96 protein-coding genes (2 of these 96 running past the window's edge) are annotated in these 115,343 nt (G+C 70.4%); 48 read left to right on the plus strand and 48 right to left on the minus strand.

The window, feature by feature from the left end; all coding sequences use genetic code 11:
• The 3 genes from OEB96_RS22695 to OEB96_RS22705 all read left to right on the plus strand — a co-directional run.
• Positions 1-2,873 carry the 3' portion of a hydantoinase B/oxoprolinase family protein gene (locus OEB96_RS22695; RefSeq protein WP_266218735.1) on the plus strand. It extends 763 nt beyond the left edge of the window, so only the last 2,873 of its 3,636 coding nucleotides appear in the window; its start codon lies off the left edge, out of view; the stop codon is at positions 2,871-2,873.
• 58 nt (positions 2,874-2,931) lie between these two features.
• Positions 2,932-4,029 carry a prolipoprotein diacylglyceryl transferase gene (locus tag OEB96_RS22700; RefSeq protein ID WP_266218737.1) on the plus strand — a complete coding sequence of 366 codons (1,098 nt, stop codon included), beginning with the start codon at positions 2,932-2,934 and terminating at the stop codon, positions 4,027-4,029.
• Between the two features lie 379 nt (positions 4,030-4,408).
• Positions 4,409-5,569, plus strand: coding sequence for an MYXO-CTERM sorting domain-containing protein (locus OEB96_RS22705; RefSeq protein WP_266218738.1), 1,161 nt, complete (start codon positions 4,409-4,411; stop codon positions 5,567-5,569).
• Here the strand turns inward: OEB96_RS22705 and OEB96_RS22710 are convergent.
• On the minus strand, positions 5,522-6,529 hold the full coding sequence (locus OEB96_RS22710) for an aromatic ring-hydroxylating oxygenase subunit alpha (RefSeq protein WP_266218740.1): 1,008 nt from the start codon (positions 6,527-6,529) through the stop codon (positions 5,522-5,524). The genes OEB96_RS22705 and OEB96_RS22710 overlap by 48 nt on opposite strands.
• 305 nt (positions 6,530-6,834) lie before the next feature.
• Positions 6,835-9,390 (minus strand): serine/threonine-protein kinase, encoded by a 2,556-nt coding sequence (locus OEB96_RS22715; protein WP_266218741.1) that lies wholly within the window; start codon positions 9,388-9,390, stop codon positions 6,835-6,837.
• A gap of 227 nt (positions 9,391-9,617) precedes the next feature.
• On the opposite strand from OEB96_RS22715, the gene OEB96_RS22720 reads away from it, so the two are divergent.
• Positions 9,618-10,793, plus strand: a complete 1,176-nt coding sequence (locus tag OEB96_RS22720; RefSeq protein WP_266218743.1) for a serine/threonine-protein kinase — start codon at positions 9,618-9,620, stop codon at positions 10,791-10,793.
• 121 nt (positions 10,794-10,914) lie between these two features.
• Here OEB96_RS22720 and OEB96_RS22725 read toward each other — a convergent pair whose 3' ends face one another.
• The 5 genes from OEB96_RS22725 to OEB96_RS22745 form a co-directional block, all read right to left on the minus strand.
• A complete protein-coding gene (locus tag OEB96_RS22725) occupies positions 10,915-12,699 on the minus strand; it encodes a M57 family metalloprotease (RefSeq protein WP_266218745.1) in 1,785 nt (594 codons plus the stop codon).
• Between the two features lie 375 nt (positions 12,700-13,074).
• Complete coding sequence (locus OEB96_RS22730; RefSeq protein ID WP_266218746.1) at positions 13,075-13,488, minus strand: CBS domain-containing protein; 414 nt, start codon at positions 13,486-13,488, stop codon at positions 13,075-13,077.
• Positions 13,489-13,587: 99 nt separating this feature from the next.
• Positions 13,588-13,977: a hypothetical protein gene (locus tag OEB96_RS22735; RefSeq protein ID WP_266218748.1), complete on the minus strand. Its 390-nt coding sequence runs from the start codon at positions 13,975-13,977 to the stop codon at positions 13,588-13,590.
• A 34-nt stretch (positions 13,978-14,011) separates the two neighbouring features.
• Positions 14,012-14,629: a phospholipid scramblase-related protein gene (locus OEB96_RS22740; protein WP_266218750.1), complete on the minus strand. Its 618-nt coding sequence runs from the start codon at positions 14,627-14,629 to the stop codon at positions 14,012-14,014.
• A gap of 54 nt (positions 14,630-14,683) precedes the next feature.
• The gene (locus tag OEB96_RS22745) at positions 14,684-15,448 is read right to left on the minus strand and encodes an MYXO-CTERM sorting domain-containing protein (protein ID WP_266218752.1); all 765 of its coding nucleotides are present in this window, start codon (positions 15,446-15,448) and stop codon (positions 14,684-14,686) included.
• Between the two features lie 292 nt (positions 15,449-15,740).
• On the opposite strand from OEB96_RS22745, the gene OEB96_RS22750 reads away from it, so the two are divergent.
• Positions 15,741-16,247 carry a hypothetical protein gene (locus OEB96_RS22750; protein WP_266218753.1) on the plus strand — a complete coding sequence of 169 codons (507 nt, stop codon included), beginning with the start codon at positions 15,741-15,743 and terminating at the stop codon, positions 16,245-16,247.
• Between the two features lie 47 nt (positions 16,248-16,294).
• Here the strand turns inward: OEB96_RS22750 and OEB96_RS22755 are convergent, their stop codons facing one another.
• Complete coding sequence (locus tag OEB96_RS22755) at positions 16,295-17,224, minus strand: ROK family protein (RefSeq protein WP_266218755.1); 930 nt, start codon at positions 17,222-17,224, stop codon at positions 16,295-16,297.
• A 93-nt stretch (positions 17,225-17,317) separates the two neighbouring features.
• On the opposite strand from OEB96_RS22755, the gene OEB96_RS22760 reads away from it, so the two are divergent.
• The gene (locus tag OEB96_RS22760) at positions 17,318-18,103 is read left to right on the plus strand and encodes a hypothetical protein (RefSeq protein WP_266218757.1); all 786 of its coding nucleotides are present in this window, start codon (positions 17,318-17,320) and stop codon (positions 18,101-18,103) included.
• A 22-nt stretch (positions 18,104-18,125) separates the two neighbouring features.
• Here OEB96_RS22760 and glpX read toward each other — a convergent pair whose 3' ends face one another.
• From glpX to OEB96_RS22775, 3 genes are all read right to left on the minus strand, one after another.
• Entirely contained in the window at positions 18,126-19,103 is a 978-nt protein-coding gene (gene glpX, locus OEB96_RS22765) for a class II fructose-bisphosphatase (RefSeq protein WP_456320261.1), read from the minus strand.
• Positions 19,104-19,221: 118 nt separating this feature from the next.
• Positions 19,222-19,761 carry an acyl-CoA thioesterase gene (locus tag OEB96_RS22770; RefSeq protein ID WP_266218758.1) on the minus strand — a complete coding sequence of 180 codons (540 nt, stop codon included), beginning with the start codon at positions 19,759-19,761 and terminating at the stop codon, positions 19,222-19,224.
• A gap of 14 nt (positions 19,762-19,775) precedes the next feature.
• Complete coding sequence (locus OEB96_RS22775; protein ID WP_266218760.1) at positions 19,776-20,303, minus strand: hypothetical protein; 528 nt, start codon at positions 20,301-20,303, stop codon at positions 19,776-19,778.
• Positions 20,304-20,426: 123 nt separating this feature from the next.
• Between OEB96_RS22775 and OEB96_RS22780 the strand changes: the two genes are divergently transcribed.
• On the plus strand, positions 20,427-21,404 hold the full coding sequence (locus OEB96_RS22780; RefSeq protein WP_266218761.1) for a glutathione S-transferase family protein: 978 nt from the start codon (positions 20,427-20,429) through the stop codon (positions 21,402-21,404).
• A 21-nt stretch (positions 21,405-21,425) separates the two neighbouring features.
• Here OEB96_RS22780 and OEB96_RS22785 read toward each other — a convergent pair whose 3' ends face one another.
• Positions 21,426-22,736, minus strand: a complete 1,311-nt coding sequence (locus OEB96_RS22785; RefSeq protein ID WP_266218763.1) for a homoserine dehydrogenase — start codon at positions 22,734-22,736, stop codon at positions 21,426-21,428.
• Positions 22,737-22,907: 171 nt separating this feature from the next.
• On the opposite strand from OEB96_RS22785, the gene OEB96_RS22790 reads away from it, so the two are divergent.
• Together OEB96_RS22790 and OEB96_RS22795 are read left to right on the plus strand one after the other, a co-directional pair.
• Complete coding sequence (locus OEB96_RS22790) at positions 22,908-23,390, plus strand: hypothetical protein (RefSeq protein ID WP_266218764.1); 483 nt, start codon at positions 22,908-22,910, stop codon at positions 23,388-23,390.
• On the plus strand, positions 23,380-24,345 hold the full coding sequence (locus OEB96_RS22795; protein ID WP_266218765.1) for a hypothetical protein: 966 nt from the start codon (positions 23,380-23,382) through the stop codon (positions 24,343-24,345). Before OEB96_RS22790 ends, OEB96_RS22795 begins: the two co-directional genes overlap by 11 nt.
• Here OEB96_RS22795 and OEB96_RS22800 read toward each other — a convergent pair.
• Both OEB96_RS22800 and OEB96_RS22805 read right to left on the minus strand, forming a co-directional pair.
• Positions 24,311-25,231, minus strand: a complete 921-nt coding sequence (locus tag OEB96_RS22800; protein ID WP_266218767.1) for a hypothetical protein — start codon at positions 25,229-25,231, stop codon at positions 24,311-24,313. The genes OEB96_RS22795 and OEB96_RS22800 overlap by 35 nt on opposite strands.
• An 81-nt stretch (positions 25,232-25,312) precedes the next feature.
• Positions 25,313-26,680: an alpha/beta hydrolase family protein gene (locus OEB96_RS22805; RefSeq protein ID WP_266218768.1), complete on the minus strand. Its 1,368-nt coding sequence runs from the start codon at positions 26,678-26,680 to the stop codon at positions 25,313-25,315.
• Positions 26,681-27,033: 353 nt separating this feature from the next.
• Here OEB96_RS22805 and OEB96_RS22810 point away from each other — a divergent pair, with 353 nt between their 5' ends.
• Genes OEB96_RS22810 through OEB96_RS22820 form a run of 3 tightly spaced genes read left to right on the plus strand, consistent with a single transcriptional unit; the run spans position 27,034 to position 31,498 of the window.
• On the plus strand, positions 27,034-30,177 hold the full coding sequence (locus OEB96_RS22810; RefSeq protein ID WP_266218769.1) for an AsmA family protein: 3,144 nt from the start codon (positions 27,034-27,036) through the stop codon (positions 30,175-30,177).
• A 53-nt stretch (positions 30,178-30,230) separates the two neighbouring features.
• Positions 30,231-30,812 carry a hypothetical protein gene (locus OEB96_RS22815; RefSeq protein ID WP_266218770.1) on the plus strand — a complete coding sequence of 194 codons (582 nt, stop codon included), beginning with the start codon at positions 30,231-30,233 and terminating at the stop codon, positions 30,810-30,812.
• Between the two features lie 50 nt (positions 30,813-30,862).
• The gene (locus OEB96_RS22820; RefSeq protein WP_266218772.1) at positions 30,863-31,498 is read left to right on the plus strand and encodes a hypothetical protein; all 636 of its coding nucleotides are present in this window, start codon (positions 30,863-30,865) and stop codon (positions 31,496-31,498) included.
• 2 nt (positions 31,499-31,500) lie between these two features.
• On the opposite strand, the gene OEB96_RS22825 is transcribed toward OEB96_RS22820, so the two are convergent.
• Both OEB96_RS22825 and OEB96_RS22830 read right to left on the minus strand, forming a co-directional pair.
• A complete protein-coding gene (locus OEB96_RS22825) occupies positions 31,501-32,430 on the minus strand; it encodes a hypothetical protein (protein ID WP_266218773.1) in 930 nt (309 codons plus the stop codon).
• A 31-nt stretch (positions 32,431-32,461) separates the two neighbouring features.
• A complete protein-coding gene (locus OEB96_RS22830; protein ID WP_266218775.1) occupies positions 32,462-33,883 on the minus strand; it encodes a TIGR03790 family protein in 1,422 nt (473 codons plus the stop codon).
• A gap of 43 nt (positions 33,884-33,926) precedes the next feature.
• Here OEB96_RS22830 and OEB96_RS22835 point away from each other — a divergent pair, with 43 nt between their 5' ends.
• The 3 genes from OEB96_RS22835 (at position 33,927) to OEB96_RS22845 (ending at position 38,403) form a co-directional block, all read left to right on the plus strand.
• Positions 33,927-34,682, plus strand: coding sequence for an SIR2 family NAD-dependent protein deacylase (locus tag OEB96_RS22835; protein ID WP_266218777.1), 756 nt, complete (start codon positions 33,927-33,929; stop codon positions 34,680-34,682).
• Positions 34,683-34,776: 94 nt separating this feature from the next.
• The gene (locus tag OEB96_RS22840) at positions 34,777-36,528 is read left to right on the plus strand and encodes an N-acyl-D-amino-acid deacylase family protein (RefSeq protein WP_266218778.1); all 1,752 of its coding nucleotides are present in this window, start codon (positions 34,777-34,779) and stop codon (positions 36,526-36,528) included.
• A 102-nt stretch (positions 36,529-36,630) separates the two neighbouring features.
• Positions 36,631-38,403 carry a thrombospondin type 3 repeat-containing protein gene (locus tag OEB96_RS22845; protein WP_266218779.1) on the plus strand — a complete coding sequence of 591 codons (1,773 nt, stop codon included), beginning with the start codon at positions 36,631-36,633 and terminating at the stop codon, positions 38,401-38,403.
• Here the strand turns inward: OEB96_RS22845 and OEB96_RS22850 are convergent.
• Entirely contained in the window at positions 38,390-39,148 is a 759-nt protein-coding gene (locus OEB96_RS22850) for a hypothetical protein (RefSeq protein WP_266218781.1), read from the minus strand. The genes OEB96_RS22845 and OEB96_RS22850 overlap by 14 nt on opposite strands.
• A gap of 222 nt (positions 39,149-39,370) precedes the next feature.
• Between OEB96_RS22850 and OEB96_RS22855 the strand changes: the two genes are divergently transcribed.
• The 3 genes from OEB96_RS22855 to OEB96_RS22865 all read left to right on the plus strand — a co-directional run bounded on the left by OEB96_RS22855 (position 39,371) and on the right by OEB96_RS22865 (position 41,930).
• Complete coding sequence (locus OEB96_RS22855; RefSeq protein ID WP_266218783.1) at positions 39,371-39,814, plus strand: Hsp20/alpha crystallin family protein; 444 nt, start codon at positions 39,371-39,373, stop codon at positions 39,812-39,814.
• Between the two features lie 152 nt (positions 39,815-39,966).
• Positions 39,967-40,869, plus strand: a complete 903-nt coding sequence (locus tag OEB96_RS22860) for a class II glutamine amidotransferase (RefSeq protein ID WP_266218784.1) — start codon at positions 39,967-39,969, stop codon at positions 40,867-40,869.
• Positions 40,866-41,930, plus strand: a complete 1,065-nt coding sequence (locus tag OEB96_RS22865) for a cyclic nucleotide-binding domain-containing protein (protein ID WP_266218786.1) — start codon at positions 40,866-40,868, stop codon at positions 41,928-41,930. Before OEB96_RS22860 ends, OEB96_RS22865 begins: the two co-directional genes overlap by 4 nt.
• A gap of 42 nt (positions 41,931-41,972) precedes the next feature.
• Here the strand turns inward: OEB96_RS22865 and OEB96_RS22870 are convergent, their stop codons facing one another.
• From OEB96_RS22870 to OEB96_RS22885, 4 genes are all read right to left on the minus strand, one after another.
• Positions 41,973-42,446, minus strand: a complete 474-nt coding sequence (locus OEB96_RS22870) for a cupin domain-containing protein (RefSeq protein WP_266218787.1) — start codon at positions 42,444-42,446, stop codon at positions 41,973-41,975.
• Between the two features lie 27 nt (positions 42,447-42,473).
• The gene (locus tag OEB96_RS22875; protein ID WP_266218789.1) at positions 42,474-43,757 is read right to left on the minus strand and encodes a hypothetical protein; all 1,284 of its coding nucleotides are present in this window, start codon (positions 43,755-43,757) and stop codon (positions 42,474-42,476) included.
• Positions 43,758-43,862: 105 nt separating this feature from the next.
• Positions 43,863-44,462 carry an HPF/RaiA family ribosome-associated protein gene (locus tag OEB96_RS22880; RefSeq protein ID WP_266218790.1) on the minus strand — a complete coding sequence of 200 codons (600 nt, stop codon included), beginning with the start codon at positions 44,460-44,462 and terminating at the stop codon, positions 43,863-43,865.
• A 43-nt stretch (positions 44,463-44,505) separates the two neighbouring features.
• On the minus strand, positions 44,506-45,870 hold the full coding sequence (locus OEB96_RS22885; RefSeq protein ID WP_266219001.1) for a sigma-54-dependent transcriptional regulator: 1,365 nt from the start codon (positions 45,868-45,870) through the stop codon (positions 44,506-44,508).
• Between the two features lie 352 nt (positions 45,871-46,222).
• On the opposite strand from OEB96_RS22885, the gene OEB96_RS22890 reads away from it, so the two are divergent.
• The 11 genes from OEB96_RS22890 to OEB96_RS22940 all read left to right on the plus strand — a co-directional run bounded on the left by OEB96_RS22890 (position 46,223) and on the right by OEB96_RS22940 (position 59,666).
• A complete protein-coding gene (locus tag OEB96_RS22890) occupies positions 46,223-46,705 on the plus strand; it encodes a CBS domain-containing protein (RefSeq protein WP_266218792.1) in 483 nt (160 codons plus the stop codon).
• Between the two features lie 221 nt (positions 46,706-46,926).
• A complete protein-coding gene (eno, locus tag OEB96_RS22895) occupies positions 46,927-48,216 on the plus strand; it encodes a phosphopyruvate hydratase (protein ID WP_266218794.1) in 1,290 nt (429 codons plus the stop codon).
• On the plus strand, positions 48,180-49,778 hold the full coding sequence (locus OEB96_RS22900) for a peptidase M16 family protein (protein ID WP_266218795.1): 1,599 nt from the start codon (positions 48,180-48,182) through the stop codon (positions 49,776-49,778). The genes eno and OEB96_RS22900 overlap by 37 nt, the downstream gene beginning before the upstream one ends.
• Before the next feature lie 35 nt (positions 49,779-49,813).
• On the plus strand, positions 49,814-51,244 hold the full coding sequence (locus OEB96_RS22905; RefSeq protein WP_266218797.1) for a peptidase M16 family protein: 1,431 nt from the start codon (positions 49,814-49,816) through the stop codon (positions 51,242-51,244).
• Between the two features lie 121 nt (positions 51,245-51,365).
• Complete coding sequence (locus OEB96_RS22910) at positions 51,366-52,112, plus strand: class I SAM-dependent methyltransferase (RefSeq protein ID WP_266218799.1); 747 nt, start codon at positions 51,366-51,368, stop codon at positions 52,110-52,112.
• Positions 52,113-52,136: 24 nt separating this feature from the next.
• Positions 52,137-53,435, plus strand: coding sequence for a glycosyltransferase family 4 protein (locus tag OEB96_RS22915; protein WP_266218800.1), 1,299 nt, complete (start codon positions 52,137-52,139; stop codon positions 53,433-53,435).
• A 28-nt stretch (positions 53,436-53,463) separates the two neighbouring features.
• A complete protein-coding gene (locus OEB96_RS22920) occupies positions 53,464-54,897 on the plus strand; it encodes a hypothetical protein (RefSeq protein ID WP_266218802.1) in 1,434 nt (477 codons plus the stop codon).
• A gap of 34 nt (positions 54,898-54,931) precedes the next feature.
• The gene (locus OEB96_RS22925) at positions 54,932-56,500 is read left to right on the plus strand and encodes a DsbA family protein (protein ID WP_266218804.1); all 1,569 of its coding nucleotides are present in this window, start codon (positions 54,932-54,934) and stop codon (positions 56,498-56,500) included.
• Positions 56,501-56,573: 73 nt separating this feature from the next.
• The gene (locus OEB96_RS22930; protein WP_266218806.1) at positions 56,574-57,938 is read left to right on the plus strand and encodes a DUF2341 domain-containing protein; all 1,365 of its coding nucleotides are present in this window, start codon (positions 56,574-56,576) and stop codon (positions 57,936-57,938) included.
• The gene (locus OEB96_RS22935) at positions 57,935-58,621 is read left to right on the plus strand and encodes a DUF4215 domain-containing protein (protein WP_266218807.1); all 687 of its coding nucleotides are present in this window, start codon (positions 57,935-57,937) and stop codon (positions 58,619-58,621) included. The genes OEB96_RS22930 and OEB96_RS22935 overlap by 4 nt, the downstream gene beginning before the upstream one ends.
• Before the next feature lie 127 nt (positions 58,622-58,748).
• The gene (locus OEB96_RS22940) at positions 58,749-59,666 is read left to right on the plus strand and encodes a tetratricopeptide repeat protein (RefSeq protein ID WP_266218809.1); all 918 of its coding nucleotides are present in this window, start codon (positions 58,749-58,751) and stop codon (positions 59,664-59,666) included.
• Positions 59,667-59,708: 42 nt separating this feature from the next.
• Here the strand turns inward: OEB96_RS22940 and OEB96_RS22945 are convergent, their stop codons facing one another.
• Entirely contained in the window at positions 59,709-60,503 is a 795-nt protein-coding gene (locus OEB96_RS22945) for an LNS2 domain-containing protein (RefSeq protein WP_266218810.1), read from the minus strand.
• Positions 60,504-60,596: 93 nt separating this feature from the next.
• Here OEB96_RS22945 and OEB96_RS22950 point away from each other — a divergent pair, with 93 nt between their 5' ends.
• The gene (locus OEB96_RS22950; RefSeq protein WP_266218811.1) at positions 60,597-61,166 is read left to right on the plus strand and encodes an HD domain-containing protein; all 570 of its coding nucleotides are present in this window, start codon (positions 60,597-60,599) and stop codon (positions 61,164-61,166) included.
• Between the two features lie 68 nt (positions 61,167-61,234).
• On the opposite strand, the gene OEB96_RS22955 is transcribed toward OEB96_RS22950, so the two are convergent.
• The 5 genes from OEB96_RS22955 to OEB96_RS22975 all read right to left on the minus strand — a co-directional run bounded on the left by OEB96_RS22955 (position 61,235) and on the right by OEB96_RS22975 (position 66,069).
• Positions 61,235-62,473, minus strand: coding sequence for an MFS transporter (locus tag OEB96_RS22955; RefSeq protein ID WP_266218813.1), 1,239 nt, complete (start codon positions 62,471-62,473; stop codon positions 61,235-61,237).
• Between the two features lie 70 nt (positions 62,474-62,543).
• The gene (locus OEB96_RS22960; RefSeq protein WP_266218815.1) at positions 62,544-62,921 is read right to left on the minus strand and encodes an HNH endonuclease; all 378 of its coding nucleotides are present in this window, start codon (positions 62,919-62,921) and stop codon (positions 62,544-62,546) included.
• Between the two features lie 10 nt (positions 62,922-62,931).
• Positions 62,932-64,287 carry a glutathione-disulfide reductase gene (gene gor, locus OEB96_RS22965; RefSeq protein ID WP_266218817.1) on the minus strand — a complete coding sequence of 452 codons (1,356 nt, stop codon included), beginning with the start codon at positions 64,285-64,287 and terminating at the stop codon, positions 62,932-62,934.
• Positions 64,288-64,300: 13 nt separating this feature from the next.
• The gene (locus OEB96_RS22970; RefSeq protein WP_266218818.1) at positions 64,301-65,092 is read right to left on the minus strand and encodes a ferrochelatase; all 792 of its coding nucleotides are present in this window, start codon (positions 65,090-65,092) and stop codon (positions 64,301-64,303) included.
• Positions 65,089-66,069: a UbiA family prenyltransferase gene (locus tag OEB96_RS22975; RefSeq protein WP_266218820.1), complete on the minus strand. Its 981-nt coding sequence runs from the start codon at positions 66,067-66,069 to the stop codon at positions 65,089-65,091. Before OEB96_RS22975 ends, OEB96_RS22970 begins: the two co-directional genes overlap by 4 nt.
• 159 nt (positions 66,070-66,228) lie before the next feature.
• Between OEB96_RS22975 and OEB96_RS22980 the strand changes: the two genes are divergently transcribed.
• The 6 genes from OEB96_RS22980 to OEB96_RS23005 all read left to right on the plus strand — a co-directional run bounded on the left by OEB96_RS22980 (position 66,229) and on the right by OEB96_RS23005 (position 73,112).
• On the plus strand, positions 66,229-67,773 hold the full coding sequence (locus tag OEB96_RS22980; protein ID WP_266218821.1) for an amidohydrolase: 1,545 nt from the start codon (positions 66,229-66,231) through the stop codon (positions 67,771-67,773).
• Positions 67,770-69,182, plus strand: coding sequence for an amidohydrolase family protein (locus tag OEB96_RS22985; RefSeq protein ID WP_266218823.1), 1,413 nt, complete (start codon positions 67,770-67,772; stop codon positions 69,180-69,182). The genes OEB96_RS22980 and OEB96_RS22985 overlap by 4 nt, the downstream gene beginning before the upstream one ends.
• Positions 69,175-70,662: a pyridoxal phosphate-dependent decarboxylase family protein gene (locus tag OEB96_RS22990; RefSeq protein WP_266218825.1), complete on the plus strand. Its 1,488-nt coding sequence runs from the start codon at positions 69,175-69,177 to the stop codon at positions 70,660-70,662. Before OEB96_RS22985 ends, OEB96_RS22990 begins: the two co-directional genes overlap by 8 nt.
• Entirely contained in the window at positions 70,659-71,033 is a 375-nt protein-coding gene (locus OEB96_RS22995) for a RidA family protein (protein WP_266218827.1), read from the plus strand. The genes OEB96_RS22990 and OEB96_RS22995 overlap by 4 nt, the downstream gene beginning before the upstream one ends.
• A 9-nt stretch (positions 71,034-71,042) precedes the next feature.
• Positions 71,043-71,978, plus strand: coding sequence for an alpha/beta hydrolase family protein (locus tag OEB96_RS23000; protein ID WP_266218828.1), 936 nt, complete (start codon positions 71,043-71,045; stop codon positions 71,976-71,978).
• Positions 71,979-72,092: 114 nt separating this feature from the next.
• Positions 72,093-73,112, plus strand: a complete 1,020-nt coding sequence (locus OEB96_RS23005; protein ID WP_266218830.1) for a C13 family peptidase — start codon at positions 72,093-72,095, stop codon at positions 73,110-73,112.
• Positions 73,113-73,146: 34 nt separating this feature from the next.
• On the opposite strand, the gene speA is transcribed toward OEB96_RS23005, so the two are convergent.
• Complete coding sequence (gene speA / locus OEB96_RS23010) at positions 73,147-75,069, minus strand: biosynthetic arginine decarboxylase (protein ID WP_266218831.1); 1,923 nt, start codon at positions 75,067-75,069, stop codon at positions 73,147-73,149.
• A gap of 273 nt (positions 75,070-75,342) precedes the next feature.
• Between speA and ettA the strand changes: the two genes are divergently transcribed.
• From ettA to OEB96_RS23025, 3 genes are read left to right on the plus strand one after another with little or no spacing between them, the layout of a single operon-like run.
• Complete coding sequence (ettA, locus tag OEB96_RS23015) at positions 75,343-77,025, plus strand: energy-dependent translational throttle protein EttA (protein ID WP_266218833.1); 1,683 nt, start codon at positions 75,343-75,345, stop codon at positions 77,023-77,025.
• Positions 77,026-77,039: 14 nt separating this feature from the next.
• Positions 77,040-78,149 carry an AAA family ATPase gene (locus tag OEB96_RS23020; RefSeq protein ID WP_266218835.1) on the plus strand — a complete coding sequence of 370 codons (1,110 nt, stop codon included), beginning with the start codon at positions 77,040-77,042 and terminating at the stop codon, positions 78,147-78,149.
• Complete coding sequence (locus OEB96_RS23025) at positions 78,097-78,705, plus strand: hypothetical protein (protein ID WP_266218836.1); 609 nt, start codon at positions 78,097-78,099, stop codon at positions 78,703-78,705. The genes OEB96_RS23020 and OEB96_RS23025 overlap by 53 nt, the downstream gene beginning before the upstream one ends.
• Here OEB96_RS23025 and OEB96_RS23030 read toward each other — a convergent pair.
• Positions 78,605-79,852: a myxococcus cysteine-rich repeat containing protein gene (locus OEB96_RS23030; RefSeq protein WP_266218838.1), complete on the minus strand. Its 1,248-nt coding sequence runs from the start codon at positions 79,850-79,852 to the stop codon at positions 78,605-78,607. The genes OEB96_RS23025 and OEB96_RS23030 overlap by 101 nt on opposite strands.
• Positions 79,853-79,997: 145 nt before the next feature.
• On the opposite strand from OEB96_RS23030, the gene OEB96_RS23035 reads away from it, so the two are divergent.
• Complete coding sequence (locus OEB96_RS23035) at positions 79,998-80,783, plus strand: hypothetical protein (protein ID WP_266218840.1); 786 nt, start codon at positions 79,998-80,000, stop codon at positions 80,781-80,783.
• On the opposite strand, the gene OEB96_RS23040 is transcribed toward OEB96_RS23035, so the two are convergent.
• The 3 genes from OEB96_RS23040 to OEB96_RS23050 form a co-directional block, all read right to left on the minus strand.
• A complete protein-coding gene (locus tag OEB96_RS23040) occupies positions 80,737-81,450 on the minus strand; it encodes a matrixin family metalloprotease (protein WP_266218842.1) in 714 nt (237 codons plus the stop codon). The genes OEB96_RS23035 and OEB96_RS23040 overlap by 47 nt on opposite strands.
• A 103-nt stretch (positions 81,451-81,553) precedes the next feature.
• Complete coding sequence (metF, locus tag OEB96_RS23045) at positions 81,554-82,468, minus strand: methylenetetrahydrofolate reductase [NAD(P)H] (protein ID WP_266218844.1); 915 nt, start codon at positions 82,466-82,468, stop codon at positions 81,554-81,556.
• A gap of 64 nt (positions 82,469-82,532) precedes the next feature.
• Positions 82,533-83,138: a DUF924 family protein gene (locus OEB96_RS23050; RefSeq protein ID WP_266218846.1), complete on the minus strand. Its 606-nt coding sequence runs from the start codon at positions 83,136-83,138 to the stop codon at positions 82,533-82,535.
• Between the two features lie 170 nt (positions 83,139-83,308).
• Here OEB96_RS23050 and OEB96_RS23055 point away from each other — a divergent pair, with 170 nt between their 5' ends.
• Positions 83,309-87,244 (plus strand): serine/threonine-protein kinase, encoded by a 3,936-nt coding sequence (locus tag OEB96_RS23055; RefSeq protein WP_266218848.1) that lies wholly within the window; start codon positions 83,309-83,311, stop codon positions 87,242-87,244.
• 37 nt (positions 87,245-87,281) lie between these two features.
• Here the strand turns inward: OEB96_RS23055 and OEB96_RS23060 are convergent, their stop codons facing one another.
• From OEB96_RS23060 to OEB96_RS23085, 6 genes are read right to left on the minus strand one after another with little or no spacing between them, the layout of a single operon-like run.
• Positions 87,282-88,574, minus strand: a complete 1,293-nt coding sequence (locus OEB96_RS23060; RefSeq protein WP_266218850.1) for an FAD-dependent oxidoreductase — start codon at positions 88,572-88,574, stop codon at positions 87,282-87,284.
• Positions 88,575-88,628: 54 nt separating this feature from the next.
• A complete protein-coding gene (locus OEB96_RS23065) occupies positions 88,629-89,444 on the minus strand; it encodes a biotin--[acetyl-CoA-carboxylase] ligase (protein WP_266218854.1) in 816 nt (271 codons plus the stop codon).
• A 3-nt stretch (positions 89,445-89,447) separates the two neighbouring features.
• The gene (gene nadC / locus OEB96_RS23070; protein WP_266218855.1) at positions 89,448-90,296 is read right to left on the minus strand and encodes a carboxylating nicotinate-nucleotide diphosphorylase; all 849 of its coding nucleotides are present in this window, start codon (positions 90,294-90,296) and stop codon (positions 89,448-89,450) included.
• Between the two features lie 22 nt (positions 90,297-90,318).
• Positions 90,319-91,080: an HAD family hydrolase gene (locus OEB96_RS23075; RefSeq protein WP_266218856.1), complete on the minus strand. Its 762-nt coding sequence runs from the start codon at positions 91,078-91,080 to the stop codon at positions 90,319-90,321.
• Positions 91,077-91,949, minus strand: a complete 873-nt coding sequence (mrtZ, locus tag OEB96_RS23080) for a myxosortase MrtZ (RefSeq protein ID WP_266218857.1) — start codon at positions 91,947-91,949, stop codon at positions 91,077-91,079. The genes OEB96_RS23075 and mrtZ overlap by 4 nt, the downstream gene beginning before the upstream one ends.
• A 54-nt stretch (positions 91,950-92,003) precedes the next feature.
• The gene (locus OEB96_RS23085; RefSeq protein ID WP_266218858.1) at positions 92,004-92,507 is read right to left on the minus strand and encodes a hypothetical protein; all 504 of its coding nucleotides are present in this window, start codon (positions 92,505-92,507) and stop codon (positions 92,004-92,006) included.
• A gap of 134 nt (positions 92,508-92,641) precedes the next feature.
• Between OEB96_RS23085 and dnaG the strand changes: the two genes are divergently transcribed.
• Complete coding sequence (gene dnaG, locus OEB96_RS23090) at positions 92,642-94,534, plus strand: DNA primase (RefSeq protein WP_266218859.1); 1,893 nt, start codon at positions 92,642-92,644, stop codon at positions 94,532-94,534.
• A gap of 90 nt (positions 94,535-94,624) precedes the next feature.
• Positions 94,625-96,427, plus strand: a complete 1,803-nt coding sequence (gene rpoD, locus OEB96_RS23095) for an RNA polymerase sigma factor RpoD (protein ID WP_266218860.1) — start codon at positions 94,625-94,627, stop codon at positions 96,425-96,427.
• A gap of 4 nt (positions 96,428-96,431) precedes the next feature.
• Here rpoD and OEB96_RS23100 read toward each other — a convergent pair whose 3' ends face one another.
• From OEB96_RS23100 to OEB96_RS23110, 3 genes are read right to left on the minus strand one after another with little or no spacing between them, the layout of a single operon-like run.
• On the minus strand, positions 96,432-97,589 hold the full coding sequence (locus tag OEB96_RS23100) for a hypothetical protein (protein ID WP_266218861.1): 1,158 nt from the start codon (positions 97,587-97,589) through the stop codon (positions 96,432-96,434).
• 37 nt (positions 97,590-97,626) lie between these two features.
• Positions 97,627-98,901: a sigma-70 family RNA polymerase sigma factor gene (locus OEB96_RS23105; protein WP_266218862.1), complete on the minus strand. Its 1,275-nt coding sequence runs from the start codon at positions 98,899-98,901 to the stop codon at positions 97,627-97,629.
• A gap of 34 nt (positions 98,902-98,935) precedes the next feature.
• Positions 98,936-99,967: a hypothetical protein gene (locus tag OEB96_RS23110; protein ID WP_266218863.1), complete on the minus strand. Its 1,032-nt coding sequence runs from the start codon at positions 99,965-99,967 to the stop codon at positions 98,936-98,938.
• Positions 99,968-100,093: 126 nt separating this feature from the next.
• Between OEB96_RS23110 and OEB96_RS23115 the strand changes: the two genes are divergently transcribed.
• The 3 genes from OEB96_RS23115 (at position 100,094) to OEB96_RS23125 (ending at position 102,696) form a co-directional block, all read left to right on the plus strand.
• A complete protein-coding gene (locus OEB96_RS23115) occupies positions 100,094-100,789 on the plus strand; it encodes a YceI family protein (protein WP_266218864.1) in 696 nt (231 codons plus the stop codon).
• A 62-nt stretch (positions 100,790-100,851) separates the two neighbouring features.
• Entirely contained in the window at positions 100,852-101,886 is a 1,035-nt protein-coding gene (locus OEB96_RS23120; RefSeq protein WP_266218865.1) for a hypothetical protein, read from the plus strand.
• 87 nt (positions 101,887-101,973) lie between these two features.
• The gene (locus OEB96_RS23125; protein ID WP_266218866.1) at positions 101,974-102,696 is read left to right on the plus strand and encodes a hypothetical protein; all 723 of its coding nucleotides are present in this window, start codon (positions 101,974-101,976) and stop codon (positions 102,694-102,696) included.
• Between the two features lie 28 nt (positions 102,697-102,724).
• On the opposite strand, the gene OEB96_RS23130 is transcribed toward OEB96_RS23125, so the two are convergent.
• The 3 genes from OEB96_RS23130 to OEB96_RS23140 all read right to left on the minus strand — a co-directional run bounded on the left by OEB96_RS23130 (position 102,725) and on the right by OEB96_RS23140 (position 107,862).
• Positions 102,725-104,083: a dipeptidase gene (locus OEB96_RS23130; protein ID WP_266218867.1), complete on the minus strand. Its 1,359-nt coding sequence runs from the start codon at positions 104,081-104,083 to the stop codon at positions 102,725-102,727.
• A gap of 28 nt (positions 104,084-104,111) precedes the next feature.
• Positions 104,112-106,346 carry a VIT domain-containing protein gene (locus OEB96_RS23135; RefSeq protein ID WP_266218868.1) on the minus strand — a complete coding sequence of 745 codons (2,235 nt, stop codon included), beginning with the start codon at positions 106,344-106,346 and terminating at the stop codon, positions 104,112-104,114.
• Between the two features lie 133 nt (positions 106,347-106,479).
• Positions 106,480-107,862: a hypothetical protein gene (locus OEB96_RS23140; RefSeq protein WP_266218869.1), complete on the minus strand. Its 1,383-nt coding sequence runs from the start codon at positions 107,860-107,862 to the stop codon at positions 106,480-106,482.
• Between the two features lie 73 nt (positions 107,863-107,935).
• On the opposite strand from OEB96_RS23140, the gene OEB96_RS23145 reads away from it, so the two are divergent.
• Positions 107,936-108,688 (plus strand): CorA family divalent cation transporter, encoded by a 753-nt coding sequence (locus tag OEB96_RS23145; protein WP_266218870.1) that lies wholly within the window; start codon positions 107,936-107,938, stop codon positions 108,686-108,688.
• A gap of 26 nt (positions 108,689-108,714) precedes the next feature.
• On the opposite strand, the gene OEB96_RS23150 is transcribed toward OEB96_RS23145, so the two are convergent.
• The 4 genes from OEB96_RS23150 to OEB96_RS23165 all read right to left on the minus strand — a co-directional run bounded on the left by OEB96_RS23150 (position 108,715) and on the right by OEB96_RS23165 (position 114,829).
• Positions 108,715-109,440, minus strand: coding sequence for a YebC/PmpR family DNA-binding transcriptional regulator (locus OEB96_RS23150; RefSeq protein WP_266218871.1), 726 nt, complete (start codon positions 109,438-109,440; stop codon positions 108,715-108,717).
• 102 nt (positions 109,441-109,542) lie between these two features.
• A complete protein-coding gene (locus OEB96_RS23155; RefSeq protein ID WP_266218872.1) occupies positions 109,543-110,622 on the minus strand; it encodes a DUF4384 domain-containing protein in 1,080 nt (359 codons plus the stop codon).
• Positions 110,623-110,633: 11 nt separating this feature from the next.
• Positions 110,634-114,230: a CHAT domain-containing protein gene (locus OEB96_RS23160; protein WP_266218873.1), complete on the minus strand. Its 3,597-nt coding sequence runs from the start codon at positions 114,228-114,230 to the stop codon at positions 110,634-110,636.
• An 11-nt stretch (positions 114,231-114,241) separates the two neighbouring features.
• Entirely contained in the window at positions 114,242-114,829 is a 588-nt protein-coding gene (locus OEB96_RS23165) for a GNAT family N-acetyltransferase (protein WP_266218874.1), read from the minus strand.
• A 70-nt stretch (positions 114,830-114,899) separates the two neighbouring features.
• On the opposite strand from OEB96_RS23165, the gene OEB96_RS23170 reads away from it, so the two are divergent.
• Positions 114,900-115,343: the beginning of a hypothetical protein gene (locus tag OEB96_RS23170; RefSeq protein WP_266218875.1), read on the plus strand. 1,404 nt of this gene lie beyond the right edge of the window; 444 of the gene's 1,848 nt are visible here — the first part of the coding sequence; its start codon is at positions 114,900-114,902; its stop codon lies beyond the right edge, outside the window.

Below are 115,343 nucleotides of genomic sequence, written 5' to 3' on the forward strand. Positions count from 1 at the left end.
CGGCGGGCGGAGTGGTGGCCTGCGCGGCCCTGGCCCGCACCCACGGCCTGCCCGCGATCCTGGGCCTCGACGTGGGCGGCACCTCGACCGACGTGTGCCGCGTGGGCGAGGCGCTGCCAAGGGTCTACGAGACCCGCGTCGCGGGCGTTCGCCTGCGCACGCCCATGCTCGCGATCCACACCGTGGCCGCGGGCGGCGGGTCGATCTGCCGCTTCGAACACGGGCGCTTGCAGGTCGGCCCGCACAGCGCCGGCGCCGACCCGGGCCCGCTGTGCTACGGCCGCCCGCATGCGTCCGAGCCGACGCTCACCGACGTCGACCTCCTGCTCGGTCGCCTGTGCGACGATCGATTCCCGTTCCCGCTGGACCCCGAGCCCGCCCGCCGCGCCCTGACGGCGCTGCGCGAGCGGCTGCCATCGCCGTGGCGCGAGCGACCGCTCGCCGCGGTGGCGCAGGGGTTCTTCGAGGTCGCGGTGGAGCACACGGTGGAGGCCCTGCGACGGGTCACCACCGCCCGCGGCCACGATGCCCGCGATCATGCGCTGGTGGTGTTCGGCGGCGCGGGCGGTCAGCTCGCCTGTGCGCTGGCGCGCCGCCTGGGCGTTGCGCAGCTGCTGTTCCCTCCCCTGCCCGGCGCGCTCTCGGCCCTGGGCATGGGGCTGGCGCCGCTGCTGTGGCACGGGGAGGTCGACCTCGGACGCGTGCCGCTGACGACCGACGTCGTCGACCACGCGTACGGTCAGTCCGTGAGGCTGTTGCATCGAGGCCGCCGCGCGCTCGGTGACGACGGGATCCCGGGCACGCACCAGCAGGGCTCGCTCCGCGTCGAGCTGCGCTATGCCGGCACCGAGACCGCACTGGCCATCGAGCTGCCACCGCGGCTCGAGACCGATCCCGATCCCGTGACCACGCTGCGCGCCGCGTTCGAGGCCGAGCACCGCCGCGAGCTCGGCTACGTGCGCGATGGTCACCCGCTCGAGGCGGTGACCCTGCGCGTGGAACTCCACGGCACCGTCGATGCACCCGCGCTGCCCACCGCTCCCGCCGAGCCGTCCCTGCCCCCGCCGCTGCGCCGCACGGCGCTGTGGATCGACGGCCGCTTCGTCGACGCCCCCGTGTACGCCCGCGACGCGCTGCCCCGCGGACCCACCCTCACCGGCCCCGCGCTGGTGCTCGACGACACCGGGACCCTCGTGCTCGAGCCCGGCTGGACGCTCGACGTGGCCCACGACGGGAGCCTGCGTCTGAAGGACGTGGCCGGCGCTCCCCGGCCCGCGCTCGGCACCGCGTGCGACCCGGTGCAGCTCGAGATCTTCGCCCATCGCTTCATGTCGATCGCCGAGCAGATGGGCACGGTGCTGCGCCGCACCGCGCTGTCCACCAACATTCGCGAGCGCCTCGACTTCTCCTGCGCGGTGTTCGATCGCGAGGGCAGCCTGGTGGCCAATGCGCCGCACCTGCCCGTGCACCTGGGCGCCATGGGAGAGTCGGTCGCCGCCATCGCGGCCCAGCACCCCGAGCCCTCCCCGGGCGACGTGTTCGCGACCAACGATCCCACCGCCGGAGGCTCGCACCTGCCCGACATCACGGTGGTGACCCCGGTGCACGTCGAGGGCGCCCTGGCGTTCTGGGTGGCCAGCCGAGGCCATCACGCCGACGTGGGCGGCATCACCCCTGGCTCGATGCCCCCGAACTCGCGCCGGCTCGACGAGGAGGGCGTGGTGTTTCGCGGCCAGCGAATCGTCGACGGCGGCACGCTCGATACCCCCGGCATCCTCGCCACCCTCGGCACCGGCCCCCACCCCGCGCGCCGCCCGGCCGAGAACCTCGCCGATCTACAGGCCCAGATCGCCGCCAACCATGCCGGCGTGCGCCTGCTCGAGGCCCTGGTGCACGAGCACGGCCGGCCCGTGGTCGCGGCCTACATGCAGCACGTGCAGGACAACGCCGCCCGCGCGGTGGCGGAGGCGATCGCCCGGCTTCCCGACGGCGAGTCGCGCTTCGTCGATCACACCGACGATGGCACCCCGATCGCGGTGACCGTGCGCATCGCGGGCGATCGCGCGGCGATCGACTTCACCGGCACCGGCCCGGCGGTCGATGGCAACCTCAACGCCCCGCGCGCCATCACCGTGGCCGCCGTGCTCTACGTGCTGCGCTGCCTGGTGGGCGAGCCGATTCCGCTCAACCGGGGCTGCCTCGAGCCGGTCACCCTCACCATCCCGCCGGGATCGCTGCTCGACCCCGCCCCGCACCACGCGGTGGCCGGGGGCAACGTCGAGACCGCCCAGCGCCTGTGCGACGTGCTGTTGGCCGCCATGGGCATCCAGGCCGCGAGCCAGGGCACCATGAACAACCTGACGTTCGGCGACGCGACGTTCGGCTACTACGAGACCATCGGTGGAGGCGAAGGGGCCAGCCCCGAGCACGACGGGGTCAGCGGCGTGCACACGCACATGACCAACACGCGCATCACCGATCCCGAGGTGCTCGAGGCGCGCTTCCCCGTGCGGCTGCTCGAGTTCTCGCTGCGGCGCGGCAGCGGCGGCGCGGGGCATCGACGCGGCGGGGACGGGCTCGTGCGCCGGCTGCGGCTGCTGGCGCCGCTGCGGGTCTCGATCCTCTCCGATCGCCGCCGAGCGCCTCCGTTCGGGCTCGCGGGCGGGAGCCCGGGGTCGGCCGGGCGCAACGTCGTGCACACGGGCGATCGCGACGCCCTCGAGCTGCCCGGTCGTGCCACCGTGGACGTGATCGCCGGTGACATCGTGTCCATCGAAACCCCGGGCGGCGGTGGGCACGGAGCCGCCGAACACGCCCCGCAGCGGCCTGCGACCGGTCAGAACGCGCCTGCCGACCCGTCCCCTGGCACCTGAGCTCGGTTGCCGCCCGTGCTGGCCCGCGGTGGTGCCATGCGCTAGCTTCGGGCCTCCGATGCTCGAGGCGCTCATTCCGTACTTCGACAACAAGGCGCTCGAATACACGCTCGTGGAGGACCTGCCGCTCATCGGTCCCCTCAAGCTGCAGCTGTTCGGGCCGCTGGTGGCCATCGGCGTCATCGTGGGTTGGTACCGGTGCCTGCGGTACGCCAAGACCAAGGATCTCGACGAGTACCTGTTCCGCGACTACCTGTTCTGGCTGCTGGTCGCCGCCTTCACCATCTCGCACTGGGTGTCGGTGATCTTCTACTTCCCGCACCAGATCGAGGAGGACCCGCTGGTCCTCATCCAGATCTGGAACGGGCTGTCGAGCGTGGGCGGGTTCTTCGGCGCGTTCGTGGGGATGATGCTGTACCTGCGCTGGTACTGCGGCCGCATCCCCCACGTGGGCAAGCAGCCGGTGATGGTCTACGCCGACGCCACCATCTTCGGGCTGCTCGCCGGCTGGTGCTTCGGCCGCATGGGCTGCAGCGTCGTGCACGATCACCCCGGCAAGATCGTCCCCGAGGGCACCTTCCTCGCGGTGGGCCCCTGGCCCGACGGCACCTGGCGCTACGACCTGGGCCTGGTGGAGCTGATGTTCGCCCTCTCGCTGATGGCGTTCGTGTACTTCATCACCAAGTGGGACAAGTGGCCGCCCGGGCGCCTGGTGGGCCTGGTCGCCACCGCCTACGCACCGTTCCGCTTCTATCTAGACTCGCTGCGCGCCGACGAAGCCGCGCGCCAGGTGATCAGCACCCCCGATGCCCGCTACGCGGGGCTCACTCCCGCCCAGTGGTTCACCATCGCGTTCCTGCTGGCGGGCCTGTGGCTGCTGTTCGTGCGCAAACCCAAGGAGAGCGACTTCGCCTACGCCAAGGACAGCGAGCGCCGCAAGCGCGAGGAGGCCGAGGCCAAGAAGCTCGCCGACGAGGTCGAGGCCGAAGCCAAGGCCAACGACGACGCAGACGAGGACGATGAGGACGAGGACGACGAGGCCAAGGCCGACGAGGCCAAGGCCAAGGCCAACGACGCAGACGAGGACGACGAGGCCGAGGCCGATGTCGAGGCCAAGCGCGATGACGACGCCAAGGCCGCCTCGGACGAGGCCTGACCATCTGCGCCGTTTGCGAAGAGCCCCGGAGGCCGCGTCCACGGCCCCGGGGCTCTCGTCGTTCGGCGTGCAACCAGCAGCCCGAGCCTCCGTCATCACCCGCGAGGCGAGGCCCTTGGCCCGTCATCATCACCACCACCGCTTGGCTTGATCTCGTCCCTGCGTCCGCGCCGTCCCCGGCCCCCGCGTCCGGTTGGGGCCAGCGAACCGCACTGCAAGCCCCCCGCGAGGGGGGCTTGCAGTGGCTCTTGCGACTCGTGAGACCTCGCCGCGGCTCGACGTCGTGGACGACCCCGCAGCGTGGCGAGGGCCCCCATCCCCCTGCTACCTTGGGTCCACCATGACGAGGTCACGTCGAACGACAGCGCCAGTGGGGGCAATGGCCAGCGCGATCGGCGTGATGCTGCTTGCGGGCCCGGCCGCCGCGGGCAACGGCACCAAGCCCCGCATCACCGTCGACTGGAGCGGCGCCCCGTGCATGACGATCGTCGATCGCTCCGCCGATCCGGTCGTGCACATGGACTACGCGATCTCGCAGGAAGACACCGACCTCACCGAGGACGAGGTCTCCGACAGCCGCACCCACCAGTTCTTCGCGCTGTGCCGCGCTCACGATCCCCAGAGCTTCCTGCCGCGCTGGATCACCCAGGACGATCTCGACCGCGCGGCCGCGATCGGCTCGGCGCCCACCATGGTCGACGCCGAGGACATGTTCGAGACCAGCACCACGTGGGCCGATTGCTGGTTTCGCATCACCCCCGACGACCAGCGCCTCCCCATCACCTTCGCCCAGGCGGCCATGGGGGTCGACTGGGACACCAGCGCGGTCCCGGCCGGCACCTACATCATCGACGGCTACACGTTCGAGCCCGCCATCAACGTGTGGAGCGAGCGCCCCGGCGTGGTCAAGGTGGTCGACGACCCCGCCCTGCCCGCCAGCGGGCCCGCGCTCGCGATCAACAACACCGAAGAGGTGCTGAACAAGAACGAGCCGGTCACGATCGAGGGCTGCGTGAGCGCGATGGACGGCTCCACCATCACCGCCTACTGGGGCCTGGCGGAGCTCGACGTGCAGTGGCAGCCGTTCCTCGAGGACGATCCGGTGGCGGGCAGCAGCTTTGCGCTGGAGTTCCTGCCGCCCGAGGCGCTCGCGGGCGAGACGGCGATGATCCGCGTCGACGTCACCGACCCCATGGGCCGCAGCTACACCAACTACATGCGCGAGCTGGTGATCGTGCTGGGCACCGAAGGCCCTGGCTCGTGCAACGACGGCGGAGGCTTCATCGGAGGCGCGGGCTGTGGCGGCTCGGGCGACAGCGGCGACACGGGCGATGGCTCGGCCGGCACCGGCAATGCCGACGACACCGCGGGCACGGCCGGGGATGCCACCGGCAACACCACACCCGGCCAGGACGGCGGTGACGGTGGCGGCGGCCAGGGCTGTGGCTGCGCGACCGCACCACGCTCGGGCCCGCAAGCGCTGGCGCTGGGGCTACTGCTGGGGCTCTTCGGGCTCCGCCGCCGCAAGGCGCTCGGCTGAGCGATCGTTGGCCTTGCGCCGCGCACGTGCCTCGCCCGACAGCAGGCGACGATAGGCGATCACCGCTTGGTCGCCGGGCACGAGCAGCTCGCGTACACCCGGCGTGGGACGAGGAGGATCCGAGCCCTCGACCACCCGCTGGTCCTCGCGCAGGATGAGGGCGTTGCTCGCGGTCATGATCCGGTTGTAGATCCACGACAGCCCTGGCCACCGGACCACGCGCTGATGGAACCGTGCGTAGATCTCGGTGTGGGTCTCGTCGATGGGCACGAACGCCGCCACGATGCCCATCGTACGCCGCAAGGTGATGATCCAGGCATTGGGAGCGCGGAGCTCCACGTAGGCGCCAGGATCGGTGGCACGCCGTGGGCGAGGGTCGTCGATGTACACACGAATGCGGTCGCCATCGATCTCGGTGCGGGGTTCGATGTCGGGCCGCAGGCCCCGCCCGAACGAGCGGCGGTGCACGAACGGCGGATGCATGACATCGAGCTGGTTCTCGATCACGCGCACGTAGTTGGTGCCCCAGATCGTCCGCGTGGTCCGCATCGAGTCCGTGGGGCGAACGGCGTCGAAGTACTCGATCTCGGGGTAGCGCTCGCGCGCCCGACCGCGCCACTGCCAGATCCACCCGTGGGCCTGCCGCAGCACGAGCGACGGAGTGCGAATGCGTCGGGCCACGCGCTGGTCGGAGCCCATCGCCGGGATGTGGGTGCACTGGCCCTGGCCGTCGAAGCAAAAGCCGTGGAACGGGCACTCGATGCAGCCCTCGCGGATCCGGCCGCCGGAGAGCGACACTCCGCGGTGGGGGCAGCGATCGGGGAGCCCGACCACCGCGCCCCGGACGTCGCGCCACAGCACCAGCCGCTGCCCGAAGCGATGGAGCAGCAGAGGGCGGCCCGCACGTACCTGGGCGGCGTCGGCGATGACGTACCAGCGATCCTCGAGATCCTCGAACATTGGCTCACCTCGTGACTCGACCGTCCATGAGCGACCACCTCGAGTGTGCAAGGCTCGGAGGTCCGCGCCATTTCCGGGCGAGCTCGGCGAGCACGACCCTCGCAGCCCTGGCCCCTGGTGTTGGACTGGCGGCTCCGCGATGACACCACGGCTCGCCGAGCACGTGATCGACACCACCGCCGGCCCCAAGGCGGTGCTCGCGTCCATGCCGACCGCGCACATCCGCGCCGGCCGCGACGAGCTCGAGGAGCTGCGGCGATGCCGTGGGGCGAGGGGTGAAGCCGTGAGGCCGGTCCCGTCGCGGCTCAAGCCGTCGACAGCTCGGCGGCGAGCTCCATGATCCTTCGGTTCTCGGGCACCACCTCGACGAACGACTGCTGCCAGCGCTGCTCGGACAGCGTGCCGGCCAGCTGCTGCACCCGGGCCCGCGCAGCCTCGGCCACGGCCCTCGCGGCGGGCCGGTCGCCCGCCGCGAGCAGAGCCTCGATCCGCGCCAGCCGAATGAGGGATTCGAACTCCTCGAGCCCCCCGAATTCCTCGAGCACCGCGAGCGCCTCGGCCGAGGCCCGCAGGGCGCCCGGCCGCTCGCCGCTCGCCGCGTGCGCGCGGGCGAGCGCGGCCAGGGCTCCCGCCCGCGCGGGCGGAGTGGCCACGAGCTCCTCGGCGGCCTGCGCCGCCACCCGGGCGGCCTCGGGTGCGTTGCCCGAGGCCAGCGCCACCTTGGCGAGGTAGATCCGGGTCCAGCTCGCGAACCGCAGGTTGTCTCGCGCGGTGGCCTCGGTCACGACCTCGTGCAGCATGGCCTCGGCCCGCGCCAGCTCCCCTTCGGCCGCAAGCGCCAGCGCGAGGTTCTGGCGAGCACGCGCGTCGACCGTGTGCAGGCCCAGGCGCTGGGCCTCGGATCGTGCGCGCTGCAGCTCCGCCTTGGCGCGCTCGAGCGCCCCGACCTCGACGTGGGCAAACCCCAGGCTCACCCGACCGTTGCAGGCCTGCCGCGTGTCACCGGCCTCCTCGAACGCCGAGAGCGAGGCCGCATACCAGCGAAGATCGCCCGCCACGTCGCCCGCGTGGCGGGCCCTCGCCCCCCGCAGCCGCGTGACCTCGGCCATCGCGCTCGGCCCCAGGCGCTCGGGGTGCTCGACCGCGGCTGCGATCGCGGCCATCGAGCGCTCGGCGAGATCGTAGCGCCCGCCCTGGAACAGCTGCCGCGCCGTGGAGCACAGCGCGATCGCTCGCGACCCCTCGGCGCCATCCCGAGGCTTCGCGCTCATGAGAACCTCGTAGCGGCGCTCGGCCCCGATGAACTCCCCCTGCTGCCCCTCGATGGTCACGGCCACGTCGAGGCTGCGGTACCACGCCACCGTGCCGGGCGGCAGCACGCCCGTGGCCGTTCGCGCCGCCCGCAGCGCCTCGGGCAGCCGCCCCTGCCAGCGGAGCGCCTCGGCCTCGAGCATCAGCAGCAGGCCGCGCTGCTCGTCATCGGAGGCGTGCGGCAGCCCCTGCCGCGCCCGCTCGATCGTCGCAGCGAAGTCGTTGCCCTCGAGCGCCAGCTCGGCCGCACGCACCAGCCAGCGCGCCGCCCGGGTCGGCTCCTGCCCCTGCTGCCAGTGCCCCGCGAGCACGATCGGATCGGTCTCTCCCGCGTCCTCGAGCCACTGCGCCGCGAGCCGGTGGCCCAACGCCCGATCACCGGTGGAGAGCATGGCCGCAGCGGCCTCGCGCACCAGCGAGTGCTGGAACACGAACTCCTGGTGGTCGGGGAATCGCGAGCCGCGACGCCGCGCCACCAGCTCGCACCCCACCAGCCCCCGCAGACGCTCGGTGAGCTCGGCCCCCACGCCCTCCTTGCCGAGCAACGCCGCCACGCCTCCCGCCCAGAACGTGCTGCCGAACACGCTGGCTGCCCGCAGCACGCGGCGCTCGTCGACCGACAGCTCCTCGAGCCGGGCCTCGACCATCGCGAGCACCGAGTCGGGGAGCCCGTCGCTGCGCCCCTGCGCCACCGCGCGCGCGAGTTCCTCGAGGTAGAAGGCATTGCCCTCGGCCTGCGCGACGAGCCGATCGACGAGATCGGGCTCGAGCTCGCGATCGAGCGCGCGTCGCAGCAGCTCGCCCGCAGCCCGCCTGGACAGCGGGCGCAGCCGGATCTCCTGCAGGTCGCGGCTCGCCCACAGCTCGGGGAACGCGTCGTGGACCGAAGGCCGCGCCAGCGCCAGCACGAACAGCGGCTGGTCCACCAGGGTACGCAGCACCCCGTCCACGTAGCGCACGGTGGGCAGGTCGCCCTGCTCCGGCGACATGTAGCTCGGCGTCCCGATCGTCACCCCGATGTGGGTGGAGTCGAGGGCCGGCCGCAAGAACCGAGCCACCCCGAAGTCGAGCACCTTGATCCGGGAGAGCTCGCCCCCCACCAGGAACAGGTTGGCCGGCTTGATGTCGCGATGGATGATCCCGTGGCGGTGGGCCTGCGCCAGCGCCTCGGTCACCTGCCGCGCCAGCAACAGCACGTCGTCGACGCCGAGCTGCTCGCGGTGCAGTCGCGCGCTCAGATCCTCGCCCTCCAGCCACTCCATCGCCAGGAACGGCTGGCCGTCGGCGGTGACGCCGTGCCCCAAGGAGCGGACCACTCCCGGGTGGCTCAGCTCGGAGAGGATCCACGCCTCTCGCTCGAACCGGCGGGCGTGATCGAGCGTGAGCTGCCCCAGCACCTTCACCGCCGCCGGGCCACCGCCCTCGCGATCGAGACAGCGATAGACGGTCCCCATCGCCCCCGCCCCCGCGACGCGCTCGACGACGAATCGTCCCGCGATGACGTCACCGGGCTGCACGCGGCGCAGAATATCGCGCGTGAGCGCGGGCATGCTCACGCCCGCGCAGCCGGCCGGTCTGCGTCGTTCCCGCATGAGGCGCGTGGGGAATGGAGCTTCGCCCCGGTGGGGAATCGCGCCACACCCCGAGGGCCCCACGGTACGCCCCGAAAGCGGCGCGAACGAGCGAGAGCCGGCCGCAGGCAACCTGGCCCGCGACGTGCAATGCACCTGGTCACGTGTCCATGACCTCGACCACGCTGGTGCGAACAGTCCACCCGATGCAACACCGACTGCGGTCGGTCGTGAGCGAGCCAAGGGTGGTGCGTCGCGCCACCACCGGGTGGTCCCAGCCCTTCACCGACCGCTCCTCGCTCGGCTCGGGCTCGGTGCAGCGGATCGTCGTCGACACCGAGACCACCGAGCGCGAGCCGCTGTCGGGCACGCGCTACCGGCTGGGTCGTCCGCTGGACGGTGGAGCCGCGCGCGAGCGCTACGAGGCCGAGCACCTCGACCACGGCCAACGGGTGATCGCCACCCTGCTCCGTGCCCACGCCTGCCCGTACGAGTGGAGCGCCACCGCCCATCGCAACGAGGTCGTCGCCAGCGGACGCATCGACTCTCCCCACATCGTCGACGTGCTCGACTCCGCCGAGCTCCCCGACGGCCGCGTACTCGTGATCACGGAGCAGCTCCACGGCATCACGCTCGAGCAGGCGATGGGACGGGAGCCGATGGAGCTGGCGCGCGTCGTCGACCTCGGCTGGCAGCTCTGCGAGGGCCTGCAAAGCGCCCACGGGGCGGGCATCGTCCACCTCGACCTCGTGCCGAGCAATGTGATGCTGGTGCCACGGCCAGGCCGCCACGACCGCGCGGTCCTGCTCGGCTTCGGCACCGCCTCGATCATGCGCGACCTCGGTCACCATCCACGGGGCACGACGCGGTTCTCCGCCCCCGAGACCAGCTACGGCGTGGGTGATGCCCGCGCCGACCTCTACTCGCTGGGGTGCCTGCTCTACGAGCTGGCCTGTGGAGTCCCCGCGTTCGAGGACGACGACGAAGGCGATGCGCTGCCCGTTCCGCCCTCGCAGCGGGCCCCGCAGCGGGGCATCCCGAGGTGCTTCGATGCGATCGTGGCGCGATGCCTGCACTCCGCCCCCAGCGCTCGCTTCCAGTCCGCGGCGGAGCTGCAGACCGTGCTCGAGGTGCTGCGGGCCAGGCTCCGCGCCGACTCTCAGGCCCGCCCAAGCCCGACCAATCACGAGCAGGCCGACGACCCGGCCGATGACCGAGTCGACGACCCGGCCGACGACCCGGCCGACGACCACCCGGGCATGGACCGAGCCCGCAGGGTCGTCGACCGCGGACAGTGGGGTGCATTTCGACGGCTCGGCTCTTGGCTGGGTCGACGCCTCACGCCGATCCCCTCCCCGGTGCCCTCGACGACCGCGGGGTGACCACGGCTCGTCACCGAGCGCGCGAGCCCCGTCGCCGCGGGGGCCGGGTCGAGAACGCATCGAGCCCCCGAGGAGCCTGCCGCGCAGGCCCCAAGGGGGCTCGTTTCCGTCTCGGAACCCTCTACTGGGCCGAGACCACGATGTCGTCGATGTTGATCAGATCGTTGTTGGCGGATGCGTCGGCCCGGAACCGGAGCTGCGCGTTGTTGCTGAACGCGACCTGCGTCGAGTCGAGGCTGATCGTCGCGTCGTAGAACGTGTTGTTGTTGAAGTCGGCGCCCCTCGCCCAGTTGGCGATCACGACCCAGCTGCTGCCGTTCCACAGCTCCACGAAGAAGTCCTCGCCGTTCTCCATGCTGCGTGCGATGAACGAGAACTCGATCTGCAGCTGGCTGTAGCCGGACAGGCTGAACGGATCGGAGTAGAACGAGGACGCCACGCCCGAGTTGTCGCGGATCTCGGCCGAGTAGCTGCCGCTGGTGGCGTAGGTCGAGTTGTTCAGCCGCTGGCAGTCCGAGCCGCCGTCGTTGTAGATGCCCCAGCCGCTATCGAAGTTGGTGGAGGACAGCACATCCCAGCCACCGGGCGGCGGCGGCGGCGGAGCGCACACCGGCTCGCCCGCGCAATCGGTGTCGTCGCAGTCCGCGGCGCCGTCGCCGTCGTCGTCGGCCCCGTTGTCGCAGACCTCGTCCGGAACCGGAGCCCCGCCCGCGCCCTCGACCGTCAGGGTCACGCCCGAGAATGCCGAGTAGGCCCGGATCATCACGTGGTAGTTGCCGCTCTGCGGGGGGTTGAACTCGCAGCTCTCGTTGTTGCCGTTGAGATACGGGCGGCAGTCGTAGTTGGTGGTGGTCGGGGCATCGTCGAAGCGCACGTAGAGATCGGCGTCGCCGGTTCCCCCGGAGATCGAGAACCGGATCGCGTCGAGACCCGACGCGTTGTACTGCGATGGGGTGAGCGTCACCACCTGACCCGCGCTCGCGCTGAGGTTGGCCTGGGTGTCGATGACCGAGTACGTGGGCGGAGGCGCCGGCGCACAGGCGCCGCTGTCGTAGAGGCAATCGAGCGCCGTGACGTCCGAGGCCGTCCACAGGCCGTTGCTGCTGACGCTATAGCACGAGTTCATCACCGAGCCGTTGATGACCGCGGTGGTCGGCGTGCCCGCGATGTGGATCGCTCCCACCCCGCCGTCGCCCTCGTTCTGCGCGAACCCGCCGCAGCTGATCGAGCGATCGTAGTAGTCGGTGTGGCGGAAGCCGATGCAGTGCCCCAGCTCGTGCTGGATCACGTGGGTGGCCACGGGCACCCCGTAGTCGGCCGCGAGGCCCTGGTCGACGTTGATCGTGGTGTACGGCATGCCCCCCGCGGGGAAGCCGGCCACGCCGCCGCCGCTGTTGTCGAGGTTGCCCGCGAGCGTCCAGGTCTTGGTGGCTGCGTTCAGCGTGCCGTTGTTGCCCGCGGTGCAGCCGGCCCCGTCGCGCGCCATCGTGAACTGCAGGTTCTGCTCGTTGTAGTGCTGGATCGCCACGTCGAGCGCCTGCAGCATCAGCGCGTTGGCCTCCCACGCCGCCGATGGATTGACGCAGATCGTCTGGACGGCCGCCGTGTTCACCGTGGCGGTCGTGCGGTACTGACGGAACTGGTCGTCACCCTCCTCGCCATCGGTGACGATCCCGGCCAGCTCGCGCGAGGCCTGCAGGGTCACCACCGCGTCGCGGCCCACCACCACCCGACCATCGTCGAGCACCATGATGTCATCCTCGGGAAACCCGGCCTCGAGCAGGTTCTCGACGATCACCTCGTGCTCGGCGAGCTTGAGCTCGGAATCACCGAGCTCGTCCTCCACGCCCGAGTAGCAGCCAACCGCGAGCATCGTCGCGACCACGCACATCCTCTTCATCATCATGTCGAACCCCGTCCCCCGGTCATCCGCGTAAGGCGCGGAACAAAAGGTACCCATCCCGCTCGGAGCATCCCGAACGTCGGTCGTTACGGGCGGAGACCTACAAGACGGGAGGGGCTGCCGCAAGGGTTCTCGGACCCCGAACTGGAGATTCGTGGGTTGTTGAGTGTGAGGTGACCGCGTTGTTGGGAATCATCCGTCAACCACGTATCCCTGGGCAACATCGTGACAGTGAAGGCATCGAGCGGCTCGATCTCACGCACCGAGTTGTTGCGTGAAGGGTCGTGACCCCTCGACTGGCCTGCATCGTCGATTAGTTCAGGCGGCTCACCGCAATGACACCCGAGTCCCGATCGTCCGACGATGAAAGTGCCGAGGCTAGCTGCTCAGCCGCGCCAGCGCGAACATGCCGTCGGTGGTGGAGAAGATGCCCCGGACCTCTCCGTCGTCCACGATGACCGCCGCGCCGTAGCGGTGCGTGCCCATCTGCAGCGCCACCTCGGACAGCGGCGTGCTCGAGGGCACGTGGTAGGGATCGCGGGTCATCGCGTCGGCCACCGTCAGCTCGTCGAGCGCGGCGCTGGTCCGCGCCTTGAGCATCGCGATGTCGCGCTCACTGAGGATCCCGACCAACCGGCTGCCCCGCATCACCGGCAGGTGCCGCACATCGAGGTCTCGCATGCGGAGGGTGGCCTCGGCCAGGTTCTGATCGTCCCCCACCGAGTAGGCGACCGGAGTCATGTGCTGGCCCACCGTCGTGCCCGCCGTCGTGCTGGTCGTGTCGTCTGCCATTGCCCGATGAGGATAGCCAAGCGACGGGCTCTCGGCGATGGCGGGTACGTCGCCGGCCATCGCCGGGGTCTGCACGATTTGCATGGGCGGTGCCCCGCCCTAGAGCGCGAGCATCAGCACCACGAAGCCCACGAGCATCGCCACGCGGCAGATCGAGTAGACGCGCAGGTAGGCGGGGTCGAGGTCCATGCCCCGAAGCTTGCGGTAGACGAGCAGCTGCATGCCGACCCCGAACACCAACGTGGCCGGCAAGATGATCCCCAGCAGCAGGCCCGAGGTCATCGCGTCCATCTGGGTCATCGCCAGGTAGATCGCGGCGATGGCCGCGAGGGGGATCAGCGAGGCGAGCCGGAACGAGGAGAATGCTTCCACCAGGCGCCCCTTGGCCTCGGTGTCGAGCTTGCGCAGGGCTCGCTCGGAAGCGATGCGCGTGGCCACGATGATCACGAGGAACAGACCAAAGCCGACCGGCGCGGGGATGATGCTCATGGTCGCAGCATACACCCGCCGCAGAGGTCCCGCGTCAGTCGCGGTCCTCGAAGTAGAGGAAGTCGATGAGGAACGTGGCCGCCAGCACCAGCGGCCGCAGGCGGGCGTCCATGCCGGGTGACATCTCCACCCCGAAGGTATCGGCGTCGGTGAACGCCTCCACGAGCAGGCCGCTCCACTTCTTGGTGATGCGGCCCACCTCTTGCCCGTCCGGCTGGAGGATGCGAAAGGTCCACGGGCGCCACAGCGGACCGTGGATCTGCGCGAGCTCGCGACCGGTGGGATCGAGGATGACGAAGCGCCGCGAGAGGAACGCGAAGCGCTGATCGATCATGCCCAGCCGCTGGCCCTGCGCATCCCGAACGTGCAGCTCGGAGAAGAACCAGGTCCACGGGCGCTCGAGCCGAAGGGCCATGCCCCCCGTGGGGTCGAGCAGATCCATGGTGAAGGGACGCCGAGCCTTGAGGAAGCTGCGGGTGATGAAGGCCCAGGCGCCGCCGCCGGTCTCGGCCGCGTAGAAGGCCGTCTGCCCGTCGGGGAGCTGGATCGCGTAGCGGTTCTTGGTCTCGAAGTCGGTGAAGACCTCGAGTAGCTCCTTTTGCTGGCGAATGACGAGGGCGGAAGCACGGGCCAGCACGGGGAGATTGGACATGGCCAAGCCATGGTAGATCGACCGCGGGACGAGGTGCGCCTGTCGAGCCTCGGCTCACCCGCGGCGACGGGCGAGTCCCGTCCCTCCGAGCACCACGAGCGCGAGTGAGCCGGCCCAGGACCATCCCTGCCCCCCGGATGGCGCGGCTCGGCACGCGCACCCCTTGTCGTCCGCGTCATCGTCGAGCGACGTCCCGCCCGAGCCACCGGCCTCGGCTCCGCCCGCGGTGCCACTGCCGGCCCCCGTCGTCGAGCCGGCCGAGTCGTCGTTGCCCGAGCCGGCACCACCCGAGCCTCCGGTGCTGCCGGCCGACCCGCACTGGGCCCCGCCGCCGCTCTCCTCGCACAGCTCGGGGCAGACCTCCACCTCCATGGTCGAGCCGCCGTCCTCGAGGCACTGCATGATGGTGTCGGCCACGCAGATCGTCTCGCCGGGGGTGCAGTGGTCGTTCAAGCAGAAGCCGTTGACGCCGCAGTACTGCTCCTCGAGGCAGTGCTCGGCGTCCACGCACTGCACGCAGAACCCGGTGTCGGGGTGGCAGAGGGTCTGGTCGTTCGCCCCCTCGCAGTCACCATCGACCTCGCAGGCGTCGCGGCACGTCCCCGTGGGCGTGCACCCCCAGCCCTCCGGACAGTCGTCGGGGCCCAGGCACGCAACGCACTCGCCGGTCTCCACGTTGCACAGCGGCGTGTCGACGAAGCAATCGGCATCGGTCATGCACGGAGGGGGCGAGCCGATGTCGAACCGAAGCGGCTCCTCGTAGAGATCGGGACCATCGACCAGTAGCAACAGGGCGCACGCGAGCGGAAACGAGAGCATGGGTGGACCTCCATCGGGAGACGACACGAGGGCCGCCGCACGGCTCACGAGTCTCGAGCCAGCCCTCAGGCTACCACTTCGCCCATGCACATGCGCCGAGGCAGCCGCCCTCCACGGTCTCCTCGGCTGGTGCGCCGTGCCCCCTCGCCCGAAGGGGCGCATGCGCACGCCTGCGGCCCTCGCATCCGGCCGCGACCGCGATCGAGGTCCTCTGCCCGACCTTCGCTCGCTCCGGCACGCGCATTGCAGTCCGAACGGCTCGAGACCTCACCAACACGAGGAGACAGGATTCATGCAGGAACCAACGAGACGTGGAGCATGGGAAGGCGCGGCGTTCGGCCTCGTAGCCGGCATCGTCATGGGGGTGGCCGAGATCATCGCGGCGATGGCCGCGGGGCTTCGCCCGCTGCTGCCGCTACGCATGGCGGCCAGCGTGGTGATCGGCCCCGAAGCGCTCACCACCACCACCGTCGCAGGCGCCATCGTGGCCGGGGTCGTCGTGCACTTGCTGGCCTCGACCTTGTTCGGCGCGATCTATGGCCTGGTCAACTCGAGCTTCTCCCAGGAGACCGAGACCAGCTACGCCCGCCAGGCCGGGCTGGGCATGCTGTACGGCGTGGCGCTGTGGATCGCGACCTTCCAGATCATCGCGCGCATCGCCTACCCGTGGTTCCTCGACACGTCGCAGGGCCTTCAGGTGGTGCTCCACGCGCTGACGTTCGGCCTGCCGCTTGCGCTGATGTATGCGCTCGCGGAGCGGCGCGTGCAGCTGGTCCGCCCGCAGGCGACCACGGCCTGATCACCACCACGACCGCACGGGCCGCCCGAGAGACCGCACGCCCGAGCTCAGCGCTCGGGCCACAGCCACGCGGCCCCGCGCACGCCGCTGCTGTCGCCATGAGCGGCGGGGCGCAGGGCCGTGTCGACGCGATCGGAGAACACCCACGCCCCCCAGCGCTGGGGGACCGCCTCGTAGAGCCACCGGATGTTCGAGACCCCGCCTCCGAGCACGATCGCGTCCGGATCGAGCACGTTGATCACCGACGCCAGCGCGCGCGCGAGGCGATCGGCATGGCGCTCGAGGGTCTCACGCGCGAGCGGCTCGCCCCGCGCGGCCGCGGCCGCGAGCTCGGCTCCATCGGTGCGTGCACCCCCGCGGGTCACGTGATCGCGCAGCAGCCCCGGCCCCGACAGGAACGTCTCGATGCAGCCATGACGGCCGCAGTAGCACGCAGGCCCCGGCCGCTCGTCGTCGGTGGGCCAGGGCAAGGGATTGTGACCCCACTCCCCCGCGATCGCGTTGCGACCGGCCAATGGACGGCCCGACACCACGATGCCCCCGCCCACGCCGGTGCCCAGGATCACCCCGAACACGACCTCGGCCCCGGCCGCCGCGCCGTCGCTGGCCTCGGACAGGGCGAAGCAGTTGGCGTCGTTGCTCAGCCGCACCGGTCGCTGCAGGGCCTGCTCGAGGTCCTCCTGCAGCGGGCGGCCGATGAGGCAAGTGGTGTTCGAGTTCTTGATCCGCCCCGTGGCGGGCGACACGGCGCCCGGCGTGCCGATGCCCACCGAGGCGCGGGCACCACCGAGCTCGGCCTCGACGCCGTGCACCAGACCCACCAGGGCGTCGACGATCCGCGCGTAGACCTCCTCGGGGCGGTCCTCGGGAGCGAACGCCCTCGGGGTCGGGATGCGACGGCGGACCACCTCGGTCCCCGCGGAGTCGAGGGCGACGATCTCGATCTTGGTGCCTCCGAGGTCGATGCCGATGCGCATGAGGCCACACGGTCGCGCGCAGGCTCGCCGAGGTCAACGCCATCCGCGCCCTTGATCACGCTCCTGACCTTCGCCGACGATCCTGGCAGTCCCATGCCCGCCACCGCCCAACGCCTCGTCCTTGCCTCCTCGCTGCTGACCGCGTGCACGGGCAACGCCGCCAACGAGCCGGCCCAGGCGGCCTCGCCCGAGGCCCGCGACCCCGATCACGCGCTCAAGGACACCAGCCCGCCCGTGCCCGACGACAAGCCCGACGCCAAGGCCGAGGACCCCGCCCCCGATTCCACCGCCGCCTCGACCCGCACGTGGACCTTCGACGACGCGCTCCCGGGGCAGGTTCCCGCGGGCATCCGCCTGACCGAGACGGGAGGCCTGGGCACCCCGGCCACCTGGGCCGTCGTCGCCGACGACTCGGCTCCCACCAAGCCGCATGCATTCGGGGTCACCGAGTCCAAGAACACCAAGAAGACCTACAACCTCGCGCTGTTCGAGGGCACCCGCTACGGTGACGTCGACCTGCAGGTGATGCTCCGCGCGGTGTCGGGGCAGCTCAACGGGGGCGGCGGTCCGATCTGGCGGGTGGAGGACGAGAACAACTACTACATCGCGCGCTGGGACCCGACCGAGGACAACGCCTATCTCTACGTGGTGCGAAGCGGCAACCGTACCGCGCTGGCCACCGTCGACCTGCAGCTCGACCACGAGGCCTGGCACGCGCTGCGGGTGGTGACCGAGGGGCCGCGCATCCAGCTCTACATCGACGACGCGCTGGTGCTCTCGGCCGAGGACTCCGCGCTGACCGAGCCGGGGATGATCGGACTGTGGACCAAGTCCGACGGGGCCACGCTGTTCGATGACGTCTCGGTGGGGACGCCGTGAGCCACTCGGCCCGGAACGAGCCCTACCCCCCGTTCTTGGCGTACATCTCGAAGCGCTCCGCCTTCACCGAGGTCTCCACGTAGCGCACGGTGCCCGTGCTCGAGCGCATCGCCAGCGTCTGCAGGAACAGGCGGTCGCCCACGCGGCGCACGCCCTTGAGTAGGGGGCCGGTGGTCACACCGGTGGCCACGAAGATCACCTCGCCTCGCACCAGGTCGTCGAGCTCGAGGTACTGGTCGGGGTCCTTCATGCCCATGTCGATCGCACGGTCTCGCTCGGCCTCGCTGCGCCAGTTCATCCGCCCCTTGAAGCAGCCGCCCAGGCAGTGCAGCGCCGATGCGGCCAGCACCCCCTCGGGGGCGCCGCCGGTGCCGTAGACCATGTCGATCCCCGTCTCGGGCATGCAGGTCGCGATCGCCGGGGCCACGTCGCCGTCGGAGATGAGGAACACCCGTGCCCCGGCCTCGCGCAGCTCGCGGACCAAGCCCTCGTGGCGGTCGCGCTCGAGCACCACCACCGTGATCCCGCTGGGCTTGCGCCCCTTGGCGGCCGCCAGCGCGCGTACGTTCTCGGCCGGGCTCTTGCGCAGCGAGACCACGCCGTGCCCCTCGGGACCGGTGGCGATCTTGTCCATGTAGGTGTCGGGCGCGTTGAGCAGGTGGCCGCGAGCCGCCACCGCCAGCACCGCCAGCGCGCCGGGACGACCCTCGGCGCACAGGTTGGTGCCCTCGAGCGGATCGACGGCGATGTCGACCTCGGGCAGGTCGTCGCGACCCGGCCCCACTTGCTCACCGATGTAGAGCATGGGGGCCTCGTCGCGCTCGCCCTCGCCGATCACCACCGTGCCGCGGATCGGCACGCGATCGAACGCGTTGCGCATCGCCGACACCGCGCGCGCGTCGGCTTCGTCCTTGGCTCCGTGCCCGACCAGGTGCGAGCAAGCGATCGCCGCCGACTCGGTCACGCGCACGAACTCGAGCACCAACCGTCGATCCATCATCTGCCGGGTCTCTCTTCCACCCGGCCGCTCGACCAGGTGCCCCCGGTATACCGAAGAATCCGGGCCAGCGCCGTCGATCGAGCGTACATGCGAACGCGAGCAAACGCTCGGCCCGCCTTCAGCCATCCTCGGACGGCGCGACCGTGGGGCCGCCGGGCATCCGAGCCGACGCTCGACCCAACGACTGGATCGCCCGCAGGCGCTCGACCAGCGCCTCGGGCATCGCAGCCGGCCGCCCGGAGTCACGGCGCACGCAGCAGTGGCGGGTCTCGGCGCGCAGCAGCTCCACCGCCTCCGCGTTCGGGGTCGCCGCCCGATGGCCGGGCTCCACCACCACCCGATACTGGAAGTTCACGCGCACGTGGGTCACCCGCGACAGCGCGGCATGGATGCTGATCCGATCGTCGTAGAGCCCCGGTGAGGTGAAGCTCACCCCGATCTCGGTCAGCGGAAGGGCCAGCCCCTCGGCTTCCATCCACGTGTAGGGCAGCCCCTCGCTGCGCAGCATCTCCACCCGCGCCAGCTCGAGGTAGCGGAAGTAGGACGCGTGGTAGACGATGCCCATCTTGTCGGTGTCGGCGTAGAGGATCCGCGCCTGCGCCACGCATCGCAGCGCCGTCTCGTCGATCTGGGGGGTGAAGCTGGTTCGTCCGGACATGATGGTGGCCGCCCTCAGGGGAATTCGAACCGCAGCGCGCCCTTGGGCGCCTGGGCTCGCCAGCGCTGGCGCACCGCCTCGAGCTCGGCGCGAATCTCGGTGACGAGCGCGACCGAGAGCGCGGGGGCCGGGGCCCCGGTCGATGACACCTGCGCATGCAGCATCTGCAAGAGCGCGGCATCGTCGAGCTCGGCCAGGCTCCAGGGAGCCCCGGCGAGCGCCTCCGCGAGGTACAGCTCGCGGAGATCGTCACCGAAGCCCGCATACTTGCCCTTGCCGCCCTCGCGGTTGGCGGCAGCGTTGATCCGTGCCACGTCGACCCCGTCGGCGACCCGGCCCCAGAAGCCCTGGCGCAGGCCGAAGCGGCGCTCGAGCAGCAGGTGGACGAGATCGTGGGGCAGGCCCTCCCCGTAGCTGGGGAAGCTCCACGAAACCTCGGTGCCATCGTCGCGGACCACGTAGATGCGATCGGGAGCGTCGGGGTGGCGAACGAAGGTGATCTGCACGGTGGTGCCCGTCCGGGCGTACGGTAGCAAAGGCACGGGGGGCCCACCAAACGAGGCCCGCGCGTCGAGTCCACAGCTCGCTCCAGGCGGCCCGATCTCGGCCGATCGACGAAGACTTCGTAACCGAGTCGAGATCGGCGACGATGGAGCCCACACGCCATGGGATTGCTCGTCGAAGGCCAGTGGAAGAGCGACGATTTCGGCACGTACACCGAGGGCCGCTTCGTCCGAGCCGACTCGTGCTTCCGCGGCACCGTCACCGCGGACGGCTCATCGGGCTTCTCGGCCGAGCCCGGTCGCTACCACCTCTATGTCTCACCCGCCTGCGGATGGTCGCACCGCACCCAGCTGTTCCAGCGACTGCGGGGGCTCGACGACGTGGTGTCGACGTCGAAGGTCGAGGCGTACATGGGCGAGCGCGGCTGGACGTTCTCCGAGCCCGGCACCGCCGCCGCCGACCCCATCGCGGGGCGGAGGTTCCTGCACGAGGTCTACACCGCCGCCAAGCCCGACTACACGGGGCGGGTGACCGTACCCGTGCTGTGGGATCGACGCACGCAGACCATCGTGAGCAACGAGTCGCTCGACATCTGCCGCGCATTCGACCGGGCCTTCACCGTGCGCGGGGAGACCCGGCTCGGCCCGTTGTTCCCCGACGAGGGCTCGCCGGAGGAGTCGGAGCACCAGGCGATGATCGAGGCGAACTACCACGCGCTCAACAACGGCGTGTACCGGGCCGGCTTCGCCAAGAGCCAGGAGGCGTACGAAGAGGCCGCGCGCGCCGTGTTCGAGCGGCTCGACGCGCTCGAGCCACTGCTGGGGCAGCGGCGCTACCTGTGCGGCGAGCGGATCACCGCCGCCGACCTGTTCCTGTTTCCCACCCTGTTTCGCTTCGATGCCGTCTACCACACGCACTTCAAGTGCAACCTGCGGCGGCTGGTCGACTACCCCAACCTGTGGGGGTACACGCGGGAGCTCTACCAGCTGCCCGGGGTGCGGGAGGACTGCGAGCTGGAGGAGACCAAGGTGCACTACTACACGAGCCACCCGTCGGTGAATCCGCGGGGGACGATTCCGATCGGGCCGGAGCTCGACTTCGAACAGCCGCACGGACGGGGGCGGCTGGGCGGAGGGTGAGCGGCAGGTGCCCGGGCCTCGTCAATCCACCGGATCCGGCGGCAGGATCCGCAGTCGATGCGTCGGCGCCAGCACGTCGTCGAAGGCATCCAACGCCCGTAGCGCCGCTTGCAGCTCGTGCTCCTCGACCGTCTCGGTGAGGATGACCATGTCCACCGGCTCGTTCTCGCCGGGCGTGTCCTGGTTCATGCGCTGGATGCTGACGCCGTGCGCACCCAGGCAGCTCGCCACGCGGCCGAGCACGCCGGGCACGTTGGGCACGTGCACGCACAGATAGTTCTCGCTGCGCTCGCCGTCGAGGGGCTTGGGGGTGGCCTCCTCGACCCGCGCGAACGCCTGCGGTGGGGGGCGACCCTCGGCGAACGACTGCAGGCCGCGGCACACCTCGATGATGTCGGAGACCACGGCGGCGCCGGTGGGCATGCGGCCCGCCCCGCGACCATAGTAGAGGCTGCGGCCCAGGGCGCGCGACTCGACCTGCACGGCGTTGTAGGGGCCGTGCACGTCGGCGAGCAGGCTGCCGCGCGGGACCATGGCGGGAAACACCGCCAGCAGGGGGCCGTCGGGATCGTTGCGCGCCACGGCCACGCTCTTGACGACCCAGCCGAATTCGCGGGCCATCTGGTGCTCGAAGGGACGGATCCGCGTGATGCCCTCGGTGGGGATCGCCGATGGATCCACGCGCACACCGAAGCTCACCAGGGCCAGCAGCGCGAGCTTCTGCGCGGCATCGATGCCCTCGACGTCGGCGGCGGGATCGGCCTCGGCGTAGCCCGCCGCCTGGGCGGCCGCGAGCGCGTCGTCGTAGGTCGAGCCCTGGCGCGCCATCGCATCGAGGATGTAGTTCGAGGTGCCGTTGACGATCCCCTGCAGACGCAGGATCTCGTCGCTGGCCAGACCCTCCCGTAGGCTGCGCAGGATCGGGATCCCGCCCGCCACCGAGGCCTCGAAGAACACCGACACCCCGCAGCGCGCGGCCTCGCCGAAGATCTCCCGACCGTGCAGGCCCAGCAGCGCCTTGTTGGCGGTGACCACGTGCTTGCCGCGGCGGATCGCATCGAGCACGTAGGAGCGCGCGGGCTCGATCCCACCGATGAGTTCCACGACCACCCGCACGTCGGGGTCGGCGAGCACTTCGTCGGCCACCGTCGTGAGCAAGTCGTCGGGCACGTTCACGTCGCGGCCGCGGGCCTTGTCGCGCACCAGCACCCGCTTGACCTGGACACGCGCGCCGAGCCGCCGCTCGATGCTCTCGCGGTTCTCCTGCAGGATGCGAACGACGCCGCCGCCCACGTTGCCCGCGCCCAACAGACCAATGGCAATGGTCCTCATCGATGGGCGAAGCTAGCTCAGCGCTCCGCGGCGGCGGAAGGGGGCGAGGCTGCGAGGGCCCGCGAAGGCCCCTGACGCCAGTGGAGCGCGGGATTGGACCATCACGGCGGCTCGCCGGAAAATGGCCGGATCCGCGGACGAAGTTCGGCGCGGGCCTGCTACCGTGCGGTGGTGCAGGAGGCAGGGGCCACGGCGACGCCGGTGGACGCGGTGCGAGCGGCGTGGTGGCGGGTGGTGCTGACGGCCGCGGTGCTCGCTGCCGTGTGGTGGCCCGCGCGACCCGGCGGGACGGATGGCTTTCCGCTCTCGACGTACCCGATGTTCGGCTACGCACGGGCGCCCACCTCGGTGGTGGAGACGGCGCTGGGGGTGGATGCAGCCGGGCGGAAGCACACGCTGCGACCGGTGGTGATCGTGGGCACGAGCCACCCCAAGCTCGCGCTGGCCACGGTGAAGCGGGCGGTGGCACAGCGACGGACGGAGGGACTGTGCCGGGAGATCGCGGCGCGAGCAGCCGCGCTGCCGGAGGAGGAGCGACCGGTGGCGATCGAGGTGGCCACGGAGACCTGGGACACGCTCGCTGCCTTCGCGCCCGGGGCCGAGCCGCAGCGGCGGAAGGTGCATGCGCGCTGCGAGGTGAGCCGTGGCGGGTGAGCGCCCGCTCGAGCGCGGACTGCTGCGGCTGTCTGCGTGGCTCGCCCCGGTGATGCCGGCGTCGAGGCTGGCGCTGGTGCGCGTGGTGGTGGGGCTGTACGCCTGCGTGTGGCTGGCCATGGTCGCGCCCGACCTGATGCGTCGCTCGGCGCTCGGCGCCGCGAAGTTCGAGCCGCTGGGGATCGCAACGTGGTCGGGCATGGTCGCGCCGGGGGTGGTGATGGCGGTCATCGGCGTCACCGGGGGGTTGGGAATCGCGATGGTGCTGGGGCTCGGCCATCGTGGTCTGCGGCGCGCGGTGGGACCCGCGTTCGCAGTGGGGGTGCTGTGGCTGGCGTCGTATCGCAACAGCTGGGGGCACCTCTCGCATGGCGAGCACCTGATGGTGCTGCAGCTGCTGGTGCTGGCGGTGGCGCCGACGACCGATGCGGTGCGGGTGCGGTGGCCAGGGGGCAAGGACGTGCGCGCGGGAGACGAGCAGCAGCCGCGGGAGAGCGAGCGCTACGGGTGGCCGCTGCGGGTGATCATGCTGGTGACCGTGTCGACCTATGCGATCGCCGGCCTCGCCAAGCTGCGCGGCGCCGGGTGGGCGTGGATCTCGGGCGAAGCGGTCCGCCTGCACGTGGGACACGAGGCCCTGCGGATGACGCTGGTGGGCGAGTCGGGGTGGTCGCTCGGCGCGTGGCTGCTGCCGCATGCGTGGGTGTTCACCGCGGCGGCGGTGGGGACGGTGGTGCTCGAGCTGGGGGCGCCGATCGGGCTGCGGCGCGGGTGGGTGGGGATCGGGTGGATCGCGGGGCTATGGGCGATGCACGTCGGGATCTGGGTGGTGATGGGGATCGGGTTTCCGTATCCGCTGTCCGGTGTGGCGTTCGCGGCCTGGCTGCCGCTCGAGCGGGTTCTGACGCCCATCCGACGGCTCATCGGCGGTAGGTCGTCCGACGCTCGCCGCTGATCCTCGTGCACGCGGCCACGAGCACGTCGAAGCGCTCCGGCCAGGTGAGCACCACCGCGACCGAGTCGCACAGCGCTTGCCATTGCTCGCCACGCGCGGGCCGGCGCTCGACACAGAGCACCGCCACGCACGGATCGTCGGTGGCCTCGCGCCAGCGGTCGCGGTACCAGAGGATCTGTCCCAGGCCCAGCCGAAGCTGAGTCTCTTCGCCGATCGCGGGCAGGCTCTTGACCTCGACGATCACCGTCAGCGGGTCGCGCCTGGCTCCCAGATCGTAGAGGAGCTCGGGCTTGGTGCCCTCGTGGACGGAGAAGCCATTGGCTTCGAGGTGCTGGGCCAGTGCGATCCTAGTGCTCTCATGAGCACCATTGGCCCGGTCGTATGCAAGGGGATCCACCCATCGCGCCTCGCTCTTGCGCTCGACGATCTCGGGTCGGGGTACGAACGCTCCAAGGAGTTCGTCGCCCGAGACCTTGCGGGATGGCCGAATCCTGGCCTCGCGGGCCACGCTGTTCGGAGCGAGGGTCGAAGGGGCTCCCGACTCCAGCGTGCCCGTGATCTCGGCGGCGCGGCGATCCAACGCGTCTCGATCATCGATGTACCGTGCCCAGATCTGCTGGTGCCACTTCGACGGCTTGCCCAGCCCCCGGTGCTGGGTAGGGTCGTCGAGGTCCAGGAACTTGCTGAGCTGCATCTCCATCCCAGCCGGATTGCGAAACTTCTCGGAGACGCTCCGGCCATCGCGCCGGGCCAAACGCCGTAGGGTCTCGCTCAACGCGATCACCTCGGGATTGCCCTTGCTCAGCCGCTCGTTGCGATGCGCGAGGTAGAGAGCCAAGGCCAGCACCTGCTCATCCTCGAGCCACTCGTCCTCGCTCTTCGCCACGGCTGGTACAGTTGTGTACCAGGTGCGGACCGCGCAGGGGCGCGATTCCGCACCGAGCCGCTACCACTCGACCCACATCCCCTATCGAGGCACGCGCACCCGCACCGCCGATCTCTCCCGCGGCGGCAGATACTCGAGTTCCACCCCCACCCACTCCACCAGCCGCCCTTCGATCGCCGCCTGATCCTCCGCGCCGAGGTCCGCGAGCTTCGTTCCGTGGTTCCCCTGCGGATCGAAGTACATCGCCACCCCATCGTTGCCGCCAGCCTCGATCCTCCCCGCCGCCCACGGATCCAGCCCACCGTAGACGAACACCACGTCCTCGGCCTCGCGCGCGACCCAGCCGTGCACCGCCGGCATGAACCCGTCATCGAAGGGCAGCGGCACCCCCGGCGGCGGGATCACGGTCTCGAGATCGACGTAGTCGGCATCGACCAGCCCGTCGAGATGAGCGAGCGGCAGCGCCGGGCGGCCGAGCTGCGTATACGCCTGGTAGGCATAGCCCTCGTACGCCTCGAAGAACGGATCGGTGACCAGCTCGACGCCCACCACCTCGTCGAGCACATCGAGCAGCACCGTCGGCCCGAGCGTGGGGTCGTCGGCCGCCGGGAGTTCGTCGCACCGCGTGGCATCGTAGACCTGCCACACGCTCCACGGCAGCTCGAGCACCAGGGTCTGGAGCGCACGATCGTAGCCGCCGATCCGCGTGACCGCATCGACCTCCACCCTGCCCTCGAGCTCCGCCACGAGCCCCGCTCGCTGCTCGCCCAGCATGAGCTCCTGCAGCGCCTGCAGCTGCGCCTGGCAGGGCTGGGGCACCACCGTCGCGAAGTGCTCGACGAAGCGCGCGTCCGCCAGCCCCAGCACGAACGGCGACACATACGAGACCACGCCGGCGAAGTCCTCGGGGTGGTAGTAGTGGTGATACAGGGCATCCTCGCCCCCCAGGCTGGCGCCGCTGCGGAGCCACGGGGCCGGATAGATCGAGCCGAGCGCCAGGACCACCCGATGCCCATCGGCCGCCACCTGCTCGGCCGTGAGCACCGACCAGCCCGCCTCGGGCCGCGACTCGCCCGTGAAGCGCTTCTCGAGCACGAGCTGATTGCCACCGACCAAGCGGCTGAGCTCGACCTCTCGATCGTAGAGGTAGTTGTGGTAGCCGGTCGTGTACACCACCATCGGCGCCGCACGATCGCGGTGGAGCAACGTCAGCCGCAGCTCGAAGTCCCCCGCGCCGGGATCGTGGTGGTCGTTGGGCACGCGGTAGTAGAGCTCGAAGAACCTCGCATCGGGATCGGGGGACTCGCCTTCGACCACCCGCATGCCCGGGACCGCCTCGAGCTGCTCGAGGATGTCGAGGTCGCCGGGGCCGGTCTCGTCGTCCGTGCAGGCCGCGAGGGTGGCGACCACGACGGCGAGCATCAGCGGCAGCGGCCGGCGGCGAAGCATGACGTGGAGGATATCGCAGCCCAACGTCCCGCACATGCCCGGTCAGCGTCGACTCGGCTGGATGCACCGCCGCGCTGCGAGCCCACGCGAAACGACGCTCGATGCTCGTTCACCACAGCGGCTCCACCGCCAAGCCCAGAGATCGGACGTACCACTCCTCGCTCGGCGACGGCTCTGCTCGCACAATCCTCCGTCTCGTCGTTGACATGTGAAATTCGCTCCACAGATCGTGCCCGATGGTCGGGATTGCATCGTCGTCATTGGCGTCGTTCGGGCGCTCGCGGCACCCATGCTCGGGCCTGCTGGCCGCATCGTCGCTCGTGCTCGTGACCTCGTGCGGGAGCCATCCTGCCGTGGCCGACGTCGCCGACGCCCCACCACCGCAGCCGCGGTCCCTCCCGTCCTCGACCGACTGTAGCGGTGCCGAGTTCGAGGCATGCCCCGAGGGATTTGCAGGGCCGAGCTGCAACTACCCGTGCGACGACGATGCTCCGTGGTGCTCCTTCCGCTACTACTGCCACGGCGACGGGCGGATCCACGGGATCGGGATGTCGCGCGCTCATCTGTTCGAGTTCGAACAGGACCTGTCACCCGACGACCTCGCGGCCGTGTTCGAGACCTGGATCACCGAGCACGAGGGCGACCTGGGCTTCCCGGATGGGTTGACGACCAGCGAGTTGCAGATCGAGCCGGCCGACGATTTCGAGGTCGCGCAGGGCCGGCTCACGACCCAGCGCCTGCGGCAGTTCCTCTTCGTGTCGCCGAGCCTCCCCCATGTGCCCGTGGTCGGCGATGGTGCGCTGATCACCCTCGAGACCGACGAGGACGGGGTCGTGGCGCTCAAGGGGACCGTCGTCGATCCGCGGGTCGAGTACGTCGACTCCGACGCACAGGCCGACATCGATGCCGCCGTCCTCTCGATCCGGAATCACACCAGCGATCGCCTCGGGATCCCCGTCTTCGACATCGAGGTGGAGAGCCTTCAGTTGGTCGCCGTGCCGGGGCGCAATCGCATCGGCTGGTACGGTGTGCCGACCAACGGGATGCTGTCGCTCGGTCGCGTGATCGTGGACGCGGACCCAAGCACCGACGACCTGCTCGAACTGTTGATGTTCGACGACGGGACGGCGCAGGCGCTGCACGATACGACCGAGATCGACGTACGCTCACAGGATCTGAGCCTCGGGCCCTGGGACGCGCCGATACCGGAGTTGGTCCATGGCGCGCTGCACGATGGAGCTCCGCTGCTCGGCTCGCTCGACGAGCACAGCGGTGACTGGCAGATGGCCACGGAGCGCGTGGTCGTGGTGGATCTGCGGGGCAACGCGTGGGGGGACATCACGGAGCCCAGCCACTTCGAACGCTTCACCAACGCGACTGGCGACTTCTTGGACGGTGCGCCCAGCTCGCGGTTCACGGCCCAGCGGCACTACCACCTGGCACTCGAGGCCTACGCGTTCATGGATCGTCTCGCGCTCGGCCAGTGGGACTCCGCGCTGCAGTTCTTCGACATGTCGCTGACGAGCGACTACCCCCCGGGGACCTATCGTCCGCGGGTGTTGGTCTCCTATGACCACGCACCCACTGGAGCGGTTGGCCAGGCGAGCCAGCTGATGGTGCATGGCGTGGATGATGTCAACGACTTCTTCCCCGAGATCGTCCAACGGCCCGCCGTCGGCTTGCAGAACGAGCCCGTCTTCTCCATCGACATTCAGGCCGGCAACTTGGTGACTCATGTCTTCCTCCACGAGATGGGTCATGACTGGGACTTCGCGCTCGCCCCCGGAGTGGCCCGGTCCTACGTCGATTGTCCGGACCCGCTCGACCAGACCTGCGACGAAGGGACCACGGACGAGGCGCTCCCGCTGCTGGAGACCATCGCGCACATGTTCGCGATCGTGCAGATCGTTCGCCTGTTTCCGGGCACGCCGCACGCCTCTTGCACGGCCGTCACCGGCGAGCCTGGAATCATGCAGCACCTGAAGGCGGGAGGCACGATGAACAACGCGCTCGTCCATGCTCCGGGGTGCATGGGCGAGCAGGACCAGATCGGTCTGTTCCTCCGAGACGACGATCCCGCCTGCCCCGACGATCAAGTGTGCGACCGGCCGAGCGGGAACGAGACGGACCCGAAACACCACCTACCGTGCGCGTGTGACCACACCGAGGGCTACAACGTATTCAGCATCCTGCAGGCATGGTGGAATACCGTCCACGGGCTCTACTGCGCACCCACGTTCCCCTACGACTGTACGCCGTTGACCCCCGTCGCGTGGCCTCCCGGCTGCAATCAACCGGGGTCGTCGACCCCATGCGTGACGCCGGAGGAAGCCGCCGGACTCGCGCTCGTGTACGCGGTGAGGACCAACCCCCTGACGTATGCCGACTTCTTCGACTCGATGACCAGGTTCGTCGCCTGCAACTACGGCGAAGTCGCCTACGCGGAGCTGAACCAGGCCCTGTGCGACCACGAGATCCGCGATTGCGCGGAGTCGGCTCCCACGAGCTGCGAGACCTGCGGCAACGGCATCCGCGAGGGCTCCGAGGAGTGCGACGGCAACGATCTCTCGACCCCGCAGCTCGGCCACGTGCCAACCTGCACCGATTTTGGGTACGGCGTGGGCGATCTCCGCTGCGCGCCGAGCTGTACCTACGACTTCTCCACCTGCGCACCCGAGGGGCTCGACGACACCGGTCCCACCACGGGAGCTACACCCGACACGACCAGCGCCGACGCCACCCTCGGCGATGCAACGTCCGGCGGGGCCGTCGGCGGTGTGGACGAAGGCTGCAACTGCACGGCCTCACGCGGTCACGACGGGACATGGGGAGGTCTCACGCTGTTGCTCCTGATGGCCAGCCGTCGACGGCGACGCACTCGTGGGCTCGAGAACCACGGCCGACGGTGCGCGGTCGTGGCCGTCTCGTTGCCATTGATGGCCACGGGATCCGCCTGCAATCGACCCCCGGTCACCGAGGACACCGCGGACGGTTCCTCGGGCACGACGGTCGAGCCCGGGTCCGGCTCGGAGACCATCTCGGTACCCGACGGCTGGCCGGAACTCTGGTACGGCATCTATTACGATTCGGACAACACCAGGCTCGGCGATCCCAAGCACCAGGGGTTCGAGGGGTGGCCACAAAACGTGATGGTCATCGAGTCCGGCACCGTGACGTTCCGAGGGTTCGACTGCGCGGGTGAGCCGGAGACCTCCGCCACGTTCGAGGTGGACCAGCAGGCAGACACCATGCACCTACTGCGACCCCCGAGTTCCGAGAGCCCCCCGGCACCGGGCGCTGAGATCGCGATCAGGGCCGGAGCTTCCTGTGGCGAGGTCGTGGTGGAACTACGCTACCCGGACCTGCCTCCGCACGACGAGCTGAGTACCGTGTGGAAGCTGGGCGAGCTATGCCTGACCGACGGGTGCGACGACACACCCTACGATGACCACTGGACCGTCGACCTGTGCCCAGGCACGAGGACGGAGTGTGAATGATGGCCTCCGCTCGCCTCCGACACGCCCTCGCCCTGGCCGTCTCGTTGCCTTCGATGGCAATCGCATCCGCCTGCAATCGAGCCCCGGTCACCGAATACACCTCGGACGCCTTCTCGAGCACCACGGCCGAGTTCTCCACGGGCGAGCCCGGGTCCAACTCGGAGACCGCGTCGGTACCCGACGGCTGGCCGGAGCTCTGGTATGGCATCTACCACGACGCGGAGAACACCAGGCTCGGCGAGTCCAGGTTCAAGGGGATCCACGGGTGGCCGCAGAATGTGATGGTCCTCGAGCCTGGCACCGTGACGCTCCGAGGATTCAACTATTGCTCGGGTGAGCCGGTGACCGCGGCTACGTTCGAGGTGGAGATGGAGGGAGACGCCATGCGGCTGATACGTCCGCCGATCTCGGGAGGGCCCGTGCTGGAGGGTGCCGAATTCATCGTGATCAGGGCCGGAGCGTCCTGCGGTGAGGTCGTGGTGGAGCGGCGCTATTCGTCCACGCCGCCGCAGGAGGTGGTCAGCACCGTGTGGACGCTGGGCGAGCTATGCCTGACCAACCGATGCGACGAAGTCCCCGTGGACTGGTGGACCGTCGACCTGTGCCCGGACACCAGGACCGAGTGCACCGAATGATGGCCCTCCTCGCCCCGCATCCGCTACAGTAGGCCATGCGCCCGCCACCGATGCTCCTCCTGCTCGTCCTCGTCGCCTGCGGAACCAAGACCGACGCCGACGACGGATCCAGCACGGACGCGTGCGAGCAGTACCAGCCCGCGCCCGAGATCGGCCCCGCGGTGACGATCTCGATCCGTCACGACGGCACCACCCCGGTGTTCTTCTCGCCCCACGGCTGTGGTGGTGCGATCACGATCGACCTCACCGACGCCACCGGTGCCAACGTGCCCTACCGGCTCGACACCGAGTGCTTCCCCAACACCTGCGACGGCTTCCTGGAGGCGAACGACTGCTCGATCGGCTGCAACAACTGCGCGCCTCCTTCGGCCGGCCGCATCGAGGCCGGTGCCATGACCCAGACCCAGTGGCCCGGCCGCGTGCTCACCACGCTCGAGCTGACCCCGGCGTGCGCCCCGGAGGGCGAGTGCCCCGGCTCCTGCGTGCGACCCGACCAGGCCCCCGCGGGCGCCTACACCGTGGAGCTGACCGTGTGGCGCACCTGCACCGGGACCTGCGAGTGCGAGCCCCCTGCGCAGGAGGTGTGCAGCCTGTGGAACGACGAGCAGCTCACCGATCCCGTGACCTTCACCGCCATGCTCGACTATCCCACGCAGACCAGCGTGGAGCTGGTGATCACCGACTGAGGCTAGTCGTCCCGCAGCGGCTGCCGCCGTATCACTCGATGCTCGGCGATCACCTCCACCCGCTTGCCGTCGAGTTCGAACGTGGCCGCGGTGGCGAAGCGATCGCACCAGGCCATGTACGCGGCCTGGCCCTCGTGCCCGAGGTCCACCGTCTGAGTGGTTCCGGCGGGGATCTCGACCGACATCGAACCATCGATGAGATCCGGCTCGATCGCGATCCCCTGTGGTCGGGGCCGCGCCCGCACCTCGCGAGGCAGCTCGCACGAGTTTGCGGTGAGCCAGCGCGTGGCGAGCACCGTCATGGTGACCGGTGCATCGCGCTCGTTGACGACCTCGAACCGTGCCCCGGCAATCCGAGCCGCCTCGCCACCATGGGTGTGCGACTCGTAGAGCCCTCGTCCCTGGATCCGCACCCCGTCGACGACGCCCCACGTGCTGCCCTCGACGTCGACGCGACCGACCTCGCCAGTCTCGTCGACCCACGCCGTGAGCCCGGTGGGCACGCCAGTCGCGGGACGAGGGACGATCTCGATCTCCCAGTCACCTCCGTCGTCGTGCGCCAGCAGCTGACACGTCGCGCTCGCGGCTCTCGGGCCTCGCGCGGCGGGGCACACGATCGCCTCGGGCTTGCAATCGACGAGCTCACGCGCCCGAACCCCGTGCTCGGTCGCGGCCGTGAGGGCTGCCCTCGCGGCGGCGATCGCCACCGGCTCACAGGGCCGATCGGGCAACGGAGACTCGAGTACGATCGGCTCGTCGGGCTCGCCTGCAACGGGCTCGCCTGCGACGGGCGCGACCTCGATGGGCGCGGTGTCCGGGACGTTGGCGGCCTCGACCTCGAGGTCCTCCTTCGTCGCGCTCGGGGCCAGACGAGGAGGAGGCTCGGTCGACACACACCTGGCGAGCACCAGGACCAGCAGCAACGCACGCACGCCCTCACCATGCCACGACGCGCGGCCGCGGTCACTCGCGCCCCTCACTCTGCGGCACCAGCCGGTACCACGCCCGATCGGCCCCCTCGATCACGATCTCCAGCGTCACCGTGTAGGGCACCATCCCGGTGAGCACGTGATCCCACGGGCCCTCGGGATCATCGGCCGCCTCCACGTCGTAGAGCACGCCGGGAACGAGCAGGTTGGTGGTGATGACCAGGTCCTCCCCCTGCAGCTCGACCCGCGATCCATCCCATGGTCGCGCGAGCGGCTCGCCGATCAGCAGACCCTCGGCCGGCCACGCCACCGACTTCCAGTAGGCCTCGACGAGCGTCTCCCCGCGAAAGTAGTGCGACACCGCCGTTCCCACGTGGGGAAACTTCTCGGGGTAGTTGCAGGGCTCGACCACGGTGCCGTAGCTGCCGGTGGCCCCCGCCTCGAGCCAGCGCAGCGCGCTCATCTGGCTGCTCTGCGGGACCTGCCCCCCGAACGAGGTGAGGTGATCGGCCATCGCCCCGGGCACGTAGGCGTTGGTCTCGATGCCCGCGACGTTGGCCAGCCCGGTGAAGTAGAACATCACGTCGGCGGCATCCTCGATCGTGTTGGTCCCGCTGCCGTCGGCGTTGTCGGTGTACTGGACCTGCAGGCCATCCCACCCCTGCCATTGCTCGGAGAGCGCCTGCATCTGTCGCCAGCGCACGCTGCGAGCGACGTCGGTGGTGCGCACGAGGTACGCGGTGCCGGCCGGGTGCACGCCGTCGGCCTGCAGCCCGCGCTCGATCAGCGCCTGTGCGTCCTCGAGGGTCTGCGCGGCCAGCATCATGGTCGGCCGCAGCCCGTGGTCGTCCCATGGCCGCAGCGAGGGCGAGTCGTAGTAGGGCGACGGCGGGGTCATCACGCACCCGCCGCACAGGGGATCGTAGCCGAGCGCGAAGGCGCTGGTGATCGACATGCAGCCCACGCGGTAGGGCTGCACGAAGGTCAGCACCTGGGCCTGGATCTCGTCGTCGAGATGGGCCTGCACGTCGGCGAGGATCGGCCCGAACACCTCGGGGGTGAGCACGTCGGTGGCCGGCAGCGACACGTGCACCACGTTGCCCTCCGGGATCCCCCGCGCGGCCACGTAGGCCTGCGCGATCTGTACGGAGAGCGGGTCGTCGTCGTCGACGATCACCGCGAGCTCCTCGGGGAGGATGGAGGTCCGCGGAAACAGCACCATGGGCATCACCGGCGCTCCGGTGGTGGTGGGCTCGGGGCCGGTGCCGGTGCCGGTGCCGGTGGACTCGCTGGTCGTGGCCAGGCCGCTGCTCTCGTCGAGCGAAGCCGTGGTCGCCATCCCCGTGGTGGTCGTGTCGCGGCCGGTCGAGGCGTCGGCTCCGGTGCCCCCTCCCCCGTCGTCACCGGGACACGCCGCCAAGACCCACGCCCCAATCACGATCGCTCGCCGTGCCATGTGGAGATCATGGTAGCCGCGCTCGCGCTATCCTGTCTGCGCCATGCCCTCCCCCATCCGCGTCACCGACTTCTCCCGCATCGTCTTCTTCACCGGCGCCGGAATGTCGGCGGAGAGCGGAGTGCCCACGTACCGCGGCAAGGGCGGGATCTGGAAGGAGTACGACTTCGAGAGCTGCGCCTGTCAAGAAGCGTTCGAGCGCGATCCCGACCATGTGTGGGAGTTCCACAACTACCGCCGCGGCCTCGTGCGCAAGTGCGAGCCCAACGAGGGGCACCGCCTCATCGCCCGCTGCGAGCAGGTGCTGCCCTCGGTCACCGTGGTCACCCAGAACATCGACGGGCTGCATCAGCGTGCGGGCAGCAAGCGGGTGCACGAGCTGCACGGCAGCCTGTGGAAGCTGCGCTGCGACCGATGTGGCTGGCGCGACGAGGACTTCTCGGCCCCGGTCGACGACCTCCTGTGCCCGGCGTGCAAGGCCCTGGCGGCCACCACCCCGCGGGGTACGCCGGTCTACAAGCGGCCGGGGATCGTGTGGTTCGGCGACAGCCTCTCGGGAAGCGTGGTGCAAGCATCCTGTCAGGCGCTCGATGCCAGCGATCTCATGATCTCGATCGGAACCTCGGCGGTGGTGTTCCCCGCGGCACAGCTACCGGTGGTGGCCAAGCGAGCCGGCGCCACGCTGGTGGAGATCAACCCCGAGGACACTCCCATGAGCGAGCTCTACGACCACTGCATGCGGTCGACCGCGACCGAGGCGCTGACCGAGCTGTGCCAGGGCCTGCCGTCCGGGTCGTAGCGGGCGGGAAATCAGGCCGAGCAGCAGCCGTAGCGCCGCTCGAGGCCGAAGGCCGATCCGGCATCCGCGTTCGTCTGCTACCGTGCTCCTCGAGATGCCGACCCCCACGCTGGCGATCCGCGGTGGCCTGATCTTCGACGGCCTCGGCTCTCCCCCGCGTCGGGCCGACGTGCTCGTCACCGAGGGGCGCGTGACCGAAGTCGCCGAACCCGGCGCCCCGTTCCCCGCCCACGCCCAGCCCATCGATGCCACCGACGCCTGGGTCACCCCCGGCTTCCTCGACCTCCACACCCACTACGATGCCGAGGTCGAGCTCGCCCCGGGCCTGCACGAGTCGGTGCGTCACGGGGTCACCACCATCGTGCTGGGCAGCTGCGGCCTGAGCCTGGCCGTGGGCTCGGCCGAGGATCTCGCCGACATGTTCTGCCGCGTGGAGGGCATCCCCCGCAGCACCGTGCTGCCGCTGCTTCGGCGCACGCTGGACTGGAGCTCGCCCACCGAGTACCTGCAGCACCTGCAGCGCCTGCCGCTGGGGCCCCACGTGGCCAACCTCCTGGGCCACTCGACCATCCGGGCCCACGCCATGGGCCTGGGCCGCAGCCTCGACCCCACCGTGCGCCCCACGGCCGACGAGCTGGGTCACATGGAGCGACTGGTCGAGGAGGCGCTCGACGCCGGCTACCTGGGCCTGTCGATCAACACCCTGCCCTGGGACAAGATGGACGGCGAGGAATTTCGCAGCCGCCCCACGCCCTCGGTGTTCGGCACCTGGCAGGAGTATCGGCGGCTGTCGTCGATCTTGCGCCGCCGTGGCCGCGTGTTCCAGGGCGTGCCCAACCTCCGCACCAAGCTCAACATCTTCCTGTTCCTGCTGCACAGCACCGGGATCGGGCGACGCCCGCTCAAGACCACGATCATCGCGCTCATCGACGCCGTGGCCTCGCGTCCCGCCGCCCCCATCGCGGGCACGCTGACCCGGCTGTTCAACCGTTGGCTGCGCGCCGACGTGCGCTTCCAGGCGCTGCCGGTGCCCTTCGAGCTGTGGACCGACGGGATGGAGGTGCCGGTGCTCGAGGAGATCGCGGCCGGCACCGAGGCCCTGCACCTGCACACCGACGAGGCCCGTGCCAAGCTGCTGCGCGACCCCGACTACCGCCGTCGCTTCAAGCGACAGTGGGCGAGCTGGATCTGGGGCCGTGCCTACCACCGCAACCTCCAGAAGACCGAGATCGTGGAGGCGCCCGATCCCACTCTCGTGGGCAGGTCGTTCGGGCAGGTCGCCCGCGAGCGCGGGGTCGATGCGGTCGACGCCTACCTCGACCTCGTCGCCGAGCACGGCAAGCGGCTGCGCTGGTACACGGTGGTGGGCAACGATCGGCCGCGCGTGCTCGAGCGCATCATGCGACACCCCGACATCCTCATCGGGTTCTCCGATGCCGGTGCGCACCTGCGCAACATGGCCTACTACAACTTCCCGCTGCGCATGCTCAAGCGAGTCCGCGACGCGCAGCTGGCCCAGCGCCCGTTCATGACCATCGAGCGCGCGGTGCAGCGCCTGACCTCCGAGATCGCACGCTGGATGGGAATCGAGGCCGGCACGCTGCGGCCGGGCGATCGCGCGGACGTGGTGGTGGTGGATCCAGCCGGCCTCGACGACTCGGTCGAGGCTTCGGTCCTCGCTCCCATGCCGGGCTTCGACGACCTCCGGCGCGTGGTGCGACGCAACGACGCAGCCGTGCGCGCGGTGCTGATCAATGGGCGCATCGCCTACGAGCCGGCGCGCTTCGCCGACGAGTTCGGCCAGGCGCGCGGATTCGGCACGCTCCTGCGCGCCCAGTCGTCGTAAGGGTCTTCCCCAAGCGGCCCGCGGCCATGCGAGACAGGTCGCATCGCGGTCGCTGGCCAACCCACATGGTCACGACCGACAATCGATGAAAGGATCATGACCATGCGCGCTCCTTCCCTTGTCCTTGCCCGTGCATCCTGGCTCTCTCCCGCGCTGGGGCTGCTCGCCTTCGCGGCCATGCTCGTCCCGAGCGAGGCCGATGCGGCCGTCGCCTACATTCGCTCGACCGTGGCCGCCCCGTGGGGTCAGAACGTCAACGAGCAGGCCATGAGCATGGTGTTCGGCGCGGGGGCCTGGGACGACCTGCGCTACGAGACGGTCAATCCCGCCACGCTGCTGTCGCCGGCCTACTCGTTCATCTACATGGAGGGCAGCGACAGCAACGCGCTCGAGCTGCAGGCGTTCATGATGGCCAACCAGGCCGCGCTCGAGGCGTGGGTCAACGCCGGCGGCACCCTGTTCCTCAACGCGGCCCCCAACGAGGGCGGCCTGCAAAACTGGGGCTTTGGCGGGATCACGCTCCACTACCCCGACTCGTCGGTCAACCCGGGCAGCGCGATCGACCCCACGCACGCGATCTGGCTCGGGCCGTTCCTGCCCACCACCACCATGGGATTCACGGGCAGCTCCTTCGCCCACGCGACGGTGAGCGGGCCCGGGCTCATCGGGCACATCACCGATTCCAATGGCGGCAATCCACACCTCGCCGAGCTCCCCTGGGGCAGCGGCCAGATCATGTTCGGCGGCCTGACCACGTCGAACTTCTGGACCCCGGCCGCCGACGCGCTCAACCTGCGCGCCAACATCATCGCCTATCTCTCGGCCGGCGACGGCGACGGCGACGGGCTCAACGACTTCGCGGACAACTGCCCGTTCATCCCCAACCCGCTGCAGGAGGACGTGGACCTCGACGCCATCGGCGACGTGTGTGACGTGTGCCCCACCGATCCGGGCAACGACATCGATCTCGACGGGGTGTGCGCGCTGGTGGACAACTGCCCCGACGACGCCAACCCCTTGCAAGAGGACATGGACATGGACGCGCTGGGCGACCCGTGCGACCCGTGTCCGGGCGACGTGGGCAACGATCCCGACGAGGACGAGATCTGCGCGGCGATGGACAACTGTCCCATGGCCTACAACCCGACCCAGATCGATCAGGACATGGATGGGATCGGAGCCGTGTGCGACATCTGCCCGCTCGATGCGGACGACGACATCGACGGCGACATGCTGTGCGCCAACGCGGACAACTGCCCGCTCGACGCCAACCCGGGGCAGGAGGACGCGGACATGGACGACGTGGGCGATCTCTGCGATGCCTGCCCCGATGACGACGACCGCCTCGCCGACGTGGACGCGGACGGCGTGTGCCTGGTCGACGACAACTGCCCCGACGACGCCAATGCGGACCAGGCCGATGGCGATGCCGATGGGGTGGGCGACGCGTGCGATGCCTGCCCGAGCGACGCGGCCAATGATGCCGACGCCGACGGGGTGTGCGGTGACGTGGACAACTGCCCCGACGACGCCAACGAGGATCAAGCCGACGAAGACGGCGACGGGCTCGGTGATGCGTGCGACGTGGCCAGCGGGAGCACCGGCGACGGCACGGCGGGGGTCGACGAGACCGGCACCCCCGGCACCAGCGACGACACCGGGGTCCAGCCCGGCACCAGCGGGGGCCCGGGACCGGGCGATGGCTCGACCAGCGGCGAGGGATCGTCCGGAGGCACCGGCGACACCGGCCAGAACACCGACACGGGCGGTTGCGCTTGCACCACCACGCCCGCCGGAGGCTCGGCATGGTGGCTCTCGCTGCTGGTGGGCCTGCGCCTGCGTCGGCGTCGCGAGGCGAGCGTCACTCGATCGTGAACGGCAGCACCGCCAGCTCGCGATCGTCGTCGCCGAGCACGATGCAGCGGTACTCCCCGGGCTTCTTCATGGTCCGGTAGGACCGCGTGCGATGCAGCTTGCGCGGCGAGATCACCACCCCGACCGGCGGGCTGCGTCGGCCCGACTTGACGTCCTCCCAGGTCACCTGGATCCCGATGTCCTCGCCGGTCTCGTTGCGCGCCTCGATGAACAGGCTGACCTTCTGACCGGCGGGGAAGGTGGTGGCGGGATCGACCGGCTGGCGATTGACCACGTCGTGGGCGAGCACGAGCCTGAGCAGCTCGGCATCGGGGCCGAGCGAGATCGGCGACGAGCCGTCGCCCGCGGCCACGGCGGAAGGAGGCTCGGGCGCGTCGGAGGAATCGGCCCCGTCATCGGCCGCATCGGCCGCGACATCGTCCACCGCCGCGCCCGCGTCGGCGGCTGCGGGCTCGACCGGCGGTGGATCACCAACCGCCGCCGGATCGACGACCACGGCCGGCGGTACCGGCTCGGGCGGGGTCGGCACGGGCTCGACCGCAGTGGTGGGTGCGGGCTCGGGCACGGGCGTGGGCGCCTTGGCCTCGACCTTGGTCTCGGTCTTCGCGGGCTCGACCTTCTTCGCATCGATTGCATCGGTCTTCGCCGCGGCCGACTTGGGGGGCGCCGATCCGCTGTCACAGCCGACGAGGAGGACGAGGGTCAGCAGGCCGAAGAGGCCCGCGGCACGGTGGGGTTGGGTCATGACCGGGCTCCGACGCATGCCCCGAGTCTGCCATTCCCCGAGTCCCGCTCGCGAGTGGGCCACGCGCTCGAACCGACCGGCCCAAGAGCCGGACGGACCGTGGCTTGCTCCCCAGCGGTGGGAAATCCTCCGCGCCGTGGGCTGGCAAGGGCGCGCGACACCACGCAAAGCACTGGCATGCGCCTTGCTGTTGGTCTCGAGGCACAAGGAGGACTCGTTCCGATGAGCCTGATTCCGTGGACCCGACGAGACATCATTCCCACGCAGTTCCGCACCCTCCGCGACGAGCTCGACGAGCTGTTCAGCCCGTTGTTCGAGTCGACCCCGGGCCACTCGGCGCGCGCGTTCATGCCCCTGGTCAACGTCAAGGACGATGACAAGTACGTGACCATCACGGCCGAGCTGCCGGGGATCGACAAGAAGGACGTCGACATCCAGATCGACGGCGAGACGCTCACCATTCGCGGCGAGCGCAAGGAGGAGACCTCGGCCGAGGGCCACAACTGGTGGCGCAAGGAGAGCCAGTACGGGGCGTTCGTGCGCCGCATCGCCCTGCCCTGCGAGGTCGACCCGTCCCACACGGACGCCAACATGCGCAACGGCGTGCTGACGATCCAGATGGCCAAGACGGCGGGTACCAAGTCCAAGTCGATCAAGATCGTCTAGCCCATGCTCCACTCGTCGTGGGGCGACAGGACCCCGCCGCCCCCTCGATCGTCCAAGGGGCTCGGCTCGGTGCAGGATCGGAGCGCGGCGCATGATCAGTACCGGCCGCCGCGCCGCGCTGTTATGTTGGTGGGTGCGAGCCGGGCATCCACATGTGCCGCGTCCTGTCCTACCTCGGTCCTCCCATCCTGATCGATGACCTGCTGTACAAGCCCGATAGCTCGCTGATCCGCCAGTCGTACGAGCCGCAGCTGCTCGAGATGCTCAACCTCGCCGGGTTCGGGATGATCGCCTGGGACCGCACGTCGTTCGATCCCGAGCGGCCGTGGCAGTACCGCTCCACCGAGGTGCCCATCTACGACGCCAATCTCAAGTCGCTCGCGGAGAAGATGCGCACCACCTGCTTGCTGGCGCACGTGCGCGGGATCCCCTACCGCGCCGACTTCGGCTTCGGGCCCCACAACCTGCACCCCTTCGCCCATCCGGGCGCCCGCTGGGCCATGGCGCACAACGGCGACGTTCCACGGCACAACGAGATGAGGCACGATCTGTTCTCGCTCGTCACGCCGCGGGTTCGTCAGCAGATCCGCGGAACCACCGACAGCGAGACGATCTACGCGCTGGTGCTCTCGGCGCTCGAGCGTCGCGGCCGCGACGACCCCGACGATCTGGTCGCCGCGATCATGGAGACGCTGGAGATCCTCGCGCGGGTCCGGCTCGAGCACGGCGTCGACGTCAACAGCAGCATCAACCTGTGCTTCTGCGACGGGCGCTCGCTGGTCGGGCTGCGCTTCACGTTCGACTACGGCAAGTACGAGCTGGACTCCCACGGCCGCGGCCCGTTCCTGAGCCTGTGGTACTCGATGGGCGAGGCCTACCAGCTGGTCGACGGCGCCTGGCAGATGACCGGGGATCCCGATGCGAGCACGGCGGTGGCGATCGCCTCCGAGCCGCTGTCTCGCGACATCACGGGGTGGTTCGAGGTGCCCGAGTACACCATCCTCCTGGTCGACCGCGACCGCATCGAGACCGTCGAGGTGCCGTGGCTGGATTGATCGAGCACCCTTTCTTCGAGGGGCTGGACACCGACTCGGAGGGCGTGGCCCGGGTCCTGCGACGGCGTGCGCTCGTGAAGGACGAGGTGCTGTTTCGGCAGGGCGAGGTGGCCGACGCGGTGTTCTTCGTGGTGTCGGGCCGCATCGGAGTCGACGTTCGGCTGCCCGGGGGGCGGGTCTCTCGGCTCGCGCGGCTCGGCCCCGGCAGCGTCGTGGGCGAGTTCGGGTTCATGGAGCCTCGCCACCGCCGCACGGGCACGGTGGTCGCGGTCGAGCCCACGGCGCTGCTGGTGATGTTGCGTCGGGATCTCGATGCGCTGTGCCGGCACCACCACCCGGCCTCGCTGACGATCCTGCAGCGGCTGATGAGGCAGGCGTGTGCGTCGATCGAGGATCTGAACGACGAGCGCATCGCGCTGGCCCGGGCGCCGCGCTCGACCGTTCCCCGGGTTGGCTCCCGCGTCGAGCCCCGGGTTGGCTCGCGAGCGGGGCCGCGGGTCGGATCCGGCGGCGGACCGGAGCCCCGCTTCGGGGCCGACTTCGAGCTGATGCGCTACTTCTATCGCTTGCCGTTCTTCGAGGGCTTCTCCGACGAGGAGAGCGGGACGCTGGTGGCCCACGCCCGCCCCTGGACCTGCGACGAGGCGGTCACGCTGTTTCGGGCGGGAGGCTCGGAGGGTGCGATCTGGATCGTGGTGCGGGCGTCGGTGGAGCTCGGGGTCGACACCCCGCACGGACCCCACCGCATGGCGGTGGTGGGGCCCGGGCAGGCGTTCGTGGATCCGGGCGCACTCAGCGGACGACCGCAGAGGCTGCTCGCGGTCGCCCGCGAAGGCGCCACCCTGCTCGAGCTGCCGAGCAAGAGCGTGGAGCGGCTGTTCGACCCCCGGCAGCGGCTCTCGTATCCGTTTTGCTGGGCGATGGCGCGGGGGCTGATGGAGCGGCTCACCATCGATACCCGCGCGCTGGCCCACGAGTGGCGCGCGGCGACGCGGGGTACCAAGCGGCCGTTCGAGCAGGATCCGAGCCGGAGCGGGCTGTTTCGGATCGTGGCGGACTGAGCGGGTCGTCGAGCTCGGGCAAAAGCGAGGACGAGGATGGACTCAGTACGACGTGCCGTCCTTGCGCGTGAAGACAGGGGTATCGCCGGGCCCAATGTGGTACGCGAGGTCGACGTCGGGATACTCGGCGCCGTCCTGTGGGTCGCGGTTGCTGATCTCGAGGTAGCGCGCGGGTCGATCGCTGCGGTTGACGAGCTGGTGGCCGTCCGTTGCGCCGGCGGGGAAGCCGGCACACGTGCCGGCCGTGAGCACCTGCTCGCCCGCGTCGGTGCGCAGCACGACCTCGCCCTCGAGGACGAACACGAGCTCGTCCTCGAGGGTGTGGAAGTGGCGCATGGACGATTCGCGGCCGGGCATGAGCGTCGTCAGGTTGACTCCGATCTTCGTCAGCCCCAGGGCGTCGCCGAGCGCACGCTTCTCCCGTGGGAGCACACGCGAGCGGAAGGGCTCCGGGTATGAGGAGCTCGAGCGAGGCGACAGGCTGGCGGGGTCGAGCGCGGGTGGCTTGAGCGGCATTCCTCTCTGCTACCACATGCGCCCGACTCAGGGCAGCGTTCGCCAGGACGCACACTCCTTGCGGGTGGCGCAGACCCAGTCGCAGCCGGCCATGCCGCAAGGATAGCAGCATGACAGCCCGGCCTTGCACTCGCGTGCGCGGGGCCGACGAGACTGTTCGGCGAGATGGCGCGTGCCATCGCGGCAGACCTCGCCTCGCTTGGCCCCCTTGGCCGACTCGCGCTTGCTGGCCGACTCGCGCTTGCTGGCCGACTCGCCGTCGCCAACGGCTCCGCCGTCGCTGGCCGCTCCGCCATCGCCCGCGCGGGATGACCACCAGTCCGAGGACCACGCGAAGGTCCGCACCCCGGCCTCGTCGAACATCTCGACGGCGAGGCCATGGGACTCGGCCGTGAACACGGCCACGCGATGCGGGCCCACACTGCCGGGCATCGGCCCCGGCTCGCCGCGGTCCGGCTTCACCCCCAGCACCACGATCTCGACGATCAGATAGCCGAGCCCGGCGAGGATCTTGCGATCGGGTCCGCAGACCTCGGCACTCCAGCCTCCTCGGCCAGCGCTCACGGCCCGCAGCGGAAAGCGAAAGCCACCGGCCCCCCGATCGAAGGCGGCGACGTAGACCGTGCTGGCGCCGGGCGCCCGGGCGAGCTCGAGGGCCACGCCCGGATCGGTGGGCAGCGGACCCAGCGACAGCGGACCCATGCTCAGCGGGTAGATCAGCGCGCCGTCGGCAAGCGACAGCAACGCCTCCAGTCCCGGGCGCACGGTGGTGCCGCCGGGCCCGGCGATCATCGGGCCCCGACGATCACCGCCCTCGTAGAGGCCCACGTCGTAGCTCGAGGGCCCGGCCGTCGACGGACGAGCGCTCGCCAAGGTCTCGATCCACCAGCGCGGCGCCGCCTCCCCCAAGACCTTGGTCAGCGCCGCATCGACGGCCTCGACCGCCGCGGCCTCGAGCTTGCCGTCGTCGCCGAAGCGTCGCGCCAGCTCCCAGTGCGCCAGGGTCCGCAGGCTCGCCGGCGTGCCCTCCGAGGCCGCCAGCACGGCGAGATCGACCTTGGCCACGCGCTGCTGCAACGTCGGACCGTCGCAGGCCAGCGCCAGGGCCTCGAGGGTCGCGAGCGCGGGGTCGGCATCGGTGGGCCCAGCATCGTCCATGGCGTCGTCCTCGTCGCCACCGCCCGCCACCTTCGAGTCCACCGACGCATCGACGGCGATCCCCGGCGGCGTCGCGCTCGACGGAGTGTCCTGCGGCTCGGCGCAAGCGAGCAGCGTCGAAGCCAACAGCACACTCGCACGGCGGGACGGCATGAGCCGAGACTACACCGCGGTCAGGAGGTCCGTAACCATCCGCAACCATCCGGCCATCGAGGCAGAGGTCGTCCACCCGCCCGTCGCCCCCGACGAAGGTGCATGCTACGCCGTCGGCCCCGGCAGCGGCCCCGGGTGGTGCTTGCCGATGCGCCGCACCCAGCTCGCCTGCGGCCCCTTGGCGCCCTCGCCGGGGTGGACGAAGAAGCGCACCTCGTCACCGACCTCCACGTCCTCGATCTCGACGTCGAGCAGCGCGTTGGCGTGGAAGTAGACCTCGGTGCCGGTCGGGGTCTCGATGAAGCCGTGGCGGCCGAGGCAATCGACGTACCGCACGCAGCCATGATCGGGCGGCTGGTGGTTCTTGACGTCGACCCGCAGCTTGCTGGCGTGGTCCTGCAGCCGCCGGCGCGCCGCGGCAAAGGCATCCCTGACTGCGACCATCACGTCGGCGTGGGCGTGCCGGTCGTGATGGGCGCGCCCCACCACCAACGGCGGGCCTCCTGGTACTCGCAGCTCGATGCCGATCTCGTAGAGCTGGCCCTTGCGCGAGTGCTGGTGCGGGGCCTCCACCACCACCGAGCAGCCCACGAGCCGATCGAAGTAGCGCTGCAGCCGCCCCACCTCGCGGCGGATCCGATCCTCCACCGCGGGCGACGACGGCAAGCCTTGAAAGGTGATCCGAAGCGGACGCTCCAATGTCATCGCTCCCAGCCTTCACCATGCACGCGCACGTGCACCCCGCTCATCACGACGAGCTGCCGACCGCGACGTCCGGCTGCGAGAGCTTTTGGATCCGATAGCGCACCTGGTCGCGGCTCATGCCGAGCAGCCGCGCGGCCCGAGTCACGTTGCCGCGCGTGCGCTCGAGCGCCTGCAGCAGCAGCTCGCGCTCGAGCCGGCGAATGTCGATCCCGCCGGTGGGCAACGACAGCTCGGCGACGCCGTGGGACGTGGGAGGACGCAGCAGCTCGAGGTCGTCGACGTCGATGATGCCGTCCTCGCACAGGACGACCGCTCGCTCGATCACGTTGCGAAGCTCGCGAACGTTGCCGGGCCAGTCGTGCGCCATCATGGTGCGCAGCGCGTCATCGGTCACCCGGGGGATCTCGTCGCCATCGGCCGCATGCCGCTCGAGGAAGGAGCGCACCAGGGCCGGAACGTCCTGTGGCCGCTCTCGGAGCGCGGGCATGGGCAGCACCAGCACCGCGAGGCGGTAGTAGAGATCCTCCCGAAACCGGCCCTCGCGTACGGCGGCCGGCAGATCGACGTGGGTGGCCGCCACGACGCGCACGTCGGCCCACAGGTCCTCGGTGCCCCCCACCCGCCGATAGCGCTTGTCCTCGAGCACCCGCAAGAGCTTGGCCTGCAGCGAGGGATCCATGTCGCCGATCTCGTCGAGGAAGATCGTGCCGCCCGCGGCCTGCTCGAGCAGGCCGCGGTGCCGCGCCTTGGCGTCGGTGAACGCCCCGCGCTCGTGGCCGAACAGCTCCGACTCGAGCAGCGTGGTCGGCAACGCCGTGCACGTCACGTTGGTGAGCCGTCGGCCGGCCCGAGCGCTCACGGCGTGCAGCGCCCGCGCCGCGAGGTCCTTGCCGGTTCCGCTCTCGCCGGTCACGAGCACGGTGGCCTCGCTCGCGCGCCCGAGCTTGTGGATGAGCCCCCGCACCCGGGCCATCGCCTCGGACGGGCCCACCAGGGCGGTCGTGGGATCGGCCTCCAGCGCGGCCGAGGGGCTCGGTCCCGCGCGACGGACTTGCTGCGGCCGCCGCCGGATCGCGACCGCCTCGCGGAGCACCCGGGCGAGCTCGTCGAGCGCGACGGGCTTGGTCACGTAGTGGAAGGCCCCGCGCTTCATGGCCTCGACCGCGTGCTCGACCGAGCCCTGGCCGGTCAGCATGATCACGGGGAGCCGGGGTGCAGTGGCCCGCAGGCGTCGCAGCACATCGAAGCCATCGACGTCGGGAAGACCGAAGTCGAGCACCACGGCATCGAGCCCCGAAGCCGGCACCGCGAGGGCTTGCCGACCGCAAGGGCTGGTGCACACCGCAAAGCCCTCGCGCTCGAGCCAGATCCGCAGCGCCGCGCGGGCCTCGTCATCGTCTTCCACCACCAAGACGCGTGCATCGTTCGTCACACCCGCCAAGGTGCGCCGCGGACGTGGGCAGCAACCGTGCAAAGCCTGCATCTTGCTCACATCGCGTCTCCAGTGCGCGCACGACCGCGTTGGGGAATCGTCCCCGACCCTGGGCACGCCTGCGCACCACCATGGCGCGGGGAGAACCGACCGGACGCTCGAACGAGCGCGGATGCGTGCAGCACCCGAGCGCGGGCGCGGGTGCGTCGGCCCGGGACTGGCGTACGTGACCGGCCCCGGTCGGGCCCACCTTCCCGCGTCGGTCGGCCCGAGGACCTCACCGCTTGGCACGACGGTTGCTCGTCACCTTCCAACCACGGAGGATCCCTTGAGCAACACCCCCACCGAGAACATCATGACCCGCAACCCCGTCACCTGCTCTGCCGACGAGTCGATGAACGCCGTCGCCCAGCGCATGTGGGAGCACGACGTGGGTGCGATTCCCGTCACCGATGGAGCCGGTCGTGCGATCGGCATGATCACCGACCGTGACATCACCATGGCGGCCTACACCCAGGGCGTGCCGCTCCAGCACATCGAGGTCCGTACCGGCATGTCCAAGAACCTGTGGACGGTGCGACCGCAGGCGCCGCTGTCCGAGGTCGAGCGCCTGATGCAGCAGCACCAGGTCCGGCGCATCACGGTCGTCGACGATGGAGGTCGACCGGTCGGCATGGTCTCGCTCAACGACCTCGCGCGTCGGACCGGGTCGTCGCGCAACGCCGCGGTCACTCAGGACGAGCTGACCCAGACGGTGCGCGCGGTGTGCCAGCCGCGAAGCTCGGTCATGGCAGCCCACGCCGCGCAGTAGCCCAGGCGACGCCGCCGTGCGGCGAGCGCCCACGACCGGCCGTCGGGGGCCGCCCACGGGTGCGCGCCCTGGGCCAGCCGCGCCGCGGGGGCGGAACGCTTCGTTCCCTTCCCCGTGGCCATTTGCGACCCCACGCCGGAGATCGAGGAAAACGCACACGAAAACACACACGTTGGCAAAGCGCGGCCTCCTCGGGCTACCTTCGACTCACGAGAGGCAGCATGAGCACGATCGTCGACGTTCACGCACGCGAAATCCTCGATTCCCGGGGCAACCCGACGCTGGAGGTGGAGGTGGCCACCGAGCTGGGCAACGTTGGCCGAGCGGCCGTGCCTTCGGGAGCCAGCACCGGTGAGTTCGAAGCCCACGAGCTTCGCGACGGCGACAAGGGCCGCTACCTCGGCAAGGGAGTCACGCAGGCCGTGGCCAACGTCAACGAGCGCCTCGCCGCGGTCGTGGCCGGCCTCGAGGCGCTCGATCAGGGCGCGGTCGACCGCGCCATGCTCGAGGCCGATGGCACCCCCAACAAGCGCTCGCTGGGCGCGAACGCGATCCTCGGGGTCTCCCTGGCCACCGCCCGCGCCGCCGCGGAGGACGTGGGGCTACCCCTCTACCACTATCTCGGCGGCACCCTGGCCCGTACGCTGCCGGTGCCGCTGATGAACGTCATCAACGGAGGAGCCCACGCCGACAACAACCTCGACTTCCAGGAGTCGATGATCGTGCCCCACGGCTTCGACACCTTCCCCGAGGCGCTGCGGGCGGGCGTGGAGGTGTTCCACACGCTCAAGCGCATGCTCAAGGAGATGGGCAAGACCACGGCGGTGGGCGACGAGGGTGGCTTTGCCCCCGATCTCGGCAGCAACGCCGAGGGCTTGGAGCTGCTCACCCGGGCCATCGAGGCCGCCGGCTACCGACCCGCCGAGCAGATCAGCGTGGCGCTGGACGTGGCCGCCTCGGAGTTCTACGACGCCGAGCGCAAGGTCTACACGCTGTCGGGCGAGGGCGGGCGCGAGCTCGACTCGACGGGGCTGGCCGACCTCTACGCCGAGCTGTGCCGCAAGTACCCGCTGGTCTCCATCGAGGACGGCATGGACGAGGAGGACTGGGACGGCTGGAAGACGCTCACCGACAAGGTCGGCGCCAAGGTGCAGCTGGTCGGCGACGACCTGTTCGTGACCAACCCCGAGCGTCTGCAGCGTGGCATCGATCTGGGGGTCGCCAACGCGCTATTGGTCAAGGTCAACCAGATCGGCACGCTCACCGAGACCCAGGTGGCGATGCGCACCGCCCACCGTGCTCGCTACCGCTGCGTGGTCTCGCACCGCAGCGGCGAGACCGGCGACGACTTCATCGCCGACCTCGCGGTGGCCCACGAGTCCGGGCAGATCAAGACCGGCAGTGCCTCGCGATCGGACCGCATCGAGAAGTACAACCGGCTGCTGCGCATCGACGAGCTGCTGGGACGGGACGCATGCTTCCGAGGCCGCGAGCTCTTCGGCGCCCGCTGAGCGGATCGGGCCGGTCCCGCGTTCGGCTCGCGCTGCTGGGCTGGCGTGGGCCCTGGGCCTGCGTGTGCGTGGCCCTGCTCGGGCTCGGGCTGGGGCTCGGGCATGGGCGCGCCGTGCTCGCGGACATGGAGGACGAGCCCCCAGCCGAGGCCCTCGAACCCGCGGGCCCCGACGATCCCACCGAGGGCCCCGACGCGGCCAACGAGGCCAACGGGGCCAACGAGGATCACGGCGACGACGGAGCCACGGACGACGGCCAGGACACGGCCGGCGACGGGGGTTCGCTCGACGGAGGCTCGCTCGACGAGGCCGCCCTCCCGGGTCCTCGCCTCCAGGACGGCGTGCTGCCGTGCGGCTTGCGGGTGATCGTGGCCCAGGACGCGAGCCTGCCCGTGGCCGCAGTCGTGCTGGCGATCGAGACCGGCACCGAGGACGATCCGCCTTCGCAGGCCGGCCTGGTGCACGCCCTGGCCTATCACCTGCTGCAGGGCAACCGTGAGCTGAGGCCGGCCGGCGCGGCCGCGATGGTGCACGACCAGGGCGGGATCACCAGCTTGGCGGTGGGCCCGGCCCAGGTGCGCTTCGAGACGCTGGCGCCGATCTCCGCGCTCGACGACGTGCTGTGGATCGAGTCCCAGCGACTGCGCGCGCCCACGGTGAGCGCCGAGCTCTGGGGGAGCACGCTGCGCTGGGCCCGACGCGATGGCTCACGCGCGTGGCGGGCCCCGCGAGCCGCGATGGCGGCCGCCCATGGGGTCCCCGAGCTCGAGCACGACGGGCGGGTCGTCACGCCGGCGCTCGAGGCGATGGTACCGCGAGCGATCGGGCAGGCCCTGGCCGATCGCTTTCGCTACGAGCAGGCCACCTTGATCGTCGTCTCGCCCCACCGACCTCCCAAGCTCCGCGAGCGCATCGAGGCCCTGTTCGCCGATCTTCCCGCCCAGCCACGACGGGTGCGCGACCGCAGCCCTCGCTGGCGCACCGGCACCGTCCCCCAGGCGCTGGAGATCCCGGGCGAGGCCGGCGGGCGCTTCGTGTGGCCGGTGGCGCCCGACCCCGCGAGCCTGGCCCAGGCCACCGTGTGGTGCAAGGCGCTCAACCGCCAGCGACGCCTGCCGGGCGAGCCCGCGCGCGCACGCTTGCGCTGCCACCTCGACGTGGATCCACGGCGCGCGACGCTGGTGCTGCATGCCACCGGGGTGGACGATCCCAAGGCGCTGGTCCAGGCCCGCACCGAGCGGCTCGAGCGAGGCGAGGACGACGTGCTCGTCGAGCGTCAGCGCGAGGGACTTCGACGAGCCTGGTCGCAGGAGCTCCGCAGCGCGCTGCCCCTGGCCCAGCGACTCGCGTGGACCAGCCCCGGCGCAGCCGATCCCGAGTCGAGCGCGCCGGGCTGGCGTGCACGACCCGTCTCCGCCCTCACCGGGCTCGCGCAGCTCTCGGTGTCTTGGCGCGGCCGTGGCTTCGGCGCGCACCTGCAACCCGGCGCCGCAGTCGTGCTCGTGCCGGCCCCCAAGGAGCCGGCCCCCAAGGAGCCGGCCCCCAAGGAGCCGGCCCAGTGATCGCGATGCGTCGGCGTCATCGATGGTGGCCACTGGTGCTCCTGCTGGCGGCGCTGTCCTGCAAGCGCCAGCTCGCACCCAAGGTCGAGGAGGTGTGGGACGAGCCTCCCACGGTGGGGCAGTCCGAGGCCTTGGCCAGCCTGGCGCCGCCGTGGCCCGCCCCCACGCGAGCCGTGCTCGACAGCGGACTGGTGACGTTTTGGCTGCACGAGCCGGCGGCTCCCGTGACCCACCTGCGGGTCCTGCTGCCCGTGGGCGACGAGCCCGCGCTGCGCTCGGCCTCCGTGGTGGCCGTGCTGCAGACCCACCTCGCGATCGCGCTGGGCAGCCGCACCCGCAATCGCGGCGTGGTGGTGCAGACCCATGCCGCACCCGATCGCGTGGAGCTGGTGGCTCACGCCCCGATCGAGGAGACGGCGCGGACCCTGGAGCTGCTCGCCGGGGTGCTTGGCGCGCGCAGCCCCGCCGCGGGGCTCGAGACCGCACGCGCCGAGGTGCTCACCACCATCGCCAGCCGCCCGAGCACCGACGAGCTGGCGATCTCGACGCTGGTCGAGCAGCTGCTCGGCCGCGATCCGGGCAGCCAACGAACCGAGCGCTCGGAGGTCGAGGCCCTGTCCCGCGACGCGCTGCTCGAGGGCTGGGAGGCCCTGGTCGATCCGCGTCGTGCGGTGCTCGTGGTGCACGCGAGCGACGATGCCGCCGCGCATCGTCCCGCGCTGCGCCAGCTCGCCGAGCGCTGGCGAGGCCTGGGCCGCCGACCCGTTCCTCCGTCGGCACTGGCCCGGCTGCGCGCCGCTCCCCCGCCCGCCGCGTCTTCCACCGCTGCGACCTCCGGGGCGGCGGGAGGCCGGTTGCTCGCCACGCCCGCCAGCCCGCTGCACGTGCTGCCCGGCCAAGAGGGCAAGGCGGTGCTGGTGTTCGGCCGCGTGGTGCCCACGCCCACCCCGCAGGACCGCAGCCTCGCCCGGCTGGCCCAGCGGGTGCTGCAAGAGGAGCTCGACGTTCGCCTGCAGATCCATGGCGACGTGGCGTTGTTCGTGGTCCGCGTGTCGCTGTCGGGCCGCGAGCCCGAGCGCTCGGCCACCGAGGCGGTCGACGCCCTCACGAGCCTCGCGGCCACCCGCCAGCCCCAGCAGCGCCTGTTCCAGGCCGCCCAGCTGTGGCTCGGTGCACGCGTGGTGCAAGCGAGCCTCGACGGCGAGGACTGGACGGCGCTGTGGAGCGAGGCGCTCGACCTCGCCGATCGCGACGAGGACGTGGCCGGGGCGCTGGCCCACGACGCCGGCAGCATGCTCGAGCCCGATGCCGACGCGCTGCAAGCATGGCTGCAGCGCTGGCTCGATCCGCGCGGAGGCGAGCCCGGCTGGCGCTGGCTCGTCGCGGGAGCGAGCGACCGCGAGCTGCGACGACTGACCCGCATCACCCCGCTCGACGAGTCCGGCTCCACGCCGCCGCCCCCGTAGCAGCACCGTCAGCGCCGTGGTCGGTGGCTCGAGCCGGGCTCATTCGTTATACTCGCGCGACGCGGGGCCAGGGCTCGGGAGCGAACGAGCCAGCCCGCACACGACCCACGAAAGGCTCCGCATGACCGCGCCAAGGCGGTTCACCGACCGCGACTTCGACGAGGCCTACCAGCGGGTGATCTTGGGCAACAACTTCTTCGAAGAGCCCGAGTACTACCTGCGCGACAAGCCACGGTACCGCCGAACCCTCGACTACATCGCGCGGATCGACCTGCCGCGCCCCTCCAAGATCCTGGAGATCGGCGGCGGTCAGATCGCGCTGCTGAGCCACGAGCTGTTCGGCGACCAGTGCACGCTGGCCGACGTGGGCGAGGGCTACGCCGACGCGGCCACGCGCTTCGGCCTCGGGTTCGTGGTCTGCGACCTCGCGCACGACGACCTCGAATTCCAGGAAGAACTCGACATGGTCGTGCTGCTCGAGGTGATCGAGCACATGGCGATCCCTCCCCACCTGGTGCTGGAGAAGATCGCCCGCTGGATCAAGCCGGGTGGATACATCTTCCTGACCACGCCCAACCTCTACCGGCTGCGCAATTCCATCCGGTTGTTCCTGGGCATGCCGGTGTTCCACAATTTCTTCTATCCCGAGCGCGGCGAGAGCCTGGGGCACCCCATCGAGTACTCGGCCGAGCACCTGCGCTTCCAGATGGAGCGAGCCGGGCTCGAGGTCCAGTACGTCGAGCTGGCGCAGCTGCAGAACAGCGGCGCCACCCCGCTGACCAAGATCGGCCGCAAGGTGCTGGCCCCGCTGCAGAAGCGGCCGCTGTGGCGCGACTCGCTGGTGGCCCTGGCGCGCAAGCCCCGGTGACGATCCCGGGGAGGGAAGGCTTGCATGAGCACCATCAAGGCGCTGCTACTGGCCGAAGCGGCCAACCCCGACTGGACCAGCGTGCCGCTGGTCGGCTGGTCTCATGCGCGCGCGCTGTTCGACGTGGTCGACGCCCACCTCGTCACGCAGGTGCGCAACGTCGAGGCCATCGAGAAGGCGGGACTCGTCCGCGGACGCGAGCTGACCGCGATCGACTCCGAGGCCGTGGCCAGCCCGCTGTTCAAGGCGATGGAGCTCGTCCGCAAGGTCACCGGGCTCGGCTGGACGTTCGAGACCGCCATGGGGCTCCTTCCCTACTACTACTACGAGGCCCGGCTATGGCGGCGCTTCGGGCCCGAGATCCGCGCGCGCAAGTGGGACGTGGTCCATCGCATCACGCCGCTCTCCCCCACGATCCCCAGCATCATCGCCGCGCGCTGCAAGGAGGCGAGGGTCCCGTTCGTGTGGGGGCCCATCAACGGTGGCGTGCCGTGGCCCCCGGGGTTCGGCCACGTCCAGCGCCGCGAGGGCGAGTGGCTGCACTACGTCCGCAACGCCTACCGCGTGATGCCCGGCTATCGCAGCACGCAGCGTGACACCACCGCGATCATCGCGGGCTCGCGCGCCACCTTCGACCAGCTCTCGGCGCAGGCCAAGCCGCGCACGGTCTACGTGCCCGAGAACGCGATCGACCCGGCTCGCTTCGGCCGTGCCAAGAGCGGGCCGGTGGCCACCCCGCTGCGCGTGGCGTTCGTGGGCCGCCTGGTGGCCTACAAGGGCGTCGACATGCTGCTCGAGGCCACGGCCGAGCTCATGCGCGCGGGCAAGCTCGTGCTCGACGTGATCGGCGACGGCCCCGAGCGGGGCCCGCTGGCCCAGCAGATCGAGTCGCTGGGCCTCGCCCCCTACGTGCGCCTCGAGGGCTGGGTCGAGCATCGCCTGCTCGAGGGGCGCCTGCTCGAGTCCGACGTGTTCGGCTTCCCCAGCGTGAGGGAATTCGGCGGCGGCGTGGTGCTCGAGGCCATGGCCCTCGGCCTGGTCCCGGTCATCGCCGACTACGCGGGCCCGGCCGAGCTGGTGACCGATGCCACCGGCTTCCGCGTGCCGCTCGGCAGCCGCGAGCAGCTCGTGGCCGGCATGCGTCGCACGCTCGAGTCGCTGGTCGAGGATCCGAGCGTCATTCGCCCCATGGGGGAGCGTGCGCGCGCACGCGTGCTCGAGCACTACACCTGGGAGGCCAAGGCGCGCCAAACCCTCGAGATCTACCGCTGGGTCCTGGGCCAGCGCGACAAGCCCGACTTCGGGATGCCGTTCCCCGACTGAACCCGGTGGACTACCATGGGCGCGACCCGTGCACGCCCCTGGGCCATTCGCGTATCTCGTCTTCTTCTTGTGGATCCCGATCTCCGCGCTGCTGTTCGCCCAGTACGAGCCGCGCAAGGCCGCCTTCATGGTCGCGATCGGGGGCACGATGTTCCTGCCCGAGCTCGTCGCGGTCGATCCCCCGATCCTGCCTGCGATCAACAAGCACGTGCTGGTGTGCCTGTGCGCGTTCGTGGGCCTGATGCTGACGTCCAGGCGTCGCTTCCAGCGCATGCGCGTGCTCCGGGGCATCCAGCTGTTCTTCGTGATCATGGCGGTGGGCAACGTGGGCACCGCCCTGACCAACCCCGAGAGCTTCGTGTTCGGAGGCAAGCTCGCCTGGGAGGGCGGACCTCGCTACCCGCTGGTGATCATCCAGGCGCTCCGGCCCACCGAGTGCATCGCGATGACCATCGAGGACGTGTTCAAGTACGTGATCCCGTTCTCGGTGGGCCAGATGCTGGTGCAGAGCCGCGAGGACGCGGTGTGGTTCCTCAAGGCGTTCACGATCGCCGCGCTCATCCACGTTCCCCTCAGCCTGTTCGAGACCGTGATGAGCCCCCAGCTGCATCGCATGGTCTACGGCTATCACGCGCTCGATTTCGCCCACAACATTCGCGGAGGCGGGTTCAAGCCCGTGGTGTTCAACCAGAGCGGGCTCGGCCTGGCCATGTTCCAGTTCGTGGGGCTGGCCTGCGCGCTGGGGCTACGGCGGCTCAAGGAGCCGCTCCACCCCGCGATCTCGGCCGGCCTGGCCGCCATGATGATCGGGTTTGCGCTGTCGGTCTCGCGCAACGTGGCCGTCGTGATCTACGTGGCGGTGGCGATCCCCATGGTCCTGATGACGGCCCCGCGCACCCAGGTCCGGCTCGCCTGGGTGCTGGCGGCGGTGTTCGTCACGTTTCCCATCACGCGGGCCAAGGACTGGTTCCCCGCCGACGACATCATCGCCTACGTGGAGGCCCGCAGCGCCGAGCGAGCCGCGTCGCTGGGCATGCGCTTCGACAACGAGAAGATGCTCATCGAGCACACCCTGCAAAAGCCGATCTGGGGCTGGGGCGGCTGGGGTCGCAACCGTCGCTATGATCCCGACAGCGGCCGCGACATCTCGGTCACCGATGGCGAGTGGGCCATCCACTACAGCGTTCGCGGTGGGTTCGGCGTGATCGGGTGGTTCTGGCTGATCGCGCTGCCCGTGCTGTGGGCCGGGCGCACCGCCAAGCGCCTGGCCTCGCACGCATCCCGGGCCGTGATCGGCAACGCCGAACGGGTCGTGCTGGGCACCATGGCCCTGACCGCGGCCGTCGACGCGGTCGACCTGCTGCCCAACTCCTCGTTCACCATGGTCCCCATCGTGTTCTCGGGTGCCCTGGCCGGCTACCTGCAATACCTCGACGCGCAGCTCTCGCCCGGCCAGCGTTGAGCTGGGCTGGCCGCAGTGCTACACCCGCCGTCGCATGAACGCTGCGCGCTCCACTCGGCTCACTCTCCCGTGCTCCGCCCTGGCCCTGGCGCTGGCCTTGGCCGCCGCGCCCGGCTGCATCGGCAAGCGGCGTCCGCAGGGCGACGACGAGGCCACCCCGACCCAGCAGGTCGGCGCCGCGCGGCTCATCGGGCCCGACGACGTCGACGGCAAATTCGATGCGCTGGTGGAGAACGACCGCGTGCGGGCCCTCATCGACGAGCGCGATCCGTACGTGGGCGCCGCGATTCCCCTGGTGACCATCGTCGAGTACAGCGACTTCCAGTGTCCGTTCTGCTCCCGGCTCGCCACCACGCTCGAGGAGCTGCAGGGCGAGTACCGCAGTGACCTCAAGCTGGTGTTCAAGCAGTTCCCGCTGCCGATGCACGCGCAGGCCGAGCCCGCGTCGCGGGCCGCCCTGGCCGCCCACGAGCAGGGCAAGTTCTGGGAGCTGCACGACCTGATGTTCGCCAACCAGCGCGCGCTGTCCGACGACGAGCTCGAGGGCTACGCACGCGAGGCCGGGCTCGACATGGATCGCTTCCGCAAGGACTTTCAGAGCGACGCGATCCGTGATCACGTGCAGGCCGAGATGGCGCAGGGGCGTGCGCTGGGCGTGCGCGGCACCCCGGCATTCTTCGTCAATGGCCGCTTCTACAGCGGGGCGCAGCCGGCCGATCAGATCCGCGCCATCATCGAAGAGGAGCTCGGAGCGGCGCGCAAGCTGCTCGAGGCCGGGGCCAAGCGCGAGGAGCTCTACGCCCGCTTCCTGCACAAGGCGCCCGCGCTTCCCGGATCCGGATCCGACGACGGGTCGGCCAAGGCCGAGGCCGAGCCCGCCCGGCCCTCCCAGCCGGGCGTCCCCGCCGATGCCAAGCCCGATCCCGATCACGAGTACGGCGAGGCCAGCCGCACCCCCAACTACGCGGTCCCCGTGGCCGCGGGTCTGCCCAGCAAGGGCCCGGCCGATGCGCTGGTGACCATCGTGGAGTACGGAGCCTTCGACTGCGACGACTGCCGCGCCGTGCAGCCCACGCTGCGCCGGCTCCTCGCCAGGTACCCCAACGACGTGCGCCTGGTGTTCCGCCAGCTGGCCGAGAGCACCACGGCCCGCCGCTCGGCCCAGATCGCCCTGGCCGCGCACCGCCAGGGCAAGTTCTGGGAGGCTCACGACCGCTTGCTGGTCGCCAACGACGACTTCACCGCCCAGTCGGCCGAGAAGCTGGCCCAGGACCTCGGGCTCGACGTGGACCAGTTCAACAAGGATCTGCGCGAGCGGGGCAATGGTGGCTCGCTCGCACAGGTCCAGGCCGACCTCGCCACCGTCGACGTGTTCCGCGGCAAGGCGCCGGCCCCCATCTTCTTCGTCAACGGCCGCTACCTCGACAAGAACCCCAGCTACGAGGACTTCGACGCGCTGATCCAGGAGGAGAAGGCCAAGGCGGAGCGGTTCATGGCCGCCAAGGGCATGACCGACCGGTCCCAGCTCTACGAGACCATGCGCCAGACCTGGCGCGGGGCCGACCGGGTGCAGGCAGTGGTGCCCGAGGGACGACCGCAATAGCGCGCCCGCGCGCGTGGACCCGCACCGAGCCTTCGGGGTGCCCGTCTCGGTCGCATTTCGCTAGGATTCCTCGGTGCACGCGAGGCTCGTCCTGGGCGCGGCGGTGGTCGCCGTGGTGGCATGCCAAGGCACCGGCTACTTCGTATGCAGCGAGGATGCCGAGTGCGCCGCCGCGGCGGGTGCCGGCGTCTGTCAGCCCACCGGCGCATGCAGCTTTCCCGATGACGGCTGCACTTCGGGGCAGCGCTACGGATCCGAGAGCCCGCCCGAGCTGGCCGGAGAGTGCGTCGCGCTCGATGAAGGCTCGACCAGCATGTCCGGCGGCTCCGGCTCGGAAGAGGAGGCCACCGGGTCCACCACCACCGCGGTCGACTCGACCGGTCCGATCGACCCCAGCGGTGACGACTGCCCCCCCGACTGGTGGGACTGCGCGTGGGCCCACCGCCAGCCCCTGACGCTGACCAGGCCCATCGCGGCTCCGCTGGACGACGTGCCCGTGCTGATCCTGATCACCGAGGGTCGCGTGGCCCACGAGCTGATGCAAGCCGATGGCGAGGACGTGCGCTTCGTGTCGGCGCAGGGCACGAACCTGCCCCACGAGGTCGAGCGCTGGGAGCCCCAGGGCATCTCGACGATCTGGGTGAGGGTCGACGAGCTCGGTGGCGCGTCCGATCACCTGTGGATCTACTATGGCAATCCTTCGGCCGAGGGCGCCGACGTACCGCAAGGTGCATGGTCCGATCCATTCGTCGGCGTGTGGCACCTCGAGGAGGACCCCACCGACTCCACGCCCAACGCCAACGACGCCTCGACCAGCGGGACCGTCGGGGTCACCCACGGACAGATCGCCAACGGCATGAACTTCGGCAGCAGCACCGCTCGCCTCGACGTGGGCGCCACCCCATCGGTGGCCGACGTGTTCGCCACGGGCGGCACGATCACGGCGTGGATTCGCCCCCGCGGCTGGGGCGGAGGCAACTTCGGGAGGATCGCCAACAAGGATGCCGCGGGATCCGGGTGGTCCTTCAACGTCGGTGGTGGCGGTCAGCTTCGCTTCGGCTTCGTACCCAACGCGGCCACGGGCGCCGTCATCTGGGGCACCCCCAACGGCGCGCTGGAGACCCACCGGTGGGCCCACGTGGCCGTGACCTACGCGCCGCTGAACGTCGAGGCACCCCTGCTCTACGTCAATGGCGTCCTGCAGGAGCTCGGCATGGCACCGGAGCCTCCCATGGTGGCCGAGCCATCCTCCGACGCCGAGATCCCGCTCGCGCTGGGCAATCGGGCCAACAACGATCGCCGCTTCGATGGCATCCTCGACGAGATCCGCATCCAGACCGTCGTGCGGGACCCGGAGTGGATCGAGGTGCAGGCCGAATCGGAGCGCGACGAGCTGCTGATCTACGGCGCCATCGAGTCCTGGGAGGTGGGCGGATGATGCCCCTCGACGGACCCCGGCCCCGGCCCACGCTCGCGGGGCTCTTGCTGTCGGTGGGCCTGGCCTGCGGGGGCGACCCGGGCGAGCCGGCCGACACCGAGACCGAGGCCTCCGGCACCGCCGAAACGCTGGCCTCGTCGTCGGACGTCACCACCGACGACCCCACCGGGGCGTCGATGCCCGACAGCGGCGGCGACGATCCCGCCTCGGGCGGAGTGGACACGGTGGGACCGATGCCGCTGCCTCCCTACTGCGGCGATGGTCAGCTCGACCCCGGAGAGGACTGCGACGACGGCAACCTCGTCGACCACGATGGCTGCAGCAACGCCTGCACGATCCCGATCTGCGGGGACGAGATCCTGCAGGACGGCGAGCAATGTGACGACGGCAACGACGACTACACCGACTCGTGTACGGACTGTCGCTTCGCTTACTGCGGCGACGGCTACGTCCGTGGCTCCGAGGACTGCGACGACGGCAACAGCAACGATGGCGACGCATGCGTGGACTGCAACCATGCCGCCTGCGGCGACGGGTTCGTCCACGTGGGGGTCGAGGAGTGCGATGGCGCCGTGCCCGACGGCCTCGGCTGCGCCGACTATGGGTTCATGAGCGGCATGCTCTCGTGCACCGGGTGTCAGATCGACACCTCGCAGTGCTGCGACATGGGCATGATGTGCTGAGCCGTCGCTTGGGCGACTCGCTTGGGCAACTCGCCCAACCCCCGTGGCCAGGGGTCGTGGAGCTGCCGCAAGTGCCCGGGCTCACGGGTTCGCGCACTTGGCCTGGCTCTTGCCTACATAGGGGGACATGCAACCGCACCTCGTCGAGCTCCCCCTGGTCCGGGCCCACCTGCACTTCGCGCATGCTCGCTACCCCCAGGCCATCGGGGCGTTTCGAGCCGCGATGGGGATCGACCCGACCTTCGTCGGGGCTCACCTCGGGCTGGCCGAGTCGCTCGCGGCCCTTGGCCGCCGGGGCGAGGCGGTGGAGGGACTCGTCCGCGCCGCCGAGACCTTCGAGTCGCGGGACGAGCACGAGGACGCGCTGAGCCTGCTGGGCAAGGCGCTCGCCATCGATCCCTCCCGGATGGAGCTCGACGTCGATCTGGCCATGATCGAAGAGGCCATGGGGCGACACGAGGCTGCGGTGGCGCGGGTGGAGGGCCTGGCCGATCGCTACATGGACGCAGGGCGCACCGAGGAGGCGGCCGAGCTGCTGCGCTTCTTGATGTCGTGGGAGGACCAGGAGCCCGTCGAAGCTCCCGCGGCGCCCGAGCATCCAGCCGTCGCGGCCGAGGCCATCGCTCCGCAGGCCACGCCCGTGCACACCGCCCTCATCACGGGGCACACCGTGATTGCGCGCAATCCCCTGCTGCACATGCTCGAGTTGCTCCCCGCGGCCACCGTGCCCGAGGCCCCCGCCGCCGATGCGCAGACCGTGGTCCATCGCGTGCCGTCGGCTCCGATCGTCCTCGCGGTGGACCACGAGCCCGAGGTCGATCTCGACATGGTCACCAGGGTCGCTGCGTCGCGACCCAACCCGGTGGTCGACCGCCTGCGCGCCCGAGCGGGCCTGGGCGCCTCGGCCGGTCATCCGCGGCGGGTCCCCGCGCGACCGACCGAGCCCATCGCGATCAACCGAGGTCTCCGCGGCATCCGCCCCGAGCAAGAGGAGGACGTGACCTTGCGGTTCCGCCGACCTCGGGCGCTCGACGTCGCGATCTGAACCCGGGAACGCGCTCCATCCCCGCCCCTTCGTGCTCCGTGCTCACTCCTGGCACACGGCGGGGACCGTGGGCAGGTGCATGTCGGCGTGTTCGACCCAGCCCTCGCCCGCCACCGCCACCGTGCCGCCCTCGCCCGCGTGGTCGCCGATGATGAACGTGGCCCCGAGGTCGATGCCCGCGTCGGCGTAGGCTCCGATGTCGGAGGTGGCGTTGCCGTAGGCATAGTCGAATCGCCAGCCCATGCCCTGCAGCTCCATCAGTGCGTCGGCCTTGTAGGCCTGCGCCGTGTCGCCCACCACGAACATCTCCGAGAGCACCACCTGCGTGGTCTCGGGATCGTTGGGGAAGCCATGCTCGAGCAGCCAGCGCTCGGTCGCCTCGCGGGCCGTCTCGCCGGTGCCCTCGAGCACGATGTCCTCGGAGCGCGCGGTCAAGTAGAGCACGCGATAGCCGAGCTCGGCGTAGGCCCCGATGAGCTCGGCCGCCCCCTCGCGCTCGACGGGATCGTAGTTGCCGTCGCCGATCTGCATGAAGAACTCCGCATCGGAGAGCGTGAGCGTCTCGTCGATGTCGGTGACGATCGCGGGGAACTCCGTGGCGCACACGCCAGCGGTGGTGCTGCTCGAGCCCTCGCTCGTCGAGTCGGCGCCGGTGCTGCTGCCCGCGGTGCTGCCTCCCGTGGTCGGCTCGACCGTGGTGCCCGAGTCCATGAAGACCGTGGTCCCTCCGCTCGATCCCTCGGCGCTCGTGGTGTCGCCCGAGGACGTGTCGTCACCACACGCCAACGCGAGGCACCCCGCCACCACCAGCCACCCCCGCGCGGTGGTCTTGCTCATCGTCATGCCAGTCGTCATGCCAGTCGTCATGCCAGCTCCATCATGCAGCACCCACGGCTCCCACCCAAGGGCACCGCGTGGCATGCTCTGGGCATGTCGCTCTGGTCACCCGACGCCTGGCTGGGCGCCTGGCACTTCGCGGCGCACGCCCACCAGGGACAGCGCGTTCCCGGGTCCGAGCTGCCCTATGTGATCCACGTGGGCACGGTCGCGATGGAGGTGAGCCACGGCATCGCACGGCGGGCCCTGACGGGAGAGCCCGTGGCACGACCCGACCTCGCGGTCACGGTGGCGCTGCTCCACGACGTGGTCGAGGACACGAAGACCACCCTCGAGGAGCTCGAGGCGCGCTTCGGCCGGGAGGTGGCGGAGGGTGTATCTGCGCTCTCCAAGGACCCCGCGGTGGGAGACAAGCCCGCCCAGATGCGCGACAGCCTCGAGCGGATCAAGGCGCAGCCGGCCGAGATCTGGATGGTCAAGCTCGCCGATCGCATCACCAACCTCCAGCCTCCGCCGCACTACTGGAACGCGAGCAAGATCCGCCGCTATCGCGAGGAGGCGCGGGAGATCCATGCAGCCCTCGGCTCTGCATGTCCGGTGCTGGGACCGCGGCTGTGGAGCAAGATCGAGGCCTACGGCCAGCACCTGCAGCCCGAGGACTGACCATGCGACCCACTGGCGCGGCTCGACGCGAGGCCCGGTCGTGATGCGTCGAACCAGCCTCCCTCGGGTCACGGCGCAGGCTCGGCTCGAGGACGAGCCACCACCGCGACCAGCCCTGCCAGCACCAGCCCTCCCGCCGCCACCGGCCACAGCTGAACCGCGCCCCCGGACCCGGACGCGAGATCGACCGCCAGCCCCAGGAGCGGTGCCAGCATCACCGCCCCCAGCGAGGTCGCCTGCGACTCCACCGAGAGCACCGTCGCCCCCAGCTCGGCCGGCGCGTGCTCGTCGAACCGGCTCACCAGCAGCGGACGAAACACGTTGTGCAACATCGCCAACGCCACGAACGCCACGATGGCCACCACCGGCCAGGGCAGCCACAGCCCCACCAGCATGGCGGCGAGCACCAGCACGACCGCCGTGCGAACGGCCCCCGCGGCGCGCTCGAGGCTCTTGCTGCGCTCGACCACGCGGTGCGCCCGCCGTGATGCGAACGCCGACAGCAGGAACAAGATCGCGTAGACCGCCCCCACCAACACCGCCGAGCGGGCCGCGTCGTCGTGCCGAAGCAGCAGCGGCAACGACAGCGCGACCCCCTCCAGGAGCGGCTGCAGGTAGTCCTTGATCGCCTTGTAGAGCCCGCTGATGCCCGCGGCCTCGAGCAGCAAGCGACGCAGCGGCCGGCTCGGCAGCAGCGCACGCACGGCCGTCCACAGCGCTCGTACCGCTTCGGCCGCGGTCGCATCGGATCGTCGCGCTCCCTCCAGCGCCCGCGGGTACGTGGCCAGGTTGACCAGGTTCAGCGCCGCCGGGATCGCCGAGAGCCAGAACACGTCGGCGTGCCCACCCCGCACGAACACCACCGTGGCGGCAATCGGCACCGCAATCGCCGAGCCCACCTGCGACCACGAGCGGGTGAAGCCGTAGACCGCGACCCGCTCGTCCTGCCGCCCCTGCGCCGCCAGCCAGTCGAAGATCATGGCCTTGTGGGTCCCGCTGCGGAACGCGTCGCCCACCCCGATGAGCAGCATGCCCAGGGCCGTGGGCCAGAGCCCCGCGACGAGCCCGAGCACGAGGTATGCGACCACATAGGCCGCGAACGAGCCCACCATCGCACGCCGCCGACCCACCAGATCGGCGAACACCCCCGAGGGCACCTCGAGCACGTTGGTGGTGAGCTCTCGCAGCGCCACCAGCACACCGATCTCGGTGAACGACAGCCCCCGCTCCACGAACGCGAGCACCAAGAACGCCTCGAAGTAGCGCTGGTTCTTGAGCAGGCCGTAGAGCGAGAACCGCAGCAGCATGCCGGCCCCCATGCTCGCCCGAATCGATGGCTCGCGGCGAGCGCCCGGCGCAGCCATCCCCAGGGTGCCGTCAGGGCCGCGAAGGCAGGTCCCAGTCGCTCGGCGGCTCGCGCCAGCGGGCGCGTCGGCGCTCGCGGAGGGTCTCGATCACCCGCCGAAGCGTCGGGTCGTCGGCGCGCCGCACGTCGAGGCGCACGCCCTTGCCGTGGTTGCAGCGCGCGCATGCGATGCCCAGGTTGGAGAGCTCGTCACCGCCGCCGTGGGTGCGCGGCACGATGTGCTCGATGGTCGCGCGCGAGATCGGCTCGCCGTCCGCGCGCAGCAGCAGCTTGCGGCTGCAGTGCAGGCACTTGCCCTCGAGCGCGGGCCCATCGGCGAGCTCGATGCGCTCGAAGCTGCTGTCGGTGGCCGCACACCACAAGAGCCGCCGCCGGGTCACCTCGCGCATGGCCGCGTCACTACTCCAGCGGCTTGGCCATCGTCACGAATTCCTCGGCCGACGAGGGGTGGATGGCCACCGTGGCGTCGAACTGCTTCTTGGTCGCGCCGCACTTGAGGGCCACCGCGAACCCCTGGATGATCTCCGCCGCGTCGGGACCGACCATGTGGACCCCCAGCACGCGATCGCTGTCCTTGTCGACCACGAGCTTCATCATCGTACGCTCCTGCCGGCCGGGCAGGATGTGCTTCATCGGGCGAAAGTGGGTGCGATAGACGTCGACGCGGGCGAAGCGGGCGCGGGCCTGCTTCTCGGTCAGCCCCACCGTGCCCACCTGTGGCTGGGAGAACACGGCCGTCGGCACGCCCTCGTGATCGATCTGGGTGGGATTGTCGTTGAACAGGGTCTCGGCCAGGGCGCGACCGTCGGCGATGGCGACCGGGGTCAGGGCGACCCGCGTGGTCACGTCCCCGATCGCGAAGATCCCGTGCACGTTGGTGCGCGACCACTCGTCGACCAGGACCGCCCCCCGATCGTCGAGCGCGACCCCCACCTCCTCGAGGCCCACGCCCCGCGAATTCGGCCAGCGACCCGTCGCCCACAGCAGCACGTCGGCCTCGTGCTCGTGGCCACCCCTGCAGTGAGCCACCACCCCGTCTCCGCGGCGCTCGACCGACTCGACATCGGTGTGGGTCTCGAGCTCGATCCCGCGCCGCTGCAGCTCTTCGGCCAGGGCGGAGTGCACGTCGTCATCGAACTCCCGCAGGACTCCGTAGCCGCGCACGAGCATCGTGACCTTGGAGCCGGCGCCGGCAAAGATGCCCGCGAACTCCACCGCGATGTAGCCCCCGCCCACGATCAACATGCGCGCAGGCACCTGCGTCAGCTCGAGCGCCTCGTTGGAGGTGATGCCCAGCTCGGCGCCCGGGATCTCGGGCACGTGCGGCCAGCCCCCCGTGGCCACGAGGATTCGCTCGGTCGTGTACCGGTGGCCGCGAACCTCGACCGTGTGTGGATCGATGATGACCCCGCGCCCCTCGATGACCTCCACCCCGGCGTTGGCCAGCATGCGCAGGTAGATCCCGTTGAGGCGATCGAGCTCGGCGTTCTTGGCCGCGACCAGCCGCGCCCAGTCGAGGGTGGGCTCACCGTCGAGCGACCACCCGTAGCCGGCCGCGTCGGTCAGCTCGTCCCGCAGGTGCGCGGCGTAGACCAGCAGCTTCTTGGGCACGCAGCCTCGCAGCACGCAGGTGCCCCCCACGCGGTCCGCCTCGCAGATGGCCACGCGAGCCCCGTGGCTGGCCGCGCGACGGCTGGCCGCCACACCACCCGATCCGGCGCCGATGGTGAACAGATCGAAGTCGTACTCGCTCATGGATTCGTCTCCGTCATACGCCGCGCAGGGGAGCCAGGCCAGCAGGGTCACCATCGGCCAGACCAAGGCGGGCCGCGTGCTCTCGCCGTAGCTGCGCAAAGGGCAGATCCCAGCGCGCGCGCCCCCGCACGCACCATGCCTCGACCGGGATGAGCCGTCGATGCGCCAATTGGCGATGCAGCGCGATCTCGGCGTCCGGCTCGCGCGAGAACCCAAACGGATTGCGCGGGCGCTCGTCGGGAAGCGGAGGATACTTGGGGTCATGGCCGCCATCGATGAGCACCAACAGCTCGTGTCCACGATGCTCCATCGTCGCCAGGAACTCGGGCGAGAACGGCCCCACGTGGGCGCGATTCGCCGGATCGCGCGCCACCCACTTGGCCCAGTCGAAGCCATAGACGAAGTCGTGCACGTAGCGAAAGCGAATCGCCGTGGCCTCGCCGAACAGCTCCTGGAGCGCCGCCACCCGCATGCACTGCGCACGCAGGTGCGCGACGGCTCCTTCCCCGGCCGCGAGTGCTCCACGCCACAGCGATCCGGCGAGGAGATCGAGATCGCCGAAGACGTTGCGGGGAAACGAGCGGCGCATGGCCGCCTCGATGGTCGCCAGTCCGTCGGCCAGGGCCTCGGCCGCCCGGGGATCGGCGCCGCCGGACCACAGCTCGCGCCCGATCGCCTCGAGCGTGTGCGCGTGACTGCGCTCGGGGGACAACGAGAGCCAGCGCGCCCCAGACCGGCGGGCATCGGCATCGGCGAGGCGCTGCAGCGCCCCCGCGCACGACGGCGATGAGGCAGGCACGCTCACCCGCTGCCGATCCCTCCGCAGCCGATTCCCCCGCCACCGATGCCCCCGCTCAGGAGGCCCGCGATCGCGAGCATGGCCGCCATCATCAACCCGCCCCGCCAGATGCACTGGTGCAGCAACTCCTTGTAGCGGCGGTGCATGGGGTCCCCGAGGTGACGACCTTCGCTCACCAGCTCGCGGTAGTCGGACACCATCACCACCACGACGGGCAGCACCATCCACACCTGCGCGTGGTAGGGCGCCAGCCACGGCAGCGCGGCCCACACGAGCATGGCCCCGATCACCAGGCCATCGGCCGCCTGTCGCACCGCGATCGGGCCGAAGCTGGTGGTGAAGGTGCGCTTGCCCCCGAGGCGATCGCTCTCCTCGTCGGCCAGTCCGCTGGCCAAGGCGCTGGCCAGGCACAGCAGCGCGAACGAGGGCAGCACCACCATGCCCGCGGGCATCGCCTGGCCGCCCTGCACGTAGGCGTTCCACCACGGCAAGAAGAAGCCGGCCCCCAGCATCTCCAGCACCTCGCCACCCCCGCGATAGTTCAGGCGCACCGGGGGCAGGGTATAGAGGACCAGGAGCAGCAGACACGCGGCCCCTCCCAGCAGCAGCCCGGGGCGCGCCAGCAGGTGCTCGGCGAGCCCGGCGACCCCCAGCGCGAGCGCGGCGGCTCCAGTCCCACCCAGCAGCACCGAGCGCTCGTCGAGCACGTCGTCGGGGATGGTCTTGGGCGAGCACTGATCGGGGTACAGGCGTCGCTTGATCTCGTCGACGTCTCGATCGCCCCAGTCGTTGACGAGCACCACGAAGGCCAGGTGCAGCATCGTGAAGACCGCGCCCAGGGCCAGCGCCACGAGGTCGATCCGCCCTGCGCTCGCGATCCCGATCCCGTGGCCGAGGGCGGCCGCCACCAACAGCTTGGGCCAGCCGCCGGGCTTGAGCGCGTAGAACCAGCGCCGATGCAGCGGAAGCTCGGCGGGATGCACACCCGAAGTCTACCAGCCCCAGATCCCACCAGCCAGGAGCCAAGCCGGGCCCATGGGGAATGTTCGCCCCGAGGTTTTCACGGTAGCGTCGCCGCCATGCTGCCGGCATCGACTCACGGGCTGCCGATCAGGTGGAGCCGCGCGCTTCGAACGGGACGCGTGACGACGGCGTGCCTGGTGATGATACTCGCCTGCGGCTGTACCAAGCGCGGCTCGCAGCCTTCCCCACCCGACCAGCCGCCACCACCCGCGCTCGTGAGCGACGAGGACGCCGCCGCCGCGGCTCCGTCGACCGAGCGGCGTGTGCTGCTCCAAGGGGCGCGGGTGATGACCGCAGCGGGGGTGATCTATCCCACCGGTGACGTGCTCGTGGAAGGCGACCGCATCGCCGCCGTCGGCGCTCACGTCACGGCGCCCGACGATGCGACCGTCGTCGATCTACGCGGCAAGGTGATCACGCCCGGGCTCATCGACACGCACTCCCACCTCGGAGTCTATGCCTCGCCCGGGTTCTCGGCCCACGCCGATGGCAACGAAGCCACCGCGCCCGTGACCCCGGGCATGCGGGCCGGCGACGCCGTGTGGCCCCAAGATCCGGGGCTCGAGCGCGCGCGCGCCGGGGGGGTGACCACGATGCAGATCCTACCCGGCTCGGCCAATCTCATCGGTGGACGCAGTGTGGTCATCAAGCCCTACCCGGGCCTGCGCAGCCTCGAGGATGCGCGCTTCGATGCGGCCCCGCCGGGCCTGAAGATGGCCTGCGGCGAGAACCCCAAGCGCGTGTACGGAGACAAGGGAGGCCCCTCCACGCGCATGGGCAACGTGTCCGGCTACCGCAAGGCGTTCCAGCAAGCGGTGGAGTACCGGCGGAGCTGGCAGCGCTACCGCGACGAGCAAGCGCGCTGGGAGGCCAAGCAGCACGCCCGCCGCGTGGGCGAGGACGAGGACCACGAGGACGAGGGCAAGGACGAGGACAAGGGCAAGGACGACCTTCCCCCCGTGCCGCCCACGCACGACGAGGCGCTCGAGACCCTGGTGGGCGTGCTCGACGGCGAGATCCTGGTCCACATGCACTGCTACCGCGCCGACGAGATGAGCCTGATGATGGATCTGGCGCGCGGGTTCGGGTTTCGCATCCGCAGCTTCCACCACGCGGTCGAGGCCTACAAGATCGCGGACCGACTGGCCGAGCGCGACGTGTCGGCGTCGGTATGGGCCGACTGGTGGGGCTTCAAGGCCGAGGCCTACGACGGGATCCGCGAGAACGCAGCGATGGTCTCGGCCGCAGGGGGGCGCGCGATCATCCACTCCGACAGCCCCCACGGGATCCAGCGCCTGAACCAGGAGGCGGCCAAGGCCCTGTTCGCGGGGCGACGCATGGGTCTATCGCTCAGCGACGACGAGGCCCTGCGCTGGATCACGGCCAACCCGGCCTGGGCGCTGGGTGTGGATCGCGAGGTCGGCACCCTCGAGGACGGCAAGCGAGCCGATCTCGTGGTGTGGAGCGGTGATCCGTGGAGCGTGTACACCAGGGCCGAGCAGGTGTTCATCGACGGACGCGTGGTCTACGACGTGGCGTGGGGCACCGAGCAGCCCCGCTCGGACTTCGAGGTGGGCCCGGGCGACGGCGACCTCCGCCGCCCGGAGGCCCCCGCCGTATTCCCTCCGCGGGGCCATGATGGCGGCAAGGAGGTGAGCCGATGATCCAGCTCCAGCTCCGGCCCCGACCGCTTCGGCTTCGCCTGCCGCTGGCGGCCCTGGTGCTCGCCGTGGTCACGCTCGTGCTGCTGGGCGCCGGCTCTGCATCCCGAGCCGCGCCTGCATCCGCTCGAGCCACGCGGACCTCCCGTTCACCCGCACGCACTCCCCAGGTCCTCCCCCTGCCCTTCGATCGGGCCGAGGGCGACGCCGTATTCCTGGTGGGCGCACGGATCCACGTGGGCGACGGCACCATCATCGAGGATGGCGTGGTCGAGCTCCGCGGCGCTCGCATCGCGGCCGTGGGTGGCTCCGACCGCATGAGCGCGATCCCAGCCGAGGCCACGCGGATCGACCTCGCGGGCAAGCTCCTGACCCCGGGCATCATTGCGGCCCACACCCAGCTCGGCCTGGTCGAGATCGATCTCGAGGGCTCCACCGTCGACGCCGAGCGCAACGGGGGGAGCCCGGTCCGCGCCGGCTACGACGCATCGATGGCGATCAACGCCGACAGCAGCCTGATCCAGGTGAGCGCCATCGAGGGCATCACCTCCGCCGCGGTGACGCCTCGCGGAGGCCTGCTCTCGGGGCAAGTGGCGTGGATCGATCTCCTCGCCGGCGACCATCGCGGCATCGTGGCGCGCCCACGGATCGCCGCGGCGGGCCAGCTCGGCCACGCCCTCGCGGGCTCCCGGGCGGAGGCCTTCGCCGGGCTGCTCGAGGTGCTCGACGATGCGCGCTTCTATCGAGATCGCCGTACCGCACACGAGCGCCGGGAGCTGCGAGACCTCGCGGCCCATCGCCTGGATCTCGATGCACTCGGCTCGGTGCTCGACGGCCAGGTTCCGCTGGTGGTGTACGCCGACCGAGCCAGCGACTTGCTCGCGCTGGCCGAGCTGGCCAAGAGCACGGGCATGCGCGTGGCCGTGGTCGGTGGTGCCCAGGGCTGGAAGGTCGCCGATGCGCTGGCCGAGGCCGACATCCCGGTGATCGTGCAGCCCAGCGCCAACCTGCCCGACAGCCTCGATCAGATCGGAGCCCGAATGGACAACGCGGCGCTGCTCCACCAGGCCGGTGCCCGCGTGGGGATCGCGGTGCTCGGCGAGGCACACAACGTCCGCAACGTGACCCAGGAGGCCGGCATCGCGGTGGCCAACGGCTTGCCCGCCGAGGTGGCCCTGCGCGCGGTGACGCTGGAGCTGGCGAGGATCTACGGCATGGACGACCACTACGGAAGCATTGCGCCCGGCAAGGTGGCCAACCTGGTGATCTGGGACGGCGACCCGTTCGAGCTGTCGCAGTGGCCCGTGGCCGTGTGGGTGCGAGGCCAGCCCATCCCCATGCGCTCGCGCCAGACCTTGCTGCGCGATCGCTACCGCGTGCTCGACCGCTTTGGTGAGGACCGCGATGAGTGACCACCCGCTCGAGCCCAGCCCGGCGCGCTTCCGCGAGTGGCTCGACGCGCTCGCGAACTTCACCATCGCGCACATCGAGCGCCTCCCGCAGCGACACGCGGGGGGGCTCGCCCCCGAGCTGGCCCACGTGCGCGCGCAAGAGGTCCGCGCCCCCATCGGCGAGACTCCGCTCCCCGGAGGGGTCGACGCGATCGTCGATCGACTCGAGCGCGCCGCCGAAGCGGCGCTGCTGACCGCCGGCCCCGGCTACCTCGCCTACGTCCCCGGCGGGGGCCTGCCCACCGCCGCCCTCGGCGACTTCGTGGCCGACCTGGTCAATCGCTTCACCGGCCTCACCCAGGCGGCCCCGGCCCTGGCTCGACTCGAGGCCGACGTACTCGAGTGGCTCGCGGCCGAGTTCGGCTACGACGGTCGTGCGCGCGGCCTGCTGTGCTCGGGGGGCTCGCTGGCCAACCTCTCGGCGGTGGTCACCGCTCGCATCGAGCGCCTCGACGAGCACGCCGACCTGCGCAAGGCCACCGTCTATGCCTCGAGCCAGGCCCACCACAGCATCGGCAAGGCGCTGCGGATGGCGGGGCTCCCCCGCGCGAGCTTGCGCACCGTCGAGGTCGACGCCCGTCTCCGTCTCCGCCCGGATGCGCTTGCCGAGCGCATCGCAGCCGACCGCGGCGCGGGGCTCCAGCCGTTCTTGGTGGTCTCGGCCGCGGGCACCACGAACACGGGCGCCATCGATCCCCTGGCCGAGATCGCGGCGCTCTCTGCCCGTGAAGGACTCTGGCACCACGTCGATGCGGCCTACGGCGGAAGCTTCGTCCTCTGCGACGAAGGGCGTGCCCGCCTCGCGGGCATCGAGCGTGCCGACTCGATCACCTTCGATCCCCACAAGGGCATGTTCCTGCCCTACGGCACCGGGTGCCTGCTCGTCCGCGATGGCGCCGCGCTACGCCGAGCCCACGCCGACGACGCGGCCTACCTTCAGGACTTCGAGGCCCACGATCCCCTGGCTGCCCCCAGCCCAGCCGAGCACGGCCCCGAGCTCTCGCGCCCGTTTCGAGGGCTGCGCCTGTGGCTCCCGCTCATGCTCCATGGTGCCGCTCCCTTTCGCCAGGCGCTCACCGAGAAGCTCGAGCTCGCGGATCGCTTCCACCGGGGGCTCGTTCGACTCGTGGACGCAGGCGCCCCCCTCGAGGTGGTCGACACCCCGCAGCTGTCGACCGTCCCCTTTCGGCTGCGTCGATTGCCCGAGGAGACGCCGTCCCGCCACGATGCCCGCAACGCCGCATGGCTGCGAGCGATCAACGAGCGCGGTCGCGTGTTCCTGTCGAGCACCTCGCTGCCCACCACCAACGGCTCGGCCTTCACGCTACGCGCGTGCATCTTGAGCTTTCGCACCCACGAGACCCACGTGGACCACGCCCTCGAGGACGTGGAGCACACCCTGCCGGGGTCTGCCCACGGTAAGCTTCCCCTCCGCCGATGAACCGTTCCGCGTCCCGATCTCTCGAGCACAGCCCGGTCTTCTCGTGGCACCGCACCCACGGTGGGCTCATCTTCACCTCGGGTCACGCCGCCGTCGACATCGATGACTATCGCCGCGTCCGTGGCGGCTTCGAGGACGAAGTCCGCCTCACCCTGGAGAACCTGCGTCGCACGCTCGAGCGCGCAGGCTCGAGCCTCGACAACGTGCTCAAGGTGACGGCCTACCTCGTCGACATGGGGCAGTACCCCGCGTTCAATCGCGTCTACGCGGGGTTCTTCCCCGGCGAGGCTCCCCCGGCCCGCACGTGCGTCGAGGTGCGGCGGCTGCCCTACGACTTCCAGGTCGAGATCGAAGCCGTCGCCCACACCTGAGGCACCACGGTGACGCGCAGGCTCCTCGTCGCCGCGACACTGGTGGCCGCGGGCATGCTGCCGGGCTGCCGCTCCCCGGCGGCCTCGTCGAGCCCGCCCCACGGGGTGCCCGAGGCCAACGACGCGGAGGCTCCCCACGTCCCCTTCCTCGAGCGCCGTGCGGCCCATGCCACGCGCCTGCGGATCGATGCCCCCTCGCCGGGCAAGTACGAGCCCGGACTGGTGCCGGAGGGAGTGATCGAGGTGCACTACCCGTCGGGATCGCTGCAGCTGCTGGCATGGCTGGTGGTGCCCGACGAGCGCTCGGCACCCGCGCCGGCCCTGGTCTACTTCCACGGTGCGTTCGCCCTGACCCCCAAGGACCTCGCGGCCGTACGACCGTTCGTCGACGCGGGGTTCGTGGTGATGTTGCCGGCGCTGCGCGGAGAGAACGGCAACCCCGGTCGACTCGAGCTGCTCTACGGCGAGGTCGACGACGCAGTGGCGGCGACCCGGTGGCTCGCCGCGCGCCCCGAGGTCGATGGCGAGCGCATCTACGCCGCTGGCCACAGCATCGGCGGTGGACTGGCCGCCTTGCTCGCCCTGCGCCCCGACGCCCCCGTGCGCGCAACCGCCAGCGTCGTCGGCCTCTACGTGCCGCAGACGTTCAAGCGCTGGAGCACGTCCAAGACCAACGCCGAGCTGGTGCGATTCGATCCCTTCGATCCCGCCGAGAGCACGCTGCGAACCCTGGGGCCCAACGTGCGGGACCTCGTGCATCCGCACATCGCATACATCGGAGACGACGATCCGTGGTTCCATCCCAACGCCGACGCCATTGCAGCCGAGGCCGAGCGCTGGGGCGCTGCCGTGACCGTGGAGCGAGTGCCCGGGGATCACATGAGCTGCCTGCGCCCGGCACTCGACCGCTACCGAGCGTGGGTGGAGGCCGAGCTGGGACGGTAGGCTGGGACGGTAGGCCGGTCGAACTCGGATCTCGACGGAGCGAGCCCCATGCGCGAAGCTCATAGCGCCATGGGCGCGGCAGGGCTCTTCCGATCGTTGCTCCTTGGAGCGCTGGTGCTCCCAGCCTGTCGCCCGACCGAGCCCTCTGCCCCGGGGCAAGATCCGCCCCCACCGGATCCGTTCGAGAGCATCGCCTATGCCACGACTCCGCTCCCCTCCAGCACCAAGGTGCTCCTGGTCGCCGGAGGGGACGACGTGGCCAATTTCGCCGCCGAGATCGTCGAGCAGCGCGAGCTGTGGAAGCACGCGGGTCTACGCGACGAGGACATCGCCTGCTACTTCGCCAAGCCCTCGACCGACGCCTTGCTCGGCGACGGGGAGCAGCTCGCCGCGCTCGCGCCCGAGCTGCGCCGCTGCTACTCCGCCGATCCGGCCACCCTCCATGCTCACCTGCGAGCGCTCGGCCGCGCCGCACCTCCCTACCTCTATCTCTATGTGACCGGGCACGGCCTGCCGCCGCTGCTGCGCTGGAAGGCCGGCGTCGACGACCCCAAGGAGCTGCCCCATCACCTCGAGCTGCGCCGAGGCGAGGTCGGCCGCTTCGATCGCCATGCGATCGGTCTGGAGGCCGGCGACGGCCCCGGCCTGGGTGAGGTCGAGGCAATCCTCGAGGCCAGCCGCGCCGGAAGCCCGCCCGAGTCCCTGGTCCTGACGCCGGACACCCTCGCGGCGGCGCTCTCCGAGCTGCCCCCGACGACCCAGAAGATCGTGGTGCTCCAGGCCTGCTTCAGCGGTGGCTTCATCGAGCGCCCCGACGACGACGGACCCTCGCCGCTGACCAAGGTCCCCAACATCACCATCCTCACTGCAACCTCGGCGGCGCGTCCGAGCTTTGGCTGTGATCCCGGAGCGCACCGCACCTACTTCGGCGGCACGTTCAACCGCGTGCTGGCCCAGGAACTCGAGCAGGGCCCGCACTCACCGCCCACGCTGCCCTGGCGCTCGATGTACGAGACGATCCGCTTCGTGGTGGAGACGATGGAGACGATCGACGGCGAGCGCCCCTCGCAGCCGCAGATGTACACCAACGTGCCCGATGCCGCGCCGACCGGCGCGGCATCGATCCCGCCGTGAGGCCAGCGCGGGCGGGCCCACCGCCCGCTCCCTCTCACGCGCGCGTGAGGTACGGATACGACTGCAACAACCCCAGCGCCCACTGCTCTCCGAGGCTGGTCGCGTGATCCACGTGACGCTCGCGCAGCTCGTGCAGCAGGTCGTCGATGTCGAAGTCCATCGCCTGCAGGGCATCCTCGTTGGTCGCACCGATCTTCACGTCGAGCACGAGTTCCTCGTCGAGCGTGAAGCGGTTGACCCCCGCGATGTGGGGCCGCTCGTCGTCGGGGTGCCGCACCACCACGTCGTGGATCCGCGAGAACAGGTTGTGCTGGTTGGCCAGGCTGTCCTGATAGGCACCGGTCATGAAGAAGCCCAGGTAGTACTTCTCGTTCTTGTCGCGGCGCTCGTGCAGGGGAAGGAAGCGCATGTTCTCGTCGGGGTGCGCAAAGCTGGTGACGCACCCATCGCTGTCGCAGGTGATGTCGACGATCTCGGTGGTGAGGGTGGGCCGCTCCCCGTGGCGCGACAGCGGAGCCGCCGGGAACACCTGATCCACGCTCCAGGCATCGGGCAACGACTGGAAGATCGAGAAATTGGCCAGGTACTTGCGGTTGGCCTTCTCGAGGTACTCCACGATCTCCTCGGACGGACGCTTGAGCTCGTCGACGATGTGCGCCACCTTGGTGCGAACCCGCAAGAACAGCGCCTCGGCGTCCGCGCGGTCCTCGAGCGTGAGGTAGCCGGTCGCGAACAGCTCGAGCGCCTCGTCGCGGAAGTCGACCGCGTCGTGGAAGTACTCCTCGTAGTTCTTGGGCGAGAGGTGGTCGAGGGTCTCGCGCAGCGCGGTGATGATGCGGTGCTCGTCCTCGCGAGACGGCGGCTCGGGCGGCAGCGCCCCCTGCACCTCGCGGAGGTCGGTGATGGTGACCGCGTGCCTGGCCACCATGGCGCGACCGCTCTCGGTGATCAAGGTGGGCTCCTGGGCCCCCGTCTGCTCCACCACCTCGCTCACCTCGAACACGGCCTGGCTGGCGTACTCCTCCATGGTGTAGTTGGCCGACGAGGGGTAGGAGGTGCGGCTGCCGTCGTAGTCCACCCCCATGCCACCGCCGAGATCGAGGTAGTGCATGTTGGGCGCCCACGACAGCTGGAGCGAGCAGAACAGCCGCGCCGCCTCGCGCACGGCCTGCTTGATCCGCTTGATGCGGGTGATCTGCGAGCCGATGTGGAAGTGCAGCAGCACCAGCTGATCGAGGCGATCGGCCTCCTTGAGGGTACGCACCACATCGAGGATCTCGGTGGTGGTCAGGCCGAACTTGGAAGTCTCGCCCCCCGAGCTCTGCCAGCGGCCGCTCCCGCGCGTGTAGAGCTTGGCTCGCACCCCGAGCTGGGGGATGGCCCGCCAGGGCTCCTCTCGACCCACCTGCGTGAAGCGCTCGACCTCTCGAATGGACTCGATGATCACGATCACGCGATGGCCGAGCTCGGCCGCATGATAGGCCATGCGCATGAAGTCGCGATCCTTGAACCCGTTGATCAGCAGCGGCGCATCGGGATTGGGCGCCCGCGACATCGCGATCAGCATCTCGGGCTTGCTGCCGGCCTCGAGTCCGAAGGTCGGAGCCGTGGCCCGGACGAGGGCATCGATCACCACTCGGCGCTGGTTGACCTTGATGGGCAGCACGCCGAAGTAGCCGCCCTTGTAGCCGTTCTCGTTGATGGCGCGAGCAAACGCCTGCTGCAGCCGGCGCATCTGCCCCTGGACCACGGTGGGGAACCGCACGATGAACGGAGTACGGATGCCGCGTCCCTCGAGGTACTCGGCCACCCGATGGAGATCCACCGGAGCGAGCCCGGGCGCCCGATAGACGAGGTGCCCCTTCTCGTTCACCGAGAGGAATTCCTCGCCCCACCGGTCGACGCCGTAGCGCTTGAGCGAGACCTCCATCGCGTAGGGGGCGTTGGGCGTATCCATGGGTCGTGAGGGTGGACGGCGTCCGCCCCGGACGCAAGGGGCCCGTGCAGGAGCCCCACGAGGGACCCCGACGGGCCGCTTGCTGCCGTGGGCCGCCGCACGGCGTTCCCCCCGTGGTGCCGCGAGGGAGGGTGGCCGCGTGCGTGGCCGCGTAGGTGGCCGCGTGGCTTGCCGGACCATCCCGTCGTGGTCGCCGCGAGCGCGGTCGGATGGAGCAGGACGCGAGGGGCCTGCTATGCTCCGTGCCCGCCCCAGCCAGGGCACGGAGCAGCAATGGCCTCGTATCAGTACATCTTCACGATGAAGGACCTGCGCAAGGTCTGGCCGGGTGGCAAGCAGGTGCTCGATGGCATCTACCTGCAGTTCTTCCCGGGCGCCAAGATCGGCGTGCTGGGCTCCAACGGCGCCGGCAAGAGCACGCTCTTGCGGATCATGGCGGGCGTCGACAAGGAATTCATCGGCGAGGCGTGGGCGGCCGACGGCGTGAGGGTCGGCTACCTGCCCCAGGAGCCCCGGCTCGACGAGACCAAGGACGTCAAGGGCAACATCGAGCAGGCCGTGGCCGACATGAAGCAGACGCTCGCCCGCTTCGAGGAGGTCAGCATGAAGTTCGGCGACGTCGGCTCCGACGACGAGATGAACGCCTTGCTGGAAGAGCAGGCCAAGCTCCAGGACATCATCGAGGCGGGTGACGGCTGGAGCCTCGACACCACGCTGGAGATCGCCATGGACGCGCTGCGCACGCCGCCCGGCGACGCCGCGGTGGACAAGCTCAGCGGTGGCGAGCGGCGCCGGGTGGCCCTGTGCCGCCTGCTGCTCGAGAAGCCCGACATGCTCCTGCTCGACGAGCCGACCAACCACCTCGACGCGGAGAGCGTCGCCTGGCTCGAGCGTCACCTGCACGACTACCCGGGCACGGTGGTCGCCATCACCCACGACCGCTACTTCCTCGACAACGTGGCCGGCTGGATCCTCGAGCTCGACCACGGCAAGGGCATCCCGTGGAAGGGCAACTACTCGTCATGGCTCGACCAGAAGCGCAAGCGGCTCGAGCAAGAGGAGAAGAAGGAGAGCACCCGCCAGCGCACCTTGGCGCGCGAGCTCGAGTGGATCAACAGCAGCCCCAAGGCGCGGCAGGCCAAGAGCAAGGCCCGCGTCACCGCCTACAACGAGCTGCTGGCCCAGGCGCAGGAGCGCAAGGCCGATCAGACCGACATCAAGATTCCGTTCAGCAAGCGGCTGGGCAACAAGGTGGTCGAGCTCAAGAACGTCAGCAAGGGCTACGGCGACCGGCTGCTCATCGACGACCTCAGCTTCACCCTGCCCCCGGGCGGGATCGTCGGCATCATCGGGGCCAATGGTGCCGGCAAGACCACCCTGTTTCGCATGATCGTGGGGCAGGAGCAGCCCGACTCGGGCGCGATCACGGTGGGCGAGACCGTCGACATCGCCTACGTGGATCAGAGCCGCGATGCGCTCGACCCCGAGAAGACCATCTACGAGGAAATCTCCGGCGGCGCCGAGACCATCGACATGGCCGGCCAGGAGCTCAGCGCCCGGGCCTACGTGGGCAAGTTCAACTTCACCGGAGCGGACCAGCAGAAGAAGGTGGGTGTGCTGTCCGGCGGTGAGCGCAATCGCGTGCACCTGGCCAAGCTCATCAAGCGCGGCGGAAACCTGATCCTGCTCGACGAGCCCACCAACGACCTCGACGTGGACACGCTGCGGCACCTCGAGGAAGCGCTGCTGGGATTCCCGGGCTGCGCGGTGATCATCAGCCACGACCGGTGGTTCCTCGACCGCATCGCCACCCACATCCTGGCGTTCGAGGGCGACAGCAAGGTCACCTGGTTCGAGGGCAACTTCGCGGACTACGAAGCCGACCGCAAGCGGCGGCTCGGCGACGACGCGCTCGTGCCCAAGCGGGTCAAGTACCGCAAGCTGACGCGGGGCTGAGCAGAGGCGCGCTGATGCTCAAGCGGATTCACGTCCACAACTACCGCACGCTCGTCCACTTCGAGTGGAGCCTGCCGTCCTCGTGCGTGCTGGTAGGTGACAACGGCGCGGGCAAGAGCGCACTGTTCGAGGCGCTATGGATCGCGCGGGACGTGATCGTACACGGCAAGCGCATCGATGAATTGGGATTCCCGGCGACACGGACCGCGTGGCTCGACGAGCCTTCCCAAGTCATCGCGCTGGAGCTCGAGCACGACGGCGAGCACTTCGAGTACCAGCTCGAGGCACGGCTCGAGCTCTCGGACCCTCACGACCGCAGCCGCTGCTCGATCATCGAGCAACTCTCGTCGGCTGGCGATCTGCTCTACGAGGCGATCGGAGGCGCCGTCAAGCTCCACGGCGGTCAGTCCTCCGCCACGATTCCCTTCGACCGCCGTCGTTCGTTCCTCGCGGCCATCGAACCCGGACCCGGCAACCGCAAGCTCGTGGCCTTTCGCGACGCAATCGCGTCGATGTGGATGTTCAAGCCCGACCCGCTGCGAATCGGCGGGGTGGCCAGCCGAGAGACCACGTGGATCGAGCGCGACCTGGGTAACTTCGCGAATTGGTATCGGACCAAGGTCCAAGAGGACTTCGCGGCGGCCACGCGTCTGCGTGAGGACTTGATCCAGGTGCTCCCGGGTTTCTACCAGCTTCGGCTCGAGTCGATTTCGGCCGAGACCAGGGACTTGCGGATTCGCTTCGACTTCGGCGGCAAGACTCACGAGGTCAGCTGGGACGGGCTCTCCGAGGGTCAGCGATTGCTCATCGCCCTGTACGGGGTGCTGCGCTTCGCGCTCGAGCACGCGAGCCTGATCGGGCTCGACGAGATCGAGAACTACGTGGCCCCCGCAGAGATCCAGCCATGGCTCCGGGCCGTCGTCGATGCTGCATTGGAAGGAGACCGACAGCTCTTGGTGATCTCCCATCATCCCGAGTCCATCGACTATCTCGCGGCAGATGCAGCGTGGAGGATGTGGCGCGATCCTGCGACGGGCTGTTCGCGAATCGCGAAGCTCGAGCCGGATCTCGATGCTGGAGAGACTGCCTACGATCTGGCCAAGCAGCGGGTGGACGATGAATAGGGCTCGATGGCGAGTCCGTATCCTGTGCGAGGATCGCCGTACCGAGCAGTTCGTCTGCCGCCTCTGCAAGCGCTACGACGTTCGGGTCGAGCACGTCGCTCCAGCGCCCGCTGGCAAGGGCTCTGCGTCGGCCTGGGTTCGACTCAAGTACGCGACCTCCGTGCGGAAGCGCCGCTCCAAGAACTTCCAAGCCAACCTCGGACTGCTGGTCGTGATCGACGGAGACAACGTCGGGGTCGAGGGGCGATTGCGGGAGCTCGCCCAGCAGCTCGAAGACGCCGCGATCGACCCAAGGGGTCCCGACGAGGCGATCGCGGTGTTCGTGCCAACGTGGAGCATCGAGACCTGGCTCGCGCACCTCACCGGAGCCGATGGCGTCGACGAGAAAGCGCCCTTGAAGCTCGATGAGCGGTACCGCGTGCTCTGGAACGAACCCAAGGCCGCATCCGAAACCATCAAGACTGCCGTGGCCGGGTGGGATGACTCGAGCACCCCACTGCCTTCCCATCGGGCGGCCCTTGCCGAAGCGCGCCGCATCGGCCTGATGCAGGGGTAGTGCGTCGAGCGCTTCCACCGGAGCTTCGATCCCGACGCCGACGACGGATGCTCGTCACCGATAGCACCAACGCCAATGCCATGGGGCCTGGCGACGTCCGCCCCTCGCTGCGGCAGCTGCAGCCACCCCCATCGTCCATGTCAATCGGGATCCCATCATCACCGGAGCCGCCCGAGCCACCCGAGCCACCCGAGCCCGTGGTGCCCAGAGGTGGGCCGCCAGTGGTGTCCTCGGAGGGCGACGACGTCGAGCCCGCCGAGGTGTCATCGAGGCCGCCGTCGCTGCTGCCCGAGCCCCCTTCCCCGCTGCTTCCACCTCCGCCCTCGACGGTGCACGTGGCGTCACAGCCGTCGCCATCCTCCGCGTTGCCGTCGTCGCACTCCTCACCGGACTCCACGATGGTGTTGCCACACTCGCCGGCCGCCCACTCCACGATGTTCTCGGCGAGGATCGGATTGCCGTTCCCTCCGATGAAGTTGTTGGTGAGGACGTTGTGATCGGACAGCACGAGGATGCGGCCGCCGTCGACGAAGCCCGAAGCCGGCTCGAGCACCACGATGAGCGGTGATACGCCATCGACGGCGGTTCCGAGCAGCTGGCCCTCGGCGGGATAGGAGAAGTGGACCGTCCCATCGACCGCATAGGTCCCCACCCCGTCGGTGATCGGGTGCACCACGATGGGCGAGCCGACCCCAGGACCGAACACGAACGTGAAGTCGCCGATCCCGTAGTCCTGCAGCCAGCTGTCGTAGACGAGGGGATACGGACCATCGAAGCCGTTGCTGTCGGGGGTGATGATGAGCGTGCCCCCGCCGACCACCCAGTCCTGCAGGGCCTCCTGCTCGGTCGACGACAGCGTCCCGGGCGCCCCCGCCGTGGGGCCGGTCCCGTCGCTGAGCATGGCCGTATAGAACACGTCGACGGTGGCCAGGTACTCGGGGGTCAGCGCGTCGGTATCCGGTGCCACGACGTCACCGTGCGCGTCGATGGCCGCGAGCAGCTCGCTGTGGACGCTGCCCGTCAGCGCGCCCGTGGCGTAGGCCATGCGAGACGCAGAGAAGCTGCCCCAGGTCGCGGCGGAGGCCGTGATGGGCAGCGAGACGAGCGGAAGCGCGAGACCAACCAAGCAAAGGAGCGCACGTGACATGATCGCGACCATCGTACCGCGTAGGACCGTCGGTCGGGGTGTCGGACCCGACGCATTTTCGACGTCCAGCGTGGCCTGGACGGGTCGTGCTCGAGCACGCTTGGTCGCGCCGCGACGACCGTCGTACGCTTGGCACGTCACTGCCATGACCCCGCTGCGCAAGAAGCTCGCGATCACGGCCGCGGTGCTCGGCGGGCTCCTGATGGTCGCAGTGGGGGTCGTGGCCCATCTGTGGCACCAGGCCACCGCACTGCCGAAGTGGTACACCGAGGGCGACGTCGAGGACTACGCGGGTGAGATCTCGAGCGGCGAGGCCAAGCCCTCGCGATGGATCGCCCTCGACGAGCAGGGCAACCGCTTCCCCGAGGATCCGATCGAGGGCGGCGCCGAAGCGGTCGAGGGCCGGGCCGAGCCCGGGCCGGTCATCGCCTTCGAGCCCGCGGCCGCGCCCCAGCCCCGGCGCGAGGACTCGTACGACGAGCCCGATCCACCCCGCCTGCGGATCCCTCGCTCGGGACCTGCACCGAGCCGCCACGAGCTGCGAGGCTTCCACCGCAACGTCAAGAAGCCGAGCCCGGCCGTCCGCGCCTCGCGAGCCGTCTACGAGGACGGTCAGCTCGAGATCGGGGTCATCCTGGATCTGCGGCGCCTACCCACGAACGAGCTCGGTCCCCGCGATCGTGCCCGCTACGAGCGTGCGATCGAGAACTTCCCGAGCCTCATCGAGCGCGACGTCTGGGTCGGCGTGGAGGACCAGCCGCTGTCGGTCGAGGGCTACCTCGCACTCTCCCCCGGGGCCGAGGTCCGCGTGGGCGAGCTGCGCTACTCGCTCGACGACGCCGCCAAGCGCCTGGGCATGACCCCGCTGCAGCTGCGCCTCGAGCTCAACCGGGCGCTGCGTCGGCTGGGCTTCGTGGATCCACGGGCGTAACCGGGAGCGTCGGCGGCGCGGCTGGCTTCGCGTTCACGTTCGCCTTCACCAGCGTCCCGTCCTCGACCATCGCATCTCGCCTCCGCCGCATGATCGCCAGCTCCTCCTCGGGAAACGTCCGCAGGTGCCAGGGCGGATCGAGGTGGGGCGACTTGTTCATCAGGCTCTTGCGATGCTTGCTGTGCGGCAGCCCAAAGAAGTGACCCAGCTCGTGCGCGAGCACCAGCGACGACGCGATCGACGAGAGGATGACCCAGCGCCGCGAGGTCTGCACCCGGTCGCGCCAGTGCACCCCGCGGATCACCTCGCCGGGCACGTCCACGTCGGCCAGCCGCCGCACCACGAACACGTGCACGACCCCCAGCGAGTGCTCGTCACGGCCGAGCAGGTCGCGGTCGAGCCGCGTCTCCACGCTGGCGAACCGGGCGTCGACCACCTTGGCCGAGCCCACGCGAAACCCCACGTCGATGGGCGCGAACAGGCGATTGGCCTCGCGGACCTGATCGGCCACCCACTGCGGGGTCTGGACGTCGGCGCCGTCCTCCTCGACCACGTGCAGCGCCAGCTCGAAGCACCACCGCGCCTGCGTGGGGCACGGCGGTGATTCCACCACGAATGCATCGCGACCCAGGCGCTGCCGTGCTTCGATCAGCGTGGCGGTCTGCATGGCGCCGAGCGTAGGGCCCCCCATCCACATGCTCGCGGCCATCACGATCCAGCTCGGCACGATCCCGCTCGGCACCGTCGCGACTCCCCGCGCCGAGCTCGGCTCAGCCCAGCCCGGTGTGGGCGATGCGAAGGATCTGGAAGATCGCCCGCGAGGCCGGAGACTTGTTGAGGGTGTAGAAGTGGATCCCCGCCACCGACCGCGGCGGTCGCTCGAAGGGGTCCTCGCCGGGCGGCCGCAGCAGCTCGCGACACTGGTGGGCCGCATAGCTCACCCCGGTCCAGAACACCTCCTGGGGGTCGCCATCCGCCGCCTCCAGGCGGCGGGCCAGCGAAGGAGGAATCGAGGCCCCGATCATCTGGGTGAAGCGCTGGATCTGCGTCACATTGGTGACCGGCATGATGCCGGCGAGCACGGGGACCTCGATGCCCGCTCCCTTGACCCGACCCACGAACTCGAAGAAGCGCGCGTTGTCGAAGAAGAGCTGCGAGACGAGGAAGTCGGCCCCTGCGTCGACCTTGGTGCGCAGGTGGGCGAGGTCGGCCGCGGCGTGAACGGCCTCGGGGTGGACCTCGGGGTAGCACGCCACCCCCACACAGAAGTCGCCACGCTCGTGGATGAAGGCCACCAGATCGCTGGCAAAGCGAAAGCCACCGGGGGTCACCTCGAACTCGGTTCGCCCCCGTGGGGGATCACCGCGCAGGGCGAGGACGTTGTGCACCCCGGCGTCGCCCAGCTTGTCGATCACGGCGGCGAGTTCGTCCCGAGTGGACCCCACGCAGGTCAGGTGCGCCATGGCCTCGATGCCGAACTCCCGCTTGATGCGGGTCACGATCTCGAGGGTTCGCGCCCGGGTGCTGCCCCCCGCACCATAGGTCACCGAGACGAAGTCGGGCTCGAGCGGTGCAAGACGTTCCAGCGCCCGCAGCAGGCTGGCCTCGCCCTGCTCCGTCTTGGGAGGAAAGAACTCGAAGCTGAAGACCGGCCGCTTGTGCCGAAGCCGCTCGCGAATGAGCATCGCAGCCGAGCATAGCGCGTCGACCCCGCTCGGAGCGAGCCCGCCGCGGCTCGGGGCAATCCCGTCAGAACGAGGAGCCCGGCTGCGTCAAGAAGCGCAGCTCCTCGCCGCTGCTGGGCCGTCCCAGGATCGCGTTGCGGTGGGGAAACCGCCCGAAGCGAGCCACGATGTCGCGATGCCGCCACATGAAGCCGAGATACATCCGGGCCAGCTCGCGCTGCGCGTCGTTGGCCTCGTCGCGCAGGCGCTCGAACATGCGACCCCCCTGCTCCTGCATCGCCAGGCGCTCGCTGTGCTGGAACGGCATGTAGAGGAACACGCGATGGAAGAAGGGGCGGGTGCGATCCTCCCCGCGCGCGATGGCCTCGAGCGTCGAGCGGAGCGCCGTCTCGTCGTTGGCAAAGGCGCGAGGGGTCCCGCGATGGAGATTGCGTGACAGCTGATCGAGCACCAGCACCAGGGCCACCCGTCCCGAGGGATCGCTGGCCCACGCCCGCAGCTCCCCCCGACAGGCTGCCTCGTGAGTCGCGCCGAAGCGCTCGGCCAGCTCGCGATCGGTGTGCTCGGCTTGGCCCCACCACAGCCCTGCCTGCTGGCGACCGGTGGCCGGGTCGTCGGGATCGTGCCCTCCAAACCAGTGCTCGAGGACCTCCGCGGGTTCCACGATCATCGCGCTTGGGTCCTTTCGGTACCGGAGACGAGGACATGGCCCATGGTGGGCAAGGAGTAGCAAAGTCTCCCATCGGCCGTCACCCGGGCGTCGATCCGCAGGTGCCGCCATGGCTTCGGGCCCATCCGGGGCGCGAACCCGCGCGCGAAAGCGTGTACCCTCCGGCCTGGGTGTTGCAGGCACTCAAGGCCGGTGATCGCGTCGACGATCGCTTCGAGCTCCAGGAGCGCGTGGCTTCGGGGGGCTCCGGACAGATCTTTCGTGCACGGGACCTCCACACCGGGCGCATGGTCGCGTTCAAGGTCGTCTACGACGAGAACGAGACCAACCTCATCCGCTTCGGCCGCGAAGCCCAGCTCCTGGCCACGGTCAGCCACCCGGGGGTCGTGCGCTACGTGGCCCACGGGCAGACCCCGGGGGGTGCGCACTACCTGGTGATGGAGTGGCTCGAGGGCGAGGACCTCGGCTCCATCCTCACCCGTCGCGGCTCGCCCACCCAGGACGGGGTCACCGGCATGACGGTACGGGATCCCGAGGGCTTCCACGCCGCGCCGACCGTGGTGCTCACGCTCCCCGAGGTGATCGGACTGGGCAAGCAGCTCGCGTCCGCCCTGGCCGCGCTGCACGACCTCGGCGTCATCCACCGCGACATCAAGCCCACCAACGTGTTCGCGGTGGGTGGCAGCCTCGATCACATCAAGCTCCTCGACTTCGGCACCGCTCGCTTCGGACGCACCCCCACGTCGTTGACCCGCACCGGCGCCATCGTCGGCACGCCGATGTACATGGCCCCCGAGCAGGTCGACGGCGACCGCAACCTGACGCCGGCCGTCGACGTGTGGGCCACCGGCGTGCTGCTGTACGAGTGCTTGACGGGCGAGACACCGTTCAAGGCCCGCACGGTGCTCGCGGTGCTCACCAAGATCGCCATCGACGATCCTCCGGACCTCGCAGAGCTACGCCCCGACCTGCCCCCGGCGCTGCTCGAGCTCATCATGGGCTCGCTGTCCAAGGATCCGAGCGAGCGCCCCCAGGACGGCCACGCGCTGCGCGACACCTTCGAGGTCCTCGCCGCCCATGCCTCGATCGCCCCGGTGATCCGCGCGACTGGTCCACTGGGTGCCTCGTTGGGTGGCCCGTCGGTCATCACGCGGGCGGAGCAGCGTGTGCACTGCATCCTGCTCGCCCAGCGCGTGCGGCTGTGGAGCGACGAGATCACCGATCTGCAGCGACTGGCCGCCGACTCCGGCGCCGTGCTCACCCACCTGCCCGACGAGTCGATCCTGGTCACCGCGCGCTCGAGCGCCCTGCCGACCGATCAGGCCACGCGCGTGGCTCGAGCCGCGCTGGCCTTGCGCGCCCGCATGCCGCGGCTTCGGATCTCGATGGCCCTGGGCCGGGCGGCGGGTGGCCAGGCCAACCTCGTCGGCGACGCCATCGGCCGCGCGGTGTCCTCGCTGCGGGTCGCCACCCCGGGTGAGATCCGACTCGACCCCACCGTCGCCGAGATCCTCGATGCGCGGTTCGTGGTCTCGCGCGACGGGCCCCACCTGCGCCTCGAGCAGGAACGCGAGACCGAGACCCCCCGCACGCTCCTGGGCCGCAAGAGCACATGGGTGGGGCGGCGCCGAGAGATGGTCACGCTCGAGGAGATCTTCGAGGAGTGCATGGACGAGCCGGTGGCCCGGGTCGTGCTCGTGACCGGACCCGCCGGCGCGGGCAAGTCGCGACTGCGCGACGAAGTCACCCGCTCGCTGCGCAGCCGTGCCGAGCTCGAGCTGCTGCTCGGCCAGGGCGACTCGGTCACCGCCGGCTCACCGTTCGTGATGATCGCCCCGGCCATTCGCCGCTACGCGGGCATCCATACCGGCGAGGCGGTCGAGTCCTCGCGCCGCAAGCTGCGGGCACGCATCACCGAGCACGTGGGTGGGGCGGACCTCGAGCGGGTGACCCAATTCCTCGGTGAGCTCATCGGCGTGCCGTTCCCCGACACCGGTCACGAGTCGCTGCAGGCCGCGCGCAAGGACCCGATGCTGATGGGCGACGCCATGCAGGCCGCGTTCGTCGACTGGCTCCGCGCGCTGTGCTCGGCCCAGCCGGTGGTGTTCGTGCTCGACGACCTGCACTGGGGCGACCTGCCTTCGGTGCGCTACGTCGACGCCGCACTACGAGCGCTGCGCGACCTGCCGCTGATGGTCCTCGCGCTCGCGCGCCCCGAGGTCTCCCAGCGATTCCCCTCGCTGTGGACCGAGCGCGCGCTGCAGGAGATCCGTCTCGATGCGCTCTCCAGGTCGGCCAGCCGCAAGCTGGTGCGCCACATGCTGGGTGACGACGTGGATCCCGAGCTCGAGGCGCTCATCGTGGAGCGCGCCGGTGGCAACGCGTTCTACCTCGAGGAGCTCATCCGGGCCGTGGCCACCTCGGGCGGCCACGACGGGCTCCCGGACTCGATCCTGGGCATGCTGCAGGCGCGCTTCGACGAGCTGGGCGAGGAAGCCAAGCGGGTGCTGCGAGCCGCCAGCGTGTTCGGCGAGGTGTTCTGGGCCGAGGGCGTGGAGGCGCTGCTCGGCCGTACCCACGCCACGTTCTCCGCGGCCGAGTGGCTCGAGGAGCTCGCCCAGCGCGAGATCATCACCCCACGACGCGAGGGTCGCTTTCCCCAGCGCCACGAGTACAAGTTCCGCCACGCCCTCGTACGCGACGCCGCGCACGAGCTGCTGACCGAGGACGACCGTCTCCTCGGACACCGCCTCGCCGGGCTGTGGCTCGAGCAAGAGGGAGAGACCGATCCCTCCGTCCTCGCCGAGCACTTCCTGCAGGGCGACGAGCCGGCCCGCGCCCGCATCTGCATCCAGCGCGCGGCCGCCCAGGCGCTCGAGGGCAACGACCTCGAGGCCGTGATCGCACGCGCCGAGCAGGCCATCGAGCTGGGCGCCGAGGGGGACTCCCGGGGTCAGCTTCGCTCGATGCAATCGGTGGCGGGCTACTGGCAGGGCGACTACGCACGGGCGCAAGAGCGAGGCGTGGACGCCGTGGGCGCGCTCGAGGCCGGCAGCACCGAGTGGTTTCGTGCGCTCGGCACCACCATCGTGGCCTCGGCCCGGCGTGGTGACTACGACTCGGTCGAGCGGTGGTTCCAGGTCGCCCGCGGCCAGGATGCCGCCCCGGATGCCGGGCGCGACCAGATCGTGTGCCTGTGCCGCGGCTGCTTCCAGCTGATCTTCGCCGGTCGCCTCGCGCGTGCCGACGAGCTCCTCGCCGACGTGACCGAGCAGGTGCAGCAGCAGGGCGGCGCCGCATCGCTCGATCCGCTGACCCTCGCCCAGGTCGAGCACGTCCGCGGGGTCCGAGCCGCGCACGGGGGCGACGTGGGCCGATTCCTGGTGCACCTCGAGGCGGCCGTCGCGGCGTTCGAGCGCGCTGGCGATCGCCGCAACGTCTCGCTCGAGCGCCCCACCGTGGGCTGGTGCTTCGCCGAGATCGGGATGTTCGAGCGCGCCGAGGAGATCCTGGTCGAGGCGCTCGCGCTCGCCGAGGAGCTCGGGGCCCGCCAGACGATCACCTACGCCGAGGTCAACCTCGGCTACGTGCTGGGACATCGCGGACGCCTCGACGACGCCGTGACCATGCTCGAGCGCGCCGCGGCCACGTGCGCCTCGGTCGGCAACGTGCGCCTCGAGGGCTGGGCCCGCACCCACATCAGCGGGATCGAGCAACGACGCGCCCGGTACGACCGCGCCGAAGCCGAGGCCGCCACCGCGATCGAGCGCCTGGCCATGTCTCCCGGGCTGCGGGCGTGGGCCACCGCCGAGCGCTCACGGGCTCTGCTGGGGCTCGGTCGCCCCGAGCAGGCCCTCGAGACCGCCAAGGAGGCAATGGCGCTGCTCATCGAGCTCGGCAGCATGCTCCAGGGCGAGAGCTCACCGCCGCTTGCGCTCGCCGAGGCGTTGCTGGCCACCCGCGCTCCCGAAGCCGCCGCCGCCGTCACCGACGCCAAGACCCGGCTGCAGACTCGAGCGGCTCGGCTCCCTCGCCCCGAGTGGCAGCCCACCTTCCTCGCGCGTCCCGAGAACGCTCGGATCCTGGAGCTGCCCGAGGCGGGATGAAGCCCGCCCAGCCCAGCCCAGCCCAGCCCAGCCCGAGTCAGTTGCTCGCCTGACCGTGCTCGATGAGCCGCTCGGCCACGTCCTGTCCGGTGGCCAGCGCCTGCTCGTGCACGAACGGCTCGCGCAGGTAGCTCCCTGCGAACCACGTGCCGCGAACGCCCTGGATCTCGTCCAGCCGCGCGGTGGCGAGGTGGGTCTTGCCGGTGGCCACCGGGTGTTCGAAGAACCGGTTGGAGATGAGCGCCTCCTCGTCGGGCTCGATGTGCGGGTTCATGCTCACGAACACGTCGGGGACCTTGCTGGGGAGGCCCGTCATGAGGTTGGGATAGAACGTGATGGTGGGGCGGACCTCGGGGTCGCCCTTGCTGCCGATCACGTAGTTGTACGAGCCCCAGGCCCGGCGATCCCGCGGCATCAGCTTGGGATCCATGTGCACCGCCAGCCGGGCCCGCTGATAGGGAAACTCGTTGAAGATCGAGATCTCGTCGTCGGTGGGATCCTCGAGCAAGGGCACGACCTCGTTGGGATTGGTCGCGAAGATCACGTGATCGACCTTGAAGGCGAGGTGGTCGTCGTCGCGGGTGACCGCGCGAATCTCGATGCTCTTGGAGCGCCGCACCACCCCCACCACCCGCGTGGAGCAGCGCAGCTCGCCCCCGCGAATGGTGAACCAGCGCTCGAACGCCCCGCAGTACTCGTGCATGCCACCCGACACGCACATCCGCGTGGCCGGTCCCTTGCGCCCCACGATCCCGTGCATCCGCCAAAACGACACCAGGCTGCGCACCAGGTAGTTGGCGGGGTCGTCGTTGGGCATGGGAAAGCAGCCCATGGCCCGCGGGAACGCATAGAACGCCCCCAGCTCGTTGGAGTAGCCGCGCTCCTCGAGGTAGCGCCCCAGGGTCCAGTCGGCATGGTCGTGGCCGTCGAGGACCTCCACGCACTCGCGGTTGAAGCGGGTGATCTCGGACATGAACCGCGCCGCCGCGTGGGTGGGCCAGTCGACCCTCAGCTCGCCATTGCGAAAGTAGTAGAGCGGCTCGCCATCGGGGGTCATGAACGTGGCGTCTTGCACGATGGGCCGGTAGGGCAGGCCGAGCTCGTCGAGCAGCCCCTTGACCCGCACGAACGTGTCGGGGTTGAAGTCGCTGACTCCGGCGTCGATCCGAACCATGCCGCGGCCGGCGAGCTGCACGTCGACCCCGAAGCAATCACCGCCCAGCCGTGGCAGATACTCGAACAGCGTGACGCGATAGCCGGCGCCGACCAAGCGCTGCGCCGCCCCCATACCGGCCACGCCCCCACCCACGATCGCCACCTTCTTGAGCATCGCAACCTTGATACCGGGCATGGACGCCCGCTTCAAGGCCGCACCGGTCCCGCGTCAGGGCGCGATCCAGACGTCGGAGGACTCCACGCGAAGGGGAGGACCGCCGTCGACCGGGCGCACCCACAGCGCTCCATCCTGGTCCAGACGCTCGGCCACCGCTCGACGGGCGCGATCGGGTGCTTCACGATCGCCCACCTCGACCACCCGCCCCAGCACCTCACACGACGGCAAGTAACGCTCGGCGACCGCCGCAAAGCCCTCGCGCAAGAACGGCTCGATCGCTCCCTCGAGCGCCACGAGCAGCTCGGCCAGGAGCACGGCCCGCCCCGGTACCTCGCCGTCACGGCATAGGGCAATGCTGGTGGCCAGCGCTCGCAGGGGCTCGGGGAACGTACGGCCATGGACGTTGAGACCAAAGCCCACCACCACCTCGGGCACGTTGCCGATCCAGCGGGCCTCGCAGAGGATCCCGCCGAGCTTGCGCCCCTCCACGGTGAGATCGTTGGGCCACTTGAGCCACACCGGTGCCCGCAGCCGGGGCAGCCCCTCGTGCAGGCCCACGCCCACCGCCAGGCCCAGCGCACCGAAGCCATCGGGGCGATCGGGCGGCCGATCCGGACGCACCACGAGCGAGACGTAGAGGCTCTCCCCCGGCGGCGAGTGCCAGGTACGCCCTCGGCGCCCCCGTCCGGCTCGCTGGGCGTCCGCGGTCACCACGGCCCCGTGGGGCGCCCCGGCGCGCATCCACTCGAGCGCACGGTCGTTGGTCGAGGACAGCTCGGCGTGATGCTCGTGGGGCCGGCCGTAGCAACCCCGCAGGAAGGTCCCCAGCCGGCGCAGGTCGTCGTCCTCGCTCGCGTGACTCGCCATGGCCTACCCGGGCAGCGCACCGAACAGCATCGAGATGTCGACGGCGGGCGCGCTATGGGTCAGCGCCCCCACGCTGATCACGTCGACTCCCGCCGCCGCCAGTCGGGGCACCCGCTCGAGCGTGATGCCTCCGCTGACCTCGACGACGGCCCGACGATCGACCCGCTTGACCGCCGCCGCCACGCGCTCGTCGTCCATGTTGTCGAGCAGGATCACCTCGGCTCCAGCGGCGAGCGCAGCGTCGAGCTCGGCGAAGTCGGTCACCTCGCACTCCACGCGCAGGGGATGCGGTGCTCGCTTGCGGGCGGCCCGAACCGCCGCCTCCACCCCGCCTGCGCAGCGAATGTGGTTCTCCTTGATGAGCACCCCGGCCCCGAGATCGTTGCGATGGTTGAAGCCCCCCCCGCAGCGCACCGCATAGCGCTGCAGCCGGCGCAGGCCGGGCGTGGTCTTTCGGGTGTCGCAGATCCGGGCCTTGCCGGAGGCGGCATCCACGAACGCCGCGGTGAGGGTGGCCACCCCCGAGAGCTGCTGCAGCAGGTTCAGGGCGGTGCGCTCGCCCGCCAGCAGGGCGCGGGCATTGCCTTCGATGGTGGCCAGCTCCTCGCCCGCCTTGACGCGATTGCCCTCGGCGGCCCGCGCCGTGAAGCGCACGCTGCCGTCGAGCCGCGTGAACACCCGACCGGCCACGAACAGGCCGCACACCGTCAGCGGTGCCTTGGCCACGATGCGGGCGTCCACCTTGAGCGCCGGGGGGACGGTGGCGCTGGAGGTGATGTCACCCCCGTGCAGGTCCTCGCCCAGCGCCCGCTCGATCACGGCATCCACGTCTCCCAGATCCACGTTCCACATCGGGGTTCTTCCTTCGTCCTCTTCAGTCGCACGTCATCGTGGGAGCGCCGAGCGGCGCCCTCCAGGTCTGCACGCTCCAACCCCTGCGCTGCGCCAGGCGGCGCAGGCGAGGATCGGGATTGATCACCCGTGGCTCGCCGACCCGCTCGAGCATCGGCAGGTCGGAGAAGCTGTCGCTGTAGAAGAAGCTGCGTCGAAGGTCGATGCCGTGCTCCGCCGCGAAGCTCTCGGCCCGCAGCACCTTGCCCGCGCCGTAGCAGGCCGGCGACACGTGCGTCCCGGTGAAGCGGCCGTCCTGCTCGCCGACCTCGGTGCACAGCATGTGCTCCACCCCGAGGGCGCGCCCCACGGGCGCCGACAAGAAGCGCGTGGCCGAGGTCAGCAGGGCGATCACGTGCCCGGACCGACGGTGCGCCTCGACGTGCTCGCGTGCCTGCACGCAGATCGTGGCCGCAATCTCCTCGCGAAACCACGCGGCCACCTCTTGCTCGAGGGGGGCCACCTCCTGGCCGCGATACCCGGCGATCACCCGACCCGCCATCGCCTCGAAGTCGAGCAGGCCAAAGCGATACTGCACCGTCCACCACAGCGCCCGCATCACCTCGAGCATGGTCATGCGATCGTGCTTCCACTGATGACCGACCCACTTGGTCCCCGAATTGACCTCGAGCACGGTGAGGTCGATGTCGAAGAACGCGCCGATGCGATCGGAGCGACCGGACTCGGCGGGCCCACCGAGGCCATCGCGCTGGCCGTTGGGATCACCGCTTCCGTCGGCCGTCATGGCGGGAACGTACTGGCGATGAGCACGGCCATCAACAGGTTCGAGGCGGCATGGAACAGCGCGGGGGCCCACAGGCTCCCGGAGCGGCGCCACAGCCACGAGAACAACAGCGCCGGAAAGAACGTGGCCAGCCGTGCGACCTCGGCCATGCCCACCAGGTGGCCCACCGCGAACAGCAGGCTCGCGACCACCGCCGCCAGCCCCAGCGGGGCCCCGAGGATCCGTCGCCGGGGAGGCCAGCGCTCCTCGAGCGCGCTCATCAGGTAGCCGCGGTGGAACACCTCCTCGGGCAGGGCGATCGCGAACAACTCCACCGCCACCGCGAGCACCCCGCCGAGTCCTCCGTAGGCCAGCCAGTCGGCGGGGAGCCGCCAGTGCACGGGCCAGGGATCGGCCGCGTAGGTCCGGCACAGGCGCGACAGGTAGTGCTCGAGCCCGCCTGCCCACGGCGTGAGGCCCTCGACCCAGGTGACGGGAGCGAGCACCCGCAGGTCACCCTCGCAGATCCGGGCATAGAACAGCACGAATCCGACCACGAAGATCGGGAACACGACGGCACCGATCCCCAGGGCCCATCGCGCTCCGATCCCGCTCCAGGGCGGAATCACGCGATCGGGCCCGATCTGATAGCGGCGCTGGCGCTCGAGATCGTTGCGCAGCATCAGGCCGGGCAAGAAGTAGAACGCGGCGATCAGGGCCAGGTAGCGCAGGTCGGCGGGCAGCGGCAGCAAGCCCAGCACGCCGTAGCCCAGGTACACGGCCACGGTGACCGCGATCGCACGATCGGCGATCCTCCGTCCCTGCCGCGGATCGCTCCTGCGTGGGTCGGACGGGTCGGCGTGCGAAGGTCTGGGCTCGGGGCCGGTCACGCGGCGAGCATCATACGCGGGCTCGCCGGGGCTGACCCACCCGGCGCCCCCGGGTCACTTCATGCGCGCGGCGAGGCGCGCGAGCCGACGGCGCAGGCTCTCGAGGGTCTCGTTCAGCTGGTCCACGTGGTCGAGCACCGAGGTATCGCCGGCCACCTCGAGCACGTGCTCGCGGCGCAGATCCTGGGCCTCGAGCAGCCCCAGCGTTCGCAGCAGGAACTGCTCGATGCGGTGGATCGCCAGCGCCGTCTCGCGGAGATCGTCGTCGACGAACATCAGGAGGTTCTCGACGTTGGCCACCCCACGCAAGCGCGGATGCGGGGCATGGAGCTCGTTGGCTCGATCCATCAGACGATCGCGCGCACGTGCGCGACGACCGCTGCCGCGCCGCTCCGGGGCATCCGGCACCGCCTTGAGGCGGGGTCCCTCGGGGCTGGTCCCGGGGTCGTTCCTCGGGCTGTTCCCCGGACCGCTCTTCGAGCCGTTCGTCGGTGGGGGCACGACATCGACCGACTCGGGTCCGAGGAACGCGTCGGGATGGGTCGCAGGCACGCTCATGATGCCTTGGCCATGGCATGCGCCGACGCGACGTCGCAAGTTTCCGACCAAACTTGCCTTGCACCGAGCGGGATCGTAGGGATCCTTACAACGAGGCCGCGCGCCGCGGGGCAAGGGCACGGCCGGGCGAGTGCATGGCCGGCATCCCAGACGACAAGGTCCAGGAAGTCCGCGATCGGGTCGACATCGTCGACTTGGTGGGTCGCTACGTGGAGCTGCGTCGCTCGGGGCGCAACTACGTGGGCCTGTGCCCCTTCCACCAGGAGAAGTCGCCCAGCTTCAACGTCAACCCCGCGCTCAAGGGCTACAAGTGCTTCGGCTGCGGGGCGGGAGGCGACGCGATCCGCTTCGTGATGGAGCTCGAGGGCAAGGGCTTCCTCGAGACCATTCGCAAGCTCGCGGAGCTCTACGGGGTGAGCCTGCCGGCCCACGCCGGCGGCACGGGTCAGGGCCCCGACCGCAACGAGCGCGACGAAGCCTACCTCCTCATGCGCACCGCGGCCGGGCTGTATCGCTCGCTGCTGCTCGAGGCGCCCGAGGGCGCGGCCGGCCGGGCCTACCTCGAGACCCGCGGCGTGACACCGCAAGCCGCCGCCGCCTTCGAGCTGGGCTACGCGCCTGCGCCCTCCGAAGCGGGCTGGGACCGGTTGGCGCGGGCCCTGCAAGACAAGGGCATGTCGTCCGGCTTGGCCCAGCGCCTGGGCCTTCTGCGGGCCAGCGAGCGGCGAGGCTCGGTCTACGATGCCTTCCGCGGGCGCTTGATGTTCCCCGTGATCCAGCCCGGGGGTGAAGTGATCGCATTCTCTGGCCGCGTGGTCCCGCCCCACGACGTCGCGGCCGAGGGCTCGCCGCCTCCCAAATACGTCAATTCCAGCGAGTCGTTCCTCTTCCACAAGGGCAAGACCCTGTTCGGGCTGGCCGTGGCGCGCCCGGCCATCCGCGACAAGGGCCGCGCGATCCTGGTCGAGGGCAACCTCGACGTGGTCAAGCTGCACCAACACGGCCACGGCGAGACGGTCGCGCCGCTGGGGACCTCCTTCACCGAGGATCAAGCGCGGCTGTTGTCGCGCTTCACCTCGAGGGTGGTGATGTGCTTCGACGGCGACAAGGCCGGCCGCGACGCGGCGGGCAAGGCCCTGCCGATGCTGCTCGAGCAAGATCTCGACGTACGACTGGTGCTGCTGCCCGACGGGGAGGATCCCGATAGCCTGGGTGCCGAGCGGTTCGCGAATTTGCTGGCAGATGCCCGTTCTGCGCTCGAGGTGGCCATGACTCGCCTCGCGGCCTGGGCCGGCGACTCGCCGGACGCTCGCGCCCGAGCGCTCGATCGCGCGGTCAATCTGATCCGCAAGGTCCGTCGTCCTTCGGCCCGATCCCTCTACGCAGAGAGCGCAGCGGCCCTGTTCGACGTGCCGCTGCCCCGGGTCACTTCGCTGCTCCAAGAAAATCCCCGAGGGGCGGCTGGGCGCCCGGGTGCACCTGTGCAAGTATCCCGTGCTGGCGCCAGGGCCGGGGATCCGGCCGCCGACCACGGCGGTCCTCCGCTCCCTCCTTTGCCTGCGGCGCAAGCCGAGCTCACGATGCTGCTGGTCGACGTCCCCCACCTCGCCACCCTGGCCGAGCGCTCCGGGGCCCTGGAGCACGTGGACGACGAACGCCTGCGCCCCGTCTTGCAAGCCGTCGTCGCGAGCGCGAAGGAGGGGCGATCCCCCACACTGCCCGAGTTGCTCGAGCACGTGGACCCCGACGCTCAGCCGCAGCTGCTCGAGCACGTCTTCGCCGGCAAGTACCGCGTGAGCGACGACGATCCGGGACTCATCGCCCCCCAAGCCGTGCTCCAGACCCTGCTCTACCGCTGCCAGATGGACGCGATCGACATCGAGATCGGCCGCCGGGAGAAGGATTTCCACGACGCTCGTTCCACCGGTGATCTCGAGCTCCAGCGAGAACACCAGCTCGAGATCATGAAGCTGCGTCGAAAGAAGGACGCACTGCGCCACGCCCCACCTCCTGCACCCGGTCTCTGAGAGCGCCTGCCTGGCGACTTCCCGTCCCGCCCCTTGCCCCCAACCTGCCGCCCTTGACCCTTAGCCAGTCCTTCGAGCCGAGGCTGACCCATGACCCGTAAGACCCCGAGCAACCGCACCGTGGACCGAGAGAAGCTCAAGGCGCAGCTCATCGCCTTCGGCAAGAAGAAGGGGCAGATCACCACCGAGGAGCTGCAGGGCCTGCTGCCCCCCGACCTCATCGATCCCCGCGAGATCATCCAGTTCGAGAAGCTGCTCGAGGCGCAGGGGGTCGAGGTGATCTCGAGCGGCAAGGGGCGCGCCGGCTCGGCCAGCCGCAAGTCGATGCCTCGCCGCTACGATCGCGAGGACGAGGACGAGCAGACGCGCACCAACGATCCCGTGCGCATGTACCTGCGCAAGATGGGCTCGGTCTCGCTGCTCACCCGCGAGGGCGAGGTGGAGATCGCCAAGCGCATCGAGGACGGAGAGAAGCGCACGCTCGAGCACGCGCTGCGCAGCCCGGTGGCCGTGCCCTACGTGCTCGAGATGAACGAGCAGCTCAAGCGCGGGCAGCTGCGGATCAAGGACGTCGTCAACATCGCCAACCCGGCCGACAACGGCCCCGGCGGGGTGCCCGAGGACACCAGCATCCCGATCAACCAGGAGGCGGCGCTCGAGAACCTCCACAAGCAGGTCGATCGGCTGCGCCGCCACTCCAAGGAGGTCGAGCGCCTGCGCGACGAGCTGTCGGCGGTCGGAGACGAGGCACCCGCGCCCGAGCTCCACCCCAAGCTCGACAGCCAGCGCCTCGAGCACGAGCGTGGCTGCGTCGAGGCCATCACCGACATGTGCCTCGCCAAGCGCCCGGTCGACGGGATCGTCGAGGAGCTGTCCGCGCTCGTGGGGCGAGTCACCCGCGCCGAGCGCGACCTCCACGAGTGCGAGCGGCGGGCCGGCATGCGCCTGGAGGAGCTGCGCGCGTTGTTCAAGGACGTGCGGTTGTCGGAGGAGGAGGAGTTCAAGCTCTGCCGCCGCCTCGGCCTGCACCCGTCGGAGCTGCACGAGATCGAGGCACGCATGCGCCTGGCCACCAAGCGCATCGTCCAGGTCGAGCAGGAGACCCACCTGCCGTCGACCGAGCTCAAGCGCCAGCACGAGGACCTGATGAAGGCGCGACGCCAGGCCGAGAAGGCCAAGGCCGAGCTGGTCGAGGCCAACCTGCGGCTGGTGGTCTCGATCGCCAAGAAGTACACCAACCGCGGGCTGCAGTTCCTCGATCTGATCCAGGAGGGCAACATCGGCCTGATGAAGGCGGTCGACAAGTTCGAGTACCGCCGCGGCTACAAGTTCTCGACCTACGCCACCTGGTGGATCCGGCAGGCGATCACGCGAGCCATCGCCGATCAGGCCCGCACGATCCGCATTCCGGTGCACATGATCGAGACGATCAACAAGCTCATCCGCACCAGCCGTCACCTCGTGCAAGAGCTCGGCCGCGAGCCCACGCCCGAGGAGATCGCCGAGAAGATGGAGCTGCCGCTCGACAAGGTGCGCAAGGTGCTGAAGATCGCCAAGGAGCCGATCTCGCTCGAGACGCCCATCGGCGAGGAGGAAGACAGCCACCTCGGCGACTTCATCGAGGACAAGAACACCACCTCGCCGTCCGAGGCGGTGATCAGCTTGAACCTCGCCGACCAGACCCGCCGCGTGCTGGCCACGCTGACCCCTCGCGAGGAGAAGGTGCTCCGCATGCGCTTTGGCATCGGCGAGGCCAGCGATCACACGCTCGAGGAGGTGGGGCAGGACTTCTCGGTCACGCGCGAGCGGATCCGGCAGATCGAGGCCAAGGCGCTGCGAAAGCTGCGACACCCGAGCCGCAGCAAGCGGCTCAAGGCGTTCGTGGAGAGCTGAGCCGCTACTCGAGCGGCGCGATGCGGTGGAGGAACTCGACGCGCCCTCCGCCGGGCTGGGACTCGCCGACCGCGAGGTAGATGGCATCGTCCTCACCCACCGCGATCGCACGAGCGCTGGCGTAGTCGTACTGCTGGTGCGGGAGGGCCAGCGTGCGTACGACCACGCCGTCGTCGCCGAACTCCGACAGGACCAGGGGTCCGGTGGGATCCTCCTCGCGATGGACGAGCCCCACGCGGGTGTGCCGATCGAGCACGAACTCGTCGTAGTAGCCAGCGAACCCGGGGATCGGGACCTGCACCCACGCCTCCTCGCCGTACGGCTGGAGCGAGACCTCGTCCTCGCCAAATTCGACCAACGTGAGTTCGTCGCCCTTGCCGACCATCCCGATGTCCCCGCCGAATCCAAAGCCCTCGGTCACGCCTCCGGGCCCGACCTCGTAGAACATGTCGATGTCGCCTCCGTCGCCCAGCAGGAGCACGTTGCCGTCGGGCGTACGCGCAGCGCCACGGACCCAGGTGGGTAGCACGTCCACCGAGGTGGGGGGGCTGAGCGCGAGTGGAATCTGCACCAACTCTGCGACTTCGAGACCATCCTCGTTGCGACCAATCACGAGCAGGATTCCATCGCCGCGAAGCTCGGCCGCGGCGGCCCATGCGAAGTCCGCGCCCGGATCCTGTGGATAGGCCTGGCTGACGGCCGCGGCACAGCACGAGAGCCGCCACGCCGTCGGGACGTATGCGCCGGACTCGCCCGACACCCCCACCGCCAGGAACTCGCCGCCCCCAAGGTCCTCGAGATCGCCGATGCCGGCGTTGGGGAGCGGTGCCGACCACAACAAGTCCATGCTCGACGAGTACTCCCGCACCTCGGACGAGGCCATCGGAACCGACGGGTCGCCCTGGAGCGCTACGAGGACCCCCGCGGGCGTACGGATCATGCGGAGGACCGAGAAGCCGGGGTCGAGTTCGAGCGTCCACTCCACGTCCGACGCCGAGGGCTCACCGTCGGTCTGTGTCTCACCGTCCGCCGTGGCTCCTCCGCTCGCGGTGCCGGAAGCCTCTCCGTCCGATTCGGTCGACTCCACCTCCCCCGCGTCCTTGGGCGAGGGAAAACACCCGGCCAGAGCCAGACCCATGATGGCGATGCTCAGTCGTTCCATGCCAAGCCTTGCACCGCTGCCCGCGATTCTCCCCGAATCAATCGACCGCACGTCGACATGGACGCTCCGGGTCGATCGAGGCCCCTAGCCGGACCAGGGCGTCGACGACCCGTCGCGTTCGCGGCGCGTCCCCCAGCCGACATGCGGCATCGAGCTCGAGTCGTCGTCGTTCGCGTTCCAGCGCGCCGAATGGGGCATCGTGCCCATCGATGGCTTCGAGGGCCTCGCGGGCCCGCTCGTTCTCGAGGTCGGCTCGCGCTTGCCGGAGGACCGCCGTCGCGCGATCGAGGGAGACATCGGCCGTCACGGGCGAGGCCACCGTGTCTTCGGTTCTCGGCGCGGTCGGCGAGGCACCCGAGCGCTCCCGAGATGGGGCGCGCGATCGCGGAGCGGGTGAGGCCGAGAAGGGCTCGACGAGCGTGCGGGTCCGCGGATCGACCGGGACGACCTCCGACCCCGTGGGCGACGGCGATCGTTGCGGCACTACCGGTGGCGACGGCCGGTCCTGCGCCTCGGTGCCCACCCCGGCCACCTTCGGACGCCCATTCGCGGTGCTCGGGCGCATCCACGAGCCCACCACCGCCGCGGCCCCCAGCACCCCCGCCGCCAGCACGACCGCGGTGATCGTGGACGACCCCAGGCCCCATGCCGCCGTGCCCGAGGCAGGCGCCAGCGAGCCGTTGGTTGGCAGCGCGTTGATCCGCCCGGTCGAGACCACGATCGCGGCCCACGTGCTCCGTCGCTGCCGGGGCTCGGCACGACCCTGCTCACGAGCGCGTCGCATCAGCTCGGCGGGTTGCTCGATGGATGCCCCAAAGCGCTGCGAGAACCGGGTGCGTGCGGCCTTGAGTCGTGAGTGCAGCGTGTTGGCCGGCATGCCCATCGTGTCGGCGAGCTCGGCCACCCGCATGCCGGTCACCTCCACCATCACGAACACCTCTCTTTGCTCCGGGCCGAGCTCGTCGAGGAAGCTCGCGAGCGCGTGCCAGGCCTCGCGGCGCTCGAACAGCTCGTCGGGCCGTGGAGGATCGATCGAGGGCGGCATCCGAACGGCCCGGCTGCGCTGGCGGGCCATCGAGCGCCGGTGCGAGAATCCCACGTTGCGCGCGACCCCGGCCACCCAGGTGCGCAGCGGCACCGCAGGATCGCGATCGGGCAGCCGACGAGCGATCGCCACGAACACGTCGTGAACCCCATCGTCGAGCACGGCCTCGGACATCCCACGCGCACGGAGCACCCAGCGCACCAGGCCCTGGTGCTTGCGGTAGATCGCTTCGAGCGACGTCGAGCCCTCGGTTGGAGTAGGGGGCATCGTCCACCCTTGCACCGCGACTGAGCGCCTTCCCTTACCACAAGCGCACGCACGGTCCGATGAACAGCCGCGCCCCCACCGGGGAGATCCGAAACGCCTCCCGCGGCTGCCCCTCCACCACCAGGAACATCGCAGGGCGACGCATCGAGAGCACGGCGTCGACCCTGGCCCAGAGCCCGAATCGCGCAGAAAGCGCGAGATCGAGCCCCAGGCCAACGGATCCGCCCACCCACAGCGCCAAGACCTCGCGACGGCGGACCGCCGTGCCCGTCCCTCCGCCGTGCATGGCCGCGAGCTCGACGCTCGTGCACAGCGGTGCTTCCCAGCGCGCACGCTCGAAGGCCAGGCATCCGCGGAGCGATCCGCCAAAGAGCGCCGCCTCGACGCCGGCCTCGGGCTGCAGCTCGGTGGTGCGCGAGAACCAGTGGAAGCCCGCCGCCGAAAGCCGAGCCGCACCGATGCGCCAGGTCAGCGCCCCTTCGAGGCCACCCGCGAGGCCGGGCGTCAGACCGATCGACGCCCCACCGCCTGCGCTCAGCGTCCCACCGCGAGGCCAACGCGGGAGCGTCGAGCCCTCGACGCGGTCCGCTGCGGAGGGCTCGGCACCTTCCGTCGCCACCGTTGGTCGAGGCTCGAGCGCCGTCCGCTCCGGTGGCGGGCGCGGTTCGAGGTCGGGCACGCTCGGCGGCGGAACGACGGGCTGGGCCTCGCGCGGCTCCGCTGCGTTCTCCACTCGCCACGCCGTGGTCAGGGCATCGACGGTTACCGCAACCACGAGCACGCCCGCCCGGGACAGCGCCATGCAATCGCCGGCGACGAGCGTCCTGGCTTCGCGGCGATCGGCCACCACCACCTCGAGCCGCAAGCGATGGGCTCCCCGCTCGCCCGTCAGCCGCCCCCTCACCTGCACCACATCGCGCGAGGGGCTCGCGTCGAGCAGCTCGAGCAGCTCTTGCTCGACGACCACCTGCTCCGGGCACCCGGGCACCGTCTCCCACTGCAGCTCCACCCCGGGAGGCTCCCCAGGCGAGCCGAGTCCCCACAGGATCGCCGCCGCGAGCCACATTGCCAGGCCGTGCTAGCACACTGCGGCCGACCACGGCGACGCGCACGGTCGTTGCGCGTTTCGCAACGGTCCGTCGCTCTCCGAGCGCTGGCCGCCGAACGCCGCCTGGAGCACGATGCAGACGACATGCGACGCACGTTCCTCGCCCTCACTCTGTGCTCCTCCGTCTCCCTCGCCGCTTGCCAGAGCCAGCTCGACGACAAGCCCAAGGCCGAGGTCAAGGACGCCAAGGCCACCCCGGACTCGAAGACGGACTCGAAGCCAGACTCGAAGACGGACGCCAAGGGCGATGCGCCCGACGGCAAGGCGATGGCCCACGCATCCACGATCGCCAAGCTCGACAAGGCCAGCAGCAGCGTGGGCTTCGTGGGGGCCAAGGTCACCGCCGATCACGAGGGCAGCTTCGCCGACTTCGACGGTAGCCTCACCCTCGGCGACGACGGCAAGGCCACCGGGCTCGAGATCACGGTGAAGGTGGACTCGCTCACCACCGACGCCCCCGATCTGACCAAGCACCTGCTCACGGCAGACTTCTTCGATGCTCCGAGCTTCCCCGAGAGCAAGTTCGTCTCGACGGCCATCACCGAGAAGGCCGGCGACAACGGTGCCACCCACGAGATCGAGGGCAACCTCACCCTGCACGGGCAGACCAAGTCGATCACGTTTCCGGCCAAGGTCGAGGTGACCGACGCGCTGGCCAAGGGCAGCGCCGAGTTCAAGATCGACCGCACGCTGTGGGGCATCGTCTACCCGGGGATGAAGGACGACCTCATCAAGGACGAGGTGCTGCTCCAGCTGAACCTCTCCTTTCCGCGAGGGTGAGCGCGTTCGTCCCGGCACGCTTGTATGCTCCATGAGCCTGGGGCCATGCTTGGCCCGTGCGCATGGTCGCCTTGCTCCCCTCGCTCGCCTTCGTCCTCGTGCTGGGCCCGAGCGTGGGTGCTGCCCAGCCTGCGAGCCCGCCTCCGGCCACCGCCCCCGCGCAGCCCGTGGACGATGCCGCGTGGGAGGCCGTGCAGGGGCGGCAGATCGTGATCGACACGCACTCGGGCGCCGTGGGGGGCGAGCTGCTGCGCAGCGACGGCAAGACGCTGGTGCTCTTGCAGGCCGATGGGCGAGTGCTGACGCTGGCCAAGACCGATGCGCTCGCGGTGCGCGTGGTGCAGGAATCGGGCACCGGGGCGGCGCCAGCCCCGGCTCCCGCGCCTGCGCCCGCTTCGGCGCCTGCACCCGCCGTGGCGCCCGCTCCCGCCCCCTCCCCTGCCCCCGCAGCCACGCCCGCGACCACGAACCCCGCACCCGCCCCAGCCGCCCCGGCCCCCGCAGCAACCCCTGCCACCGATCCCGCGACCACGGCCCCCGCCACCACCGACTCGACCACCACCGCCGAGCCCGAGCTCACCCCCGCCCAGCAGCGTCGCAAGGAGCGCCGCGAGAAGCGCGAGCACGCGATCCTCGGCGCGTTCACCATGCAAGGCGCCACGTATACCCACTGGCGCGACAAGGGCGACACCGGGGTGAATGCGGGCCATGCCTCGTATGCCATGGACTTCGGCCTCGGCGCCAACCTCTCGCCCGGCTTTGGCATGTATGCGGTCGCAGGTGGCCTGCTCGGGGCGAAGATCGACGACGCTACGATCAAGGCCAACTACGGCCACCTCGCGGTGCTGTTCGCGTTCGGAGGCAAGTACTACTACTCCACGGTGGGTGCGGGCGTCGCCTTCAGCCGCCTGCGCTTCCCCGACGACACCCTGGCCAAGGACAAGGGTCTGTCGCTGCCGATGAAGCTCGTGGGCAAGATTCCGCTGCCCAAGAAGCTCTACCTCGGCCTCGGGCTCACCTACGAGCTGGGGATGGTCGCGGGCTTCTCTCGCTTCATCAACGGCATCGGCGGTCAGATCGTCTTCGGCCGCTGGTAGAGCGCGCGTGCGCGGGTTCGCCCGCTCATACCAGGGCCACGTCGGGACCACACCAGGACGAGCCGCTCCTTCGCTATCATGCGCGGCATGCCGAGTTGGTCTCCTCGTTTGTTCCTCGCCTGCCTGCTGTGTGCTCCTGCCTGTGGCGATCCCGCGCCGACACCCACCGAGGATGGATCGAGCACGGGCTCCGACACCACGTCGACCATCGCTCCGACCACGTCCACGACCACGGCGGGGACGACCCCCATGCCCACCACGGGCCCCGGTACCACCGACACCACCACGGGCCCCGAAGACAGCACCAGCAGCGGCAGCACCAGCTCGGGCACCACCGACGCCAGCACCGGCACCACCGACGCCAGCACCGGCACCACCGACGCCAGCACCGGCACCACCGACGCCAGCACGGGTACCACCGATGCCAGCACGGGCACCACCGACGCCAGCACCGGCACCACCGATGCCACCACCGGCGGCGATCCCTGCGCCGCGGGCGACGGACCCAACTTCATGGTCACCAACGCCGGCTTCTCCGACTACGTGATCAACGGGGCCAACGACCCGACGCTCACCGTGGTGCGCGGCTGCTCGTACACCTTCGACGTCAACGCGGCAGGCCATCCGTTCTGGATCAAGACGGCCGCGGTCACCGGGGTGGGCAGCGCCTACAACGACGGCGTGACGAACAACGGAGTTCCAGCCGGGATGATCACCTGGGACGTCTCGCTCGCCGCTCCGGACACGCTCTTCTACATCTGCCAGTTCCACGCCCCCATGACGGGCACGATCAACGTCATCGACCCGTAGCCCGTAGCTCGGGGATGGGGGTGGCAGCTCAGCCCGATGAGCGGGCGGCCGCGGCCGCGTGGTCCAGGGCCGCTTGCCACACCCGCAGCACGTTGCCGCCCGCGATCTTCTCGAGGGCATCGCGATCGTGCCCGCGCTCGAGCAGCACCCGCAGCAGGTTGGGGTACTGCGAGACGTCGCGCAGCCCCTGCGGCAGCGAGTCGCCCACGCCATCGAAGTCCGAGCCCAGGCCGACGTGGTCGACCCCGACCAGCTCGATCACGTGCTCGATGTGATCGGCCACCGTCTCCACCGTGGCCCGCGGCACCGGGTGCTCCTGCTCGTAGGCCAGCGCCGCCGCCCTGCCCTCCTCGGAGTCGAGCGCGAGCCCCAGACCGCGCACATGGGCGTCACGCTCCTTGGCGTGGGCCTTGCCGCGCTCGCGGATGTCGCCGACCAGGAACTCGGAGCCGAAGTTCACCTGGATCACCCCACCCTTGGCCGCCAGGCGCTGGATCATCTCGTCGCTCATGTTGCGCTCCCAGCCGGGCGTGAAGTGGCGGCACGAGGAGTGCGAGGCGATCACCGGCACCGCCGACAGGCGCAGCACGTCGTCCGCGGCCTCGTCGCTGAGGTGCGAGACGTCGATCATGATCCCCACGCGGTTCATCTCGGCCACCACCTGCTCGCCGAACGCCGACAGGCCCCCGTGGGTGTGTCGCGAGTCGTAGGACGAGTCGGCGATGTGATTGTCCTTGCTGTGCGCCAGGGTGATGTAGCGAATGCCTCGACCGTGGAAGTAGGCCACGTTGGCCAGGTCGCCCTCGATGGGGGCGCCGTTCTCCATGCCCATGGGCAGCGAGACCTTGCCGTCGGCGAAATTGCGGCGCACGTCGGCCGGCGAGCGGGCCAGCGCGAAGTCGTCGGGAGCGCGCGCGACGATGCCCTCGACCAGGTCGATGAGGCCGTCGGCCACCTGCTTGGCGCCCTTGCCCTCGAAGTCGGCCGAGACGTAGATCGACATGAACGGCGCATCGAGCCCGCCCGCCCGCGCCCGCGGCAGGTCGAAGTCGCCTCCCTGGGTCGGCCCGGTCACGTCGTCCACGGGCTTGCCGGCCGCCTGGGCCTTGTGCAAGCGCCAGGGCACGTCGATGTGACCATCGAGAATGATGAGCTCGTGGGCGAGCGCCTGCGCCCGTGCCTCGGGATCGACGGGCGGGGCGTCGGCCCGGGTCGGCGTGGGCTCGGGATCCTCCGACGGCGCGGCCGAGACCGACGGCGTGGCCGAGACCGACGGCGTGGCCGAGACCGACGAGATGGCGGGCACCGGCGACGGGCTGGCCGATCCGCCGCAGCCCAAGGATCCCAAGAGCGCGCCCAGGGCCAGGGTGATCGCGGTCCGAGGCATGCGGGCCGACCGTACCACGCCCGGCGGTTCAAGACCGACGGCGACGGCGGAGGCCGAGCACGAGCAGCGGCACGCACAGCACGACCAGATCGCCGCTGCCCTTGCGCCCGCAGTGAGCACAGCCCGCCGAGGCCGGCTCGGCGCGCTCGTACTCCACGGCATCGTCCAGCTCGCGCTCGGACGTGCGGGAGGTGAGCGCCGGAGCGTCGTAGAGCTCGTCCTCGTCGTCCTGGAACTCGTACACCGCGCTGGACTCCATCATCTTCATGAGCCGCTGCTCGCGGTACATCTCGGCACCGGCCATCTGGGCATCGACGCCCTCGGGCACGTCGACGGGCTGCACCACGCGCTTGGGATCACCCGAGCCCACCACGCGGGAGCGGTCGACGGCCACGAAGCTGGTGTAGGGCGTGACCAGGCGATGATCGAGGCCGAGCTGCGTGATCTCGTCGACGTGGTCTCCCCGATCGAGCACGGCCGCATGCTGCAGATCCTCGATCCGCGCGCGCGCCCACAGGGTGGACACCACGTGGGTCGAGACCCGCGCACGCCGAGCCGCCGCGGTGGCATGCACGCTGCGCTCGCCCGCCCGGGCGTGCAGCTTCACCGAGGTCCCGGGCTTGCCCACGTAGCGGCCGTGCAGGATGGCGGGGCGACTGACGAACAGATCGGGCGGCGTGGCCGGGTGCAGGTCGACGACCGCCATGTCACCCCAGTCGATCGTCAGGTCGGTCCAGATCGGATGATCGATGATCTGCTCGAAGCGCTGGACCGCCCGCCGCGGGTCCTCGCGCGTGCCCACGGTGTGGGTCAGGCCACGGCCGGCCTTGGCGAGGTTGGCGAGCAGCTCATGGTTGACGCTCGCCCCCACCCCCAGCGAGAACACCCGGGCCCGTCGCCCGCGGCGCGCGAGCGCGTCGATCCACTTGGTCGTGCGGGCGTACACGTCGTCCTCGATCGACACGAAGCCGTCGGTGAGGAAGAAGACGTAGCGGTGGCGCTCGCCCCCCGGATCATCGGCCAGCGCGACGTCGATCGCATCGAGGATCTCGGTGCCGCCCCCGGCCCGCAGACCGCTCACGAACGCCAGCGCCTCGCGAACGTTGTGGTCGTTGGCCGGGCGAGGCTCGTCGAACGCCAGCCCCGTGCTGCCCGCGAAGGTCACGATGTTGAAGGTATCCACCGGTCGCAGGCCACCGATCGCCTCCTTCATGGCCACCTTGCAGATCTCGAGCGGCACCCCGTGCATCGAGCCGGAGACATCGACCACGAACAGCAGCTCGCGCGCACCCACCAGCCCGTCCACGTCGAGCTCGGGAGGCTGGACGATCAGCGTGAAGTGGCCGCCACGATCGTCGCCCGCCGTGAGCAGCGTGGGCACCACCGCCTGCCCGGCGACGCCATAGCGCAGCACGAAGTCGCGATTGGGGATGCTGGTGCCCTTGGCGAGCGAGACGGCCAGGGTGCCGTCGGCACGCAGCCCCCCCGTGACCCGATGGGTGGGCACGTCGAAGCCGCGGATCGGCAAGCCCGCGTCGGCGACCACCTCGACCGCGATGTCGTGCCCGGTGCGGGTGCCGGGACCGGCCACGGGTGGGCTCACCCGCGAGGCATCGGGCACCGCGTCGGTGTCGGCCTGGGTGCCCGTACCCGACGGTGGCCCGCCGTGCGGCCGGCCGGCCACGTAGCGCGGGCCCACCACCATGGGGAACACGAACTCGTACTGGCCGCCGTCGTAGGTGAGGTCCTGGACGTAGCGAACGACGACGTCGATGTCCTCGCCGGGCGCGAGGTTGGCAATCGACTGGGTGAACACGTTGGTGCGCTCCTGCTCGAGCAGCGCCGCGGTGTGGCCGGAACGACGGGCTTGCTCGTAGGTTCGCCGCGCCCTGGCTCGCTCCTGGATCTCGGCCTCGATCACGCGATCGCCGATCACGATCCGCATGTCGTCGACCGCGCTGTTCTCGGGCAACGGGAACACATAAACCGCCTCGATGGGCTCGGCGTGCGGGTTGCCGTAGGTCTGGGTGACCTCGACCTGGGCCACGAAGCCCATGATGTGGGCCGAGACCTTGGTCTTTCGCAGCGGAAGCTCGGCGGAGCCATCGACGAGCCGCAAGCGCGGGAGCTCGCCGGGCTCGGTCAGGGCAAGGGGCACGCCGCCGTCGTCGAGCTTCACCGCCGATGGACCGAGGGTCCCGCCGCGGCCCGTCGAGTTCGTCAGGCCGGCCGCCTGGGCCGTGACGGCAAGGAGCCACAACAAGATCGCGCCCAACCCGGACGCACTGCACCAAGCACTGCGCTGCATGTTCCGCCCCCGCGTGAAGCCTCGCCGACGACGGCGTGCTCCAAGGTCACGGGCGCGAGGCCCAGTTGTTCCCCGGCACTGGTCCGGCTCACCGTTCGTCGTTCACCACCGCATCGAAGACGTCGGCGAACCAGCGCGCATCGGGGCCGCGACCGTGGGTCCCCACCGCGTAGCGCTCGGGAGGCTCGTCGAGCGGCTGGCCCGGGCGGTAGAGCCACGCGGCCGCAGGTGGCCGCACCGAGCCTCGCACCAGCGGGCCGCTCGCCATGGCGCGTACGCGAGCCGCGATCACGGTCGACGAGCCCGCACGGGCCAACGATGCCGAGATCTCGTCGACGCTCCGTCCCCGCAGCGACGCTCCATCGGGCCACGGCACGGTGGACAGCAGCAAGACGTCGCCCACCCGAACGGGGATCCGGAGGAAGGAGGGCTCGCCTCGCCCCAGCGCACGCAGGATCGACCCCGCGATCGCAATCGGAGCCTCGGGATGGTCGGCCCCGACCGTGTGGGGCCGGGTGAGGGGCAAGAGCCGCTGGCTCTCGAGGCGAGCCACGCTGCAATCCCCCACGTGCATCACCAGCGCGGTGCTGCCCTCGAGGAGCACCGCCGCTGCCCGCACGGAGGGCTGGAGGAGACCCACGGGCCAATTGGCGGTCAGGCGCTGCACGGCACACTCGGCTCGCGACCACCCGCGACGCAGCCGTCCCTCGAGCGTGGGCTCGTCGCTCCACGAGAGCTCGCCCGCCAGGCTCCACACCGCCAGCTTCGACCCGGGTCGCCCCTGATTCCCGATGGCTCCGCGCCCCCGAGCCACGACTGCGAAGCCACGACCGGGATGCAGCCACGCGTGATCTTCGTCCCCGGTCGGGTCACCCCCGAGGGAGATCACGCCGTCGAGCCCGAGCTCGGCGGACACGCGCGGACGGTCGCCGAGCACGTGGCTCACCTGCCACGCCTGCTCCTGTTCCCTGGCTCGCCGCGCCGATGCGGCGGCGACGTGGGGACCCACGGACGACCACGCCGCGCGGTGGCTCAGGGCCCCCGCCGCCTCGATGCACTGGCGCAGCACGCTGCAGGTGGCCTCGAACGCGCTGCCGTGCTGCGTCATGCGCTGGGCGTGGCGCTCGTCCTCGGGCAGCTCGAGCCCGCCGCCCGGGTGCCACGCACACCCCAGCACGGCCGCGCCGAGCGAGCGACTGCTGCCGTGGCAGCACTCGGCGACCGCGTCCGCCTGCGCCCGCCGAAGCTCCTCGGTGGTGGCCTGGCCCTCGAGCCAGCGACGCTTGATCTCGATCGGCGTGGGATCGGGCAAGCCATGTCCCGCCGCCCGGGCCACCGCGCGGCACGAGTCGATCGCGTGCTCGGCCGCGTCACACATCCACGCATGGAGCCGAGCCTCGGGCGCCGTGGCCAGGCGAGCCAGCAGCTCGGCATCCTCGTCGGGCCAGCGCAGCCCGGGCGTGGTGCTCATCGACCACCACCAAAGCGCCACCCGCCCCAAAGGTCAAGCCGGAGGATCGAACCCGTCCTATGCTCGACCCGCCATGTCCGACGCGCTGTTCGAGGACGACCAGAGCCTGCTTCCCGCCGACTGGGACGTTCCCCCTTCGATCCTCGGCCGCCTCGGCCACACGGTGGGCCGCCAGCGGGTGATCCACGAGAGCGGGCACGTGCTGGTGATCGTGCATCGCGTGCCCGGCCCCGAGGAGGACGAGCGCCATGGCTGCCTGTCGTGGCGCGAGCCCGGCGGGCGCTGGCGCTCCGCGGACGGCCGCGAGGGCCGCGTTGCCCTGCGCGAGACCATCGACGAGTACGCGTCCACGCTGGCCCGGCTCGACGACCGAATCGAGCGCAGCCCCGGCATCGACGAGCACTTCGAGATCATCGAGCACCTCGCGCCGATCGCTCGAGCGGCACGCCACCTGCACGAGACGCTCCAGCAGGCGCGGGATGCCTGCCCGTCCGATCGAGGGGTCATCGACCTGCGAGACCTCGCCTACGGGATCGAGCGCCGGGCCGAGCTGCTCATGGGCGATGCACGCTTCAGCCTCGATCGCGGGCTGGCCCGCAGCGCCCACGAGCAGGCCCAGGCCAGCCGCCGCGGGGCCGAGGCCGCCGATCGTCTCAACCGCCTGGCCGCGGTGTTCCTACCGCTGGGCACCGCCGCCGCGATCCTGGGCATGAACGTGCAGACGGGGCTCGAGACGCTGCCCCCGCCGTGGCCGCTGGTCATCATCCTGGCCGCGGGACTCCTGACCGGGATGATGCTGAGCTGGAGGATCCACCGCGAGGGCTGACCCGCGGGCGCGTGGCCTCCGGCCACCTACTCGAGGTTGGTGAACACCTCTTGCACGTCGTCGTCCTGCTCGAGGCGATCGACGAGCTCCACCACTTCCTCCGCCTGCTCGTCGCTCAGCTCCGTGGTGGTCTTGGGCACCCACACGAAGCCCGACGAGGCCACGGTCAGGCCCTTGGCCTCGACGGCGGCCTGCAGCCGACCGAAGTCGTCGCGAGCGCAGCGCAGCAGCAGCAGGGGCTCTCCGTCGTCGTTGGTGCCGTCTGCGAGGTCCTCGAGCCCATGGTCGATGAGCTCGAGCTCGAGCTCGTCGCGCTCGATGCCCTCGGGCGACAGCCGCACCTCACCGCGGTGATCGAACATGAACGCCACGCTGCCCGAGGTGCCCAGCGTGCCGCTGCCCTTCTTGAACGCGAAGCGGATGTTGGCCACCGTCCGCGTGGGGTTGTCGGTGGCGGTGGCCACGATGATCGCGATCCCGTGGGGACCGTAGCCCTCGTAGATCACCTCCTGGAATTCGGCCCCGTCCCCGACCCCCGCCGCCTTGTCGATCGCGTTTTGGATCTTGTCCTTGGGCATGTTGACCGCGCGCGCGTTCTGGATCGCGCGGCGCAGCGCCGGGTTGGCCTCGGGTTCGGGACCGGCGGCGCGAACGGCCATGGCGATGTTCCGACCGGCGCGCGTGAAGGCCTTGGCGTCCCGATCGGAGCGCTTGGCCATGGCTTGCTTGCGATTCTCGAAGGTGCGGCCCATGGGAGGCGGATTTTCTACACCGGAGCGCGACGGCCACCAAGATGGGGCGCATGCGGATCCCGCGCGACGCACCGGCGGGCTCGGCCCGATGAAAGGCCCGGGTCACCGGTGGTCGATGTGGTGCTGCACCACGATCACGTCGTCCCCCGGCTGCGCCGCCACCTTCTGGGCCACGTCCGCGGCCTTCTTGTACACGATCCCCCGCCGCTCCCGACCGTCACAGGCGGCCGAGGCCTTCTTGTACACGATGCCCCGGGTCTCCTTGCCGGCCCCTTCGCACAGCAGCTGCCCCACCGAACCGAGCAGCCCCTGACGCGCCTGATCCACCACCGGATCCACCGCCTGCCGCCCGACCCCGGCCAGCCCCCGCAGCCGCGTCTCGATGTCGGTGAGCGGCCGCGTCGATGCGAGGATCTGCAGGCTCTCCTCTCCGGGACTGGCATCGAGAGCAAACGTCCCGTCGTTGGGAATCGCCACCTCCACCCCGGCCGGGAGCGGATTGCTCAGCCCCATCTCGGCCAGCGGAAACAGCTGCGAGGGCACGCCCTGGCTCGACATCAGCAGGATGTACACGTAGGCCTCCCGATCCGATCGAACCACCACGCGAAACTCGTCGCCGCTGCGCAGCGAACCGCCGTCGTGATGCACGAACGCGGGCCCGCCACCGCTTCGCGCCTCGAGCCGGTACTGCAGCGACAGCCGCTCGGCCGCCAGCTGCGGCACCGCGTTGCTCCACACCGCATCGCCCGCCTCTTCGCCCACGCCTCCCTGGAGCTGCTGGACCAGGGCCACGTGCCCCTCGAGCCGGTCACGGATCCGCGAGGCCTCGGTCGCGTAGGCGTCGGCCGACATCACACAGGCGTTGTAGTCCTTGCAGGCCGACTCGAGCCGCAGCGCCAGCTGGTAGGTCGAGTCGGTCACCTGCCCCACCGCCTTCTCCTCGTAGCTGGCTCCGATCCCCAGGCCGATCTGCCCCAGGCTCGCGTTGGCGTCGACCACCCTCCCCTTGAGACCGAGATCAGTGGCGCAGTCGACCTGCGGGCGCACGCTTCCGTCGGGGCAGGTCACATCGGCGGCGGGGGGCTTTGGCGGACCCTTGCCGCACCCGCCAAAGCCCAGCGCCAGCACCACGCCCAGTCCACCTCCGGCCACGACCGGGAGCCACTTGATCAGCTTGGTCATCGACCCAGTCCTCATCGGGGCAATCCTCCAATGCCAATGCCGGCCTGCCACCGCCAGGCCCGCGGAAACTCGTCATCGAAGGGCAAGCGCTCGCCGCCCGCCCGCATGCGGTAGATGGGCTTGGCCACGCCGCCCAGCAGCGCCAACCCCAGGCGATCGCCGAGCCGGAAGTAGAGCGCGCCCTCGGTGCCAAGGGTGATCCCGAGCGCGCCCATGAGCTCGCGCTCGCGCTCGTCCCCCGCCACGGCCCCCTCGCCGAGCTGCTTCAGCACGCCCCAGCCGAGCCCGGCGCCGAGGTACGGGTGCAGCCCCGGGCGCACGCGCCACTCGTAGGGCAGCGCCAGCAGGTCGAGCCCCAGCACCACCTCGAAGCGATTGAACGCCAGCTCGGTCTGGCGTGGTGAGGCCTGGGCGTCCCACGGCTGTCGCCCATAGTCGAGCCCGAAGAACACGTGCGGCCGTGTGAAGACCCGCATGCGCAGACCGAACGAGCGCGTGCTGGTGGCCGGGAAGCCCTCGTGCTGCTGCGCCTCGATCGGTGCGTCGTAGCTGCCATGGAAGTAGGTGAGCGGGTCGTCGAAGCGCTCGGACCAGTAGTCGCGAAGATCACCATCGAAGCGCTCGGGGCGCTCGGACCCGCCGCCCGTGCGTCGCGGCCGTCGCTGCCGCGGCGTCTCGACCTTCAGCGACATCGGCTGCCAGTCGCCCGAGGGGATGAACGCCGCCCAGTAGAACGGGTGCCGGGTCTCCTTGTCGCGCAGCAGCTTGCGCTGCACCTTGCGCAGCGCGGCCGAGCGCCCCTTGCCGCGGCGAAGCTGGCGATAGTAGCCGACCATCAGCGCGCGCGTGGCCTCGTCGTCGACCTGCCAGAGGCTCATCACCTGGCTGCGTGCCCCGGCGATCACCAGCGCCCGCCGCAGGCCATAGACCCCCTCGCCGTTGCGAACCTCGCCCACTCCGGTCTCGCAGGCCGACAGCACCACCAGCTCGGTGCCGCTCAGATCGAGGCTCGCCAGCTCGAGCGCGGTGAGGAGCCCGTCGCCTCCCTCGGGCGCCGCCCGCAGGTTGGCCCCCGACAGCGCCAGGCCCGAGCGAATGAGCGGGTTCTCTCCCTTCGGCGGCGGCCGCCAGCCGTCGTCGGCCTTCTTCTGGTAGACCACGCCCCGCGCCCCATCGACGGTCGACGCTTGATCGGCCAAGAAGAACCCATGGGTGGCCACGTGCAGGAGCACCGGGCTCGAGACCTCCTGGAGCACGCGTTCGGTCGCGTCCGCGCCGGTGTGGATCGAGGCGCCATCGACGAGCTCGGCGATCGCATCGACCTCGGCCTGGGTCCCCGGCAGCGGCCGAAACATCTGGTCGCTCATGTCGGCCGAGCGCCGCGCGGGCCCGGGCTCGGGCGTCGCCGAGCCCCCGGAGGCCGAGAAGTCGGGCGCCCCCACCAACACCGGGAGCGACGAGGCAAAGGCGCTCGCGGCCTGCAGTCGCATGAGGTCGCGCCCGCTCGACAGATAGGTGATCTCCAGGGTCTCGACCAGGTAGCGGTCGCGCTCGTCGACCAGGGCCGACAGCGGCACCAGGTTGAGCTGACCGTCGGGCGACACGAAGACCTGCTCGTGCCCACGAAGGTGCGGGCGGATCTTCTCCATCGTCAGCGCGTCGAGGCGTCGGGCCAGGCTCCCCACGCTGGAGCGCGGGTTGGCCAGCGCGCGGCGCAGGGCGGTCACGGCCTCGTCGATCGCGGCCGCCGGACCGAGGTCGACCATGACGGGTGACCCCTCGCGATGGATCACGTAGGCCACATAGGACGGCGGACCGAACGCGGTGGCAAAGCTCTCGTAGTGCACGTCGAACGGGCGGTAGGCCGCGATCTCCACCAGCACGGCGTCCTCGGGCAGCGCAGCCTGAACCGCCGACAGCTCGATGAGCTCGGCGTCGAGCGCCACCTCGTCGACCGAGGCGAGCTGCTTCTCGAGCGCCACCACCTCCTGCTCGAGCGCAGCGAGCTTGGCCCGGTGCTCGTCGGGCCCGAGGTTGTCGTCGGGGCCGCGCAGCACCAGGCTGGAGATCTGCCCCCGCACCTCTCGGAGCCGATCGAAGGCGGCGCGATCGCCCTCGGCGAGCCGCTCGCGTACCGCTTGCTGGTGCCCGCTGACGGCATCGAGCACCCGCCCCTTGCGCCGCAAGATCGTATTGATCGAGAGCCGGGCCGCGTCGTCGTCGGTGGGTACGTGACGCACGTGATAGGTGATGATGCGATCGGTGCCGCTGACGTAGCGCTCGAGATAGGCCCGCTTTTGCTGCTCGCTGCCGGCCGCGATCACCTCGATGATGTCGTGCTCCTGCAGCTCGGCCGCGCGCGAGGCCAGGTCGATGGTACGAGCGGGGCTGCCCCCCTTGGCCCACAGGGTCTCCGCGAGGTGGTTCAGGGTCGCGCCGATCGACGCGGAGCGCGGCGCCAGCTTGGTCTCCTGCTCGCGCAAGATCTCCTCGAAGATCGCGATGGCCTCGTCGTAGCGCTTCATGGAGCGGTAGAGTCGTCCCAGCTCGGAGCGAACGTTCCACTCCACGGGTGACGAGCGCCCGAAGGCGCGCTCGGCGATGCCCAGCGCGCGCTGCAAGGTGGGCTCGGCGCGTTCGAAGCGCCCGGCCTCCTCGTAGGCGTTGCCCAGGGCCGACACCGGCGAGAGCAGGTGCATCGTCCCCGGCTCCATGCGCGACTCCTGGAGCCCGACCGCCTCCTCGAGCCGACCGATCGCCGCCTCGGGCCGACCGCGCGCCACGTCGACCGACGCCAGGCCCTGCAGCGCAGACGCCCGAGACTGCGGCGTTCCGAGGCGCGCCGACACCTCGAGCATCCGGCGGTAGAGCACCTCGGCCTCGTCGAGCTCGCCGCGGGTCCGTCGTAGACCGGCGAGCGCATCGAGGGCCGAGCTCAGCGGAGCGTCGTCCCCCGCGGCCTCGGCCTCGTCGAGGTTGCGCTGCAGCAGCACCTCCGCCTGGTCGTACTGCAGCCGCACCTGGTAGAGCCCCGCCAGCAGCGTGCGATAGCCGCTCAGCTCGGGTGTGGCGGGCGCCTCGGCCTCGAGCACCGCGATCGCGGCTTCGGCCTCGACCGTCGCCGGCTCGTAGCGTCCGTCGATGAACGCGAGCATGGCATTGGCCGCGTGCTGGCCCGCGCGCTCGCGGGGCGTGGCGGGTGGCTTGGGCGGGCTCGGCTGCGCGGACGAAGGATCGGGCGACGTCGCCACGGTCGGCGGCTTGGTGGACTCCACGTGATCGTCGAGCCTGCGCACCTCGTCCGCCTCGGCGTTGCGCCCGAGCTTCTCCAGCGCGTCCACCGTGACGCCCCCCAGCAGGCGCACGGGATCCGAGTCCCAGCCGAGCAAGGGGCCGATCACGGGCAGGGCCTTGCGCCCCTCGGTCGCGGCCGTCTCGTAGTCACCGGCCTTGTAGGCCTCGAGCGCCTTCGTGGCAGAGACCAGCGCCGCGTCCAGTTCGTCCTTGGTGGGCTCCACCACCGCATGAGCCGGAGCCGGCACGGCCAGCGCCACCGGGGCCAATGCGATCGCGAGGAGCAGCATCCTGCTGCATGGGCGAAACGCCATTCCCCCGCAGCCTAGGATGACTCAGGGTCCATCGACCAGGGGGTGGATGTAGGCCCTCGGTCACGCTCGAACAGGTCGAGCACGGTGCCCTTGTACTGCCCCCTCGCATAGGCTCGATAGCCGCACTTCTCCGCCACGCGGCGCGAGGCGACGTGATCGGGCTCGATCATGCAGACCGTGCGCGACTGCGGCAGCGTGGTGTCGGCCCACCGCAGCACCCCCTCGACCGCCTCGGTGGCCAGGCCGCGTCCGTGGGCCCACGGTGCCAGCGCCCAGCCGGCCTCGGGCACGCGTCCCCAGTCGGGCACCACCGCTCGGTGTGCATCGCCCAGCCCGGCTTCGCCCACGAACCGCCCCGACTCGCGCTCCTCGATCACCCAGTAGCCGTAGCCCATCACGAACCAGTGACCCACGTAGCGCAAGAACCGAAGCCACACGTCCTCTTCCGAGAACGGCTGCCCCCCGATGTACCGGACCACCGCGGGATCGGACCACATCGCGGTGCACGCCGGGAGATCGCTTGGCTGGTGCCCCCGCAGGCGCAGCCGCGGCGTGACGAGCACGGGAACGTCGGGCAGGCAGGGGCAAAGCTCGCTCATGGGCACGCCCGAAAGGTGTACGCTGCGGTCGATGCGGGCAAGTCATCGAACGTTCGGCTCTCCCTCGCTCGTGAAGGTCTTGGCTCCCTCGCTCGTGGCGGGGGGATTGCTGCTGGTGCCGGTCGCCCCCGGGCTGGCCGCCGAGCTGCGGTTCTCGCAGACGGCCGCGGGTCTGGTCGTCGCCACGGGCAACACTCTCGGGCTCTCCAAGGAGCTCAACGCCAACGGCCCCGGCCTCGAGGACTCGATCGGCACCTTCATCAGCCTCGATGCCGCCTCGGTCGACGACTTCCCGGCCAACCCCGCCAATCCCTGGCCGGGGCACACCACCAACGACTGGACCGTCAATGGCTCCGACGCGACCCTCGAGCTCCCGCTCGACGCCGAGGTGCTCCATGCCGAGCTGGTGTGGGGGGGCAGCACGGCCTATGGCAGCGAGAACGTCACCGCGTTCCTCGACGATCCGGTGACCCTGAGCTTCGGGGGTGACGACGAGCTGATCTCGCCCGATCCC

It is taken from the genome of Paraliomyxa miuraensis (assembly GCF_026337845.1).
GTDB classification, from domain to species: Bacteria; Myxococcota_A; Polyangia; order Nannocystales; family Nannocystaceae; genus Paraliomyxa; species Paraliomyxa miuraensis.

Bases quoted from the DNA above. Each gene is read 5' to 3' on its own strand.
- OEB96_RS22700 (WP_266218737.1), top strand. From the start codon at position 2,932: ATGCTCGAGGCGCTCATTCCGTACTTCGACAACAAGGCGCTCGAATAC.
- OEB96_RS22705 (WP_266218738.1), top strand. From the start codon at position 4,409: ATGGCCAGCGCGATCGGCGTGATGCTGCTTGCGGGCCCGGCCGCCGCG.
- OEB96_RS22710 (WP_266218740.1), bottom strand. From the start codon at position 6,529: ATGTTCGAGGATCTCGAGGATCGCTGGTACGTCATCGCCGACGCCGCC.
- OEB96_RS22715 (WP_266218741.1), bottom strand. From the start codon at position 9,390: ATGCCCGCGCTCACGCGCGATATTCTGCGCCGCGTGCAGCCCGGTGAC.
- OEB96_RS22720 (WP_266218743.1), top strand. From the start codon at position 9,618: ATGCAACACCGACTGCGGTCGGTCGTGAGCGAGCCAAGGGTGGTGCGT.
- OEB96_RS22725 (WP_266218745.1), bottom strand. From the start codon at position 12,699: ATGATGATGAAGAGGATGTGCGTGGTCGCGACGATGCTCGCGGTTGGC.
- OEB96_RS22730 (WP_266218746.1), bottom strand. From the start codon at position 13,488: ATGGCAGACGACACGACCAGCACGACGGCGGGCACGACGGTGGGCCAG.
- OEB96_RS22735 (WP_266218748.1), bottom strand. From the start codon at position 13,977: ATGAGCATCATCCCCGCGCCGGTCGGCTTTGGTCTGTTCCTCGTGATC.
- OEB96_RS22740 (WP_266218750.1), bottom strand. From the start codon at position 14,629: ATGTCCAATCTCCCCGTGCTGGCCCGTGCTTCCGCCCTCGTCATTCGC.
- OEB96_RS22745 (WP_266218752.1), bottom strand. From the start codon at position 15,448: ATGCTCTCGTTTCCGCTCGCGTGCGCCCTGTTGCTACTGGTCGATGGT.
- OEB96_RS22750 (WP_266218753.1), top strand. From the start codon at position 15,741: ATGCAGGAACCAACGAGACGTGGAGCATGGGAAGGCGCGGCGTTCGGC.
- OEB96_RS22755 (WP_266218755.1), bottom strand. From the start codon at position 17,224: ATGCGCATCGGCATCGACCTCGGAGGCACCAAGATCGAGATCGTCGCC.
- OEB96_RS22760 (WP_266218757.1), top strand. From the start codon at position 17,318: ATGCCCGCCACCGCCCAACGCCTCGTCCTTGCCTCCTCGCTGCTGACC.
- glpX (WP_456320261.1), bottom strand. From the start codon at position 19,103: ATGATGGATCGACGGTTGGTGCTCGAGTTCGTGCGCGTGACCGAGTCG.
- OEB96_RS22770 (WP_266218758.1), bottom strand. From the start codon at position 19,761: ATGTCCGGACGAACCAGCTTCACCCCCCAGATCGACGAGACGGCGCTG.
- OEB96_RS22780 (WP_266218761.1), top strand. From the start codon at position 20,427: ATGGGATTGCTCGTCGAAGGCCAGTGGAAGAGCGACGATTTCGGCACG.
- OEB96_RS22785 (WP_266218763.1), bottom strand. From the start codon at position 22,736: ATGAGGACCATTGCCATTGGTCTGTTGGGCGCGGGCAACGTGGGCGGC.
- OEB96_RS22805 (WP_266218768.1), bottom strand. From the start codon at position 26,680: ATGCTTCGCCGCCGGCCGCTGCCGCTGATGCTCGCCGTCGTGGTCGCC.
- OEB96_RS22815 (WP_266218770.1), top strand. From the start codon at position 30,231: ATGGCAATCGCATCCGCCTGCAATCGAGCCCCGGTCACCGAATACACC.
- OEB96_RS22820 (WP_266218772.1), top strand. From the start codon at position 30,863: ATGCTCCTCCTGCTCGTCCTCGTCGCCTGCGGAACCAAGACCGACGCC.
- OEB96_RS22830 (WP_266218775.1), bottom strand. From the start codon at position 33,883: ATGGCACGGCGAGCGATCGTGATTGGGGCGTGGGTCTTGGCGGCGTGT.
- OEB96_RS22835 (WP_266218777.1), top strand. From the start codon at position 33,927: ATGCCCTCCCCCATCCGCGTCACCGACTTCTCCCGCATCGTCTTCTTC.
- OEB96_RS22840 (WP_266218778.1), top strand. From the start codon at position 34,777: ATGCCGACCCCCACGCTGGCGATCCGCGGTGGCCTGATCTTCGACGGC.
- OEB96_RS22845 (WP_266218779.1), top strand. From the start codon at position 36,631: ATGCGCGCTCCTTCCCTTGTCCTTGCCCGTGCATCCTGGCTCTCTCCC.
- OEB96_RS22850 (WP_266218781.1), bottom strand. From the start codon at position 39,148: ATGACCCAACCCCACCGTGCCGCGGGCCTCTTCGGCCTGCTGACCCTC.
- OEB96_RS22855 (WP_266218783.1), top strand. From the start codon at position 39,371: ATGAGCCTGATTCCGTGGACCCGACGAGACATCATTCCCACGCAGTTC.
- OEB96_RS22860 (WP_266218784.1), top strand. From the start codon at position 39,967: ATGTGCCGCGTCCTGTCCTACCTCGGTCCTCCCATCCTGATCGATGAC.
- OEB96_RS22870 (WP_266218787.1), bottom strand. From the start codon at position 42,446: ATGCCGCTCAAGCCACCCGCGCTCGACCCCGCCAGCCTGTCGCCTCGC.
- OEB96_RS22875 (WP_266218789.1), bottom strand. From the start codon at position 43,757: ATGCCGTCCCGCCGTGCGAGTGTGCTGTTGGCTTCGACGCTGCTCGCT.
- OEB96_RS22880 (WP_266218790.1), bottom strand. From the start codon at position 44,462: ATGACATTGGAGCGTCCGCTTCGGATCACCTTTCAAGGCTTGCCGTCG.
- eno (WP_266218794.1), top strand. From the start codon at position 46,927: ATGAGCACGATCGTCGACGTTCACGCACGCGAAATCCTCGATTCCCGG.
- OEB96_RS22900 (WP_266218795.1), top strand. From the start codon at position 48,180: ATGCTTCCGAGGCCGCGAGCTCTTCGGCGCCCGCTGAGCGGATCGGGC.
- OEB96_RS22910 (WP_266218799.1), top strand. From the start codon at position 51,366: ATGACCGCGCCAAGGCGGTTCACCGACCGCGACTTCGACGAGGCCTAC.
- OEB96_RS22915 (WP_266218800.1), top strand. From the start codon at position 52,137: ATGAGCACCATCAAGGCGCTGCTACTGGCCGAAGCGGCCAACCCCGAC.
- OEB96_RS22925 (WP_266218804.1), top strand. From the start codon at position 54,932: ATGAACGCTGCGCGCTCCACTCGGCTCACTCTCCCGTGCTCCGCCCTG.
- OEB96_RS22935 (WP_266218807.1), top strand. From the start codon at position 57,935: ATGATGCCCCTCGACGGACCCCGGCCCCGGCCCACGCTCGCGGGGCTC.
- OEB96_RS22940 (WP_266218809.1), top strand. From the start codon at position 58,749: ATGCAACCGCACCTCGTCGAGCTCCCCCTGGTCCGGGCCCACCTGCAC.
- OEB96_RS22945 (WP_266218810.1), bottom strand. From the start codon at position 60,503: ATGAGCAAGACCACCGCGCGGGGGTGGCTGGTGGTGGCGGGGTGCCTC.
- OEB96_RS22950 (WP_266218811.1), top strand. From the start codon at position 60,597: ATGTCGCTCTGGTCACCCGACGCCTGGCTGGGCGCCTGGCACTTCGCG.
- OEB96_RS22955 (WP_266218813.1), bottom strand. From the start codon at position 62,473: ATGCTGCTGCGGTTCTCGCTCTACGGCCTGCTCAAGAACCAGCGCTAC.
- OEB96_RS22960 (WP_266218815.1), bottom strand. From the start codon at position 62,921: ATGCGCGAGGTGACCCGGCGGCGGCTCTTGTGGTGTGCGGCCACCGAC.
- gor (WP_266218817.1), bottom strand. From the start codon at position 64,287: ATGAGCGAGTACGACTTCGATCTGTTCACCATCGGCGCCGGATCGGGT.
- OEB96_RS22985 (WP_266218823.1), top strand. From the start codon at position 67,770: ATGATCCAGCTCCAGCTCCGGCCCCGACCGCTTCGGCTTCGCCTGCCG.
- OEB96_RS22990 (WP_266218825.1), top strand. From the start codon at position 69,175: ATGAGTGACCACCCGCTCGAGCCCAGCCCGGCGCGCTTCCGCGAGTGG.
- OEB96_RS22995 (WP_266218827.1), top strand. From the start codon at position 70,659: ATGAACCGTTCCGCGTCCCGATCTCTCGAGCACAGCCCGGTCTTCTCG.
- speA (WP_266218831.1), bottom strand. From the start codon at position 75,069: ATGGATACGCCCAACGCCCCCTACGCGATGGAGGTCTCGCTCAAGCGC.
- ettA (WP_266218833.1), top strand. From the start codon at position 75,343: ATGGCCTCGTATCAGTACATCTTCACGATGAAGGACCTGCGCAAGGTC.
- OEB96_RS23020 (WP_266218835.1), top strand. From the start codon at position 77,040: ATGCTCAAGCGGATTCACGTCCACAACTACCGCACGCTCGTCCACTTC.
- OEB96_RS23025 (WP_266218836.1), top strand. From the start codon at position 78,097: ATGCTGGAGAGACTGCCTACGATCTGGCCAAGCAGCGGGTGGACGATG.
- OEB96_RS23030 (WP_266218838.1), bottom strand. From the start codon at position 79,852: ATGTCACGTGCGCTCCTTTGCTTGGTTGGTCTCGCGCTTCCGCTCGTC.
- OEB96_RS23035 (WP_266218840.1), top strand. From the start codon at position 79,998: ATGACCCCGCTGCGCAAGAAGCTCGCGATCACGGCCGCGGTGCTCGGC.
- OEB96_RS23040 (WP_266218842.1), bottom strand. From the start codon at position 81,450: ATGCAGACCGCCACGCTGATCGAAGCACGGCAGCGCCTGGGTCGCGAT.
- metF (WP_266218844.1), bottom strand. From the start codon at position 82,468: ATGCTCATTCGCGAGCGGCTTCGGCACAAGCGGCCGGTCTTCAGCTTC.
- OEB96_RS23050 (WP_266218846.1), bottom strand. From the start codon at position 83,138: ATGATCGTGGAACCCGCGGAGGTCCTCGAGCACTGGTTTGGAGGGCAC.
- OEB96_RS23060 (WP_266218850.1), bottom strand. From the start codon at position 88,574: ATGCTCAAGAAGGTGGCGATCGTGGGTGGGGGCGTGGCCGGTATGGGG.
- OEB96_RS23065 (WP_266218854.1), bottom strand. From the start codon at position 89,444: ATGGCGAGTCACGCGAGCGAGGACGACGACCTGCGCCGGCTGGGGACC.
- nadC (WP_266218855.1), bottom strand. From the start codon at position 90,296: ATGTGGAACGTGGATCTGGGAGACGTGGATGCCGTGATCGAGCGGGCG.
- OEB96_RS23075 (WP_266218856.1), bottom strand. From the start codon at position 91,080: ATGACGGCCGACGGAAGCGGTGATCCCAACGGCCAGCGCGATGGCCTC.
- OEB96_RS23085 (WP_266218858.1), bottom strand. From the start codon at position 92,507: ATGAGCGTGCCTGCGACCCATCCCGACGCGTTCCTCGGACCCGAGTCG.
- dnaG (WP_266218859.1), top strand. From the start codon at position 92,642: ATGGCCGGCATCCCAGACGACAAGGTCCAGGAAGTCCGCGATCGGGTC.
- rpoD (WP_266218860.1), top strand. From the start codon at position 94,625: ATGACCCGTAAGACCCCGAGCAACCGCACCGTGGACCGAGAGAAGCTC.
- OEB96_RS23100 (WP_266218861.1), bottom strand. From the start codon at position 97,589: ATGGAACGACTGAGCATCGCCATCATGGGTCTGGCTCTGGCCGGGTGT.
- OEB96_RS23105 (WP_266218862.1), bottom strand. From the start codon at position 98,901: ATGCCCCCTACTCCAACCGAGGGCTCGACGTCGCTCGAAGCGATCTAC.
- OEB96_RS23110 (WP_266218863.1), bottom strand. From the start codon at position 99,967: ATGTGGCTCGCGGCGGCGATCCTGTGGGGACTCGGCTCGCCTGGGGAG.
- OEB96_RS23115 (WP_266218864.1), top strand. From the start codon at position 100,094: ATGCGACGCACGTTCCTCGCCCTCACTCTGTGCTCCTCCGTCTCCCTC.
- OEB96_RS23120 (WP_266218865.1), top strand. From the start codon at position 100,852: ATGGTCGCCTTGCTCCCCTCGCTCGCCTTCGTCCTCGTGCTGGGCCCG.
- OEB96_RS23125 (WP_266218866.1), top strand. From the start codon at position 101,974: ATGCCGAGTTGGTCTCCTCGTTTGTTCCTCGCCTGCCTGCTGTGTGCT.
- OEB96_RS23130 (WP_266218867.1), bottom strand. From the start codon at position 104,083: ATGCCTCGGACCGCGATCACCCTGGCCCTGGGCGCGCTCTTGGGATCC.
- OEB96_RS23140 (WP_266218869.1), bottom strand. From the start codon at position 107,862: ATGAGCACCACGCCCGGGCTGCGCTGGCCCGACGAGGATGCCGAGCTG.
- OEB96_RS23145 (WP_266218870.1), top strand. From the start codon at position 107,936: ATGTCCGACGCGCTGTTCGAGGACGACCAGAGCCTGCTTCCCGCCGAC.
- OEB96_RS23150 (WP_266218871.1), bottom strand. From the start codon at position 109,440: ATGGGCCGCACCTTCGAGAATCGCAAGCAAGCCATGGCCAAGCGCTCC.
- OEB96_RS23155 (WP_266218872.1), bottom strand. From the start codon at position 110,622: ATGACCAAGCTGATCAAGTGGCTCCCGGTCGTGGCCGGAGGTGGACTG.
- OEB96_RS23160 (WP_266218873.1), bottom strand. From the start codon at position 114,230: ATGGCGTTTCGCCCATGCAGCAGGATGCTGCTCCTCGCGATCGCATTG.
- OEB96_RS23165 (WP_266218874.1), bottom strand. From the start codon at position 114,829: ATGAGCGAGCTTTGCCCCTGCCTGCCCGACGTTCCCGTGCTCGTCACG.